At 33.1% G+C, this 115,343-nt stretch carries 87 protein-coding genes and 28 pseudogenes; 39 read left to right on the forward strand and 76 right to left on the reverse strand.

Features of this window, described 5'->3' with window-relative positions:
* Nucleotides 1-1,335 (forward strand): Cna B-type domain-containing protein (locus ACQKNI_RS18210; protein ID WP_427282581.1); only part of this gene is annotated, 1,335 nt, incomplete at its 5' end.
* 719 nt (nt 1,336-2,054) lie between these two features.
* On the opposite strand, the gene ACQKNI_RS18215 is transcribed toward ACQKNI_RS18210, so the two are convergent.
* Entirely contained in the window at nt 2,055-4,517 is a 2,463-nt protein-coding gene (locus tag ACQKNI_RS18215) for a PAS domain S-box protein (protein ID WP_098252150.1), read from the reverse strand.
* Nucleotides 4,518-5,045: 528 nt separating this feature from the next.
* Here ACQKNI_RS18215 and ACQKNI_RS18220 point away from each other — a divergent pair.
* Nucleotides 5,046-5,252: a hypothetical protein gene (locus ACQKNI_RS18220; protein ID WP_098252151.1), complete on the forward strand. Its 207-nt coding sequence runs from the start codon at nt 5,046-5,048 to the stop codon at nt 5,250-5,252.
* Nucleotides 5,253-5,525: 273 nt separating this feature from the next.
* A complete protein-coding gene (locus ACQKNI_RS18225) occupies nt 5,526-5,837 on the forward strand; it encodes a heavy metal-binding domain-containing protein (protein ID WP_000637500.1) in 312 nt (103 codons plus the stop codon).
* Nucleotides 5,838-5,980: 143 nt separating this feature from the next.
* Here the strand turns inward: ACQKNI_RS18225 and ACQKNI_RS18230 are convergent, their stop codons facing one another.
* On the reverse strand, nt 5,981-7,705 hold the full coding sequence (locus tag ACQKNI_RS18230) for a PAS domain-containing sensor histidine kinase (protein ID WP_098252152.1): 1,725 nt from the start codon (nt 7,703-7,705) through the stop codon (nt 5,981-5,983).
* A gap of 1,121 nt (nt 7,706-8,826) precedes the next feature.
* On the opposite strand from ACQKNI_RS18230, the gene ACQKNI_RS18235 reads away from it, so the two are divergent.
* Nucleotides 8,827-10,023 carry a DUF4046 domain-containing protein gene (locus ACQKNI_RS18235; RefSeq protein ID WP_098252153.1) on the forward strand — a complete coding sequence of 399 codons (1,197 nt, stop codon included), beginning with the start codon at nt 8,827-8,829 and terminating at the stop codon, nt 10,021-10,023.
* Between the two features lie 546 nt (nt 10,024-10,569).
* On the opposite strand, the gene ACQKNI_RS18240 is transcribed toward ACQKNI_RS18235, so the two are convergent.
* The 4 genes and pseudogenes from ACQKNI_RS18240 to ACQKNI_RS18255 form a co-directional block, all read right to left on the reverse strand.
* A complete protein-coding gene (locus ACQKNI_RS18240) occupies nt 10,570-10,893 on the reverse strand; it encodes a hypothetical protein (RefSeq protein WP_098252154.1) in 324 nt (107 codons plus the stop codon).
* A gap of 136 nt (nt 10,894-11,029) precedes the next feature.
* The gene (locus ACQKNI_RS18245; protein WP_427282654.1) at nt 11,030-11,248 is read right to left on the reverse strand and encodes a YjcZ family sporulation protein; all 219 of its coding nucleotides are present in this window, start codon (nt 11,246-11,248) and stop codon (nt 11,030-11,032) included.
* Entirely contained in the window at nt 11,181-11,678 is a 498-nt protein-coding gene (locus ACQKNI_RS18250; RefSeq protein ID WP_098252156.1) for a DM13 domain-containing protein, read from the reverse strand. Before ACQKNI_RS18250 ends, ACQKNI_RS18245 begins: the two co-directional genes overlap by 68 nt.
* Before the next feature lie 76 nt (nt 11,679-11,754).
* A pseudogene (locus ACQKNI_RS18255) lies at nt 11,755-12,170 on the reverse strand (sensor histidine kinase); the annotation flags it as partial.
* Here ACQKNI_RS18255 and ACQKNI_RS18260 point away from each other — a divergent pair.
* A pseudogene (locus ACQKNI_RS18260) lies at nt 12,171-12,639 on the forward strand (transposase); the annotation flags it as partial.
* A 67-nt stretch (nt 12,640-12,706) separates the two neighbouring features.
* Here ACQKNI_RS18260 and ACQKNI_RS18265 read toward each other — a convergent pair.
* From ACQKNI_RS18265 to ACQKNI_RS18310, 10 genes and pseudogenes are all read right to left on the reverse strand, one after another.
* Nucleotides 12,707-12,907, reverse strand: coding sequence for a hypothetical protein (locus ACQKNI_RS18265; protein ID WP_098252157.1), 201 nt, complete (start codon nt 12,905-12,907; stop codon nt 12,707-12,709).
* Between the two features lie 764 nt (nt 12,908-13,671).
* Nucleotides 13,672-13,764, reverse strand: a pseudogene (locus ACQKNI_RS18270) (Tn3 family transposase); the annotation flags it as partial.
* Nucleotides 13,765-13,786: 22 nt separating this feature from the next.
* The gene (locus ACQKNI_RS18275) at nt 13,787-14,080 is read right to left on the reverse strand and encodes an ArsR/SmtB family transcription factor (protein ID WP_098252158.1); all 294 of its coding nucleotides are present in this window, start codon (nt 14,078-14,080) and stop codon (nt 13,787-13,789) included.
* Between the two features lie 302 nt (nt 14,081-14,382).
* A complete protein-coding gene (locus tag ACQKNI_RS18280) occupies nt 14,383-15,090 on the reverse strand; it encodes a response regulator (protein ID WP_098252159.1) in 708 nt (235 codons plus the stop codon).
* 1 nt (nt 15,091) lies between these two features.
* Nucleotides 15,092-16,690: a sensor histidine kinase gene (locus ACQKNI_RS18285; protein ID WP_098252160.1), complete on the reverse strand. Its 1,599-nt coding sequence runs from the start codon at nt 16,688-16,690 to the stop codon at nt 15,092-15,094.
* Between the two features lie 510 nt (nt 16,691-17,200).
* Nucleotides 17,201-17,755, reverse strand: a complete 555-nt coding sequence (locus ACQKNI_RS18290) for a DUF4352 domain-containing protein (protein ID WP_098252161.1) — start codon at nt 17,753-17,755, stop codon at nt 17,201-17,203.
* A 978-nt stretch (nt 17,756-18,733) separates the two neighbouring features.
* On the reverse strand, nt 18,734-19,006 hold the full coding sequence (locus tag ACQKNI_RS18295) for a hypothetical protein (protein ID WP_098252162.1): 273 nt from the start codon (nt 19,004-19,006) through the stop codon (nt 18,734-18,736).
* 20 nt (nt 19,007-19,026) lie between these two features.
* A complete protein-coding gene (locus ACQKNI_RS18300) occupies nt 19,027-19,707 on the reverse strand; it encodes an autotransporter (protein ID WP_098252163.1) in 681 nt (226 codons plus the stop codon).
* Nucleotides 19,708-19,748: 41 nt separating this feature from the next.
* Nucleotides 19,749-21,062, reverse strand: coding sequence for an HlyD family secretion protein (locus ACQKNI_RS18305; RefSeq protein ID WP_098252164.1), 1,314 nt, complete (start codon nt 21,060-21,062; stop codon nt 19,749-19,751).
* The gene (locus ACQKNI_RS18310; protein WP_098252165.1) at nt 21,055-23,274 is read right to left on the reverse strand and encodes a peptidase domain-containing ABC transporter; all 2,220 of its coding nucleotides are present in this window, start codon (nt 23,272-23,274) and stop codon (nt 21,055-21,057) included. The genes ACQKNI_RS18305 and ACQKNI_RS18310 overlap by 8 nt, the downstream gene beginning before the upstream one ends.
* 212 nt (nt 23,275-23,486) lie before the next feature.
* Here ACQKNI_RS18310 and ACQKNI_RS18315 point away from each other — a divergent pair, with 212 nt between their 5' ends.
* The 7 genes and pseudogenes from ACQKNI_RS18315 (at nt 23,487) to ACQKNI_RS18345 (ending at nt 28,253) form a co-directional block, all read left to right on the forward strand.
* Nucleotides 23,487-23,711, forward strand: coding sequence for a hypothetical protein (locus ACQKNI_RS18315; protein WP_002204986.1), 225 nt, complete (start codon nt 23,487-23,489; stop codon nt 23,709-23,711).
* 21 nt (nt 23,712-23,732) lie between these two features.
* Nucleotides 23,733-23,924 (forward strand): Blp family class II bacteriocin, encoded by a 192-nt coding sequence (locus ACQKNI_RS18320; RefSeq protein WP_070147273.1) that lies wholly within the window; start codon nt 23,733-23,735, stop codon nt 23,922-23,924.
* Nucleotides 23,925-24,126: 202 nt separating this feature from the next.
* The gene (locus tag ACQKNI_RS18325) at nt 24,127-24,315 is read left to right on the forward strand and encodes a helix-turn-helix transcriptional regulator (RefSeq protein WP_205752884.1); all 189 of its coding nucleotides are present in this window, start codon (nt 24,127-24,129) and stop codon (nt 24,313-24,315) included.
* Nucleotides 24,312-24,791, forward strand: coding sequence for a hypothetical protein (locus tag ACQKNI_RS18330; RefSeq protein ID WP_098252167.1), 480 nt, complete (start codon nt 24,312-24,314; stop codon nt 24,789-24,791). The genes ACQKNI_RS18325 and ACQKNI_RS18330 overlap by 4 nt, the downstream gene beginning before the upstream one ends.
* A gap of 491 nt (nt 24,792-25,282) precedes the next feature.
* A pseudogene (locus ACQKNI_RS18335) lies at nt 25,283-25,989 on the forward strand (IS6 family transposase).
* Nucleotides 25,990-26,216: 227 nt separating this feature from the next.
* Entirely contained in the window at nt 26,217-27,404 is a 1,188-nt protein-coding gene (locus ACQKNI_RS18340) for a GTP-binding protein (protein ID WP_098252168.1), read from the forward strand.
* Between the two features lie 161 nt (nt 27,405-27,565).
* Nucleotides 27,566-28,253: pseudogene (locus ACQKNI_RS18345) on the forward strand (IS6 family transposase).
* Between the two features lie 220 nt (nt 28,254-28,473).
* On the opposite strand, the gene ACQKNI_RS18350 reads toward ACQKNI_RS18345, so the two are convergent.
* Nucleotides 28,474-29,457: a DNA-binding protein gene (locus tag ACQKNI_RS18350; RefSeq protein WP_098252169.1), complete on the reverse strand. Its 984-nt coding sequence runs from the start codon at nt 29,455-29,457 to the stop codon at nt 28,474-28,476.
* Nucleotides 29,458-29,816: 359 nt separating this feature from the next.
* On the opposite strand from ACQKNI_RS18350, the gene ACQKNI_RS18355 reads away from it, so the two are divergent.
* Together ACQKNI_RS18355 and ACQKNI_RS18360 are read left to right on the forward strand one after the other, a co-directional pair.
* On the forward strand, nt 29,817-30,977 hold the full coding sequence (locus tag ACQKNI_RS18355) for a tyrosine-type recombinase/integrase (protein WP_427282583.1): 1,161 nt from the start codon (nt 29,817-29,819) through the stop codon (nt 30,975-30,977).
* A 205-nt stretch (nt 30,978-31,182) separates the two neighbouring features.
* A pseudogene (locus ACQKNI_RS18360) lies at nt 31,183-31,260 on the forward strand (helix-turn-helix domain-containing protein); the annotation flags it as partial.
* A 111-nt stretch (nt 31,261-31,371) separates the two neighbouring features.
* Here ACQKNI_RS18360 and ACQKNI_RS18365 read toward each other — a convergent pair.
* The 10 genes and pseudogenes from ACQKNI_RS18365 to ACQKNI_RS18410 form a co-directional block, all read right to left on the reverse strand.
* The gene (locus ACQKNI_RS18365) at nt 31,372-31,638 is read right to left on the reverse strand and encodes an ArsR/SmtB family transcription factor (protein WP_098252172.1); all 267 of its coding nucleotides are present in this window, start codon (nt 31,636-31,638) and stop codon (nt 31,372-31,374) included.
* 803 nt (nt 31,639-32,441) lie between these two features.
* Nucleotides 32,442-32,753 carry a heavy metal-binding domain-containing protein gene (locus ACQKNI_RS18370; protein ID WP_088232714.1) on the reverse strand — a complete coding sequence of 104 codons (312 nt, stop codon included), beginning with the start codon at nt 32,751-32,753 and terminating at the stop codon, nt 32,442-32,444.
* Between the two features lie 575 nt (nt 32,754-33,328).
* Nucleotides 33,329-33,475 (reverse strand): annotated as a pseudogene (locus ACQKNI_RS18375) (malate permease); the annotation flags it as partial.
* Nucleotides 33,476-33,673: 198 nt separating this feature from the next.
* A pseudogene (locus ACQKNI_RS18380) lies at nt 33,674-33,766 on the reverse strand (RNA-guided endonuclease InsQ/TnpB family protein); the annotation flags it as partial.
* A gap of 312 nt (nt 33,767-34,078) precedes the next feature.
* Nucleotides 34,079-36,262 carry a catalase/peroxidase HPI gene (gene katG / locus ACQKNI_RS18385; RefSeq protein WP_088232715.1) on the reverse strand — a complete coding sequence of 728 codons (2,184 nt, stop codon included), beginning with the start codon at nt 36,260-36,262 and terminating at the stop codon, nt 34,079-34,081.
* A gap of 750 nt (nt 36,263-37,012) precedes the next feature.
* Nucleotides 37,013-39,226, reverse strand: a complete 2,214-nt coding sequence (locus ACQKNI_RS18390) for a M60 family metallopeptidase (protein ID WP_427282584.1) — start codon at nt 39,224-39,226, stop codon at nt 37,013-37,015.
* A 929-nt stretch (nt 39,227-40,155) separates the two neighbouring features.
* Nucleotides 40,156-40,845: a response regulator transcription factor gene (locus ACQKNI_RS18395; RefSeq protein WP_098882640.1), complete on the reverse strand. Its 690-nt coding sequence runs from the start codon at nt 40,843-40,845 to the stop codon at nt 40,156-40,158.
* Nucleotides 40,846-41,010: 165 nt separating this feature from the next.
* Complete coding sequence (locus tag ACQKNI_RS18400; RefSeq protein WP_098356999.1) at nt 41,011-41,292, reverse strand: hypothetical protein; 282 nt, start codon at nt 41,290-41,292, stop codon at nt 41,011-41,013.
* Nucleotides 41,293-41,296: 4 nt separating this feature from the next.
* A complete protein-coding gene (locus ACQKNI_RS18405; protein ID WP_098882567.1) occupies nt 41,297-41,665 on the reverse strand; it encodes a hypothetical protein in 369 nt (122 codons plus the stop codon).
* Nucleotides 41,666-41,695: 30 nt separating this feature from the next.
* Entirely contained in the window at nt 41,696-41,851 is a 156-nt protein-coding gene (locus ACQKNI_RS18410; protein WP_176549292.1) for a hypothetical protein, read from the reverse strand.
* Nucleotides 41,852-43,004: 1,153 nt separating this feature from the next.
* Here ACQKNI_RS18410 and ACQKNI_RS18415 point away from each other — a divergent pair.
* The 7 genes from ACQKNI_RS18415 (at nt 43,005) to ACQKNI_RS18445 (ending at nt 47,145) form a co-directional block, all read left to right on the forward strand.
* Nucleotides 43,005-43,904: an ABC transporter ATP-binding protein gene (locus tag ACQKNI_RS18415; protein WP_098882568.1), complete on the forward strand. Its 900-nt coding sequence runs from the start codon at nt 43,005-43,007 to the stop codon at nt 43,902-43,904.
* Nucleotides 43,901-44,677, forward strand: a complete 777-nt coding sequence (locus ACQKNI_RS18420; protein WP_098882569.1) for an ABC transporter permease — start codon at nt 43,901-43,903, stop codon at nt 44,675-44,677. Before ACQKNI_RS18415 ends, ACQKNI_RS18420 begins: the two co-directional genes overlap by 4 nt.
* A 14-nt stretch (nt 44,678-44,691) precedes the next feature.
* Nucleotides 44,692-45,135: a DUF2975 domain-containing protein gene (locus ACQKNI_RS18425; protein ID WP_427282585.1), complete on the forward strand. Its 444-nt coding sequence runs from the start codon at nt 44,692-44,694 to the stop codon at nt 45,133-45,135.
* Nucleotides 45,136-45,145: 10 nt separating this feature from the next.
* Nucleotides 45,146-45,358 carry a helix-turn-helix domain-containing protein gene (locus tag ACQKNI_RS18430; RefSeq protein ID WP_098882641.1) on the forward strand — a complete coding sequence of 71 codons (213 nt, stop codon included), beginning with the start codon at nt 45,146-45,148 and terminating at the stop codon, nt 45,356-45,358.
* Between the two features lie 6 nt (nt 45,359-45,364).
* Entirely contained in the window at nt 45,365-45,577 is a 213-nt protein-coding gene (locus tag ACQKNI_RS18435) for a DUF3955 domain-containing protein (protein WP_427282586.1), read from the forward strand.
* Between the two features lie 23 nt (nt 45,578-45,600).
* Nucleotides 45,601-45,816 carry a DUF3955 domain-containing protein gene (locus ACQKNI_RS18440; RefSeq protein ID WP_176549293.1) on the forward strand — a complete coding sequence of 72 codons (216 nt, stop codon included), beginning with the start codon at nt 45,601-45,603 and terminating at the stop codon, nt 45,814-45,816.
* Between the two features lie 534 nt (nt 45,817-46,350).
* A complete protein-coding gene (locus ACQKNI_RS18445) occupies nt 46,351-47,145 on the forward strand; it encodes a DUF817 domain-containing protein (protein ID WP_098882574.1) in 795 nt (264 codons plus the stop codon).
* A gap of 1,077 nt (nt 47,146-48,222) precedes the next feature.
* On the opposite strand, the pseudogene ACQKNI_RS18450 reads toward ACQKNI_RS18445, so the two are convergent.
* Nucleotides 48,223-48,507 (reverse strand): annotated as a pseudogene (locus ACQKNI_RS18450) (monooxygenase family protein); the annotation flags it as partial.
* A gap of 17 nt (nt 48,508-48,524) precedes the next feature.
* On the opposite strand from ACQKNI_RS18450, the pseudogene ACQKNI_RS18455 reads away from it, so the two are divergent.
* Nucleotides 48,525-48,684: pseudogene (locus ACQKNI_RS18455) on the forward strand (DUF3954 domain-containing protein).
* A gap of 73 nt (nt 48,685-48,757) precedes the next feature.
* Here the strand turns inward: ACQKNI_RS18455 and ACQKNI_RS18460 are convergent.
* Nucleotides 48,758-48,859, reverse strand: a pseudogene (locus tag ACQKNI_RS18460) (DDE-type integrase/transposase/recombinase); the annotation flags it as partial.
* 158 nt (nt 48,860-49,017) lie between these two features.
* Here ACQKNI_RS18460 and ACQKNI_RS18465 point away from each other — a divergent pair.
* Nucleotides 49,018-49,862 (forward strand): annotated as a pseudogene (locus ACQKNI_RS18465) (SDR family oxidoreductase).
* A gap of 284 nt (nt 49,863-50,146) precedes the next feature.
* Here the strand turns inward: ACQKNI_RS18465 and ACQKNI_RS18470 are convergent.
* The 3 genes and pseudogenes from ACQKNI_RS18470 to ACQKNI_RS18480 form a co-directional block, all read right to left on the reverse strand.
* Complete coding sequence (locus ACQKNI_RS18470; RefSeq protein WP_098882576.1) at nt 50,147-50,365, reverse strand: alpha/beta-type small acid-soluble spore protein; 219 nt, start codon at nt 50,363-50,365, stop codon at nt 50,147-50,149.
* An 83-nt stretch (nt 50,366-50,448) separates the two neighbouring features.
* Nucleotides 50,449-50,838 (reverse strand): annotated as a pseudogene (locus ACQKNI_RS18475) (tyrosine-type recombinase/integrase); the annotation flags it as partial.
* A gap of 297 nt (nt 50,839-51,135) precedes the next feature.
* Complete coding sequence (locus ACQKNI_RS18480; RefSeq protein WP_427282587.1) at nt 51,136-52,668, reverse strand: serine aminopeptidase domain-containing protein; 1,533 nt, start codon at nt 52,666-52,668, stop codon at nt 51,136-51,138.
* 311 nt (nt 52,669-52,979) lie between these two features.
* Between ACQKNI_RS18480 and ACQKNI_RS18485 the strand changes: the two are divergent.
* Nucleotides 52,980-53,156, forward strand: a pseudogene (locus ACQKNI_RS18485) (helix-turn-helix domain-containing protein); the annotation flags it as partial.
* 271 nt (nt 53,157-53,427) lie between these two features.
* Here the strand turns inward: ACQKNI_RS18485 and ACQKNI_RS18490 are convergent.
* Nucleotides 53,428-54,132, reverse strand: a complete 705-nt coding sequence (locus ACQKNI_RS18490; RefSeq protein WP_427282588.1) for an alpha/beta hydrolase — start codon at nt 54,130-54,132, stop codon at nt 53,428-53,430.
* Between the two features lie 308 nt (nt 54,133-54,440).
* Here ACQKNI_RS18490 and ACQKNI_RS18495 point away from each other — a divergent pair.
* The 3 genes and pseudogenes from ACQKNI_RS18495 to ACQKNI_RS18505 all read left to right on the forward strand — a co-directional run.
* Nucleotides 54,441-54,590, forward strand: a pseudogene (locus tag ACQKNI_RS18495) (IS200/IS605 family element RNA-guided endonuclease TnpB); the annotation flags it as partial.
* Nucleotides 54,591-54,607: 17 nt separating this feature from the next.
* A complete protein-coding gene (locus ACQKNI_RS18500) occupies nt 54,608-54,784 on the forward strand; it encodes a hypothetical protein (protein WP_395941434.1) in 177 nt (58 codons plus the stop codon).
* Nucleotides 54,732-55,040, forward strand: a pseudogene (locus ACQKNI_RS18505) (helix-turn-helix domain-containing protein); the annotation flags it as partial. The gene ACQKNI_RS18500 and the pseudogene ACQKNI_RS18505, both read left to right, overlap by 53 nt.
* Before the next feature lie 395 nt (nt 55,041-55,435).
* Here ACQKNI_RS18505 and ACQKNI_RS18510 read toward each other — a convergent pair.
* Nucleotides 55,436-56,239 carry an SDR family NAD(P)-dependent oxidoreductase gene (locus ACQKNI_RS18510; protein ID WP_098882642.1) on the reverse strand — a complete coding sequence of 268 codons (804 nt, stop codon included), beginning with the start codon at nt 56,237-56,239 and terminating at the stop codon, nt 55,436-55,438.
* A 365-nt stretch (nt 56,240-56,604) separates the two neighbouring features.
* Here ACQKNI_RS18510 and tnpA point away from each other — a divergent pair, with 365 nt between their 5' ends.
* From tnpA to tnpC, 3 genes are read left to right on the forward strand one after another with little or no spacing between them, the layout of a single operon-like run.
* Nucleotides 56,605-56,925 carry an IS66 family insertion sequence element accessory protein TnpA gene (tnpA, locus tag ACQKNI_RS18515; protein WP_098882580.1) on the forward strand — a complete coding sequence of 107 codons (321 nt, stop codon included), beginning with the start codon at nt 56,605-56,607 and terminating at the stop codon, nt 56,923-56,925.
* Nucleotides 56,922-57,278 carry an IS66 family insertion sequence element accessory protein TnpB gene (tnpB, locus tag ACQKNI_RS18520; protein ID WP_098882581.1) on the forward strand — a complete coding sequence of 119 codons (357 nt, stop codon included), beginning with the start codon at nt 56,922-56,924 and terminating at the stop codon, nt 57,276-57,278. Before tnpA ends, tnpB begins: the two co-directional genes overlap by 4 nt.
* A 39-nt stretch (nt 57,279-57,317) precedes the next feature.
* Nucleotides 57,318-58,907 carry an IS66 family transposase gene (tnpC, locus tag ACQKNI_RS18525; RefSeq protein WP_427282589.1) on the forward strand — a complete coding sequence of 530 codons (1,590 nt, stop codon included), beginning with the start codon at nt 57,318-57,320 and terminating at the stop codon, nt 58,905-58,907.
* Nucleotides 58,908-59,026: 119 nt separating this feature from the next.
* Here tnpC and ACQKNI_RS18530 read toward each other — a convergent pair whose 3' ends face one another.
* From ACQKNI_RS18530 to ACQKNI_RS18540, 3 genes are read right to left on the reverse strand one after another with little or no spacing between them, the layout of a single operon-like run.
* Nucleotides 59,027-60,232 carry a Ger(x)C family spore germination protein gene (locus ACQKNI_RS18530; RefSeq protein WP_098882583.1) on the reverse strand — a complete coding sequence of 402 codons (1,206 nt, stop codon included), beginning with the start codon at nt 60,230-60,232 and terminating at the stop codon, nt 59,027-59,029.
* Nucleotides 60,216-61,319, reverse strand: coding sequence for a spore germination protein (locus tag ACQKNI_RS18535; protein WP_098882584.1), 1,104 nt, complete (start codon nt 61,317-61,319; stop codon nt 60,216-60,218). Before ACQKNI_RS18535 ends, ACQKNI_RS18530 begins: the two co-directional genes overlap by 17 nt.
* A complete protein-coding gene (locus ACQKNI_RS18540; RefSeq protein ID WP_098882585.1) occupies nt 61,316-62,896 on the reverse strand; it encodes a spore germination protein in 1,581 nt (526 codons plus the stop codon). Before ACQKNI_RS18540 ends, ACQKNI_RS18535 begins: the two co-directional genes overlap by 4 nt.
* Nucleotides 62,897-63,579: 683 nt before the next feature.
* On the opposite strand from ACQKNI_RS18540, the pseudogene ACQKNI_RS18545 reads away from it, so the two are divergent.
* A pseudogene (locus tag ACQKNI_RS18545) lies at nt 63,580-63,810 on the forward strand (LysR substrate-binding domain-containing protein); the annotation flags it as partial.
* A gap of 51 nt (nt 63,811-63,861) precedes the next feature.
* On the opposite strand, the gene ACQKNI_RS18550 reads toward ACQKNI_RS18545, so the two are convergent.
* From ACQKNI_RS18550 to ACQKNI_RS18570, 5 genes and pseudogenes are all read right to left on the reverse strand, one after another.
* The gene (locus tag ACQKNI_RS18550; RefSeq protein ID WP_098882587.1) at nt 63,862-64,089 is read right to left on the reverse strand and encodes a DNA recombinase; all 228 of its coding nucleotides are present in this window, start codon (nt 64,087-64,089) and stop codon (nt 63,862-63,864) included.
* A gap of 96 nt (nt 64,090-64,185) precedes the next feature.
* Entirely contained in the window at nt 64,186-64,842 is a 657-nt protein-coding gene (locus tag ACQKNI_RS18555; protein ID WP_098882588.1) for an HD-GYP domain-containing protein, read from the reverse strand.
* Between the two features lie 127 nt (nt 64,843-64,969).
* Nucleotides 64,970-65,298 (reverse strand): annotated as a pseudogene (locus ACQKNI_RS18560) (DDE-type integrase/transposase/recombinase); the annotation flags it as partial.
* A gap of 68 nt (nt 65,299-65,366) precedes the next feature.
* Complete coding sequence (locus ACQKNI_RS18565) at nt 65,367-65,594, reverse strand: hypothetical protein (RefSeq protein WP_427282591.1); 228 nt, start codon at nt 65,592-65,594, stop codon at nt 65,367-65,369.
* A gap of 146 nt (nt 65,595-65,740) precedes the next feature.
* Nucleotides 65,741-65,887, reverse strand: a pseudogene (locus ACQKNI_RS18570) (MFS transporter); the annotation flags it as partial.
* Between the two features lie 150 nt (nt 65,888-66,037).
* Between ACQKNI_RS18570 and ACQKNI_RS18575 the strand changes: the two are divergent.
* A complete protein-coding gene (locus ACQKNI_RS18575) occupies nt 66,038-66,634 on the forward strand; it encodes a TetR/AcrR family transcriptional regulator (protein ID WP_088232732.1) in 597 nt (198 codons plus the stop codon).
* 164 nt (nt 66,635-66,798) lie between these two features.
* Here the strand turns inward: ACQKNI_RS18575 and ACQKNI_RS18580 are convergent.
* The 7 genes and pseudogenes from ACQKNI_RS18580 to ACQKNI_RS18610 form a co-directional block, all read right to left on the reverse strand.
* Nucleotides 66,799-68,230, reverse strand: a pseudogene (locus tag ACQKNI_RS18580) (IS4 family transposase).
* A 97-nt stretch (nt 68,231-68,327) separates the two neighbouring features.
* The gene (locus ACQKNI_RS18585) at nt 68,328-69,716 is read right to left on the reverse strand and encodes a homocitrate synthase/isopropylmalate synthase family protein (protein ID WP_427282592.1); all 1,389 of its coding nucleotides are present in this window, start codon (nt 69,714-69,716) and stop codon (nt 68,328-68,330) included.
* Nucleotides 69,713-70,777, reverse strand: a complete 1,065-nt coding sequence (locus ACQKNI_RS18590; protein ID WP_098252191.1) for an alpha/beta hydrolase — start codon at nt 70,775-70,777, stop codon at nt 69,713-69,715. The genes ACQKNI_RS18585 and ACQKNI_RS18590 overlap by 4 nt, the downstream gene beginning before the upstream one ends.
* Before the next feature lie 14 nt (nt 70,778-70,791).
* Nucleotides 70,792-71,229, reverse strand: coding sequence for a DUF441 family protein (locus tag ACQKNI_RS18595; protein WP_098882594.1), 438 nt, complete (start codon nt 71,227-71,229; stop codon nt 70,792-70,794).
* Nucleotides 71,230-71,243: 14 nt separating this feature from the next.
* Nucleotides 71,244-72,110, reverse strand: coding sequence for a HesA/MoeB/ThiF family protein (locus ACQKNI_RS18600; protein WP_427282593.1), 867 nt, complete (start codon nt 72,108-72,110; stop codon nt 71,244-71,246).
* 13 nt (nt 72,111-72,123) lie between these two features.
* Nucleotides 72,124-72,972 (reverse strand): HesA/MoeB/ThiF family protein, encoded by an 849-nt coding sequence (locus tag ACQKNI_RS18605; RefSeq protein ID WP_098252194.1) that lies wholly within the window; start codon nt 72,970-72,972, stop codon nt 72,124-72,126.
* A gap of 624 nt (nt 72,973-73,596) precedes the next feature.
* Nucleotides 73,597-73,734 (reverse strand): annotated as a pseudogene (locus ACQKNI_RS18610) (IS6 family transposase); the annotation flags it as partial.
* A 730-nt stretch (nt 73,735-74,464) separates the two neighbouring features.
* Here ACQKNI_RS18610 and ACQKNI_RS18615 point away from each other — a divergent pair.
* Nucleotides 74,465-75,799: an alpha/beta fold hydrolase gene (locus ACQKNI_RS18615; protein ID WP_427282594.1), complete on the forward strand. Its 1,335-nt coding sequence runs from the start codon at nt 74,465-74,467 to the stop codon at nt 75,797-75,799.
* Between the two features lie 77 nt (nt 75,800-75,876).
* Here the strand turns inward: ACQKNI_RS18615 and ACQKNI_RS18620 are convergent, their stop codons facing one another.
* The 3 genes and pseudogenes from ACQKNI_RS18620 to ACQKNI_RS18630 all read right to left on the reverse strand — a co-directional run bounded on the left by ACQKNI_RS18620 (nt 75,877) and on the right by ACQKNI_RS18630 (nt 78,817).
* Nucleotides 75,877-77,208, reverse strand: coding sequence for an ATP-binding protein (locus tag ACQKNI_RS18620; RefSeq protein WP_427282595.1), 1,332 nt, complete (start codon nt 77,206-77,208; stop codon nt 75,877-75,879).
* On the reverse strand, nt 77,205-77,900 hold the full coding sequence (locus ACQKNI_RS18625; RefSeq protein ID WP_427282596.1) for a response regulator transcription factor: 696 nt from the start codon (nt 77,898-77,900) through the stop codon (nt 77,205-77,207). Before ACQKNI_RS18625 ends, ACQKNI_RS18620 begins: the two co-directional genes overlap by 4 nt.
* Nucleotides 77,901-78,656: 756 nt before the next feature.
* Nucleotides 78,657-78,817: pseudogene (locus tag ACQKNI_RS18630) on the reverse strand (DUF3963 domain-containing protein).
* 132 nt (nt 78,818-78,949) lie between these two features.
* On the opposite strand from ACQKNI_RS18630, the gene ACQKNI_RS18635 reads away from it, so the two are divergent.
* Nucleotides 78,950-79,465, forward strand: coding sequence for a hypothetical protein (locus ACQKNI_RS18635; protein ID WP_427282597.1), 516 nt, complete (start codon nt 78,950-78,952; stop codon nt 79,463-79,465).
* A 242-nt stretch (nt 79,466-79,707) separates the two neighbouring features.
* On the opposite strand, the gene ACQKNI_RS18640 is transcribed toward ACQKNI_RS18635, so the two are convergent.
* Nucleotides 79,708-81,045 carry an amino acid permease gene (locus tag ACQKNI_RS18640; RefSeq protein ID WP_098882605.1) on the reverse strand — a complete coding sequence of 446 codons (1,338 nt, stop codon included), beginning with the start codon at nt 81,043-81,045 and terminating at the stop codon, nt 79,708-79,710.
* Nucleotides 81,046-81,279: 234 nt separating this feature from the next.
* The gene (locus tag ACQKNI_RS18645) at nt 81,280-81,450 is read right to left on the reverse strand and encodes a hypothetical protein (RefSeq protein ID WP_176549296.1); all 171 of its coding nucleotides are present in this window, start codon (nt 81,448-81,450) and stop codon (nt 81,280-81,282) included.
* Nucleotides 81,451-81,653: 203 nt separating this feature from the next.
* Here ACQKNI_RS18645 and ACQKNI_RS18650 point away from each other — a divergent pair.
* Nucleotides 81,654-82,315 (forward strand): annotated as a pseudogene (locus tag ACQKNI_RS18650) (IS6 family transposase).
* Nucleotides 82,316-82,467: 152 nt separating this feature from the next.
* Here ACQKNI_RS18650 and ACQKNI_RS18655 read toward each other — a convergent pair.
* The 10 genes and pseudogenes from ACQKNI_RS18655 to ACQKNI_RS18700 form a co-directional block, all read right to left on the reverse strand.
* Entirely contained in the window at nt 82,468-83,868 is a 1,401-nt protein-coding gene (locus tag ACQKNI_RS18655) for an HBL/NHE enterotoxin family protein (protein ID WP_427282598.1), read from the reverse strand.
* Between the two features lie 403 nt (nt 83,869-84,271).
* Nucleotides 84,272-85,399 carry a hemolytic enterotoxin HBL binding subunit HblB gene (gene hblB, locus ACQKNI_RS18660; protein ID WP_098882607.1) on the reverse strand — a complete coding sequence of 376 codons (1,128 nt, stop codon included), beginning with the start codon at nt 85,397-85,399 and terminating at the stop codon, nt 84,272-84,274.
* Nucleotides 85,400-85,435: 36 nt separating this feature from the next.
* Nucleotides 85,436-86,656: an HBL/NHE enterotoxin family protein gene (locus tag ACQKNI_RS18665; protein WP_427282599.1), complete on the reverse strand. Its 1,221-nt coding sequence runs from the start codon at nt 86,654-86,656 to the stop codon at nt 85,436-85,438.
* Between the two features lie 68 nt (nt 86,657-86,724).
* Nucleotides 86,725-88,044 (reverse strand): HBL/NHE enterotoxin family protein, encoded by a 1,320-nt coding sequence (locus ACQKNI_RS18670; protein ID WP_427282600.1) that lies wholly within the window; start codon nt 88,042-88,044, stop codon nt 86,725-86,727.
* A 670-nt stretch (nt 88,045-88,714) separates the two neighbouring features.
* On the reverse strand, nt 88,715-91,246 hold the full coding sequence (locus tag ACQKNI_RS18675; RefSeq protein WP_427282601.1) for a ThiF family adenylyltransferase: 2,532 nt from the start codon (nt 91,244-91,246) through the stop codon (nt 88,715-88,717).
* Nucleotides 91,247-91,776: 530 nt separating this feature from the next.
* Nucleotides 91,777-92,022 (reverse strand): annotated as a pseudogene (locus ACQKNI_RS18680) (hemolysin); the annotation flags it as partial.
* 787 nt (nt 92,023-92,809) lie between these two features.
* Complete coding sequence (locus tag ACQKNI_RS18685; protein ID WP_000738191.1) at nt 92,810-92,938, reverse strand: hypothetical protein; 129 nt, start codon at nt 92,936-92,938, stop codon at nt 92,810-92,812.
* A 14-nt stretch (nt 92,939-92,952) separates the two neighbouring features.
* Nucleotides 92,953-94,782 (reverse strand): LTA synthase family protein, encoded by a 1,830-nt coding sequence (locus ACQKNI_RS18690; RefSeq protein ID WP_098252207.1) that lies wholly within the window; start codon nt 94,780-94,782, stop codon nt 92,953-92,955.
* A gap of 38 nt (nt 94,783-94,820) precedes the next feature.
* A complete protein-coding gene (locus tag ACQKNI_RS18695) occupies nt 94,821-96,029 on the reverse strand; it encodes a glycosyltransferase family 2 protein (protein ID WP_427282603.1) in 1,209 nt (402 codons plus the stop codon).
* 362 nt (nt 96,030-96,391) lie between these two features.
* Nucleotides 96,392-96,877 (reverse strand): hypothetical protein, encoded by a 486-nt coding sequence (locus ACQKNI_RS18700; protein WP_088232751.1) that lies wholly within the window; start codon nt 96,875-96,877, stop codon nt 96,392-96,394.
* Between the two features lie 620 nt (nt 96,878-97,497).
* Here ACQKNI_RS18700 and ACQKNI_RS18705 point away from each other — a divergent pair.
* The gene (locus tag ACQKNI_RS18705) at nt 97,498-99,729 is read left to right on the forward strand and encodes a toxin Cry1Ac domain D-VI-related protein (RefSeq protein ID WP_427282604.1); all 2,232 of its coding nucleotides are present in this window, start codon (nt 97,498-97,500) and stop codon (nt 99,727-99,729) included.
* A 334-nt stretch (nt 99,730-100,063) separates the two neighbouring features.
* Here ACQKNI_RS18705 and ACQKNI_RS18710 read toward each other — a convergent pair whose 3' ends face one another.
* The 5 genes and pseudogenes from ACQKNI_RS18710 to ACQKNI_RS18730 form a co-directional block, all read right to left on the reverse strand.
* Nucleotides 100,064-100,474, reverse strand: a complete 411-nt coding sequence (locus ACQKNI_RS18710) for a hypothetical protein (RefSeq protein WP_098252209.1) — start codon at nt 100,472-100,474, stop codon at nt 100,064-100,066.
* A 790-nt stretch (nt 100,475-101,264) separates the two neighbouring features.
* Nucleotides 101,265-103,532: an N-acetylmuramoyl-L-alanine amidase family protein gene (locus tag ACQKNI_RS18715; protein WP_427282605.1), complete on the reverse strand. Its 2,268-nt coding sequence runs from the start codon at nt 103,530-103,532 to the stop codon at nt 101,265-101,267.
* A gap of 350 nt (nt 103,533-103,882) precedes the next feature.
* A pseudogene (locus ACQKNI_RS18720) lies at nt 103,883-104,242 on the reverse strand (DM13 domain-containing protein); the annotation flags it as partial.
* A gap of 81 nt (nt 104,243-104,323) precedes the next feature.
* A complete protein-coding gene (locus ACQKNI_RS18725) occupies nt 104,324-105,382 on the reverse strand; it encodes a sensor histidine kinase (RefSeq protein ID WP_098882616.1) in 1,059 nt (352 codons plus the stop codon).
* Nucleotides 105,379-106,092 (reverse strand): response regulator transcription factor, encoded by a 714-nt coding sequence (locus ACQKNI_RS18730; RefSeq protein ID WP_000745801.1) that lies wholly within the window; start codon nt 106,090-106,092, stop codon nt 105,379-105,381. The genes ACQKNI_RS18725 and ACQKNI_RS18730 overlap by 4 nt, the downstream gene beginning before the upstream one ends.
* 398 nt (nt 106,093-106,490) lie before the next feature.
* Here ACQKNI_RS18730 and ACQKNI_RS18735 point away from each other — a divergent pair, with 398 nt between their 5' ends.
* Nucleotides 106,491-107,345, forward strand: a complete 855-nt coding sequence (locus tag ACQKNI_RS18735; protein ID WP_088232757.1) for a phospholipase C — start codon at nt 106,491-106,493, stop codon at nt 107,343-107,345.
* A 51-nt stretch (nt 107,346-107,396) separates the two neighbouring features.
* On the opposite strand, the gene ACQKNI_RS18740 is transcribed toward ACQKNI_RS18735, so the two are convergent.
* The 3 genes from ACQKNI_RS18740 to ACQKNI_RS18750 form a co-directional block, all read right to left on the reverse strand.
* Nucleotides 107,397-107,525, reverse strand: a complete 129-nt coding sequence (locus tag ACQKNI_RS18740; RefSeq protein WP_255287979.1) for a hypothetical protein — start codon at nt 107,523-107,525, stop codon at nt 107,397-107,399.
* Between the two features lie 5 nt (nt 107,526-107,530).
* Nucleotides 107,531-108,601 carry a tetratricopeptide repeat protein gene (locus tag ACQKNI_RS18745; RefSeq protein ID WP_098252213.1) on the reverse strand — a complete coding sequence of 357 codons (1,071 nt, stop codon included), beginning with the start codon at nt 108,599-108,601 and terminating at the stop codon, nt 107,531-107,533.
* A gap of 203 nt (nt 108,602-108,804) precedes the next feature.
* Nucleotides 108,805-110,508, reverse strand: a complete 1,704-nt coding sequence (locus tag ACQKNI_RS18750) for a M4 family metallopeptidase (protein ID WP_098882618.1) — start codon at nt 110,506-110,508, stop codon at nt 108,805-108,807.
* A 121-nt stretch (nt 110,509-110,629) separates the two neighbouring features.
* Here ACQKNI_RS18750 and ACQKNI_RS18755 point away from each other — a divergent pair.
* Nucleotides 110,630-110,707 (forward strand): annotated as a pseudogene (locus ACQKNI_RS18755) (IS6 family transposase); the annotation flags it as partial.
* Between the two features lie 73 nt (nt 110,708-110,780).
* On the opposite strand, the pseudogene ACQKNI_RS18760 reads toward ACQKNI_RS18755, so the two are convergent.
* The 4 genes and pseudogenes from ACQKNI_RS18760 to ACQKNI_RS18775 form a co-directional block, all read right to left on the reverse strand.
* Nucleotides 110,781-110,939, reverse strand: a pseudogene (locus ACQKNI_RS18760) (IS6 family transposase); the annotation flags it as partial.
* Between the two features lie 227 nt (nt 110,940-111,166).
* On the reverse strand, nt 111,167-111,991 hold the full coding sequence (locus tag ACQKNI_RS18765; protein WP_098882619.1) for a VanW family protein: 825 nt from the start codon (nt 111,989-111,991) through the stop codon (nt 111,167-111,169).
* 316 nt (nt 111,992-112,307) lie between these two features.
* Nucleotides 112,308-112,920 (reverse strand): annotated as a pseudogene (locus ACQKNI_RS18770) (IS6 family transposase).
* A 267-nt stretch (nt 112,921-113,187) separates the two neighbouring features.
* On the reverse strand, nt 113,188-114,414 hold the full coding sequence (locus ACQKNI_RS18775) for a phospholipase D-like domain-containing protein (RefSeq protein WP_098882620.1): 1,227 nt from the start codon (nt 114,412-114,414) through the stop codon (nt 113,188-113,190).
* A 331-nt stretch (nt 114,415-114,745) separates the two neighbouring features.
* Between ACQKNI_RS18775 and ACQKNI_RS18780 the strand changes: the two genes are divergently transcribed.
* Nucleotides 114,746-114,946, forward strand: coding sequence for a DUF1657 domain-containing protein (locus ACQKNI_RS18780; RefSeq protein WP_000218936.1), 201 nt, complete (start codon nt 114,746-114,748; stop codon nt 114,944-114,946).
* Nucleotides 114,947-115,343 lie beyond the last annotated feature (397 nt).

The raw sequence follows: 115,343 nt of genomic DNA on the forward strand, positions 1-115,343 counted from the left end.
AAGTATGAAGTAAAAGAACAACCAGTGGATGGATATAAATCTGAAGTAAAAGGTTATGACATTACAAATACAAAGGTTGGTAAAACAACAGTAGAGGGAACGAAGACATGGAAGGACGACAATGCGAAAGATCGTCCGGAAATGATCAAGGTCGAGCTACTACAAAATGGCCAAATAGTTGCGACGCAAGAAGTAAGTGAAGCAACAGGTTGGAAATATGGATTCAAAGACTTAGCGGCATATGATGCCGAAGGTAAGGTATATAAGTATGAAGTAAAAGAACAACCAGTGGATGGATATAAATCTGAAGTAAAAGGTTATGACATTACAAATACAAAGGTTGGTAAAACAACAGTAGAAGGAACGAAGACATGGAAGGACGACAATGCGAAAGATCGTCCGGAAATGATCAAGGTCGAGCTACTACAAAATGGCCAAGTAGTTGCGACGCAAGAAGTAAGTGAAGCAACAGGTTGGAAATATGGATTCAAAGACTTAGCGGCATATGATGCCGAAGGTAAGGTATATAAGTATGAAGTAAAAGAACAACCAGTGGATGGATATAAATCCGAAGTAAAAGGTTATGACATTACAAATACAAAGGTAGGTCAAACAACAGTAGAAGGAACGAAGACATGGAAGGACGGAAATGCGAAAGATCGTCCGAAAATGATCAAGGTCGAGCTACTACAAAATGGCCAAGTAGTTGCGACGCAAGAAGTAAGTGAAGCAACAGGTTGGAAATATGGATTCAAAGACTTAGCGGCGTATGATGCCGAAGGTAAAGTATATAAGTATGAAGTAAAAGAACAACCAGTGGATGGATATAAATCCGAAGTAAAAGGTTATGACATTACAAATACAAAGGTCGGTAAAACAACAGTAGAAGGAACGAAGACATGGAAGGACGACAATGCGAAAGATCGTCCGGAAATGATCAAGGTCGATCTACTACAAAATGGCCAAGTAATTGCAACGCAAGAAGTAAGTGAAGCAACAGGTTGGAAATATGCGTTTACAGATTTAGCGGCAAATGATGCCGAAGGTAAGGTATATGAGTATGAAGTAAAAGAACAACCGGTGGATGGATATAAATCGGAAGTTCACGGCTATGACATTACGAATACAAAAATCAAAGAAGATCCAAAAAATCCGAGCGTAGATCCAAAAGATCCGAGCACAGATTCAAAAGTTCCATCAACTAAAGAAAATACTAAGACATCAGTATGGCTTCCTAATACAGGTGGAACATCAATGGAGATGATTTCATATATTGTAGGAATGTTGTTGGTGGCTTTAGGTGGATTCGTATTTGTTCGTCAACGAATGAGATAAAAAGACTGGTTATGTTGGTTTGAATTATAGCTTGATCAAAGTATTGCTACAAATATTGATTTATAAATAGAGGAAACCCACACATTTTGAAAAAAGTTTGATCAAAATGTGTGGGTTTTAATTTTGGATTCTTTAAGTTTCTATAAAAAAGAGTAATTATCTTATTAAGGTGATTACTCTTCGGTTTATTTCAAAATCAATTGTTTTTTTTTGTTTACTTTCATTTAATACACCATCAGCTAGAAATTTAATACTCGCTCATATAATTAAAGCAAATATTACTCCACCTATTTTAGTCTGATAGAAACTAAATATAAATAATACAACAGAAAGTACAATACTTAAGATAGCACTCATATAATATTTATTCACAGACTAGCTCCTTTTATTGTAATTTTGATAGAGTTGTATTATTGCATTGTTGGTTTTTAAATTTGTTTTACTCCTGCGGATTCACTTGTTTTTGCTGACTATTAGTTGCAGAAACAGGAATATCTTTGCTGTTTTTGATAACAAAAGTAGGGATATATAGAAATATCCACTTGTGGAAATAGGGAAATTTCTATATATCCCTACTTCAAACAGTTCGTAAAGCTGTTAAATGGCGAGATTACAATATGAGATTTTCTTAACATAAACAGATAACCCTTTAGATAATTAAATCTAAAGGGGAAAATTTAATAAATTGTATAACTGTACTTAATGGTTCTAGGATGTACCTAAAAAGATGAATAAGCGTTTTCTTTTTCGAGAGTAGATATAGGAAGATTTATATTAACTGTTGTTCCTTTTCCTACTTCACTTTCAATAAGTATCTTTCCTTGGTGCTTCTCAATAATTTTATAACAAATCATTAATCCTAAACCGATACCATTTTCTTTGAGACTATAAAATGGTTCTCCTAGGTAAGGTATACGTTCCTGTTCAATTCCACACCCATAATCGGTAAATCGAATGTTTACCTGGTTTTGATCAGGCACACATTCGATTTGAATCAAGATTTCCCCTCCCATTGGTGTTGCTTCAATCGCATTTTTTAAGATATTTATAAAAGCTTGCTTCAATTGACTCTCTTCACAAAGTATGAATGAAGTATCAGATGTAAACTCAGTTTTAATTTGTATGCAATTCATTATTGCTTGAGGCTCAAGTAACATTACAATTTGCTTCATTAATACATTCAGGTCATTAGTTTTAATTTCTAATGCCTCAGGTTTTGCTAATGTCATAAATTCATTAGTAATACTATCTATACGTTCAACCTCTGCTAACACGATATCTATATAATGCTCAGTGTTCTTATTTTCCATTGATTTTAATAACTGCATGAATCCTTTCATTGCTGTTAAAGGATTTTTAATTTCATGAGCAATTGCAGTGGATAATTGGCCTACTACAGCAAGTTTCTCTGATTTTCGTAATAATTCCTCTGTTTTTAGCCGTTCGGTGATATCTCGAGAGATACTCAAGAAAACTTTTTTGCCATTCAAGTTAAACACACGAACAGAAAATTCAATTGTCATGGTCTTTCCTTTAGGAAAAATAAATTCATCTTGTGATGTGAAAGCAGTTTGTCCTTCTCTAATTTTTTCTATGATTCCTTGGACCATTGGAGAATCTGGTGGAACGTCACTAGGAAATGGCATCGAAAGAAGCTCTTCTCTACTATATCCAAACCTTTTACACGCAACAGGATTTACTTCGATAAAGCGAGTTGGAAGTTGATCCTCATTCAGCTCCACTACATATACTGCATCAGTTGCTTGTTCGATGAGTGCACGGTATTTCATTTCACTGTCACTTAATTGCTGGTGTAATTGATGCAGTTCTCTTTCTGCTTGTTTCCTTTCAGAAATGTCTCTACAAATTCCTGATAAAGCAATTACATTACCCCTAAAATCTAGAATAGGTGAAACCGTCACGTTTACATCAATTAGAGTTTTATCTTTTCGTTGTCTAACTGTTTCTAACCTAGTAATAACAGGATCTTGTATATTGGTATTACTAATATTTTTGATTAACTCTAAAGTTTCATTCATTAAAAAATCAGGTACGCAAGGTAATTTTTTTCCTACTGATTCTTTTTCTGACCAACCAAATATCTTCTCATAAGCTTTATTCGCTTGCAACATATGTCCATCTAAATCAAATATAGTGATAGCATCTACGTTATGATTAATAAACGATTCCAGTCGTTCTTTCGTTACCTTTAGTTCATTTTCCGCATTTATTCTTTTCGTTATATCAACAGTAGAACCAACCACCTCAACCACTGTTCCCTCTCTTTTAACTGGCCTAAGAGAGAAAAGTATCATAGTCTCATCATTTGGCCATGGTAGTTCAAAAGTTACTTCTTCACCATCCCATGCCTGTTGATAATACTTTAGTACCCGAGGAACTAAATGGGATGGAATAATGGAAGAATCTATAGTAGGTAAAAGCTTCCCTACAACTTGTTCAGAGTGAAATCCTTGTTGATAAAATAATTGTCCATCACACAGAGTATGAATAAAATTCCCATTTACCTTTTTAAATTTAACAATACCTCCTTGTAGTTCATGTACGGTATCCCTTAATTCCCGCTTTGATTCTAGTAAAGTTTCATTCGCTTTAGCTAGGTCTTGTGTTAAGTAATATAAATTTTGATAGGATTCCATAAGAAAAACACCAATTAAGAGTCCGCAAGATATAAATAATGTACCTTGAATGTCAAGAAGTATAAGTGAGATAGAAGGAAAAAAGAATCCAAATACCCAATGAATTATGGCTAGATAAACAGCTAGATAAAGAAAAACGCTTTTAAAGGGATGGATATTTTTGAGATATGTTCTGAATATAGTATATATAGTAGCAATTCCTAAAGCAGCTATCAAAGCTGGTCCCCAATCACCACCAAGGTAGAAAATACGCATAAATAAAATAAACATTAACGTAATCCAACCAGCTGTACGACCAAAATAAATAAACGAAATAATAAGAGGAACGGCTCGCAAGTCATAAAACAATCCCATGTGTTTAAAATTAAAAATCATCAAAATAGCAGCTATGATACCTGCATATGTCCCCAAAAATAAATGGATAAATTTGTTATCCATTTTCCTTATAAATACTTGAATAAAAATAGCTGAACTAGCTAGGAAAGAAAAAATAGATAGATTAATGAAAAATCCTGTGAACAGCATGCCATATTCCCTCCTTTTTACATGTATTCGACAAAAAGTATAAAAATCCTACAAAATGCATCATAATTAGTTTCATTATTCTAAATCATAAGGCTATTTCCGGAGGAGAGATATGAGTAGTGATAAAAATTTAGCCCCTATTTACTAGGGTATCAATTGGGTGTGTTGGATAACAATATTTATATAGTTTTCAGCACAAAAAATTTCCATTTCAGAGAAAATCACATTCCAGATTTATTTGTAATCGATTTTTAATGAACTGTTAATATATTCGGTATCGAATGAGATTATGTTTGTTATTCGGGATTTTAAGTAGCTTAAATGAAATTTCGAAAAAAAAAGGGTTTGAGCATGATTTTTTTTAAGGTTGTTGCATATATTTTATTAAGTATTGGAATTTTTAAAGGTTATTTTGGCAGGGTTAGCGAGGATTGTAAAGAAACATAGTGTAATTGTAAAAATATACGAAAACAAAAAGCATGTAAGGATGAATTGTAAGCGTACTATTGGAAAGGAAGTGGGGAAATCATGATACATCGATATGAAATTGATTTTTCTGTGATGTATGATGGCAAGGTAACAGACTTACAATCAGCAATTATTCCAGCACATTCTTTAGAGGAAGCAAACAAGAAATTACAATCGGAAGTAAAGCGGAGGTTAGGGAAATGTGTTGTCAAAATTGATCATACAAGTTTACTTGTTTCAGAGGATAGTCGATACGTAATTGGATGAAATGAGGAGATTAGCCTTGCGATCAGCAAGGCTTTTCTATTGCTAGAGCTTGATGCAAAGCGAATAATTACAGAATTAGTATATCTATCCCGATAAGATTGATCAGAAAAAGGTCATGTTTTATAGAAATCCGGATAGAAAATGAGTAAATCTTCCTTACAAAAATGTCACATTCCTGTAAGGTTATTAGATAGTTTAGCTACTTTTTCCATGTCATAATCAAGATATAAGAAACGCCAATTAAAAATGATAAGTTATAGGAGAGTGTCAATCATGATTGTAACAACGACGCAGGGAATTCAAGGGAAAGAAATTAGTGAATATATTGATATTGTAAATGGTGAAGCTATTATGGGTGCAAATATTGTTCGCGATTTATTCGCTTCAGTTCGTGATGTTGTCGGTGGTCGTGCTGGTGCTTATGAAAGTAAATTAAAAGAAGCACGTGATATTGCAATGGATGAAATGAAAGAACTTGCAAGACAAAAAGGTGCTAATGCCATCGTTGGTGTTGACGTAGACTACGAAGTTGTTCGTGATGGTATGTTAATGGTTGCTGTAAGTGGTACGGCTGTACGTATATAATAAGATAGAAAACAGGCTCTCCCCGTAAAGTGTATATGCCTTACGGGGAGAGCCTGTTGGGAAAATTTTGGGGTATACCCACGAGGCCGCTTGTACACATGTAATCCCAAAATAATATGCCATAATTTCATTTAAGTCAGTATTTAAACATTTTGCAAAAGCGGTAAATAAATGTACACCGAGGTTCCTACTCCAACTTTACTTGTTATACAAATTCTTCCCTGATGACTTTCAATAATTTTGTAACTAATCATTAAACCGAGACCTGTTCCTTTTTCTTTCGTACTATAAAAAGGTTCAGCAAGTTTTGCAATTCTTTCTTCTGGAATACCAATCCCCTCATCTGAAATACAAATTTCCACCTCATTGTTACTTACTTTCTTAGTGGTAATGATTATGTCTCCCCCATGTGGCATTGCTTCAATCGAATTTTGTAAAACATTGATAAACACTTGTTTTAATTGTTTTTTACAACAATCAATATATACAACGTCAGGATCCGTTTGGAATGTGACATGAATATTTGTCATAATTGCCTTTGTGTTAATTAATGATACAACTTTTTTTAAAATTAAATCGATGCTCTCTTGTTCAAAAGAACATACCTCAGGCTTAGCAATCGATAAAAATTCATGAATAATAGATTCAATGTGCTCAATTTCAGAAAGTATGAGTTGAAAATATTTTGATTCATGTTTTATTTGTATCTCTAATAATTGTATAAATCCTTTAATAACAGTGAGTGGGTTTCGCACTTCATGTGCAACCCCTGCAGCGAGTTGACCGACAGTAGCTAATTTATCTGATTTATTTAATAGTTCCTCTGTCTTTTTACGCTCTGTAATATCGCGAACCATAACCATTACTTTATCTGTTAATAGTGGTAAACATCGTGCTTCAAAAAAGTAAATACTATTATGCATGAGCAAGGAGTATTCTACAATTTCTATGGAATTATTCTGCTGTACCCTTGCAATTGCTTCTTGTAGCTGCAGGGCAACATCTAAAGGTAACACATCCTGAAATTTTTTATACATAAATTGTTCGACAGGTACATAAAATCTTGATGGACAGCCGGCTTTATAATCAACGATTACTCCGTCAAGTCTTGTTAAAAAACATAAGTCTGGGAGTGCTTTAAAAATTAATTCTAACTCTGAAGATTTTTCTATAAGTTTTTCTTCTACCTGTTTCCGATGCGTAATATCAATACCAACTGCCCAGTGACTGTACCCAGGAACAGGGAATTCATCTGAAAGGTTTGACCACAGGATTGTTTTTTCATCACCGTTTTTACAAGTGAGTGTCATTTCCCAATCACGAAAGTTTTTACCAAGTTCAGAAAATCCTTGAAGTAACTTGTTCCGATACGTTTCATCTGGATAAAGTAGCTCTAACGCGCAAGGATTGTTAATAATCTCAGCGGCACTATAACCTGTTACAAGTTCACACTCTCGGTTCCATATGACAATATTCCCTTCTTCATCACAAGCATCAACCATAACGGGCATGTTGTGTAAAATCGTATATAATTTTTCAGCAGGGATAGATTGATCTTTCTGCACTTGCTGTAATGTATTCATTCCTTTATTCGTTATAATCATTGCAAGGGATTTAAAGTATATAGTGCAAGATTCAATACTATCTTTAGGCGACAAAATCACAAAATCACCAATCGTATTTTCATTGAATATAATAGGGACATGAATTTTTGTATGTAAATGTATATCAGAGGATGGTGTGCCATAATGAAATATGATTCCTCCGTTGCAATCAAGCAGTTGATGTGAAATCTGTGTTAAAAGATAAAAGTGTTCTGCCATAGTTTGTATTTCTTTTACGTCAATAATCTCGGTCAGTTTGTACATATTCTCTCACCCCTATTAATGTAAACATGCATATGTATTTATTTTTCAAATTTTCTTAGTTTTTATATTATACAAATTAAATGTGTCGAGGTACACAGAAAAGAGGGGGCATTTTAATTTTTAAATGATTCCTGCCAATTTTTCATAAAAATGCTTTCTAAAAACTCGCCTTAAAAGCTATGTCCCTGATAGGTACTTTTTTGAATTACTACCTAAACAATCATAAACAATAAATGCAATCTTTACAGAAAAAAAACAACTTGGACGAAGACAAGTTGTTTTTTTCTAAAGGGCACAGCAAAGAAAGAGTGGAGGAAAAAATGCATACACACATGTCAATGATGTAAAGCAAACTGACAAATAAAACTAAAAATTCAGATAATTATATCACTAAGGGTTTTTGTATACTCTTTCTTTGTAATTATAAGTCTAGCATGAAAGCAAAAATAAAACAACAAAAATATACAATTTTCTATTAAATTCGACATTTCTTTCGCGAGTTACCATTTCCACATCAAGCATCAGTTACTAGAATATTTATTTTTTAAAGGTATTTAGATATTAATAAAATTTACATAATACCTATTATCAATAACTATGTAAAACTAATAATATTCTTAAAGACTGCTTTTTTTCTGTCCCATCTTGAAAAGATTCTGGATTTACACGTATCTGGGCTGACCTCCATATCTATCGACTTAAGAGTTTTTAATAGACCATAAACCCAGATCCTCCTTTTTTTACAACTAGTTATTTATAAGGGCGCATCTTATATTTTAATGCAATTTTTCATATCTAAATAAAAGAAAACTGTATACAGAGTACAATTAAATTATATTAATAGTTTATTAAATTGTATTTAATCATTCTAATGAATCGAAATTATTATCTTTTTATTGGATATATCAAGTTGTAACTATTATTATTACTAAAATGAAATTAAATAGTAATTTTATTAGTATAATATTTAGAGTTGCATTAATTGGTTTATCGAAATTATTAAATTTAATTGGCGAAATTCTACTATTTACGCGTCGAAAACTTCGTGTTTCAATAAAACCACAAATGGTATTACTTCTGGTAAGAATAAGGAGAAGTTTTAGAAAGAGAGTGAACTATTCTTGACAATAAAAATAGAGGAAATATATCGAGAAATATTAGATGGAAAAAGAAAAAGTTTTCCTCCTGGTACGTGGAGCGAAGATGTGAACGGGGAATTAAAAAGAAGGGTAACGCGATATCTAATTGAGGATGTTTTAAAATGGAGCAATGATGATATTAAAGAAGAATGGAATCAGAGTCTCATTAAAAAATTCAAATTAACTAGTGTGATGCAGGTTTATCGAAGTAGTCCGTATGAGATGTTAAACGCAGCATATCCCAATCGATTTGAACCATGGGAGTTAAAGCATACTCCTAAGTGTTTTTGGACATACGAAAAAGGATTGGAAATATTAAGGGGAATAATTGAAGAAAAAGAAAGATTAACAGAGTATCAATTACTAAATAAGTATGATTTGAAGTGGTTAATAGAAAATAAACTAGGCGAGGTATGTTCGAGCTATTTTAATGGTAGCCCCTATCAAATGTTGAATGCAGCATATCCCGATCGATTTAAAGAGTGGGAATTGAAATGTGTTCCTAAGAATTTTTGGACTAAGGAAAAAGGGCTGCTGGCCTTGCGTTGGTGGATTGAGAAAAAAGAAAAATTAACAAAAGAAGACGTACTTGATTTATATAGTGGGGAGTGGTTAAGAGAAAGAAATTTAGGTACACCACTGTTGAAGCATTGGAATAGAAACGCTTATCAGATGTTAAATGCAGCATATCCGAATCAATATAGAGAATGGGAATTAAAAAAAGTTTCTAATAAATTTTGGAACGATAAAGAAAAGAGTTTAAAGATTTTTAAGCAGATTATCAAAGAAAAGGGCATGTCTCAGGAAGATATAAAGAAACATTACAGTTTGAAGTGGATTGTAAATAATGGATTGAGGACACCGCTCATGAGATTTTGGTCGGATAGCCCCTATAAGATGTTAAATGAGGCGTATCCAAATCAATTTAAAGAATGGGAATTAAAATCAGTACCTAATAGGTTTTGGGAAAAAGAGAAAGCGAAAAAAATAATTAAGGATGAGATAGATAAAGCAGGGATATCTGTTTCACAGTTATTAAAATTAGGAGGAAGAAAATGGATGGTGAAAAACAAATTAAGTACACCTTTTAATAAATATTGGGGGGGGAGTACCTCTACGATGTTAAAAGAAATATATCCGAAAGAATTTGAAGTGGAAAATAGTAAGAAAGTGAACTGATTGTATGAAAAGATTGTTATTCAGTGCCATATTATTTATTAAGAAAGAGATAAACGGTTCTTTTAAACGGATAGGGAAGGAATATATGTCATGGTGACATTTCAATTTCATTTTTCGTCTCAAAAACTAAGATTACTTTTTCTTTTGAGATGGAAGGTTTTTTCTGTATATCCATTTATTTTATTCATATCATAATATAAACCTTGTAATTTCCAAAAAATAGGACAGCTGAATAAATAAAAATCACAATGTAATGCAGATAAAAACTATCTTAGAAATTTTTAATCATATCTCAATAAGATAAGAATACTTTTGATTTTGAGACAGAATATTTTATGTTTTTACAACTACCGATAAGATTAATTATGTAAACTAGATGATTACGAGCTTTCTCGTTTTCTGGCAGTAGGCGTAAGCCTACGTTTTTTGTATACTATGCCGTATTCCATAATAGGGTACGGAAACGATTCTGGGTATGAAGGGCTACCCTGGAAAAATATTCAATAATGAAAATCGTAGGAATTGATAATTCCTACGATTTTTTGATTAGAATTCTCTAATATTAATTGCAAAATGTGGTTTGAACCTCACTTCAATTGCTTTTTTCTCTTCAGAGCACTGAATATGGAGTGTTTCATTGCGAGTATAGACTCGTTCTACAAATTCCATATTGACGTCAAATACACATCCTTCATTATAAGAAAGGCTTAATTTAATTGTATTCTCATAAACTGACATAATCATTATTACTTTAAATCCTAAGTGATCCATTTTACGATACAGATACACACCTGCACCCTCAATCAAAAAGTCTTCTGGTTCGCTTTCGAATAGCTCTAATAGTTCGTATCTATCATATTTAATATCCAATGTTTATAACCAACCTTATGCACCGTAAAATAATTTTTATTATTTTTTCTTTGCGGGAATAGTGGTAATAACATCCCCGTTATCATTAAGTATAACATAACCATCTGCTCTACTATATTTCCATGTACCAGGTTTATCAGCTGGAGATAGTTCCAACTATGATTAATAAGATAAAGAGCACAAACAGTAAGGAGAATCCGTCATCAAATCCACAATCTCCATAGCAACTATTACCATATCCCATATAAATTTTTCCTTTGAGTAAGAGGAAAAATTTATATTCATATTTAATCATTAAAATAAACCGCACCAAAGTTTTCATTAAATCTTTTACACCAAACAGAAACCGAACCATATACACTTACGTCTATCCCCTCAGGAATTTCGTAGTTTTGGTCTCCTTTATTTCCCTTTAATTTTCCTAATTCAATATACTGATAATTTTTCACATCTTCATTATTTTTTAAACGATTTGTAGGAACTAATACAACTCGTACATCTGGCCCATTAGATGTTTCAAAATCGGAAAGTCGTAAAACACGTTTTCCATCCGCTAATTGATGAATTTTTGCAGTTCCAGTTGTTTCATGGATACCATTTTGAAACTGACCTTCACTTATTACTCGATCACTTAGTTGCCTTGCTTCAGTTGATTGTACCTCTGTTTGTGGCAATGCTTCATTCACGTGCTTATCAATAAATATTTTCTCTGGTCGGAACAATGACCATAAAATCCCCAATACAATTATCAAACCACCTATAAACCATACATATTTTCTTTTCATAAAGTAAAAAACCTCCTGTAACATACTATGTAGTAGTATGTTAACAAGAAGGTCTTTCATTTTTCTTTCGTAAATGTTACAAAAGTCTTTCAGCCGTCTTATTTTCTTCTGATGTGATGGGAAGAGTAAACCAAAATTCACATCCCTGCTTACCATCTGCGCGATTCCTCACACCAATTTCCCTTTTGTGCATTTCAATCAATGATTTTGCAATAGCTAATCCAAGTCCGGATCCTCCAGATTGTGTACTTCTTACTCGATCTGTTTTAAAAAACGTTCAAATACGCGTAATTGATTATTTGGAGAAATTATCATCCCCTCATCCCGCAAAGTGAATTGGACCCGTTGAGTTTGTTTATTTTCCTCTACAGTCAATTCAACTGTCCCAGAGATAGGAGAATATCGAATTGCATTATGTAATAAATTACCTATGACCCTTTCTATTTTACAATGCATAATCAAAAGTCGAGGTAATGTATCAGGAACTTTCAATTAACAGAAATCAACGTTTATATTACCAACATACCATGGAACAGGTTCATGATCTCTATTCACTACGTTGGCAAATAGAGATTGTATTTAAAACATGGAAATCTCTTTTGGGTATCAGTCATTGTCACAATATTAAGCGAGAGCGTCTAGAATGTCATCTTTATGGACAGTTAATCGCTATTTTTCTTTGTTCTTCCACTATGTTCAAAATGCGACAGCTGTTACTACAGAAAAACAAAAAGAATTAAGTGAATATAAAGCAATTTATATGATTCAAGATCATCTGTACTTAGTATATGCAGCTATACAAAAAGACACCCAAGAAGTATCAAAAATTCTCCTTCGTCTGTTTGACTTCTTACAGAAAAACAGTCGAAAATCCCATCGATATGAGAAAAAAACAGTCTTTGATATTTTAGGTGTCGTTTATCAGTTTACTATATCCAATCTAAAGCAAAAAACTGCATAATCTTTAAAAATACACTGTATCAATGTTTATTTGGTATGCGTATTTTTAAAAACAAATAAACAAATTATCAGGTATGTAGGCAACAAGAAAGGAGGTTCATAAAAGATCCAACCTTAGCTTGATGGGCATGTGACGGTACCTCAATATTGAAATTTTCTTTGGCTATCTTGTTTTCTTTAATTGGCATCGCCCAGTGAACTACACCAGTATCTCTAGTTAACTGCTGCGCTTCTCCACAAGCTTCAAAATAATTATTATGCTCTGCCATTAACTCCCTTGCTAAAAAAGTCCGTATTTCATATCCCTCAGTCACCTTTTCTACTCAAATAATGTTTTCATTCAATTACCGTTTTCGCTTTTTCTCGTTCTACAATTCGATATGTAATATTGCATATTTTATTATTTCAATATCCTTTTATTAACTATAAATTTATATAAATGAGTTTCTATAACGCGCTAAATCAACATTTGTAATTAAATTCCTTATTAAAAATATCTAGAATATATTTTTAAACACTATATTCGGATAGTTATATTGGAATTTCCTGTTCTACACATCCATATAAGTTTTGTGTATTATGTAGTAGAAGGGTAATTAAAAGACTTACTCTTTGCTATTGAGGGAAGAGCCTGAGAGCCATATCAGGCTCTTCTTTGTTTATATACCATGTATTAAAATAAGGATTTCATTTAATTTCCATTAATCTTTCTATCCCCTTCGAATATAGTAATATCACCCAAGTAAATACCCAGGTCGCTCTAGACCAGCTTCCTGGTGCTTCTGTTACGAAGAATTCGCTTATAACCAGAGGGTTCTTTTATTTTTTCTACATATAATAACGATTTTGTTCAAAATGATGCCCTATCTATCCATTTGGACACATTTACCAGTATTTTTACCAAAAAATTCATGATATCGTTAATTAGTCGAGTACGTCATTACTTGACGATTACCCTTAGGAGCCCCGCAGACAATCGGGGTTTCTTTTATTTAAATAAGGATTTTGTTCAAATCGTTTGATAAAGGTGAAGCAACCACTCTAATGTATATAAAGTTCTTTTAATCCTTCCTATCTCACATAAAGTTGCAGATAAGCTATTCTGCCTTGGATAGGTCCCAATCTTTGCACCAGAATCAGAAAGATTACTAATTTTTATTTACAATTAATAGTTTCAAATCCAATAACATTTCGACAATGGAATTAATAGTTTTGTTTTGAGCACTATAGTAAATCTGTAATCCTTTTCTATCACTCATAATTAATTTTTGAGATTTCATCTTCGATAAATGCTGCGAAACAGTAGATTGTGGGATACCAAGAATATCTACAATTTGGGTTACATTACATGCCCCTCTTGTAATTAACTCTTTCAAAATTTTAATTCGTATTGGATGAGCTAATGCTTTTAAAACTTCTGCGTTTTTTTCATAATTCAACAAATTAAACATCTCCTTGTGAACCGATATATTTTTATTATATTAATAACTTGATAATAAAATTTTAATATTCTAGTTTTGCAGAATTTATGCTGCAGCATCTTTTCGATTTAGTTTGTGTTTTATTCCGTCAAGATGATTCGGTATGCTCCAGACCCCTTTATTCTCTTTTTTACTTGCATTTCTACTTCCTTTATTTCATCTGAACAATAATATTAAAATGCTTTCAATAGTAAAAATAGTTTTTGTAAGTTTTATAATTACTTTTGTAATTAAAAAAATATAAGCGACTTATAATAAGTCGCTTATACGTAAAAATCTATTTTACTTTGGTCAATACATCTCAATTTACTCACTGGTCTTCCCACATTTTGATACACTATTTCATTCTCTAATACTCCGATTTCAGTCAAAAACATTACATACTTTCGAATAGAAACTCTTGAAACTCCTACTAATTGTGCCATTTCATCTGTTGTAAACGCTCGTCCATTCAGCGACTCGATCTTCTGCCAAATTAATTGCAACGTTTGCTTCGTTAATCCTTTTGGAAGCTCTTTATCGTCAAAGGGCACTCTTTTTTCTTTTTGTAAAATTAGCGAATCTAATTCCGATTGACTAATTTCTGGTTGTTCTTTCATAAAAGTAAATTTTTCTCGATATACGGTTAATGCCTCTTTAAATCGTTCAAATGTAAATGGTTTAATTAAATAATCTACTACGCCATATTGTAATGCTTTTTTGATACTCCCCATATCATGTACAGCTGAAATCATCATAATATCGATTTCTTTCTCTTGATTGCGAATATGCATTAAAAGCTCAAACCCGGTCTCTTCAGGCATAAAAATATCAAGTAATACTAAATCTACTCGTGATTTCTCTAATACTTCTATCGCTTCTTTAACTGATTTAACTGCATGGACAAGTTCAAACCCTCCCACTTGCTCTAAATAATGCGTATTTAACATTGCGACCATCGGGTCATCTTCTAAAATCAAAACTTTGATCATCTTATCTCTCATCCCTACTTTTAGGTATTTCAATCGTTATTGTCGTTCCCGTTCCTAACAATGAATGAACATGAATGTCCCCATTTATTCGCTGTATGCTTTCCTTTACAAGATGCAAACCATACCCCCGATTATCACCCTTTGTGGAATAACCTTTTATAAATAACGTATCAATTTCATTTTCTTGTATGCCTTTGCCTGTATCTTGCACTGTAATGTTTAATGTATCCCCATATTGTATTCCAATTTCAACCTTCTTCTTCTCACAATCCACCACTGCGTCTAATGCATTATTAATTAAATTTCCGACAATGGTGATCAGTTCATGGATGATACGTTCATCATATATATCTGGTAAGTAAGAATCTTCTTTTATAATTAACTTTATATTTTTCTCTCTAGCATAACTAAGTTTACCTAGTAAAAATCCAGCAAATACTGGGCTTTGAATTTTTTTCATAATCCCCCCAATTTCATATTGATGCTCTGACACCATAATACTTACATATTTTTGAAGTTCTTCATACTGTTTCATATGTGTAAGTCCTAACACGACATGCATCTTATTCATAAATTCATGAGATTGTGCCCGTAATGCTTCCGCATATAGCCTGATACCGGTTAGTTCCTCTGCCAATTTTCTAATCTCTGTTTTATCACGAAATGTTGCAATCACACCAACTATTTCTCCTTTTACATATAAAGGAACCCGATTCGTAACAATCGTAACCCCATAAAAATTTAGTTCTTCGTTTAATTGTACCTCTCCTGTTTGCAACACTTCTTTCATACGTGAATTCTGCGTATACAATTCAATATCTTTACCGATAAAATCTTCTGTAATTCCATCTTTCTTTAATATTCGTTTTGCTTCATTATTAATTAACGTTACTTTTGCCTCTTTATCTACAGCAATAATACCTTCTTTTACAGATTGTAGCATCGTATTTCTTTCTTCAAGAATTTTCGCTATCCTATGCGGCTCAAGACCAAATAAACTTTTCTTTATATGTCTAGCTAGCAATATCGCTCCTATAATTCCAACTAATATTCCAACACCAACACCGATATAAATAATATGTCTACTTTCTTTCACCCTCTCTTTTATATTATCAGCTGAAATGCCAACAGCGACCGCACCAAGTTGCTCACCTGTGTCAGCAAAAATAGGTACGAATACTCGCATAGAAATCCCTAAAGTTCCTTTTGCTAACGAGACGTGTTCCTTTCCCTTCAATACAGGTCCTTCATCGCCTCCAAGAAAATGATGCCCTATTTTTTGAGGGTCTGGATGAGATTTTCGTATTCCATTCATATCCATAACTACAATAAATTGTACATCTGTATTCTTTAATAGCTTATTTGTATACACCTGAATCAAGGAGGGATCTACCTTCCCCGTCAACCCATCAATTACAATAGAATCATTCGCCACAATACGTGCAATCGTTTTTGCCTTCTCTGTTTGGTTATCTTCTGTCGCCTGTTCAACATTATGGCTAATTAAAACGTCTGTTACGAGTAAAGAAACAATTACAACGGTACAAACTAACAGTGTAATGGTTTTCCATAAATTCCATAGTTTATTTCTTTTTCTCATTCCTTCAATAGCTCCCCTAGTTATTAAGTAGAAAAATAAGTAAGGTGATATCATTTTCACCTTACTTATTTGATGTTATTATACTTTAAATTTACTCGTCATTTCTTGTAGTTTTTCTAGTGTCTCTTCTCTGCTAAGTTTTAATTAGCTAAACGAAATTATTCCATTATAAAAAATAAAATAAGAGGAATTCAATATAACAAGTATACTAAATTTCTCTTATTTTCATTTCGAAAATCTAATATTGTCATTACTTTTGTGACAAGAAGCATAAGATGGCCGTTTTGGTCAACTTATGCTTCTTTTAGTTTGCGGCCAACTTATGCTTCTAATATGTATACAACAAAAATAACAACTAGCCCCTCGTAAGAGGTACTAGTTGACGTAAAATCCGAAAGCGGAAGTAAATTATTTGTCCAAAAGGTTAACCACTCGCTTGGAATTAGCATTGTTTACTTTTCGAATATATAATTCATATTAAAGAACACTTCCACCAAATTATATTTAGACTTAGTTTTTTGGTGATTGCAGCTTATCAATTTTCCAGTGTGTTGTTCCTAGAGAGTCTAAAGAGCTTTCAATATAAAACATATATTCATCTGCGGTACCTGGTACTTCAAAAGCTATTTTCAATTCTACCGTTTCATTTGGTTTAACTTGTATATCAGAAGGGTTTTGGTCAAGCACCTTTCCTTCATACGTCTTACCATTTTTTTCATCTTTTAAGGTATATTTTAATTCTGATAGTCCAATCATTTGACCTCGTACATTTTTTACAGAGACATTAACAACGATAGAATCGTTGTTATCATTTAAATATGCACTTTGAACGGTGGTCAAGTAATAGCCTCCCTTAGCACTCTCACCAACTAATAAAATACCTTGTTCCAAGCGGCTTATATTTTCTTTTTCTTCAAAATTTATTAATTCTTCATTTTCATTTTTTGCGGTGGGTTCTTCTATTGAATCATTTTCAACTGCATTATCTTTTTTATCTTGTGTGCAAGCAGCCATAACACTGACAAATACTAGACTTAAAGTAAGTAATATGGATAATTTTCTCATAAATTTTATCAGTCTCCTTAAATTTCTCAATTTTGTGCAACTGTGAATAGATTTACCCCTAAACTGATCATTACGAATGATAGATTTTTATTCCTGTTTTTTGGTAATGCAACCATAATAAATAAAAATAATGCAGTACCAATTATAAGAAACGGTAATCCAAAATAAAATACAAAATATAAAATAAATTCCATAATATCCCTCCGCGATTTAAATTATATCATCAATAAGGGCAATTTTGGATGAATAGAATATAAATGCTGAGTTAACATAACGTAACATTATCAGAAGTTCTCCTTATCAATAATCCCCGACTTAACAACATTCTGTCAAACATCCTCTTTCCCTACGTATGCAGTTTCTTATTCATCCCATTATATCAGTGGTTAAAAGCAATCATTATCTTTATTTCCTTTATTCCATATGTATAAAATTCCGCATGAACTAACGGCCAGCTTATGGGTTAATAATTAACACACGGCCAACTTATGCTTCCGACTCCGTTGAATAATTAGATAATCATCTACAAAAAGAAGTGTTTTTTGGCCAATTTATGCTTTCAACTGTGGCCAACTTATGGATAAAGTGACAATGGCCTTTTTAGTGTTGTCTATGAGTATAGTTAATTTTCAAAACGAAAGAAAGCTGCATAATTTTTAAAAATAATACCTAACTAGGTGTATTTAGCGTGCTCACTTTTAAGGATAAGTAGTATTTTAAAAATTTTTTAGTTTATTTGAACAAAGGTTTATTTTGTTCCCATTCTTAAATTGATGGGCATGGGTCACACCATATCAAAAAAGAAAATTGTACGTTTAGACACAATTCTGACATGTTTTGAGGTGGATGCTGTACGTTAAGATCATCTTTCTTATTAGATTTATTTTTCTTAATAAAAAAGGCACCCTTTCGAGTGCCTGCCACTATAAGTCATGTTATTTTAAATAATATAGACTCAAGTTTATTGGATTAATAATTTTATAAATTTTGATAGTAGTTACAATAAAATGTATTAAGTTTTAAAACAGCTTGTAATACTTTTTTTGGATCATCTTTTTCAAGCATTTGTGTGATTGATAAATAATATAACTTGTCATTTAATTGGTTTAATTTTATGGTCATTCTTAATCCTTTAAGTTCGTTTAACATTAAATGATATCTTTTAGCATCGTCAGGATTACTAGGAATATTTTGTTTTATAATACGCTCACAATCTAGAGCTAAATTTATAAATTCATGATGATTTGTCATGTCATCCTCCTAATAATTTTTTATTGTAACCAGCTGTTATCTATCTTATTAATCCAGTATTGCATAGCTCCACCTTCTCTATATTCTTGAACTATACTTGTACCTTTAAGATATTGAGTTTGAGAAGCTGTAAATCCTTTAAGCATTCTCGTCCCTTTAGGTACCGTGATTTTATATTGTATATTGAGCGGATTCCCCCAAGCTTCTAATACGGCTAATTCATTTCTAGTTTCTTCAATATTTCTTTCTTTATCTCCCCACCAATAACCAAGACCATATTTAGATTCTGGTTCACCAGCCTTACTTCTCCTATATAATGTAAGTAGCGTATCAGTCTCTATAATTTTTATTTTTAATTCCTTAAATGCTAATACATCTGATTTTGTATCTTTAAAATCAAAATTAGAAAATCCTGAAGAACGTATTACCTCTCTTTTTAAACTTGCTCGTTCCATTATACTCAGATTTAAACTATCTATTTTATCTAGGGCCTGATTCATTTCTTTAACTGGCCAATTATTCAAATCACTATTTCTAATATAGCTGATTTTTTCTCCTAGATTAGTATTATCATTAAAAACACTAGTCATTTGCTCAATATTGCTTAAGTTGATGTTATTTTCCAGTGCATATGTAACGGATAAAGGAAAATAAACCATTAATAAAATCAACATGATTATACTAGAAAAATACTTTCTCATACTTAATTCTGTCCCCTTATATGAATCTATTTTTAACTATTTCAATTGGAAATAAAATCTAATTTTCTTAAAATAAATTTCCATACCGGTTCTTCTCCTGTAATAACAGAAGCTCTACCAACCATCCCTGTATGTAGTTCTTGTAATTCTTTTGTATCAATTGTGGCTTCTAGTTCATACATATACCCTTTCGTATTTTTATCAAAAGTAGGATATGCTGATACATATGTTATTTGTCCCATTTGTTTATCCGTTTTCTGTAACTTAAACGAATATTGTACTTTATCTCCTTTTTTTATTCCTTTTATCTCTTGAGCTGGTAATAAGATTCTTACTTTTTTTTGTTCTTCTTTTGGGATAATTGAAACAATCTCTTGGCCAAGATTAATTAAATCCCCTTGTTGTAAGAGGGAAGGAAATTGTACAATCCCGTCTTTTTGTGCTTTTATGATTGTCGTTTCATTTTGATGACGCAGTCCATCTAACTCTTGCTTTTTAATAAATAGTTCTTGTTCTAGGGATTGAATACGTTGATTCACTGAAATCATAGACTCTTCTTTATATTGATTTAAAGCATCTTTCTTTTGTTCTTGCTTTCCTTCTTTAGTAACATCAACTTTTGTTCTTTCATGCTCTAAAGTTTCTTTTCGTTGCTGGATACGCTTTTCTACACTGTTTTGTTGAGATTCTAAATTCCCTATTTTATCATTCATTACTTGTTTTTGATCTTCTAATATATTTTCTTTTGTTTTTTGTTTTTCAATTGTGTCTATTTCTCTTTGGATATTTTCCTTTTCTGCAATTAGCCCTTGTAAAACTTCATCTTGTTCGTTTGAAAATTTGCTATGCTCTATTTTTTTTATTTCATTGTCATTTTCATTTTGTATAGATTGATATCTTTGATCATAAGCCTGATATTCTTCTCTTATTTTTTTATCCACATCATCAGGAAAAGAGGATTTATGAGACCGGATACTCTCTTTCAACTGCTCTAGCATCCCTTTTTGTTTTTCTAAATGTTCTACAATTTGATTCACCTGATTTTGTTTAGCTGTTAATTCTTGATTTTTTAATTGAATTAAAATATCTCCTTTTTTTACTTCATCACCAGACTTAACAGCAACCATATCAACCACACCTACAATTTGAGTACGAGACACACTTGCATCTGATTTTCCTTGTATCATTGCCATTCCCTTACTTACAATATCTATCTTGCTGACATAAGCCCAAATTAAAAAAGTAAATAAACTCATCAAAAGAAAAACGAGTAATCCAGCAATAAAACGAGGAGGCTTTCTTTCCAATAATTCCACACTATCCGTTAATTGATCAAAAGAATAGATTTTACTCATATTGGTTATCTCCCATTACATATGATTGCGATTCTATATGTTCGACATGGACCGTTTGATTCTTCCAAAGACGATAATACTCACCCTTATAGAATAATAATTCCTCATGAGAGCCACGCTCTATAATATTTCCTTTTTCCATTACAAAAATTTGGCTTGCATGTTGAATTGTACTCAATCTATGAGCAATCATAATCACGGTTACTCCTTGTGAACCTAATTCTTTTAACATATCTGTAATATGTTTTTCAGTTGTAGAATCTAAATTACTTGTAGCTTCATCTAATATTAAAATGTCTGGTTTTTTTAATAACGCTCTTGCAATTGCTAAACGTTGTCTTTGGCCACCAGATAAATTTGATGCATTTTCTTCTAAAAAAGTTTCATAACGTAATGGCAACTCACTAATAAACTCATGTACACAAGCTTGCTTACATACTTGTATAACTTCTTCCAAAGTAACTTTTTGTTCTAAGCCAAAACATAAATTTTCATAAATAGAAGCACTAAAGAAAAATGATTCTTGAGAAACATATGCAATTCGATCTCGTAGTGCAGTACGATTTATCTCTTTAATATGGTAATCATCATAATATATATCCCCTTGTTGCGATTCATAATAATGCATTAATAATTTTGAAATTGTTGTTTTTCCAGAACCACTTTCCCCCACAAAAGCTGCTTGACTACCTGGTTCAATGGAAAAACTTATATTATTTAAAACACTCTTGCGTGTTCCATAACGAAATGTAACATTTGAGCATTCAATCTTACCTGATAATTGTTTAGGAGATACCTTATTATCCTCTTTTTCACTTTTTTCTTGATCTAAATCAAAAATTTCATTTAATCTTTCTCCAGCAACTAATGCAGATTGCATAGTAGGTTGAATTCCAATTAAATTTTCAATTGGATTTAAAAAATAAGCTAAGAGTGCATTATATGTAATTAATTCACCTATTGTCATATTTCCTTTTAATACTTGCATAGCACCAATCCAAAGAATAACCGTCCCTCCAATTAACTCAAGTCCAATCTTAATAGAAACTTGCAAATTAGATAGCATTCCTCTTTTAAATACATGCTTTAATAAATTAACAAAACGACTTTCAGTTTGAAAAAACACTTCTTTTTCAGCGTTATAAGACTTTATAGTTGCAATCCCATTTAAAGATTCTACTAAATAAGAATTCAACTTTGCATTACTCTCCATTTCTTCTCTATTAATAGATTGATATGGTTTATGAAAGGCAAAAATAATACCTATATAAAAAGGTATTAATAATAAAGTAAAACCAAATAAAACTGGACTATGTATATATAATAAAATAGCGCCTAATGTCACCATTACTGTATCAATCATTAATGTCACTGTTATTGTTGATAAAGCATCTCTTATTTTACTTGCATCCATAAATCGAGAAATAATTTCTCCTATTTTTCTTGTTTCAAAAAAATTTATCGGTAATCCCACAACATGGCGATAATACCCTAGCATTAATTGAATATCTATTCGTCTGCTTAAATATAAGATCAAATGCGTACGAAAATAAGAAAGAAGTACCTTAAAGATATACAATATAATAATTCCAATTGATACAATATGAAGCGTCTGTAACAACTGATTCGTAACAATATCATCAATTAAAAATTTAAAATAAAAAGCTCCCAATAATCCAAATAAATTAAAGAAAATAGAAGCAAAAAATAAAGGTACTAATAAATTAGTTTGTTGTTTCAGTAAAAATAAAAAACGAGAAAGTGTACTTTGTAATGCCTTACCTTTTTGGAAATTCTCAGTAGGTGTCATAAGAACTAGAATGCCAGTCCATATTTGGCCGAACTCTTCTAATAAATATGTGACAAATCCTTTCTCAGGATCTGCAATATAAATTTTATTATTTTTAACTTTATAAATTACTACATAATGAAGTAACCCTCCTCCCATCACTACATGTGCAATAGCAGGTAAGGTGATTTTTTCTAATGCTTCAAAATTTGTAGCTTTTACCCCTTTTACTCCAAAACCTAATTTCTCTCCAGCTTCTATTAAGCCTTTTATATTAGTTCCTTCTAAATCTGTACCTGCTATTTCTCTAATTTTTGATATAGACATAGTAAAACCATAATAACGAGAAATCATTGCAAGGCATGCTGGCCCACAATCTTTTAAATCCTGTTGTTTAATACAAGTGAACTTTTTTTTAAACACAATCACAGCCTCTTCTCTTTACATTCGTATATATAATTTAATTATATATAAAAATATAAAAAAAGGATGAAATATGCAATTTTACATATTAAACCCTTTTTTAGGGGATTTATGATATTTTAGATATAACGATTGTTATATTTTGATTCATATATAAAACGATTGAATCATATAAAACAATCTAAAATTATATATTAAAGGGGAATAACATTATGAAAATCAATGAAATGACAGAACAACTTACAGAAAAAGAGCTTCTAGAAATCTCAGCAGGTGGAAGCTGCCTTAATAAAATTGGAGCAGGCGTTGTTAAAGGTATCTTCGCAGGTGGTGCTGCTGGTGCTGCTGCAACAATGGGATTAGGTACAGCAGGTGGCGCATTTGTTGGAGCTCATATTGGAGCTGCTGCTGGAGCAATTACTTGTCTTGGAGAATAAAAAATAAAAGGACTGATATAAATGAAAGAAATTAATAACACACTTACAAAATTATCAGAAGAAGAATTAGAAAACATCAATGGTGGAGGCTGCACTTGGAAAAAAGCTGCTGCTGAAGCTGCTGGTGGAATTATCATCGGTTCTATGGGAGGTCCATGGGGCGCTCTAGGTGGCGGAGTAACAGGCGTTGCATTATGCTATTTAAATGATTAAGTAATATAAGTAAATCCCCCTAATTATTTTTAATTAGGGGGATTTACTTATATTACAGAAAATAAAATTTAATATGATTCAGCTAATAAAAATAAAATTCAATAACAATCATTTGACATTTATACAGGTAACAATGTAATATATAAATTACATTAAGACATATTTATATTCCATTAGGGGGAATCTTATATTGAATATAAAAATGAAATTAACACGTATTGAAAAAGGTTTAACACAAAAACAACTTGCTGACTTAGTTAATGTAAGTAGACAAACCATTGGATTAATTGAAAAAGAAGAATATAATCCATCATTAAAACTCTGTTTGTCTATTTGTGTAGCCTTAGACAAAACATTAAACGATTTATTTTGGGAAGGAGAAATAAAATGAAAACAATTATAGAAAAAATACTCTTAGGTCAAAAATCAAATGATGAGTATCAAGAAAAAGCATATACAAAATATATAGCAGAAGCAGGTATTTTAGTTATGTTAGTAAATTTTTTATACTTGACTACAAAGACTATATATCTGAAAGAAATTTCTACAGATATTATTGTTTGCTTAACATTATTTTTAATTTTTTGTGGATATATAACTATTAGAATTTTTAAAAGTAACATTGATTTCATTAATATTACTTCAGAGACAGACTTAGAAAAAAACAAAAAGAAGCTTTTAAAAAATACAATTTTACAAAGTATAATCTTTTTTATTGTTTTTAGTGGATCAGGTTATGTCATAGATAGTCCTTCTTCATGGACTTTAAATATAATTACTAGTATATTTTTCGGTATAGCAATCTACTTAATAAATAAGACAAATGCTAAAAAATCTTTAAAAATGAATAATGAATTAAATGATTAATCTATTTATCTAGCTATATAATTGAAAAAAAGGAGGGGTATTTATCATTAATAGTAAATCACCATTAAGAAAAAAATTCCTGTTCCTCTTTATATTTATCTTCCCAGCAGTTTTATTTAAATTCTTTGAGGATAGAGATTTAGTCACAGCTGTAAAAAATTTAATTTTACTATCATTAATAAGTTTTGTTATAATCTTTATTGTTGATACAATATCAAATTTAGTAAACAAGTATGATAAACACAAAAAGTGATTGAATCAGAGGTATTGTTTACACATTAGTGAAAATATAGGTGAATTAAAATTCGACATAAAAAGAGCTAGATTTCCTACTTTAAGGAATATTCGGCTCTTTTGTTGTATTTAGGTTATAATGTGTTTTTTTATTCTTTAATTATTCTATAAAAGGTTTTGGTGCAAAAACTTCAGGACAATTGCAATAAATCTTGGACATACTGATATTACTAATCTAAAGAAGGTGCGTGATTGGTATGGAAAAGGAAAATGTATTTAAATGGAAACATTATCAGCCTGATATTATTTTGTTAACGGTAAGATGGTACCTACGGTACAACCTCAGTTTTCGTGATTTAGTGGAAATGATGGCGGAACGGTTTTTATCCATTTCTCATACAACGATTATGCGTTGGGTTCATCAGTACGGTCCTGAATTGGACAAACGAATCCGACGTCACCTTAAACAAACAAATGACTCATGGAGAGTCGATGAAACATATATCAAAGTAAAAGGTCAATGGATGTACCTGTATCGTGCTGTTGATTCAAAAGGAAATACAATCGATTTTTACCTAAGCAAAACAAGAGACCAGAAGGCTGCAAAGCGCTTTTTCAAGAAGGCCTTGCAGTCTTTTCATGTTTCAAAACCTCGTGTTATAACAGTCGATAAAAATCCAGCTTATCCTATAGCAATTGAACAGTTAAAAAAGAAAAAAGCATACCTGGTGGTATGCGACTTAGACAACAAAAGTACTTGAATAACATAGTAGAACAAGATCATCGTTTTATAAAGAAGCGAATTCGCTCTATGCTAGGGTTCAAATGTTTTGACACAAATACATCCATTCTTTCTGGAGTAGAAGTCATGCATATGATTAAAAAAGAACAGGTTGATTTATGGGACCAGTCTGTCCAAAATCAGAAAGAATTCATCCATCAATTGTTTGGGCTTGCGGCATAAGATACGATTCCGTTAGGAGTCTATGCGCTTTATTATCTTTTATTCTATTTTTGCACCAGAACCGTTAAAAATATGCTTGTCCTCTTTATCTAGGACACTTTCCGAATATTTTTCTATACGGTATTTCTATTCGTAAATCGAAATGATTATGATTTACTATTGCTTTTCTTTTCTTCATCACTTAATATAAAACGTAATGATTACGATTTATACAGGAGGAATACACAATGAAGAAAGTCCCTATTACAGTTTTAAGTGGTTTTTTAGGTTCCGGAAAGACAACATTATTAAATCATATTTTGGAAAATAGAGACGGATTGAAAGTAGCCGTCATCGTAAATGATATGAGCGAAGTAAACATTGATGCTGCTCTTGTCAAGCAAGGAGGTTTTTCACGTACAGAAGAAAAATTGATAGAAATTCAAAACGGCTGCATTTGCTGCACGCTTCGAGAAGATTTAATTATTGAAGTAGACCGTCTTGTAGATGCTGGAGATATTGATTATATTGTCATTGAATCTTCAGGTATTAGCGAACCGATTCCCGTTGCCCAAACATTTACGTATATGGATGAGGAGCTAAAAATTGATTTAACTAGTAAGTGTCGACTTGATACGATGGTTACTGTTGTCGACGCCAACCGTTTCTGGGATGATTTTGCGGCAGGTGAAAGCTTACTAGATCGTCAGCAAGCGCTGGATGAAACGGATACACGTGAAGTCATCGATTTACTGATTGATCAAATTGAATTTGCAAATGTCATTCTGCTCAATAAAATTGATTTACTAGAAAAGGAAGAGATTCAGGAACTTCATGATTTATTAAAAACATTGAATCCTGAAGCAAAAATTATCGAAACTTCTTATGGAGCCATTCCACTGCAGCATGTTTTAAATACAAATTTATTTAACTACGATGCAGCAAGTCAAGCTGCGGGCTGGATTCAAGAACTAAATAGTGAGCATCATGCACCTGAAACAGAAGAATATGGCATTGGCTCATTCGTGTATCGCCGCAAACATCCGTTTCATCCAGTTCGTCTCATGAATTGGTTAAAAAAATGGCCACAGGATGTTGTAAGATCGAAAGGATTTTTCTGGCTCGCATCACGTAACAATATAATGGGTCTTCTCTCTCAAGCGGGCTCTTCTATCACAATTCAAGGAGCAGGAGAATGGATTGCCGCTTTACCCTTAGCAGAGCAAAAACACCTAATTGCTGAAGAACCTGAAATATTAAAAAATTGGGATGAACAATATGGTGACCGAATCACTGAACTTGTCTTTATCGGGATTGAAATGAATCAACGAGAAATTGAAAGTTCTTTAGATACATGTTTATTAACAGATGAAGAAATGAAACAAGATTGGAATAATTTTGTTGATCCCATTCCACCTTTTACTGTTGCACCATAATAACGAGTTTTAGAGTTTAATAATAATTCCTAAAAAAATCTGTTGTACTTTCCCAAAATACGATGATGTCCTTTTCTATGACATCATCGTATTTTAGGTTCTGTTGCAAAGTTTTTAAAACTAAGCTAAACTTTTGCAAAACAGAGTGAGGAGAATCATAAGTGGGATATTTTAAAGGAAAGCAATTTAAACAAGATATTATTTTGGTAGCCGTTGGCTACTATTGTCGTTTTTCTTTAAGCTATCGTGATGTCTCTGAAATTTTGAAAGAACGTGGTGTTTCAGTTCATCAAACAACTATTATGCGCTGGGTTCATGAATATGGCCACCTGATTTATCAAATTTGGAAGAAGAAAAATAAAAGAGTACAACTATCTTGGAAATTGGATGAGACCTATATAAAAGTCAAAGGGAAATGGCGTTACCTGTATCGTGCAATTGATAAAGAAGGGTACACATTGGATATTCAACTTCGTAAAAAACAGAATCATCAGGCTGCATATGCCTTTATGAAAAGGTTAGTGAAAAAGTTTGGAGAACCAACGGTTCTAACAACAGACAAAGCGCCGGCATTACTTTGTGCATTCAAAAAATTAAAGGAACAAGGCTTTTATAAACATACAACTCATTGTACAATCAAGCATTTGAATAATCTCATAGAACAGGACCATAGACATGTAAAACGCCGCTTTACCAAATCTGCAGGATTTCAAAGTCTTCGCTACGCTTCGCGCACCTTGAAAGGAATCGAAACGATTTATGCTATATATAAACGAAAACGAAGTTTGCAGCCAAACTTCGTTTTTTCAACGTACAATGAATCTTATGCAATTACTCGCAATTGCATAAGATTCAGCTGTACTCACACTAACTTTCTATCTATTAAAAAACTTTGCAAAAGAACCGAGATCGAAACGCAGCGCTCAATCTTAAAAACGAAGCAATTCGTCTCTTAACCGTAGGAACTACGGGGATAGCCTAATAAAATAGAAACCGTTAGGTGTCTGTACTTAGGAATCTCCCACTTCAAACAGTCCACGAGGATGTTAAGTGGTGAGTAGTTCAAAATTTAGTTGTCTGACGTTTGATAATCATAAATCTTTTCACGAATAGCGGATGCAATAAATTCTTCAATAGAACTGTTCGTTTCTTTTACAATATTTGTGATTGCATGGTATTCACTGCTTGTTATCGTTACTGCCTTAGTGACACTACTGCTATCTAAATATACGCTATTATTAACCCGTCTTGTTAATTTTCCTTCTATTATATATGGGGCTAAACATTCAATCCATTCTACCTGCATTTGCATTGGTAATTGAATAATGGATTGGCGAACATCAAAGTACCAAAAACCATCTTCCTCAGAAACCTTAATATTTCTTGGTGATACATACTGTAGTACTAAGTCAATTAAGTGAAAAATGTTACTTCGTAATTGATTTGATTTAGGAAAACGAAATTTTACAAACTTTTGATGATGACTTCTTGGTTTATTGGATAAAATATATGCAGGCTTATACCCCATTTTAATTGCATCTTCTAGTGTCATATTGTTTCCAAACTCATCCATAAGCACAATATCCCCACGCTTCGGAATGGATATAATGCGTGCTAATTTATTACCTTCCATAAATTTTTGGAACAATACTACATTATATTTTTGTGAGAATGTATACAGCGTATTAGCCTGATCCAATTGCTGTACCAATCCGTGTATTTCTTCCTCATTTACAAATTTAGTCTCACGATTACGATGTTTCTGTATAGTACAAGCCAAATCTCCTTCTGCTATCCACTTTTCAAGTTGATACATGCTCACATTATAATCTTTTGCTGCCTGATATAAGGTAATTCCTTCTGTTTCACGATCTGCTTTCAACTTTTCTATGTCTTCTCGCTTAAATAAAAAGCTACCATCTAAACGCCAGGTCTCTCGATTAATTGGATTTAATTGTCCTTGTTTCATAAGAGTACTAAAAATGAAGCTACTAATTCCTAAATAAGCTTTTACTTCATTCGTATTCATATTTATATCCTGTCTTTCAAACATATCTTTTCCTCCTATGTGTAAACTTCTGTTATGTGAAATCAATAATTTTATTATGTAAAGTTAAACTGATAAAAATATATAATTTAAATTAATTATAACACAATTATAACTTAATTTATTTTTAAAAATAAATGAAATGTAAATTCACTTTCTAATTAAATTATCTTTTGTGTAATTATAAATTATATAAAAGATAATTTATAAAAAGAATTTGATAATAACCATAGAAAATAGAACATTTTCTATACTTATTCATTAGTTTCATTTTTATAAAATTTAATCTTACTATGTAAGTAACTTTTAATGTAATTCAGTTATAATATTAGATATAAAGGGAATTAATATGGAGTTGATTAACAATGGAATTTAAATTAAATACAATTCATAGTGAAACTTATTTAGAAAATATAGAGAAACAGAAACAAAATTTCTCAAACATAATTGCGATATGGAATCAAGATTATATAAATGAAGCTGAATTTAAAAAGGAAAATAACGAAAGAGAAGATTCATATACATATGAGGGATTTTCAGATGAAGAAATATTGTATTACTATTTAAATCGGCAAACACATTTTGATCAAGAAAAACGTATAAAGGATGCATCCAGGACTCTATATGCACGTGACTTAAGCCAGTTCTATTTTTTCATCAAACAAAGTACAGAATTTCTGCAGCAAGATGTTAAAGATTATGTAGTCGGCCAAGTTTGGAGGAACTTAAGAAAGCGACATATACGTAACTATCAAAAATGGTTATCCCAAGAGGCAATATCCTATCAATCAAAAGAAAAATACAAAGCATCTACAATTAGTCGAAAACTTGGTGTAATCCGTTCGTATTTGAAATGGCTATATGAAATTCTATATATCCAGGAACCTCTTCATGTGGAAATTCTAAGCACAACCGTTAATAAACACCATAAACCAAAGCGCGAATTATCATATGAGGAAGTGAAGCAATTGCTTCATTACTATAAGGATAATGAAATCAATTATGCTTTATTATCGGTCCTAGCTACTACGGGATTACGTGTTGCAGAAGTTTCGCATGCAAAGTGGGAAGATCTTGAGTATGATTCAATGCGTGACCGTTATTACTTAACGGTGGCTACAAAAGGTGATGATGAGAGGATTGTTTCTATTAATAAAGAAATCTTTAATCGTATAGTCGCGTTTCGTATACGTAGGCGATTGCCTATTGATATTGGAAATAAAAAAGGTGGGACTATATTCCAAACAAAGAATCATACTTCCTACAGAGAGAATTATCTATCTCAGTATATTTCTAAGATCATCAAAGAGACTAAACTACAATTTACAGAGGATATACGCATCACACCTCATTTCTTTAGACACTTTTATGTACAGTATTTATATGATTATAAAAAACTACCACCACATCTTATCGCAGCTGCAGTTGGCCATAAAAATGATAGAACTACAAAAGAAAATTATTTGAAGCAAAGACTTACTAAAGATAATGATGCAGGAAATTTAATTGGAGATGATGAGTTTTAATATGTAATTAATACACAATAAATTGAAAGTAGGACAATAAGAAAACGATGTTTGGTTTCTTATTGTCCATTCGAATTATTTTAACGAATCTACCGAAAGAATTCTCCTTCCTCAAGCGTGTATAGATGCTAGACCAACGGTAGGTCGCAGATGAATGTCAAGCCTACGTTTTTTTGTATACCTATAACAAAGTAAGGTGCAACCTGTGTTAGTAAATACAACATATAAATTTCGTATCTACCCAAATAAGAAACAGGAAATAGTAATTGCTAAAATGATCGGTACTACCGCTTTGTATGTAACCATTTAAAAAATCAGTAATAGCTAAATTCAATACATCCGATTTATGTTTCTAGTGCAAAGATTTTTAGTTTTCACTTACAATTAATAGTTTCTAATCTAATAATATTTCGACAATGGAATTAATAGTTTTGTTTGGAGCACTATAGTAAATCTCTAATCCTTTTCTATCACTCATAATTAATTTCTGAGATTTCATCTTCGATAAATGCTGCGAAACAGTAGATTGTGGGATACCAAGAATATCTACAATTTGAGTTACATTACATGTCCCTCTTGTAATTAATTCTTTCAAAATATTAATCCGTACTGGATGAGCTAATGCTTTTAAAACTTCTGCGTTTTTTTCATAATTCAACAACCTAAACATCTCCTTGTGAACCGATATATTTTTATTATATTAATAACTTGATGAATAAAATTTTAATATTTTAGTTTTGCAGAATTTATGCTCCAGGCACTTTTATTCTTTTTTTTGCTTGCATTTTTACTTCCTTTAATTCATCTGAAAATGTTGTATTTGGCTTTTTTACAGAATTTACGATACGGGAAAGCTCACGCATGACTTTAGTCCGTCTTTAGACGTGGGATGAAAGCATCGTTTTTGTATAGCAAAACATGGCATACTTTATTTATAGTCATGCAAAAGACTCTAAAACGAATGTTCTTTGAAAACAGAATATATATGAGGTTGGAGTAGCAAATTCTTCTACTCTTTAAAATGTATTAAGTCGTCATGCAAAAGACGTAAAAACATTTGAGAACTAACAATCTGTACGGTATGGTCACAGTACCGTAGCCTACGAACCTATATGGTCTGTTGTGGGAGTGGTGATGGCGCACCGCAATCTTGCACGTCAGCGATACCAGAAATGGACTTCGCCTTTGGTAGCAAGAATCCCACTGACGTTAGTCAGCTGGCCCCTTTAGAGGTGGGAGTGTCAACATATGCTACTGGATAGCTTTGCTTAAACGAATCAGTGGTGTCTAGTATGAGAGCTCTGACATTTATTTGATACTTTTTTAAACTTTACACTAGAAACTCTATGCAACTAATTTCGTTTTCAAAGAATATTTTTCTATAAAAAACTGCAACTCTAATTGTTAGTTATGTCTAACAATTGGAATTGCAGTTCACCAATTAGGTTCTATTTTTCTATCTATTTATACACGTACAGCTGTACCGCTTATCGCAACCATTAACATTCCATCGCGAATCACTTCGTAGTCTACATCGATACCAACAATTGCATTTGCTCCTTTTTGCGTTGCAAGTTGTTTCATTTCTTCCATCGCAATGTCACGAGCTTCTTTTAATTTACTTTCATAAGCACCAGAACGGCCACCTACAACGTCACGAACAGAAGCGAAGATGTCTCGTACAATATTTGCACCCATAATTGCTTCACCGTTTACGATGTCTATATACTCAATAATTTCTTTATCCTGAATAGTATTAGTTGTTGTTACGATCATATTAATACACTCCTATAATCTTTAAAAATTCATTGTTGTTTCTTATAATCTTATTATTATTTTTAACAAATTCACCGAAAGGATTCTCCTTCCTCAAGTGTGTGAAGAGCGATAGCCCAGCGGTAGGTGGGAGATAAATTTCGGTTTAGTATAGCCAAAAATTTTTGATAAACTAGCTATATGAAGTTCTTTGATAACTTGATATATAAGGTGGCAGGAAGAAAATAGAGTGCGAAAACCAAGCCATTCGGTGCTGCGTAAAATATCAACCGTACCAAGAGAGCATCCAAGCGTTGGACATCTAGGAGTGGAACACCCCGAAGTAACGCTCAGGGAGACGAAAGGTTACTTTCGTCGTGGAACTGAGAAGCTTCCACTTCAAGCTTTGCTAAGTGGCGAGTAGTTCACAAGCTAAATAAACTATCTAATAACCTTACTTACATAAAGATGAAAGTTCTGTAAGGAGGAAAGAAATCAAGCTATCTACAAAAACCTTTGTATCTTGTTAGATTTATTTACCTAATAACTGTAAATCCACTAATCATATTTGCTGGTAATTTATTGTATACAGATTATCCATAATTAATAGCAGCCAATACTACATATAGCGGTAAAGGCATAACATCGATTTTAACATTCATAATTTCAGTAGCGAAATATTCAATTTTCAATTCATTCCCATCAGAAAATGATACTGCTTCCACATTCTTTTGAATTCCCATATGATCCACCCTTGTTTTCTTAATTACAATATTAAAATGTTTTCAATAATAAAGATAGTTTTTGTAAGTTTTGGAACTACTTTTGTAATTAAAAAAAGTATAAGCGACTTATAGTTAGTTTTTACTTTTGATAGCTAACGAATTAGTCCTAAGACAGCCGAACTAATTCCCGTGTTCTAAAGGTTATTTTATTGCTATTTATGCCAATGCTAATAGGCGGTGTATTGCTTCATTTTTGATATTGATAGCTGCATTATAATCTCTATCGAGATTTACACCGCATATAGGGTTCAGTCGCCCGTCAACTGAAGAATTTTTACTATCCCTAAGTACAAAAAAACGTTACTCTTTCATAATATTTAACCTCCTTACTTGGAGATAAAAAATAGGTATTCGTCACAGAACAACGAATACCCAACATGAATAATGGTTGAGAATAGATATGAGAATAGTTTTATAAAAATATCTTTATCTATTCGTTAATTAGTTTATTGCTTTTTTAGTAATCGTTATAATCATAGGCAATACTTTCAGCTAAAATGCACACCTGAGAAGATTGCTTGCTTATCTCAGGTGACTCTTTCTTATCAATCGTAATAACAGTTAATTAAGGTCAAAACGATCTGCATTCATTACTTTAACCCAAGCAGCTACAAAGTCACGTACAAACTTTTCTTTGTTATCATCTTGTGCATAAACTTCTGCAATCGCACGTAGAACGGAGTTTGACCCGAACACTAGGTCAACTCTAGTTGCTGTTCTTACTACTTCACCTGTGTTGCGGTCACGTCCTTCGTATACGCCTCCGTCTACAGGCTTCCATTCTACACCAATGTCAAGTAGGTTCACAAAGAAGTCGTTAGTAAGTGTGCCTACACAATCAGTGAATACACCGTGTTTTGTGCCGCCATGGTTTGTACCTAAAGCACGCATACCACCAATAAGGACAGTCATTTCTGGTGCAGTAAGGCCTAGTAGTTGTGCTTTGTCTACAAGAAGCTCTTCTGTACTAATACTGTACTCTTTCTTTTGATAGTTACGGAAACCATCAGCAACAGGCTCTAGCACGTCAAAGCTTTCTGCATCAGTTTGCTCTTCAGTTGCATCACCACGTCCTGGGGCGAAAGGAACAGTCACATCAAAACCTGCTTCTTTAGCCGCTTTTTCTACCGCAGCAGTTCCGCCTAGTACAATTAAGTCAGCAAGACTTACATTTTTCTCAAGATGACTTTGAATGTCTTCTAGTACTGAAAGGACTTTTGAAAGCTGTTCCGGTTGGTTCACTTCCCAATCTTTTTGTGGAGCAAGACGAATACGTGCACCATTTGCGCCACCACGATTATCTGAACCACGGAATGTGCTTGCTGAAGCCCAAGCAGTTGTAACTAGTTCGCTGATTGTAAGTTCTGAGTCAAGAATTAGTACTTTAATTTTTTCTACTTCTTCTTCTGTTAACTCATAATCAACAGTTGGAACAGGATCTTGCCATATAAGATCTTCTTGTGGAACCTCTGGACCGAGATATCTTGCTTTAGGACCCATATCACGGTGTAAAAGTTTAAACCATGCGCGAACAAATGCATCAGCAAACTCATCTGGATTTGCATGGAAACGACGTGAAATCTTCTCATAGATTGGGTCATGACGGAGTGCTAAATCAGATGTAAACATAACTGTCGGAACTTTCTTGGATGAATCTGCTGCATCTGGTGCAAGGTCTTTTTCATCAGGGTCTACAGCCATCCACTGATATGCTCCTGCAGGACTCTTAGTCAACCACCATTCATATCCGAATAATAAATCAAAGTATCCGTTATCCCATTGCGTTGGGTTAGCAGTCCAAGCACCTTCAAGACCACTAGTGATGGTGTCGCCACCTTTCCCACTTCCATATGAACTTAACCAACCTAATCCTTGTGCTTCAATTGGAGCTGCCTCTGGCTCTGGACCAATTTGTGCAGCATCTCCTGCACCATGTGCTTTACCAAAAGTATGTCCGCCTGCAATTAATGCAACTGTGTCTTCATCATTCATACCCATACGTCCAAAAGTTTCGCGAATGTCGTGAGCACTTGCAATTGGATCTGGCTTACCGTCTGGACCTTCTGGGTTAACGTAAATTAGACCCATCTGAACGGCAGCAAGTGGATTTTCAAGCTCTCTGTCACCAGAGTAACGGTTAGTCCCTAGCATTTCTGTTTCAGTACCCCAGTAGATGTCTTCTTCCGGATGCCAAATATCTGCACGTCCACCTCCGAAACCAAAAGGCTTAATGCCCATTGATTCAAGAGCAACGTTACCTGTTAGAAGCAATAAGTCAGCCCAAGAGATCTTGTTACCGTATTTTTGCTTGATTGGCCATAGTAATCTACGTGCTTTATCAACGTTCGCGTTATCGGCCCAGCTGTTTAGTGGAGCAAAACGTTGGTTACCAGTTCCGCCGCCTCCACGTCCATCGCCAGTACGGTATGTTCCAGCAGCATGCCAAGACATACGGATAAACATTGGACCATAGTGTCCATAGTCAGCAGGCCACCAATCTTGGCTGTCTGTCATTAGATCGTGAAGATCTTTTTTAAGAGCTTCATAATCTAGCTTTTTAAATTCATCAGCATAATTAAATTCTTTTCCCATAGGATTAGATTTTTGGTCATGCTGGTGAAGAATGTTCAAGTTCAACTGGTTTGGCCACCAGTCTCTATTAGTCGTAGCACTAAATTTGTTACTAGTAACACCACCTTGACTAAATGGGCATCCTCCAGTATTAGCATTGCTATTAGTGTCCATATTTGTTTCCCCTCTCCATTTTTAATTAAGCAGCAAATAATTTGATTAACTTATTGAAACAAATTAACATATTTGATTTTTGCTTTCTTCTCATCACCTTATAGGAGTGAAAGTTAAGCACAACTAAATGATAACACCTTTCATTTGGAAGTCAATATTAATTTGTAATTATTATTAATAAGTAAACTATATCAATAAATTCACTTGTAAGTACTTTGAAAATAAAGAGAAAAAAATAAAATCCCTTACAAACTCGATAAAAGTGGTAATGTGAAAATCATGGAAAAAGATACAAACAGAGTAACTCTTCGTTGTACCTAACCCATGATAATATCCACATAAAAAAAGTAATACTCATTTAAAATATTTCATGTCTGGTTCTCCTAGATCCTGTTTTCTAGAGTATAGATTCATGTAGAAAACTTTACAATAGAACCAAAAAATTATATATACTCCCCCTTAAATCAAAGTGGAAAACACAAGATTTCTTCAGATTACGCAATATACTCTTTTAAATCTTCTTTGTTAACTTTTTGTTACCTTCAGATAAGCTATCTATATGTTAAAATTAATCCGTATCCCACTAACTAATTTAGTTAGTTAGGAAGTTCTCTCTCAACCAGCCCCTAGGGAATAGGGGCACTTTTCATTTTATAAACCTATTATTCTACTCCAGTCCTTTTATCGTTTTGGGGCAACCCGTTCTGGTAAGTTGATAGGCATGTATAGTGACCCCATATAGGGTGACTCCTAATAACCCCAAATATCTACTTCAGCCGCAGAAGCAAATCCATTTTTCCCATCCGTCACTTCTATTTTTACATATTTCGCAGTAACAGGATTAAATGTTGCCGTTTTCTTATCTTTATTATTTTCCCATGTTCCAGAAGATACTTTGTCATACCTAACGCCATCTACACTCGTATAAATATTGTAGGTTAAAATACGACCATTTTCCGACCAATCTTGTCTTGGCAGATAGTCTACTTTTGAAATCGTTTGATTTTTATCAAGCTCCAATGTTAGATTGTATGAATATTGATTTGCCGTCCAACTGCTATGCCAAAATGTATCTGTTTTTCCATCAATCGCCTTGCTAGCTGAACCAGTTGATTCCTCACTATTTGCACTTGCTTTCATCGTATTTTTAGGTAATACGTATGGTTTAACAGATGTAGAATCAGTTAGAACATCTACTTCGGCCGCAGAAGCAAATCCATTCTTTCCATCTGTTACTTCCATTTTTACATATTTCGTAGTGATAGGATTAAATGTTGCCGTTTTCTTATCTTTATTATTTTCCCATGTTCCAGAAGATACTTTGTCATACTTAACGCCATCTACACTCGTATAAATATTGTAGGATAAAATACGGCCATTTTCCGACCAATCTTGCCTTGGTAGATATGTTATTTGCGAAATGGTTTGCGTTTCACCAAGCTCTAGCGTCAAATTGTATGGATATTGATTTTGTGTATCCCATTTACTATGCCACATTGTATCTGTTTTTCCATCAATCGCTTTACTAGCTGAACCTGGTGATTCTTCACTATTTGCACTTGCTTTCATTATTTTTTTCGACAATGCAGCTAGTGGTTTTACAGGTTTAGAGTCAGTTGCTTCCCAGATAGGAGCAACTAATGTCGGATTATTCAAAGCTTCTACTTTTTGTCTTGTTTCTGGCGTTGCCTTCAGTCCCCATTGATCAAAGAACGGAAGTAAATTTTGTTTCGCTACTTTTGATGTATTGTATATAAACGCTTGGATTTTCTCTTCGTCTGTTTGAGGAAGTTGTTCATTTGGTAATTCTCTATATAGTTTGTGAAGATTTGGATAAAAATCTTCCCCATACGCTAAATGAAGCTGCCAAATCATAACAAGTTTAACAAATAAGTCGTCAATATTTTTGTAATCTTTATCAGTTTGTTTTAAATACGCAAAGGCTCTATCATAATCTCCCTCTTTTTCTAAACGTGTTTGTTGATCAGGGAATAATTGCTTTTGTGCAGCCAAAGAATATAGATTAACAGTTACTTCAGTCATTCCTCTCAAATCATGATTCCACGTCCATGGGTATTGTTGTCTTGCGTGTCCCGCTTCGTGCATTTGTCCCCATCCAAATTTATTTACATTTAAAGCACTTTCGCTTGCATTACCAGCAGTGGTAAATGTAGCTCCATCCAAACTTGCATACATACCCCAGTCTGGTTTGTTAGGATTTTCTACAAAAGCCCAAATGCGATGAGTCGAACGATGTAAAGGATTAGGGTCTTTTTCAGATAACCCTGATATCTTATCTTGTGCTCGAATCATTTCATCATATTTTTTTAATAGAGGAATAGGATCTTGATCCACAATATATTTATTGGCACTATCCTGCGTAACAGTAAGTACTGCTTTTTCTGATTTCAATTGTACCGCATGTGCATCTGGATACTTGTTCATCATCGCAATCCAGTCTTCTTTCGTATGCTTCCCTAGTTCAAAGAATGGCACAGGGCTTCCGCCTTGTGTTACTTTCACCTTAACTGTTCCTGTATCTTGAGGATTATCAAATCCTATTAAACCACCGTTTGGAGAGGAGATGGTATTAGAACCCGGAGAAAGGTCAACTTCTTTTCCCCATTCTTTATCATATTGATGCGTCCCAATAATTGCTCGAATTTTTTTCGTGCCTGATACTTCAACTGTAACTTCTTCATTTGGTTTTACATAGATTCCTGTTGGCATATAGGTTTTTTGATTACTTCTTCTTTCTCTTTTTGCTTCATCTCCATAACTCCCTGTAGCTGGAAGATCAAACTCCCTCTGTACATACTGATTTACAGTTTGTGAGGCACCTGTTTCAGCATGTACATTTAAACTATTCGTCATAATAGGTGTGAATAATGTAGTTGCCAAAATAGCGGATGTTGCAAGCATCTCTATTGGTTTTTGTAATCTACGATTCTTTCTTTTGTTCATATCGACCATCCTTTCTTCTTAAATTTTTTAAATAAAACGCTTTCGATAAATTGATGAAATCGCATATGACTTCTGATATATTCCCAGTATTTTTTAGTCGGCAGTTCCATGTACACAATACAAAATCTGTCCCAGCCTGTATAAAAAGCATATCAGTCATCTTCTGTTTTTCTGAAGAAGTCATACCTATTGTTGGTTACTAAAATAAGTAAATTAATACTGTGTGAAAATGTAATAATTTGCTGATTCTAGATTTCTTTTAAGAATATACTGATTATTCAGATAATTAATTCGGTATAATGTTACTTGCAACTTTACTCTACTTTTATTAGTACTTTTCTCACTCCTTAGTGGATAATCAATTACACCTTTATTAAAACATTAGATTATCAATGCGTAAATAGTAGAATTTTGTCGATTTATATTCAATAATCCACTAGTGCATATTGGTATGAGAGGAAATATTATACTTATAAAATTGTTATTCAATTTCACTTAAGTAATCATGATAGTTATAACTTGATATGTATATTTTTTTTGAAAAAACTATTTAAATTCATTCGAGATTTAATAAGTCCTGAATATTATCAATATAATTTATTCATACTCTGCATATTGATATTCTTTATTTAGATATGCAAAATTGCATAGGTCTCCCTTATGAATATCTAGCTGACGAGAAAGAAATTTGTAAAGGGGGTCTATGAAATCATTAACTTGATGGTGATGGGATATACTCCTGAAAAGATAAAATAGTTATAATTAAATGAGTTATACTTGAAAAAAAAGCGTGTACTTGTTTCCGCATGTAATTCTATATCGCGAACTATTACATTGTAATAATAACGATAAATGGAAATCAAAAAACTACTACCAATAGAATAAAGTATTAAAACTATGATATTCATAAAGTACAAACTAATTTTGCCTCATCGTTTACTTCCTTGCCATTGATATCCTTTTCCCCATACCGTAAGGAGAAACTGAGGATCAGAAGGACTAGGTTCGATCTTCTGACGAAGACGATTTATATTCACATCTATTACTTTTGTGTTACCTACACAACTTATACCCCATATTTTATTTAAGAGTTCATCACGTGAAATTGGTTTTATGGAATTTTTCATTAAATATTGTAAAATAATATGCTCTGTTGGAGTTAAATCAATTACTTTCTCATCCCTATATAATTTTTCTTGCAAAAGATCTAACTGAAATGGTCCCGAATGAATCAATTCCATTTCCCTTTTATTTTCTTTTACCCTTCTTAGCAATGCTTGAACACGTGCTACTAATTCAATTATACTAAATGGTTTTTTAATATAATCATCTGCTCCAATTGTCAAACCATGTACCTGATCTTTCTCTTGAACACGTGCCGTTAATATAATAATACCAATCTCTTCATTGTTTTTTCGTATTCTTTTGCATACTTGAAAACCATCTATTCCTGGTAACATAACATCAAGTATTACAATATCAACATTATGATTTTCTAAAAGCTCAAGAGCTTTTTCACCTGTATCGGTTTCTAAAACATTGAAACCAGCACGCTTCATATTTAATGTAATAAAACTACGAGTTGTAATCTCATTTTCTAATACTAAAATTGTTGTCATACTCACCACTCCTTCCCCCTTGTCGATAATCGGCTATGTGTTTGATATAAGATTTAAGCTTCTGGTAGTTTAATTTTTTTGAAATTGCATATACATGAGCTCTTGTTTTCCATATGTATTAACTCCTAGGAGGCACCATATATGTTGTTCTAGCTTTGCATACATTTAAGAAATAAATTCTTGTGTTGCCATTTCTACAAACTGAATATCAGACTCTACAAGATAACGAATATATGCAGTTTTCGCTTTCATATATTCATCTTCATTTTTCCATCTATGATGGCTGCTATCACAAAGTACAACAAAGGAAACGTTTCTCAACTGACTTACCAATGTATTTGTTTGACCCTTCGGATTAAATATTTCTTTCGCTTTTTTATGTGCCTGTAACACTTTGTCTTTCGAACATCCGCCTACAAGTAAATAATGTGGAATGATTAAACTCATTCTGTTATCTCACCTCTCTATTGCTCTCATACACAATCCCAAAAGGATAAGAACAAAGAGCACGCGTCGATTCTTTACACACTAACATTATTTGAAAAGCATGATAAGAAGGATGATCCTTTTCCATATTGCTAGTAATATATTCTAAAAAGCCGTCCTTCTTCTCACCTTGTACAACAAACGCCTTCAAATCGGATAAATGAGCCTGTTCCTTATCCTTAATATAAAGGATTACTCCACTTAAAAATGAATGTGTAGTTCTCACCCACGTTAATCCAGCGCCTTCATGAAGCATTTGTTTTGTCATTTCCATTGCGAGTTCCTGTGCTTGCTTTTTCGCTTGAATATTAGCAATTCCATTCGAAACAATCATCTCTTTCACCCTTTCGTAGTTATATAGTTTTCATATAGCTAAATACAATACAACTAACCAAAATGGCATTACCATTAGAAATCCATTTCTAATTCCTTTTGCAATAGCCAATGGATCATCATTACAGTATGGCATTTCCTTCTCTTCAACCCGCTGCAATATCTTTTTTTGGAGTGAAAGGCTCATATTGAATCTCCTTTCCTTTCAATCTGTTTTTATTTTCCATAACAAACTACCACCAAAACAGCCTATACAATAAATCATAATAAATTTTATGCAAATTTCTATAATTGCTTCCATCATTTCCTAGTATCCTCTCCCAAAGCCTGTAATACACAAGCTATGATTAGCATAAACTCCCTATATCTCGGCATTTCCCAAACGCCGACATTCTCTCCTCGCAATTAACATTTATTTCAGAAAAACCCCACGGTAAGAAAAGAGCCAGATTTTAGCCCGTTAAGACTAAATCGGCTCTCTAATATTCAAAGTGTATTTAAAAGTATATTTTAATAAATATCTTCTTTTTTACATCCTTCATTAGTTTGTGAATAGTACATACTATCCTCGAAAGATATTAATATAATCTCAATCCAATATCAATTCTTTTTTTGTAATTTTTACAAAAAAAGAATTGATATTATGTTTTTAATGACATTTTTCGACAAAATATTTACTTTTAGCAATTATCAGTTTACAATGAATATAACTTAATAGACATACTACATAATGTGTAATAATTACTTAGTTGAACATATAGTTATCAAAAGAGGGATTTTTAAAATTACTGCAGTAGAAGCAATGCAAAGAGCAGGAATGAAGAGTAATATATTTTATAAAAGAGTCAAAGAATACGAATATAACTTAAAAAAAGCAAGCTTTCTTAAAAGAGAAGCTTGCTTTTTTATTCTCCCTTTTCGAGGGAGCAAAAACACCCATATTACAATATTAAAAAGCCTAATTTCTCAGTAAACTCAATCGTTTCTTACACAAAATGACGAACAAATTAATTATCCATCCACGATGCCCTTTTACCAAAACTCCTTCCCCATACGTTTAATAAGTTTTGCGACAATAATCGCTGTGAAAGTACGTCGCAATTTTGTAGGTCTTGCAAATTGTACAGCAGTACTGCCGAGATTTTGCTTGAGGCAACTTATAACTTAACTTCACGTGCCTGCAGTAACACCTCTTTGATACCATCAAACAAAATAATGATAATTTAAAGTCTTCTTTTTTTGTTGCAATGGAATATAAATTTATTGTTTTTCGATATATTTTTGTTGCGATATAATTTATTTTGTATTAAGATAAAAACGTCAAAAGGAGTGAGTGACAGATGGGAAAAACCGTATTGAAATTAACCGACGTGCAAAAAAGCATCGGTGATAAAAAAATTGTACATGGCTTAACTTTCGAGGTAAAAGAGGGCGAAATTTATGGCTTCTTAGGACCGAATGGTAGCGGTAAAACAACAACAATCCGAATGATTACAGGGTTGATTAGTATGACGCAGGGAGATATTCAAATTTGCGGGCATAGCATTGCTATAGAGCGAGAAAAAGCGCTCATGAATATTGGTGCAATTGTAGAGAACCCTGAATTATATGAATATATGACAGGCAGACAAAACCTAGTGCACTTTGCCAATATGGCGAATCACAAAGTTTCAAAGACGCGCATTGATGAAATAGTTCAGCTCGTCGATTTAGCAGAATCTATTCATGCGCCTGTGAAAACCTACTCGCTTGGGATGAAGCAACGCTTAGGGATTGCACAAGCCTTATTACATCAACCGAAAGTATTAATTTTAGATGAGCCAACGAATGGCTTAGATCCCGCTGGTATTCGCAAAATTCGGGAGTATTTACGCGAACTTGCACAAAAGGAAAAAATTGCGGTCATTGTATCAAGCCACCTATTAAGTGAGATTGAGCTAATGTGTGACCGTGTGCTCATTATTAATAAGGGCACCTTTATTAAAGAGCACAACCTACACGAAAAGCAGGCGGGTGAGCATCGTGTGCAAATTAAAACGAAGCAAACGGAGGGCGTTGACGAGCTAATAGACTGCCGCATTATAAATGATACTTTATTTGAGGTGACGGCAGATGAGGTGAAAATTGCCGCCATTATTGCGAAACTCGTAGTGCATAATATTGCGATTTATGAGGTTATTCCCAAGCGGAAAACGCTAGAAGATGAATTTTTAGCAATTACGAAGGGGGCAACTTCATGATAAATTTACTCAAAAATGAGTTAATGAAAATTTTCGTAAAAAAGAATGTGTATGTTTTTTTAACGGTACTACTTACGCTGCAGGTGGCGACCGCCTTTATTATTAAGTCTTGGCTACCAGCAGTGGAGAGGTTTTCAAGCTATGTGACTTTTACACAGTTCAACTTTACGATTATAGCGATGCTTGTCACGATATTTAGCATTTCACTCATGGTAAAGTCGATTGCTGATGAGTTTCAGCAAGGTACGATAAAGCAGTTATTAATTCGTCCCAAGACGCGTGTAGCTATTTTGCTATCCAAGTATTTTGCAATGCTGATTACCGCTGTACTGTTTATTGTTGCGGCACTACTTGTTTCGATGCTTGCCGGGGGCATTCGCTTCGGTTGGACGGCAGATGATTTTACACTCGCCATTTTACTCAAAATTGTCATGTACGAGTTTGTGCCCATCGTCTTTTATATTACTTTAGCGCTTATGCTTGCGAGTATAATTACAACAACGATATTACCTGTCACGATTACATTGTTCATATTTTTATTACAGAACAATATAGTTAACATTGCGACAAGTATGTTGAAGAAATATTCGGATGTTGTTGTGTTTAAGCATTTAAGTTTAAGAAATTTAGATGCAAATCCGCTAATTGGAGACGGTATGAATCTGCTGTCGGAACACTTTACGTTAACTATGTCATTTCTTTATGTAGTTGTACATCTGCTTGTAATGTTAGTCATAGCGAGTGGGGTGTTTAAGAAGCGCGACATACTGTAAAAGGAGTTGGCAATATGGCGAGGTTAGCAATGTGGTTAAAGTTTCTGATTATAATGGTTGCACTTTCGGGTATATTATTTTGTTTCTTAGTTGTACCTCAAATGGCAGCTACAATTGAAGGCATGCCGATTACCCTATTTATGTGGGTTACTGCCCTCCCGTTTTATGTAGCATTATTGTTTGCTTGGAAAATTTGCACAGGCATTACCGAACAGCTCTTTAGCGAACAGCATATTAAACATCTTAAAAACATGAGTTACTTAGCAACGAGTGAGGTTGTGCTGTATGCGATTGGCATTGTTTACATCATCATTAGTGAGCAAGCGACGATGATTTTCTGCGCATTTTGTTTATTATTTTTCGGCATGGCAGTAACATTAACCTTATTTTTACGTGTATTAGCCAATGTATTTCAAGAGGCTATACGGCTAGAGGAAGAAGCAAAATTAACGATTTGAGGTGGGGGTTATAGCAATCATCGTCAATCTCGATGTGATGTTGGCCAAACGAAAAATGTCGGTGACAGCATTATCGGAATCACTTGGCATTACGATGGCTAATGTGTCGATTTTAAAAACTAGAAAAGCAAAAGCAGTAAAATTTTCAACGTTAAATAAAGTTTGTGAAGTGTTGAACTGTCAGCCTGGTGATATTTTAGCTTATGAAAAAGAGGAGGAATGATGTTATATGAAAAAAATAATAGTCGCATCTGTTCCGCTAATACTAGGCGTTATATTAATGATTGCGTCAGCGTTCGCCCCTTCCACTGTACAGGAGGATGGCATGCTGTATGATCCGTACTTCTTTCTAGTGCCGGTAAGTGTGCTATTCATCTTTATCGGTGTCATTGCATTGATGATTACCGCTATTACAATGATTAAAAAAATAACAAAAAAATGACAATAGTCGAGGAGAGATTATTTATGAAAAAAATGTTTTTTGCTGCCGTACCACTCGTATTAGGGATTATTTTATTAATCGCATCAAAGTTTGCACCTGTCACTGTACAGGAAAATGGTGTAGTAGACGAGCCGTACTTCTTCTTAACGCCAGTAGGTGGGCTACTTATTTTCGTCAGTGTCGTGGCATTAATTATCACGGTTGTTTCAAACGCAAAACAAAGTATCACAAAAAAATAAACGCTAATAGACAGGCTGGTTTTTCATCGCGCTTGTCTATTTTTCATTCGTACAAGTGCTAAATTTATGTAGATTTGTAAAAAAATATCTTCTGATGAAGCATTTAAACTATATTCTGATTATCATTGAAGTGTTATTAAAGTTAGATGGTTACTTTTTGATATGGGAAACCCTTTATTTTTTAATTGAACTGAGTGGTATTGCTGATACCACTGTTGCTTATAAAACCCTACCAATGATATTTTATACAACGTTTGCGTTTTTCTTAGCAAATTTTTTTAGAAAATCAGTATTACCATTAATTATTACGCTAGTTATCTTCCTCACACAAGGATTAATAAATAATCTATTATTTAAGATGTTTAAAGAAGTAGCACATTTTTCCGTATTCTCTCATTCAATTTTACAACATCATTAATTTTTGTAATTATACACTTGGTAGTATTACTCATTGTATCAAGTGCGATATTCCAAAAAAGTGATGTACTTTAAGTCAACATAGAACAGGACGTTTCTTAATGGGAAGGTGAAAACATGAAATATATACTAGATCTTTTATATTTTGGTTATTATCAAGCCTTATCTTGCATTTTTCCAGTGGTTATTTTTGTAACACTTGCTGTTTCAAAGATAATTACCATTCCTGGATTGCATCGATACGATTTTATTCTACTTATTTGTTTGATTACGCAACATCTCATGTTCAAATATAATTTAGAAACAAAAGACGAATTAAAAGTAATCAGTGCGTTCCATGTTATCGGACTTCTATTAGAAGTATTTAAGGTTCATGTAGGTTCATGGTCATATCCAGAAGAAGCGTGGACAAAATTTTTTGGAGTACCACTATATAGTGGTTTTATGTATGCAAGTGTTGCGAGTTATATTTGCCAAGCGTGGCATCGATTTCATTTAAGGATGAATAACTGGCCAAAGTATATATGGACAATACCACTTGGAGTGATGATCTACTTAAACTTTTTCACACATCATTTTATTTTAGATTTCCGTTGGATTTTGACAATCCTTTTATTTATTGTCTTTGTTAAAACTTATGTGCAATTTACTGTGCAAAACAACTCATATAAAATGCCACTTCCTTTTTCATTTTTCCTAATTGGCTTCTTTATATGGATTGCAGAAAATATTGCCACTTTTTTTGGAGCATGGCAATATCCGAATCAGCAAGACTCTTGGAGTCTTGTGCATATTGGTAAAATTAGTTCTTGGTTCTTACTTGTTGTTATCAGCATAATGATTGTCGCTCAAATTAAAGAAATTTGTTACAAAGATTCCACAATATCTAAAGAAGTAGGAGTACTAAAATAAAGACTTTTTTAATGAATTTAAAATATCTAATGAGACCATTTTATTTGAATATAAAATGGTCTTTTTTCAGTACAATTGACTCTATCCAAAATGTTAGTCGTCTCCCTCTTAACGTAGAAAAATAAGAGATTCATTTCCTAAAAAATTCCTTAAAGTAGGTTTTATGTCATTTAGTGGTTGGATCTCGATATTGCTGTCTATAGCAAAAATGTTTATTTTGACTACAACCTAAATAGCTATATTACTATGACCTATTTTTACACATATCTCGGCTGAACCTCAAATGAATTCCAGGATATGTCCCATTTTTAGTTTTAAATGACTCTAAAAAGAAGGAATGGTTGCCGGACCCCTACTTGGCTAGAGGATAAGAGGATGGATTGTTAGAATATGTCTTGTTTCTTAATAGTGTTATTGGGTGAACTACTCGCCACTTAGCTAAGCTTGAAGTAACGCTTGGATGCTCTTTTGGTACGGTTGATATTTTACGCAGGAACCGAATGGCTTGGTTTTCGCACTCTATTTTCTTCCTGCAACCTCATATATCAAGTTATCAAAGAACTTCATATAGCTAGTTTATCAAAAGTTTTTGGCCATGCCAAACCGAAATTCATCTCCCACCTACCGTTGGGCTATTGTCCTTCACACGCTTGAGGAAGGAGAATTCTTTCGGTAAATTCGTTAAAATGTAGAACAAAAAGAACGATATATTTCTATTATGCTGTTGTTCTTGTTGTTAGTGTACTTTTTTTTATATTTGTTTTATGTGCTTCTTTTTAATATGTTACTGGTTATTGGACATACGATGGGATTTATGTAGAAGGACCTATGCGTAGTAATCCAGATGGAATTAAGTCAAACAATTTAAATTCATATTCTCCTATTTTAGGGGGTTTTTATTTTGGTGGGGGATGGTTAGAATAGGTCTTATTGTGGAATTTGTTTTTATATATTAGACTCAGTACGTGAAATTTTCAATAATAAAAAGGTATTCAACTCTGAATACCTTTTTAAATCATACGTAAATAGGTGGGGTTTTTAATGTATAAAGAAAAGACACTTTAAGGTGCCTTCCTCCTACTTCATTCTTTTTTGAGCAGTATTAGTATCTTTTGATACTGGTATGTGTTCAGTAGCTCTAGATAAACCTGTTTTTGGCATATTAACATAGATTGCTTCAGAAGCACCTTTTTCTATTTGATAGGTTTCGTGAAAAACATCGACACTCCCATTATCTTTAATCTTATTATTGTACGATTTCCAAGCATTTGAATGGTTTTTTCCATGAGCATAGTTTACTAATTCGTCGAATCCCTTCCAGTATTGAATTAAGATTACTTTTCTCCAACTAAATAAGAATTCTGGAAAGTGTTGCAGGAATGAAGGCTGAAATTTCTTTAGTAGAAAATATGATTTACGTTGTGAAAGATGGAAAAATTTACGCGATTGAACCACCAACAACTGGACATGGTGAACAGTCGTTTATATATAGCTGGTAAAGTAGCACGCATGGAAGAACGAAAAACGTTGTTAATTTAATTCAATTTGAACCAATATATAAGAATTAAAAAAGGAGGCCCCTATGTGTGATGAAACATAATACTACAACTTATGATTCACTTAGATAAAAATCAATGGTATTCCCTTCTAAATCAACGGTACGATACAGATACAGCCATTGACCTTTGACTTTCACATAGGTTTCATCGACTCTCTTACAAATAACAGGAAATGACATTACACCTTGATGGAGTAGATCCTCCTTCACTTCCTTTATTTAATTCTTTGGGAAGGATATATTTTCCTGATGATAATCATAACCTATATCAGAATTTTATTTATTATAGGAAAATTCCAAAAGGAGTGAATGTGATGGGTTTCCCACCTCTGCAACAAAGTAAACCCGGCATTGAATCATTAATGATACCTAGACCTATATTTGATAACCCCAACTACAAGCCAGCCGGTAAACTTATAAATAAGGTAGCGCTTATAACTGGTGGGGATAGTGGAATTGGAAGGGCTGTCGCTGTAGCCTTCGCGAAAGAGGGTGCAGACATAGCAATCTCATACCTAAATGAGCAGAGTGATGCAAAAGAAACAGAGTTCTATGTTAAAAGGTATGGCCGTAGTTGCATTACCATTCCAGGTGATATTGGGCATGAGCAGCATTGCCAACAAGCAGTAATGCAGACAATTCACCAATTTGGTCGTATTGACATTTTGGTGAATAATGCCGGTGTACTATACATAAGGAACAGTCTACTTGATGTAGATTCTAACCAACGAACAAGTACCTTTCACACAAATGTTTTTTCTCAGTTTATTTTGACGAAAGCTGCTCTTCCATACATGAATTCAGGGAGCTCCATAATAAATACAACATCCCTTAGTGCCTATCATGGAGATCAAGATGCAATTGACTACGCGGCATCCAAAGGAGCCATTGTTTCCTTTACACGTTCGCTGTCATCGTCACTGGCACCCCAAGGGATTCGAGTTAATGCCCTGTGGCCCCAGGACCAATTTGGACCCCATTAATTCCATCTTCCTTGCCTCCAGAATGGCTTGCCACATTTGGAGACCATGTTCCTATGAAGCGAGCCGGTCAACCGTTTGAAGTGGCACCTACTTATGTATTCTTGGCATCCGAAGATGCATCTTACATATCAGGACAAATTCTGCACGTGAATGGTGGGGAAATTATAAATGGTTAACTATTTAACAAAAAATTACTTATAAATGAATTTGTATTGTATTGGTTTAAGTATTATGGAATTAAAATTACAAAAAATAAAATACCGTTTAACCACCCTGTAACCACTCATATAAGATTTAATTCACATCGATACCTTATGGCGTTGATGTGAATTTTCAAAGTGCTTACAAAGAAATCTAAGAGGTCATTTTTTATATTCACAATCATTATTTTGAAATTTATAAAAAAAAAAGAAAAAGAATCCATTTTTTTTAATGGATTCTTTTTTATTACTTCTTTAACTTAGTGTAATCTATATTCTCCTGTTAATTGTTCCTCGGCCATTCGAACTAAGCGTTTTGTAATTTCTCCACCGACAGAACCATTTGCACGCGATGATGTATCAGGTCCAAGTGTGACTCCTAATTCGCGAGCAATTTCATACTTCAGTTGCTCAATAGCATTTGCAGCAACTGAAATATGAACTTCATTTGCATTATTTTCGTGTCTTTGAATATTCATTGTTGCACCTCCATTATATTTGTATATAACATATGCTTAATTATGATATTTATACATGAGTTAACTATTTTCTTCTACTTTATTCATTGCAACATATCCGCAAAGGAAGTACCCACATTATTCTTCCTTTTCATATGCTTCTCTAAATAGATTTTTGTTGTTTGGATATTTTCATGCCCCAGCGTTTGCATTAAATGATATAGATCCGCATTTCCTTGTTGAACAGCCATGATTGCAAAAGCATGACGGAATGTATGCGCCGTTACTGGTTTCTCACGATACTGCAGAAACTCTAAATTTGTCTTTTTTATCATATCTGTTATCTGATTTGATAACGTTTTTGAATTATAAAAGTCACCCCTTTGATTTACAAATAAAGGACTTTCATCTCCTTGCTCCAATATAGTTTGGAAACCTCTTCTTCGTCTCGTTTCACAAATACTTTGTTATAAATATTCCGAAATGAAAAGTTCACACTATTGCTCACAAACTTCCCCTATAGTCTTGATTACTGTTTGTTCTTTCTACTGTCATATAATGACTTCCCTACCAGTATAAGAAAAATAATAAATATAGTTATATAAGGGTTATCGAAAATTAAGAAATATAATCCAACTGCAAACAAAAATATTAGAATTAAATACGCCAATTCCTACCAACCTCCCTAGTCTGGAACCCCTACATAAGCTAAAAACGACATCATAAGTATAAGCCCCAATACCATTAACGAAATACCCTCAGTAGTCCATTAAAAAATATGGCTGCTAATTTTATTCCGATCTTCTTTGCACCCAATCAGCAATATCATTTATAACATACTCAGGGATATTAGCAGGACTATAATATTCATCCGGTTTACTTAACTCCCCATCTCCTTCTGTAAAGAAGTGATTTAACTTTGGATATAGTCGATAATCAACGTTATCTCGCTCTTTTAATTGTTCTTTCCAAAGAGGAATTTCAATTTTTGATTGAACTTGATAGTCTCTTTCTCCTTGAATAATAAGAAGCGGTGTCTCTTGTTCTTTTGACATTTCTGCTGCTTTAATTTTACGGATAGAATCCCAAAATAATGGTGATCCTAAATAAAAATCTTTTGGAGGATTCTGACTAGAGAAATTGGGATCATTTAATAATTCAAATTGCGATTTGTAAAATTTATATTCTTCAGGTTTCATTGCTCCAATAGAAAAAAGATACTCAAATTGATCTAAAACAACATCTTGAATCGTACGGGCCGGACCCCCCATCACAATTGCCCCTGCAATATTTTGATTTTGGTCTTTTTCAATCATTTTCGGAAGCATCAGTCCGCCTTGACTATGACCAAGAATAAATATTTGATTTTTATCTATCATAGGTTCATTTTGAAGAAAATGAGTCACAAGAAGAGCATCATCTGTTGTCTCTTTATCAACTGTATAAAAAGGGCTCAATTGTGTTTTCAATCCATGTTCATAGGTTCGTTTATTATAGCGAAGGACAGCAATTCCTTTAGAGGCAAGACCTTCAGCTAAATCGCGAAATGGTTTTAAAGCAAACGCTGTTTCATCCTGATCTGTTGCTCCAGATCCTTGAACAAGAATAACCGCTGGGAAAGGACCCTTTCCCTTCGGAACAGACAATGTTCCTGGTAATGGAAACGCACCACTTCCAACTACTACTTCTTTATCAACAAATGATTCAGGCTTACTATATGATGGACGCTCTGCAACAGGACTAAACGACATACTGAGTTGAAAATCATCTATTTTTCCAGATGGATCTAGTTTTATTAGTAAAGGTACAGTAAATTGTTCAAAAACTAATTTAATCTCTACATTTGTATGAACGGAATTTATCTCTTTTTGTGTAACCTCTCCAATTCCTATAAAAGAACCTGCTTGTAATTGCGTAGGGAGTCCCTCCCAATAGCTCTTCAGCCATTTTTCTGATATTATTTTCTGTAGTGATCGAGAAGTTAAATTAAATGCAGATTTATAATCTTCAGTATGCATATAACGGATAAATGAAAGGGTAGTAGATATAACAGGATTTTCATTGTCAATATTGTCTATTTTTTGTATATTTGTGTTTGTTTCCTTTAATGTCGATTTAAATTGGTGGTTGAACGGATTATTATATGTATCGGGATATAAATTTGTTTTCAATACATCCTTACTCCGTCCCTCAAATAGGCTTGAAGAACTCTCGAAATTTTTAGGTGAAATTACTTCCTCCGCATAGGAAACCGAAGGAAAAGTTAGCGCACAAATTGCACTGACAAGTAATAACTTATTTCCTATTCTTTTTTTTGTGCTCATATTTATTGATTCTCCTTTCAAAATTAAAATTTTTTAATACAGCATTTCAAGTACTATAAGGAAAATAAGAATTTTCAAAGAGGTTAATAATCTACTTTACGATCCCCCCTAACAGGTTAAAAAGCTATTATTAACAAACTTCAATACAAAATGCCTTCTCCCTCTTTTTTATCGTTTTCTGATAGAAGACTCCTTCCTCAAAAATGTGAAGGTATGAAACACCAATTTTAGGTGGGAGATGAATGTCAGTAGGCGTAAGCCTATGTTTTTTGTATACTGTAGATATACTATAAAAAAGTGAGGTGCAACCTATGTTAGTAAATAAAGCATATAAATTTCGTATCTATCCAAATAAGAAACAAGAAATATTAATTGCTAAAACAATTGGTTGCAGTCGCTTTGTATTTAACCATTTTCTTGCTCTTTGGAATAATACGTATAAAGAAGTGGGAAAAGGATTAACCTATCCTTCTTGCTCTGCCGAGCTTATGTAAATCGATAATATAGTTGTTTAATTTTATTATGAAAATATAAGAGCCTTGCTACAATCTAGTGAGTGGTAAGGCTCTTTAAAGTTGTTTAATTTCAATACATTTAAAGGTATTGGTACTCAAAAATCATTAATAAAGTTGTTTAATCCTTATTGTACTAAAGCACCTGTTTGTTTAAGTGAATCACATTTATAATGTCTCTCAAATATAATATCAGTTTATATATTCGCCATTCTTCTCTAACAGGTTCAAGATAAATTGTAATTTGTTAATCGATATGTTTGTGTAACCACTGTTCAAATATCTTTAACTGTTCTTTAGTATGAAAGTAATGTTCACCTGTTTCTATAACTTCTAATTCACAACGATGTTTTTTTGTAAAATAGTTAATAGTTTCAAATTCGCACAGTTCATCCTTGGCTCCATACATAATATATGTATCTGTATTCCATGTATTAATAGGATGTTCTTTTACATAGCATAAATAATCCCAATATAACTTTTGACCAATAGGTGTCTCTATAGTCATTTCTTTTTGCAAAAGCTCTGGTGTTACATTAAACCATTTCATCATATTTTCGATAATCCGTTCCATGTTAACTACTGGTGATAAAAATAATGCCTTTTCTAACACATCATTTTGATAGGCTAACAGGCTAAAATAAGCTCCCATACTACATGCAAACACGCTTACTTCTTTCCAATGTTCTTTTGCGTAATTCATAATTATAGATAATTCACTAACACAAAACTGTACTTTGCAAGGAGTATTATCATTTTTTCTTTCTCCATGCTCAGGTAAATCAAAACTTAATACTTGATAACCTTTTTGATTGGCTTCTTCAGCTAATATTTGAATAACTGCATCTTCCTTATTTGACATATTTCCATGTACTGCAATAAAAATTTTTTCACTCTTACCTCCCCATAAAACCGCGGGAATATTACTAATTTTAAAATTATCTTTAAGCATATTTCCTCCGTATAATAAGACATATAGGACTTGGTAAAAAAACGCACACGCTTTATAATCCTCTGCTCAGTTTTAAACAATTCAAACTATTCCTAATTTATCACAAATGAATTATAATATCTTTCTGCCTCTGTATAACAGAGTCAACTTTGTATTTAAAATCTTTCTTTTTTCCATTTCTTCAGAAGCTACAAGTTCTTATTTTGATTCCTTATTGAGCTATTCTACTCCGTTAGTGGAAGAACGATTTTCAAACAATTATATTATTTTTTAAATGACTTTATTGTAAATTAAACAACTTTATTATCTCCGCACAGCTTACGCAATTAAAAAAACGACAAGATACGCTTTGGTTAAAAGAAGTAGATAGTACCGCTCTTCAATCATCATTGAAAAACCTCGCAGATGCTTTTTCACGTTTTTTCAAGAAACAAAATGATATGCCACAATTCAAGTTTTAAAAAAATAAAGTACAATCCTATACAACAAAATATGCGAATACAAAGAGTTCCCTGATAGAATTAGCGGTCGTTGCGATAATTGCGGCAATAGCTTATTCAAAAGTTCCGTAAAAGATTTCGTCTTCTTAAGAAAATGTAGTCAAAAATATGCGATTGAATATTTCATCAGATACTATCCGATTAGAAATTAAACCTTTCGTATTACAAGTAGAGCCATTGCAATTTCAAGAAGAGATTAAATACTTACATTCTCATATGAAATCCAGCACGATACTTCCACATGTAGAAGGTATTTACTTTAAAAGTAATGTAGATTCATTAACTTTTCATGTAGAACATGAATTTAAGCAAAAAATAGTGCAAATGGCAGTAAATGCAGGTATGGGACAGGAAGAATTCTTATTGCAAGCTGTAAAATCTTATATAAGAGATTTAGAACAACGATAAATATTTATTAAGAAGAAAAAATATGATTAAATCCTTTTAAATTTGGTGTCAAAATTTGATAGGTGGAACACCGGAGAATAAATCTGATGGAAGCTGTATATCTCGTACAATTCGGAGCTTTTCTATTTCTTGTAACAAACTATCTAATCCAATTCTTCCAGGATCAGATACAAGTTCGCGAAAACTAAGGATAGTTTGATCCTCTTCAAGTTGTTTTATCTGGGACCAAGATGGAAGATTATAAATATGATCGTTATCAATGGACACTCAAAAAGATGGCTCCGGTACATTACTCGGAACCATCTTTTAAGTGTCTAATTTTTAAAGGTCTTTTTATTAAACTGTCCCTTTTATAGGGTACATTTTCACTTTAACATCTTGTTTTTTGTTTTACCTTATTTTTTATCGATTTCATGTTTTAAAATCCCTGTTGCAGCTGATGTAATTAACGCACCACCATCTACAGGGATTTGTTGTCCAGTAATAAAGCGTGCCCGATCAGAAGCTAAGAAAGTAACCATATTGGCAATATCATCTGGTTCACCAACAAATGGTGTAAGATGACCTTCTTCAAGTAAGCCTAACATTTCTGGCGTAAATGCACCCTTTGAAGCCGGGGTTAACACTAACCCCGGAAGAATAGCATTACAACGGATTCCCTGTTTACCGTATTGCGTTGCAACAGAACGCGTTAAAGCTAATATACCAGCTTTTGATGCTGCATAAGCCGTTCTTCCGTATTCACCTGACAAAGCGGAACCAGAAGAAGTATTGATAATTGCCCCGTCACCGGCTTTAATCATTTCCGGGATAGCATATTTGCAACCGAGCATAACGCCACGCAAATTCACTGCCATGATGTAGTCCCAATTTTTTGTTTTTACATGCACAACATCACCATCAATATCATTATTTCCAGTTGCAGCTGCATTATTGTGAAGAATGTTTAGTTTACCAAATTCATTAATAGCACGTTCAACCATTGCTTTTATTTCTACTTCGTTGGAAACATCAACTTTTTGGGCAACTGCTTTCCCACCTTCAGCACGAATTTCTTCTGCTACTTTTTCACCAGCTTCAGCATTGTAATCTGCAACAACAACTGCTGCTCCTTCTTTTGCTAGTCTTTTTGCAGTAGCTTTACCAATACCAGAAGCTGCACCAGTTACAATTGCTACTTTTCCATCTAAATTTATCAAAATAATCATTCCTTTTATTAAATTATTTTCACTCATCATTTATTTTATATATGTAATTTCCAATAGAATAAAGATTCAATTTCTATTTGTTGTATATTTAAACTACAATAAATAGAAATTGTATATGGGATACTGACGCATCGCCATCAAGTTGAACAATTAATTATTCCCAAAAACAAATAATGAACTTAATTCTTATAAATAAATACAGAGAGAAAAATTTTCATCTTGGGGATACCTCAAAATCTTAGGTTTATGGACATGCGCCAGTCCCCCATAAAGGTAAGCGTCAAATACTCCCCACCTACTATTTGTAAATAACCCATGAGATAATCTCCTTACATACTATATGTGGAGTTTTTTTTATGGAAAGAAACCGATTAAAGAAAGAATGGGAAACTTATATTCAAGACTATAAAAACAGTGGATTATCAAAAGTTGCCTGGTGTCAAAAACAGAACCTACCGGTTCATCGCCTATATTACTGGCTGCAAAAATTATCGCCTGAAACGGAAGAGCAAAATGTAAATGGGCGTGTGAATTGGCTTTCTATGAATGTCCCTAGCGTAGAAGAAAACATACATGCTACGATTCGAATTCACATGCAAGAAGCAACCATTGAATTAGATGTGCCTTTTACTCCGCAAGTGCTCTTACAAGTGATGCAGGCGGTGAAACAACAATGATGTCAGAAATCGCAATTGAAAAAGTATATCTTGCACAAGGGGCAACAGATTTACGTAAATCAATTGATGGACTAGCGGCTATTATAAACGAAGAATTTGAGTTAGATCTCTTTTCTTCCTGTTTATTTGTTTTTTGCAATCGCTCACGCGATAAGCTAAAAATTCTGGTTTGGGAACATAATGGTTTCTGGTTGCACTATCGCAGATTGGAAAAGGGAACGTTTTACTGGCCAACTGAGCATAGGGCTGTGCCACTTACTATATCAAGACGACAATTGAGATGGCTTCTTGATGGATTTTCTTTTCAACAAAAACAAGGGCATCAAGCCGTACATGCGAGATCCATTCTATAAAAATCATATATGTAAAAGGAATTTGGATAATTTTGTCGAATGGATTTATCTATGAAAACAACACTCTCACATTCAAACCAACCCACAATTGAATCACTTCAAGCTCAAGTAGAGGAACTCACGGCAAAAGTGAGATGGTATGAAGAACAATTTCGTCTGAGTCAACAAAAACAGTTTGGTACGTCTAGCGAAAAAACACCTAATAATCAAATCGCTTTAGAACTGTTTAATGAGGCTGAGAAAGAAAGTGATTCTGAAACCCCTGAACCAGCTGTTGAAACGATTACATATCGTCGCAAAAAGAAACGCGGTCATAGGGCTGAGTCTGTCCAAAACCTTCCGATTGAAACGGTTGAATATCGTTTACTTGATGAGAAACAGGTTTGTTCGTGTTGTGGTGGTACTTTGCATGAGATGAGTGTAGAAGTCCGAAAGGAACTGACGATTGTTCCTGCGGAAGTAAAAGTAACAGAACATAAGAGATATGTATACGCTTGTCGTAAGTGTGAATTAGACGAGGTATCCACACCAATTGTAACGGCCAAGATGCCAGCTCCCGCCTTTCCTAAAAATATCGCTTCTCCATCGATTATCGCCTACATTATGACACAAAAATATGTAGAGGGATTACCTCTTTATCGTCAGGAAAAACATTTTGAACGAATGGGGATCTTCTTATCACGACAAACGATGGGAAATTGGTTATTATATGGGGCTGATCGATGGTTAATGACTTTGTATGAAAGGATGCATGAACACCTACTTACTCGAACCATTCTTCATGCGGACGAAACAACCTTCCAAGTTTTACGCGAACCTGGGCGGGCCGCAACAACGAAGTCCTATCTGTGGCTATATCGTACAGGACGAGAGGATATCCCTATTGTTCTCTATGACTATCAACCTACAAGAGCAGGCGAACATTCGAAACGTTTTTTAACTGGTTTTGAAGGATATTTACAGGTAGATGGATATAGTGGGTATCATCAAGTACCGGATGTCACCCTTGTCGGATGTTGGGCGCATGCGAGACGAAAGTTTGATGAAGCCTTAAAAGCTTTACCTGAATCACAGAAGGGGAAAAAAGTGAAGGCGAGCGAAGGCTTACACTTCTGTAATCAACTCTATTCGATTGAAAGAAAGCTCAAACACGTCAATCCTACCGAGCGATATAGGCAGAGACTTGAAAAAAGCAGGCCCATTCTGGACCTTTTTTCTGCATGGCTTCATGAACAGAAAGATCGTGTTTTACCAAAAAGTGCGCTAGGAAAAGCCATCACTTATTGTTTGAATCAATGGAAGCATCTTAAAGCCTTTTTATTAGACGGTCATTTAGAAATTGATAACAATAGAAGTGAACGTTCTATTAAACCGTTTGTAATCGGGAGAAAAAATTGGATGTTCTCAAATACACCGCGAGGTGCTAGAGGAAGTGCGATCATGTATAGTGTGGTGGAAACCGCAAAAGAGAACAATCTAAGTCCCTATCATTATCTTCGTTATTTGTTTGAAACACTTCCCAACATCAATTTAAACAATAAAGAAGAAATTGATAAAGTCTTGCCGTGGTCAAAGGATTTACCATCTAGCTGTAGAGTGCCGAAAAAAAGTGAAGCAAACAAAAAATAACTCCAAAATCAACTTTTATTGTATATTTTGGAGTTACTTGACGTTTACTATTTAAACAACTTTAATTGGACACTTTCATTTAATTATGTTTGGGGAAGTTCCGGATAACTTTTTTTTCATTAAGCGCCTTCCGTACCATACTCTTCAATGGTTAGTTTTACATTGTATTCGATTGGAAGCTTACTAAATACTTTATCCCAATCCTTTTCAACTTTCTTCCATACTTCTGGATATTCGATTTTCAAACTAGTGCTGAAGCCAGCAACGTCAGTTTTATATTCCTTTTGAATTTTGTGTAATGTATGCTTCACTAACTGCCTAACTTCTTGCTGGGCAGATTGCTCCGCTCTTTTGAGAAATGTATTTTTAAATGCTTCCTCTGACTCAGACCAGTTTTCGGATAACCGTCCTACAGACTGTACATTGACATCGAAAGAGATTTTACCCCTTTTAACATGGGGCGTGATTTTACTTTTCATAGTTTTTACTTCATACATAACTAATTTTCCCGTCTTTTTATTATAGCTTTTCACCAAGCCACTTTTCCCTTTTCCAGTTATCCACATTAACCCTTCCAATTCATTCTCATTTAAAAAGCCACGAAGTTTTTTTGTACTCCCTTTAATGACAGCAGCACCTACATATTTCACTTCTCCATTTATAGAAATCACGTTCGGTAAAAGAAAACTCGCCCCAGATTTCACTTTTCCTGGTAGTTTAGCAAGTGGCATTGGTGGTAATATTCGTGAAGATCTATATTGATTATCTTCAATTTCAATTAAGCGAAATGCCGGAATTTCCCCTGATTCTTTTGATTTTAACGTATCGCTAGCCAGTCCTCTACTAACCATTACAAAGCAACTAGGTCTCATCTCATTATCACGAACGTAGATGTCCAATAACTGCGTTAAATTATATGTTCGGGCGATACTTTCACTAACAACTATTACTTTCGTATGATGAAAAATGATAGGCCTTTGCCTTCTTAATGCAACTTCACGTATTGATTGATGAAGAGAATCTCCTGTTTCTGCAACATTCATATAAGCTTTTTGTTGTGATACTCCACCTTTGCCTCCGTCTGATGATGATTGTGCTTTAACAAATTGATAGGTGGTTGTTATCAAATTTTTCTTCTTATACCCTCCGCCCTTTTCTTCGATTTCTTTCTCAATCTTTGTTTCTTTTTCTTTATCTATTGCTAAACCTACGGCGAAACCTAGTTCCTCGATTTCATGACTACTCCAGCATCCTGTAAGTATTAGGAGAAAAACAATTGACGTTAATCTTATGAAATTTTTCCTATTTTTAATACTTTGGCTCATTCCTATTTTTCCTCCCCTTCGAAATCATAAGGAGAAGAAACGGAAATATACCAAATAAAATTATTGCTGAGTTACTAATCATATTTCCAAATTCAAATAACTCGTTGATATTTTTCGGAATTTCAGCAACGATATATATTACCGGAAGTAATCCATACAAAAAGGAATGAATATTTTTATTAAAGAGCTGCGCTAACCCTAAAGCAGCTGCATAATAGCATATTGTATATGTTGCAAAGATTTGCATAATCCATATCACTAGTAACAAAGATTCAAACCGTTCAAAAATTAAGCCTTGAATTTCAAAACTTCTCATAAGGTCAATTGTCGGCCATGTTCTCATCAATACACCATCGATAGAAAACGCTCCTATAACCATTACAACTGTAATGACATAAAAAAGTAAAGGAATCGTAGTGCCAATTATAACAACTTTTACAGCTTGAGACGGTTTCTTCATAAATGCTAAAAGTAACAACATAATTTCCGCTCCTGAATATGCCATAGTTGTTGTTTTTAGACCTTTTAGTACAGGAGCAATCCCTAATCCTAATACAGGACGAAGATTATCGAGTTCAAATATTCCAATGCTCATAAAAGATGTCACTAAAAATATAAAAACTGTAATCGGAAAAATAATTTCAAATAAACGTGCTATCGCATTTATTCCGCCTAGATTTAAATAAAGACTTATCCACATGAATGGCATAAGAATAGCCCAGTCAGGCGTACCTTCTAGTAGAAAAAAACTTGTTATACCTTCCAACGTTCTAAGTTCAAATGAAGAAAGTGTAAAAAAGTAACTGATAATCAATAAACTAAGTAACACCCCAAACCATTTTCCTACAATTTCTTGACTATACTGATAAAATGTTTTTTCAGGAAATTGTTGACTTAACTTTACGATAATTACACCCGCAACCATCGCAATTAATCCACCTAAAATAACAGTTATCCAAATATCAGGTGTTTGCACTTTCTCAGCCGCGGTTCTAGGCAGGGTGAGAATTCCGATAGCAAGTATATAATTGATAAGAATAACAGCTGCTTGGGAAGTGGGAATTTTGTCCTTTGAGTTCGTAATCATTCCTCTTCACTTCCTTTCCGTACATAGTCTTTTAAATTCAACATTTTCGGACGTCGCTTCATCATCTGAATTGGCATACGAACCATAAAATCCTTCCAATCAGTAAATTGATATAAGACAACCGGGCTAGCATAAGGTACACCAAAACTTTTAAGCCTTGCAATATGACTGCATATAAATAGGAAAAATAGAATTACTCCATATAATCCGAATATGGCAGCGAAAAACATAGCTACAAAGCGAAGAATGCGTAAAGGGATTGCTGTACTATAATGAGAAAGTGCAAAAGAAGAAATAGCTGTGGCTGCCACAACGATTACCATGATTGGACTCACTATTCCTGCTGACACAGCTGCTTGCCCAATAATTAACCCTCCTACAATTCCCATCGCTGAACCAATTGGCTTAGGTAGTCGTAATCCTGCTTCTCGTAAAATTTCAATCGCAATTTCCATAAATAACCCTTCTATAATCGCAGGGAACGGAACACCTTCCCGCCCTCCAATAATTGAAATGGCTAACTTTGTCGGAATCAACCCAGGATGAAATGATATAAATGAAATATATAGCGCGGGAGCAAAAAGAGAAATAAAAGCTGTTCCAAAGCGCAATAAACGAATCAGTGTACCTGGTATCCAACGCTCATAATAATCTTCAGGCGATTGCATCATCATGCTAAATGTAACTGGAACAATTAATGCAAAAGGTGTTCCATCTAATAAAATTGCAACCCTTCCTTCCATTAATGCAGCGATAACTTTATCAGGACGTTCCGTACTCTGTACTTGCGGGAAAGGACTAAGATAATTATCTTCAATAAGTTGTTCTATATAACCTGACTCTGGCACATTATCAATATTAATTTTCTGAATTCTCTTCTTAACTTCTTCTACTAATTCTGGATCAGCAATTTCTTTCATAAAAGCCACAACTAATTCTTTCTTGGCCCGTTCTCCTACATGAAATTTTATTAAAGATAATCCTTCATTTTCACCATGTAACCGTAATAAAGCAGTATTGTCCGACAAAACTTCTGTAAAACCTACCCTTGGTCCTCTGACTGATCCCTCTGATATAGGCTCTTCAACATTACGTGTTTTCCCTTTTTTTGTATTAAGAATAAATACATCCAATAAACCATCAATTAATAATGCTGTGGAACCAATTAAAACTTTTGACATCATCTTTTGGACAGTTTGCACCTCGTCAACTCCACTAATCGGAAGAACTTGGTTTTTAATAAAATCTTTGGAAACTCTCTCGTCTTTATAAGATGATTCATCTTTATACTCACTAAAAAAATTACCCATTAATGCTTTCATAATGTGCGTATCAATAAGATCTTTATCTGACAGCCCTTCTACAAAAACTAGCACTGCCCGGATGCTAGTCCCGCCAATGTTAAACTCTCGGCAATAAACGTCCGAGTTATCAAGAGCTTCTTTTTTTATGACCTCTAAATCTAAGTTGAAATCACCAGTAAAATAGTCTTCAGGAACTTTTGTCGCGTTATTCCCGTATGTATTTCCTTGTTCTTGGTTTTGATTAACTATTGAATCCTGTGCTTTCACTTTCATCACTCTTTCTCTAAAAAGCTTCTCGTACATTAAATTAAACTAAATTACCATACTTTTCCTAACGTCACTCCTCTTTGCTTATGTATGTTTTTCTGATTAAATCTCACACTCTCCCTCATATAGTTCGTTGTATTATTCTTTTTCTAAGTTGCGAATCCAACTAAAAAATCTTGAAATCATATATGGTATAACAAGTAAGATAAAAGCTTGTATAAAAACTTTCCACGTTGGAAAATAAAAAGCTATCATTTCCCACATTTTAATCATCCTTTAACAACGCATAATATAGAAATTTTCCTATTAAATGGAATTTCTTGTGAGTTATTATGTCTAATAAGAAGAATTTCAATTCACTTGAAGGTCTGTCATACATACCTTTCGTGTATTTTAGTAAATATTCAGACGAAACAAATCGAACTTCCTGCACCCTTAACCTACTCAATAGATAGTTAAAAGAATTGCCACAAAATCAGTTTCACTGAATTTATTGGCAACCTTCTTTTATACAGTATCTTTTTTGAAATACAAATAAGGTCAGTTCCATTGTCATAATGATATTATCCCCTTAAGGTAGACAGTGTAAAAAGACCATGGATAGACATGGATGCTACACTTTTACTTGGAGGGGATTTTATCATGGTCAAAAAAGGGGATACATTTCAAACGTATTCAAATGAATTAAAGTTGCAAAAAAGTTAATGCCATCTATATTAAACTATTTAGACAATGAGAAACCATATATACATTGTGATTTTGTTGTAGGGAACACAGCACTTTTATCACAACTATTAGAACAAAATAAAATTGATTTTGCTGTTTGCGGAAACAACAAAAATAGTTCCAATATGAACTTCACCCCACTTTACAATGAACAAATTGAATTTATTGTCAATAACCCTCATCATCCAATATTGGGTGTTTTTGCCCATCCCCCCGAAAAGGGGGAATAAGAAAAGTACCCATTTTCAAGAATGGGTACTTTTTTGTAAGGTATATTCATATTCCTTAACTCGTCTATAAAACGTATTACTGTTCATTCCTACTTTTTCCATCGCTTCTACAGCTGTAATTTTATTGTTTTTCCATTCTTGGTAAGTCACTATAAAATTATCATCAATCTCAATTTTTCTACGACCAAATTTAATCCCTTTTTGAAAAGCAATTGTAATTCCTTCTTTTTGACGTTCACCCATAAAGAAAAGACACCCTAAGGTGCCTTCTTCCGACTTGATTTACAAAATAAGAAAAAACAATCAAAGTGAATATATGTAAATATCCCCTTAATAATCTCAATCGCTACTATCTTCTAGAATTTCAACCCATGATGAATACACTATTTTAAAATCTTCTACTAATTCAGGATCAAATTGATTACCGGCTCCTTCAATAATTTGCTTATAAGCCTCTTCTGGAGATAATGTAACTCGATAAGGTCTTGTGGATGTCATAGCATCAAAAGCATCTGCAATGGAAATAATTCTAGCACATAAAGGAATATCATTATTTTTTAATCCATCGGGGTAACCACTCCCATCCCATTTCTCATGATGAGAACGAATTACAGCCTCATATCCTTCAATTAAAGAATAGTTTTCAATTAAATTTATACCTACTGTTGGATGAGTTTTCATAACTTTATATTCATCATTTGTCAGGCAAGAGGTTTTATTTAAGATTTCGTTCGATATTCCTATCTTACCGATGTCGTGTAATAAACATGAAAAATAAAATTTAATCAGGTCCTCTTCACTATATTTATTAATTTTTTTAGCAAGGATCAGTGTATACTTAGCTACTCTTTCACTGTGTCCTTTTGTATAAGAATCTTTTAGCTCTAAAATATTCATTATTGATTGCATGGTTCCTTCAGGCGTTCTCTTAGATTTTCCTAATAGCCTGGTAAGTGATGCGAGGAAATCTTTTGTAGTTAGTTTAGTCGATTTCATAAAATTGATATTTCTCTCCTATTTTTTAGTTTATACATTCAAAAAAATATTTTTATTAATATTCGGTTCTGGTGCAAAGATAAAATAAAAGAGAATATAGCGCATATATTTCTAGCGGAATTGTATTTTATGCTGTTAGACCAAACAAGTAATGGATGAAGCCTTTCTAATTTTTGACAGACTGATACCGTAAATCAAGCTGTTCTTTTTAGGACGCACACGTTTCTTAATAAAGCGCTGATCTTGTTCCACTATATTATTAAGATATCTAACTTACCTTAGTTATATGCCTTCTCTCTTCGCTCAACTCTTGCTTCACTACAGGGTAGGCAGGATTCTTATCTGCTGTTATCACACCAGGTTTAGAAATATACGAAAAGGCCAAGGATTTCTTGATTTACTTAGATAAAAATCAATAGTATTCTCTTCGGAATCTAAAGCACGATATAAATATATACCATAAAAACTATTCATTTTTAGAAAAGGAATAATTACATAAATTAGAATTATCAAAAGTTATTCTGTTATATAAAATAGTTGATGAATCCCCCCTGCTCAACTAAGTGTGGAGCATTTTTTTCTGCAACAGCAAATGCCTCACTAGGGTAAGTGCGTATAATAGAAAGCATATCGATTTTATCGCCAGCGTCTTCATATAAACGAAATAATATCGCTTTTGTGTGTCTTGTTTCCCTCAATACTTTATATTCTATCCGTGCCTTTTCTATTGAAGATTGAGTTACTTTTATCATTGGAAAACCTCTCTTTAACATAAAATACGCTTTCAAGCCAATTATGAATTACTTATAATGAGTCATCATGGTCCTTATAATTCACAAATCTTCTATTCTATTTTCAAATTATTTTTGGCAAGCATGCATAGAACGAAATGTATCATCATTAATACAGTTAAAGCATTACCAAGTAAAGTTTCGTTTAAAAATGCGAATATTACGCTTAAAGTTAATGCAATTAAACTTGGTGTATGTCTAATATTAGACATATCGATTTTGCTATTTGTAGTATTCGTGGGCATAATATTCATTTATTGATTTTCCATCTACTTTTGTCTCTCCACTTGATACTTTTGTATACAAAAGTATCATACGTAATATAATATACATGTGTAGATAAAAAAAGGGAGAATCATTTTAGAGTAGTTGTATACTTAATCTACAGAAAAGGAGAAGTGTAGATGAAAAGTACTGAGGGGCAGCTGGATTTACGTATTAGACGTACACATAAATTATTGTGGGAGTCTTTATTTGAATTAATGACGCAATCAAAACAGAGATATAGTTCCATTACTATCAACCAAATCTGTGATCTTGCGATGGTGCATCGAACAACATTTTATAAACATTTTGAAGATAAAGATGCGTTATTGGCATTTGGGCTTAAAAAATATCAAGAGGAAGCTTTTAAAATACCACTTTTAGAACGATTAACTAAGCCATTTCAAGTGATAGAACAATTCTTACATCACAAAGAAATCGGTAAAATAGTAGAGTCGCAAATGAATGATAAACAATTTTTAAATTTAATACATTATCAAACTTTTGAAATAAAGAAACAGGAAAATCAAGAATTTCATCGAATTTGTAAAAATCATACGATACCAATTGAGTTAATTATCGAATTCCATTCGGGTATAATTACAACGTTAAGTACATGGTGGTTACAAAATAGAAACAATGTTTCAGCAAAAGAAATGGATAGATACTTCCGTCAAATGATTAATCAAGATATTTTTCAATTTGAAAGGGAATGTATGGAGACGTTTTTGGTGTAACCTGTTCCGTTAGCTTGATAGCGATGTGATGCTACCCCACATCCATCAACTTAAGGTATATTTTTATACAAAATACGGTCCTTCCATATAGTTTTTTATTATCTTTTATAGATTTTATAAAAGTGGGCATATCAAATAAACCCTGACGGGTTTCAATTTTTTTACTATGCTACCTGATGAGTAGAAGTGGTATACTCATAAACAACACCCAAAATATCAAAGACTGTCTTTTTCTCATATCGATGAGATTTTCGTCCGTTGTGCTGTAGGAGGTTAAACAGACGAAGGAGAACCTTTGATAATTCTTGGGTGTTTTTGTGTAATGCTTGATGAAAAAGTAAGAAATAATCTTTAATCATGTACATCGCTTTATATTCATTTAGTTCCTTCTGTTTCTTACGTAACAGAAGTTCCCTCATTTTAAACATAGTAGAAGAACATAATAGAATACTAATGAGTTGACCATAAAGATGACATTCTAACCGCTCTTGTTTAATAGATTTACAACGATGAATTTGAAACCAAGATTTCCATACTTTAAATAACAGCTCAATTTTCCAGCGTAGTGAATATAAATCATAGATTTTCTCTTTTGGTACCCATTCCGTAGGAATATTTGTCATATATACCGTAATTCCTTGTAAAAGTTTCGTACGCTCTGTATATTTAATCCCTTTTTTCTTTTCGCGAATCGCTCGATCGCGTAGGCGTTTCTGTTTTTGTTCCTCGGTACATCTATAAACCACAATGCGAGTAGGCAGTTTGTCTTTACTCCCTACATATACATCATGTAATTCATATACTTGGCCAGGTTGTAATTGTTTCATGATGTCTTCCAAATGAATTTGTATATATACCGGTTTCAATTGAGCGGGTTTTGTTTTAAATACCACTGTTTCAAATTCTTTTTTATATATTTTAGTTGGTAACTTAAGACGTGATAAATAATATCCCTGCTTATCTTGAATAGACTTAAAGTCTTGGAAACGAAAATATCCTAAGTCACGAATATATAGTTCATTCTTTTGTGCCATGCCCGTTCGAGTTGCACTATATGCCTGATCACTTCGTTTTCCTGGTTCAATTTCCACATCAGAAAATTTTCCACTCAACAAGTCATACTCTAATTGAATTTTCACACCAGCTGTATGACTACATCCTCCGGCACCAGGATAAGTAGTTGCGGAATCGATCTGGAATTTGGAAGGTTGTAGAATCAAGGACGAGAATCCGCTCAAAATAAGAAGAAAGAGAATGAGAAATTTTAGATGCTCCTCCAATTTTAGCTTGTAGAAGTGTAGTAAATACAGTTCGAAAAAAGGCTACAGAAGACGAGTTAAATCGTCGATCGAGTCCCTATGGACTTAATAAAATTCCTGTTGAAGTTTCTAATTGACTACAAAGTTGAGTAAGAGAGGTAGTAGCGATTTGTTGATTTAACCATACACACAAAGATAAGAGGTGGTACCCGTGGCACTTACGTTTTCGTTTCATTCCACCTGCTTCTATAGCTAATTGATTAAGTGTGGTGGGAGACATATATCGATATAACTCTTCGGCAAATAAAGACAACTCTTGTTTTTGATGCATATTCATAAAAAACACGTCACCCTTTCTCATTAATATAAGAAAATAGTAACGCGCTTTTAATTTCAAGAATAGTCAAAATTTTTAAGTTGATGGATGTGTGGTGCTATCCCAACAAGCTTGAATTGTAATTAGGGGCTAGTACAATGTTTGTGTATGTACCTACACCTGAAAGGTACTTGTATTTATGTTTGAAACCTGATGGAATAAAAACAGATGCAGGGCTCTCAATGGTTTGCACGTCTCCCTCGATTTCCACTTTACATATAAGCCCTGTACCATCTATGTTATTACCCCAAAATATAAAAGCACTATCACAATGATGTGCATGATAATCCACATGACCTTCCAAGTTTTCGTCCATATGCTGATTACAGAATATACGTTGTATTACATAGAATGAAGCACGCTCATCTATTCTATAATCCATCTGCACCCATCGTTCTCCTGGCCCATCCCTATGATACAAAAGTTCAGATGCCCCTTTTACAAATGGTTTACTGACGCGTAAATTCTTTGAAAGACGAGGGCCTTTTCGTTCTACCCGTTTTTGTTGTATCTTCCTCACTCTTCCTATCATTTCAGGTTGAACTCCTTCATATGCTAAAACATTATGATTCACAGCTTTTACGTGATAAGGTGCTGTATGTGTAAAAATATTTTTTCCAATAATAGGTCTCCAATGATCGACTTTACAACCTGTAGCCAATTGAAGAGATTGTGTTAATTCTGGAATCATTTTTAATTGAAAGTGTTGATTATATTTTTGTGATAACAGAACAGATAAATTTAGTAAATCAACAATCCCAGCCCGTTCACCAATCCCGCATAAAGTTGCATCAATGACAGAAGCCCCAGCATTAATAGCTGCAAGAGCATTCGCTAGTGCTAGTCCTAAATCATTATGTAGGTGTACTTCAATTTCACAAGGGAATGTTTCAACCGCTTTCTTGACTATGGTTGCACACTCATTAGGTTCCCAAATTCCCACCGTATCAGCTAAACTAATTCGATCTGCTCCCGCTTGATATGCAATTTTTCCAAGGTAAGAAATATCTTCCCAAGTAGTTCTGGAAGCATCTTCAATTGTGAATCGGATTTTCATGCCTAAGTAACGAGCTTCTTCAATCGCTTGTTTCACTTGATTCATCACATAATCTTTTGATCGATTTGTATACTTGGTTTGTAAAGAAATCGGATTAATAGATGCCCAAATCCCTACCCAATCAGCTCCTGCTCGATATGCAGCATGAACTTCTTCTTTTCTCGCTCGAGCGTGCATTAAAATATCAGCTTGTTCTGCAGCAGCCGCAACTTCTCGGCAAACCGCTTCTTCTTCACGAGAAATTCCAGGATGTCCAACTTCAATTAACCGGATTCCAAAATCCTCAAGCATATGAACCAGCGTAATTTTATCTTTCTTTGAAAAACGAACACCACATTGTTGTTCCCCTTCTCGTAAAGTAGCATCTAAGATTGTTATATCTCTGTTCATCCCTTTTTTCCTTCTTTCATTTCTATAAAATTCAATACTTCTTTAAATAGAACATCATGATTTTTTTCATATACTGCCCAGTGTGTTGCATTAGGAATCACAACTTCCTTTTTTTGCTTAGTCCCAGTTAATTTCGATAGCATATCTCTATCGGCAAATAAATCATCTTCTCCATAAATAACCAGCACAGGAGAAGTAATCTGAGATGCATCATATAAAGGACGGTTATTCCAAATAGAATATAAATCTTCTAGAGGCCCCATCGGTCGACGAATGATGCCATTATTTTTCTCGCTAATTGGATCTGAGTGAAGAAATACATCTTTTACAGAATCCATAGCTTCATTTGTGACAATTTTTTTCTCGCCCATCATCATATGCCAGTGATGCATTCCTTTATCAAAGTCTACAGTTTGATAAGAGGGTGCATGAGGATTGAATTCCCCCTGCTGTAACGGATTGTCAAAGGGCTCTGTCATCATTGGAAGCGTAAACCCATGCATGTACCCATATAAAACAAGTGTATTAACATCATCAAAATGTGATATTGCATAATTTCCAGCTACCACTCCCCCGTATGACCAGCCAACAAGATGAATTTTTTTTACATTCCTTTTATTTTTAATCCAATTCACAACCGTTTCTAAATCTTTTGTTGCATCATCTAAATGAACGACTGGTTTATTTAAGTTAGGCGCTTCTGACATTTCTTTTGGCCTTGAAGATTGCCCAAACCCTCTAAAATCCATTGCCCACGTATCATATCCTTTTTTTGCATACTCATCCATCCATGAATATTTTGATACATCAAAAGCTGCTGCAGTAGGAACACTGAATGGTTCTAAAAACAAAATGATTTCGTCTGATGTATATTGTTTTTTTGTATTTACACTTTTATGAAGTAAAAATAATGTTTCGTCTTCTAGTGGAATTTTATATTCTTCTTTTATTATTTTAGAAGTTTTTGTCCCCTTTGAAACTTCTTGATGATTTGAACAGCTAGACAGTAAAAGAACGAAAAAAATACCCATTAAACTTATAGATTTCCAATTCTTTTTCATTTTTAAAATCCCTTTCATTTCATAGAAATGATGGCTATTATTCCAGCTGCAATAATTAACCCCGCTGGTAATCCCTTTGTAAACAATACAGCCATCAAAGTACCTATTAAAACACCCAATAATATAGTTGGATTCATCGGTAGTACCCCTACTCCTTTTCCTCCTATAAACGACACTATAAACCCCGCTAAAATCGATCCCCACCCAATTGGAGAAGTAATTAACTTCATTATGTTATCACTCGAAATCTTCCCTGATGTAATGGGAACTAAAAGAAATAACATGAGAAAGAAAATGCCAATTGGAAAAGCATATTGCTGAATAGCATGCAAGATAGCTTTTTGTCCCATAGCAAATAACACACCTAATAAGCTTGCTGCAATAGCCAGTGCATAATCTTTAACAATCAAAGCAAGTATAAAAATAATTCCTAACAATAGAAAAGAAACCATATATTTTACCTCTTCTATAAAGTTGTATAATCCCAACTGCCGTTTTCAGGTTCACATACCTGTACCATATTTGGATGTGAGAGGTTAATCTGTATAAGGTTTGGACTAATAATAGGTTGTAAATCTTCTCGATTTACAATGAACTTAAATGCTTCAAAGCTTGCTAGAATCCCTATAATGTTTGCAACAGGAGATAGTACAGCCCATGGTCGCTCTTTATTTATATAGCTATTCGCCCACTGTTCATCTGCACCATGTTTAATAGAATTCAGAGCACGTCCATCTTTTAAACCATGAATTTTGTTTTGCATCTCAAGCGTTAGTTCTTGCTGATAAGATGGATATCCTAACGCAATTTCATAAGGTACAGATTCAGGGGTTAATGACATGACTCCACCTCTAAAGGGTGGTGTAACAGCAATCCAAATAGAAGGAATCTCTAAAGTTTGAGCCATACGGTGAATAATAACCCTTGCTACCAAATTATCAGTTGCATCTATAATAAGATCTGTATTTGCTAACAGATCTTTTGCGTTATCTTCTGTAACAAACTCTTGTGTTATTTTCACCTGTAGTAGGGGATTAATGTCTTTTAAGGTTTCTAGAGCCACAAGTGCCTTTGGCTTTCCTAACTTACTTATAGAACTAAGCATTTGTCGATTAATATTACTCGCTTCAAAAACATCTTGATCAATCACATGAAGATTCCCTATCCCCATTCGTGCCAACTGGATAAGCGTAATCCCCCCTACTCCCCCAGCACCAACTACAGTAACACGAGCATTCTTTAATTTTTTCTGTTCTTCTATTGAAATTACACCAATATTTCGTGTAAAGCTTTCTTCATATATATTTTGTGTATTTAAATTTTCAGTTAACAATTTTGCTTCCCCCTTATAATGTTGCATAATCCCAACCGTTTTCTGGTGCGTCTTTTATCTGGACAGGTGTGAGACTATCTACATCTATAACAATGCCCTTTGGTGCTCTAGCCAAAGGTTCACGACCAGTTAAAACTTGTATCGCTTCATGAAAGCTAAATAACGATAAAAGATGTGCTCGCATAGGAGTAATAATCCAGCCTACTTTTCCCTCACAAAAATCTTTCGCCCACTCTTCAGGCGCTCCTTTATCAACCGAATACCATGCTCTTTTTTTCTTAATATCAGCAATTTGCTGCCTTAACTTTGAATCTGTTAATATGGATCCTACAACAGAAACATTCAACGCCTCTTCATATGGAATCCCAGTTGGAAAGAATGTAGAAACAAATCCTCTTGTAGGAGGACTCCCTGACATACCTACACTTGGTATCCCTAATTCTCTAGCTGTTCTATGTATAATGACTCTAGAAGGCATATCATCCACTGCTTCTACCACAATATCATGACCCTTCATTAATTCCACCACGTTGTCTTCATCTACTTTTGTTTGTATAAAGTTTGTTGAGATATAAGGATAAATATCTTTTACAACTTGTTCAGCAACTTTTGCTTTTGGTTTTCCTACCACACTAGAAAGCGCTAACATTTGTCTGTTTATATTAGATATTTCAAATTCATCTGGATCGATTCCTGTAATATGTCCAACCCCCATTCTAGAAAAAAGGATGGCTTCATAACCTCCTACTCCCCCTAATCCAAAGATAATTACTCTTTTATCCCTAAGACATTCTTGTTCTGCTTTTGAATAGACACCAATGTTCTTTTTTACCATTTCCCAATAGTAAGTATCCATATCCATTTAAAAACCTCCTGTCATGTAATAATTATAAAAAAACTATCCATATAAAATAATCAACATATATAACAATAAATCTAAAATATGTTAATTTTGTGAGTTATTTGTAAAAAGAATTAAAATTTTCAAGTTATTTATCTTTTGTTAACAGAAGATATCTTCTATTAATAAAAAACAGATCCAATTCAAAATGATATTTGATCTGTTTTTTGTGAGTGGTGTAGATTGACAGAATTATACCCACTTAATACTCAGGTTTTTATTTATTTAAAAGTAGATTTTCATACGGTTAACAAAGTAAAATCTAATTTTTTATATGTGTAGCTAACTAATTTACCATTAGAAATTATACATGCATACTCATATTTATTTTGATTGTTTAGCAAGATTGGTAAGTATGCTAGTATCATCTCGCCAACTCATAACTTCTTATTATCTATAGTCGGGTTAGAACCACATCACAATCAAGCTAAGACAAACAAATACCCCAAAACGAGAAAATTGACATCTTCAGGCGAAAATGGGCAATTTTTTTATTTTGGGGGCATTATAAAATTCTTAAGTTGATGGGCATGGGGTATCTCCAGCATTTTGGAACCCCCCCCACGCTAAGCAAAAAATACAGTTTGTTGTTGGATGAACGGAAACTTCACATTCTTTCAGTATTTCAGGTACATTACGATAACTTAAAGAAAAACGGCAATAATAGCCGATGACTACCCAAATAACATCTTTCTTGAACTGTATTCCTTTAAAATATCTCATGCAACATGCTACAAAAATCATTTTTCTTACATTTTAATTTCGCATAGAAAACTTTGCAACAGAACCAGTAAGTTATAACATGACCATCTTAAGGTTAATTTAAGGTTTTCTTTATTTTAATGAAAGATTGCAGAGTTACTATGTACATGTACAAAACAACGTTTATTGAGAGTCTATTTAAAAATGAAAAGAGGGGATTAAATATATCATTATTTAATATAGTTTAAAGTTTTCGAATTGAAACTAATAATATAGAGAAAATCAGAGGGATTTTATCAGGGCTTATTTGGCTGTAGTTTTAAACAGCTTGGTGATCAAGAATATGCGATTCTCGAATGTGACCAAACAGTTCTGATGATATATGAATGTTCAACTTGTAAAACTAGATTATCTATTCTGGTAACTAGGATGGAAGAAAAAAATTAAACAAGTAAACTGGGGGCTACGATGATAAAGCAAGTTACTATTGATCTATCTACAGATGTGAGTCACGCTCATTTACTTGAACCACAAGAAAATATGATTGAGCTTGTTAGTAAAGAAGTTAAAGAATAGGAAAAAGAGGGCCTTAATGATAATGAATGGATATACTCATCCATCTGGTTTGAACTAGGAGAAAAAGATGGTGATGTTTAAAATTTGAAATAGACCGCTTCTGTATGCAACAGCATCCCTTTCCTCACCATCATTTGAGGCCATACTATGTGAAAGTTATTTTGGAGGTAGTATAGTGAAACTATTAAAAGAGCTTTTGAATTTCGTTGTTGGATTTTTCTTTACAACTATAATCGTACTGTTGGCAATAGTTAGTTTTGGTTTACTCGTTTATCCATTGGAAGTTTATTCGAGTGTGTTGATTACCGTTACACTAACATTTGTATCATCCTACTATTCTAACGTTTTAAGAAGAAAAATATTTAGACTTGGTCGTGGACGGAAACCAGTTTATGCAATCGTATTAACTTCATTAATTGCTATAGCCATGGTATCCGTTTTTTGGATCCCATCAAATACGTTCGAGAGTACACATTCTTCTGTAAAGCCGTACGGAATAAAGCCTGAATATATCAAGAATCATGATGGTGATAAAATTGCAGTTTATATTCACAGGCCAGATAAGCCAAACAATTTAGCACCTATATTATTTATAAATGGTGGTCCAGGTGGTAGTCCAAGCAATAAGGTGAAAAATTACTTGGATGGTTATATGAAGCTAGGATATGTCGTATATACTTTTGATCCAATTGGAACTGGCTCTTCTCCAATGCCAAAGAGTAACAGTAGTTTTACAATTGCTGATGAAGTAGAGAATGTGAATGCTATTTTAAAACACTACAACATATCACAAGTAAATTTGATTGCCCATTCATATGGTGGAAACGTAGCAACAAGGTTTATTGAGAAATATACAGAGAAAGTACATGCTTATTTGGCTGTTGATACTGCCCCAATTTATTCAATGCAAGTAAATTATCCAAATGAAGATCAGGATAGTAAGTTTGCAAAGACTGTTGAACCTACTCGTAAGGATAAGAAAGATGTAAAAGTAGACCCATTCCAATTGCTTACAGACTATTCCTCCCTTCGAGAAATGGCACGTATGTTTTATGGTGTGGGGCTGATGCAAAAATTAGAGAAAAATGACATTCCTTATGGGGATAACAGTGAATATGATTACTTCGTCTCACTGCTTATTTCCTTAGGTTCTGGTTATAAACCGACAGATGGAAAACTTGAGAACCGTCTTTATTCCACTTCGAACCTATTAATCACAAAGTCTTTATCGGAATCCCCTGATTTCACGAAGGAACTAAGAAGCAAGAATACACCACCAGTATTAGTTATTCATCCGGAATTTGGAGTTGTCCCATGGCAAATACATTACAAATATAAAGAGTTTTTCAATAATACAAAGTTTGTAACTGTATCCGGAGCGGATCATGGTGTTTGGAATAGTAAACTAGGTAGTAAAATTCTGGTTGAAGATGGTAATCTATTTTTTAAAGGTGAACCGTTGTCCGATGAATATACTTCAAAAGAGAACCCCTTTCCGCCTATTAAATAAAGTAGATCCTTCTTAGATTTGGGACAAAAAAGGTATTTGTTTACTTAAACAAATACCTTTTTATTCTTTAATTGTAGTTATCTGTGATTTGAATAATCGTATGGGATAGGTAATAAAATGGTGAATGTTGTACCTTCATTCAATTTACTTTTTACAGTAATATGTCCATTGTGTAATTCAATAATACGTTTAGAAATCGCCAATCCTAATCCGCTACCTCCGTCATTACTACGAGCTGCATCACCTCGAACAAACTCATGAAAGATTCCGTTTGTTACATCTTCATTCATCCCTACTCCATTATCAGTAATTTGAATAATAATCATTTCGTTTTCTTTTCTTAAAATGATCGAGAGAATTGTTTGAACAGGATTATATTTTAAAGCGTTAGCAATAATGTTTCCAATAGCTCGTTGCATCTGTCTTGCATCTATATTCAAGTAAATCGGTTCATCTGGTATAAGTAAATCTAACTCAAAATCTTTTTCTTCTATTTCCCCGTAGTATATTACAATAGTTTCTTTCATGAGTTCGGTAAAATTTTCTTTTTTTAGTTGTAGTTCATATGATGTATCTAGTTTTGTTAAATAAAATAAATTTTCAATAAGTTTGTTTAGTTGTGATGATTTATGATAGATGTAGTTTAAATAAAGTTTTTGTTTCTCTTGCTCTATGGTTTGCTCTACTAATGTTTTAGAGTAACCCATAATAGAGGTCATCGGTGTTTTTATATCATGTGAAATGTCTCGCAACATCTTCTTTTTGCTCTCTTCACTTTTTCGTTTTTCCTCATTGGCTTGTCCTAATTCAATGACCATATAATTAAATGCATCCTTTATTTCCTCAATTTCTCGATAGGTACGAAAATCAAGTTGAACGGTTTTATTTTCTTCAGTCATTCCTTTTATACCCTGCTTAATTTCTTTTAGTGGCTTGGAAAGCTTACGAATAGAAAGGAAGATAACTATACCATTTGCAATAAGGAAGAAAGTTATAGCAAGTAGTAAAGCTGGCCAGATGCGAGTAATTAGTCCCCACTCCCCATGTTTCTCTGGAAATTTTACAATACATTGATATGAATGACCATCTTCACCTATAAAAGGGCCGATAGCGAACTTTAAACCAGTAAAATCATTTGAATATTGCGGTAAATCACCAGAATCCTCCTTTTTCCCAACTGTATATATCATGTGCCCATCTCTAATAATTTCGATCCAACCATCTCTTTCTACAATATTTTTTGTGAAAAGAGGTGATTTAGGGGATTCAGCAGGAAGTTCTGATAACAAGCCTGTAAACATATAACTAAGAAAAATAAAGATAGAAATGAATGTAATAATTATAGTAGCAATATAATTCAGTATAAAAATAGAGAGAAGGCTTCTTCTTTTTTTCTTTTTCCTTTTCATACTTGTACCTTAAAAATATATCCTAAACCACGAATTGTTTGTAAATACTTTGGGTTTTTATTATTATCTTCAATTTTGTCTCTTAATTTGCTTATATGAACCATAATTGTATTATCATCTCCAAAATAAGCATCTTCCCAAATTTTTTCGAATAATTGTCGCTTCGTAAATACTCGATTTGGATTGGTCATAAATAGTTCCAATAGTTTATACTCTGTTGAAGTCAAAGAGATGTCTTGGCCATTTTTTTTGAGAAGGCAACTTTCTATGTTTAAAAGCAAGTCTCCTTGTTGAATCGCTGTTTGTTGTTTGCTTGGAACGTTGAAATGATGCTGTCTTCGCAATTGTGCTTGAACTCTCGCCACAAGTTCAAGTGGATCGAAAGGCTTTATAATATAGTCATCTGCTCCTAGATCAAGACCGAGTATTTTATCATAGCCTTCATTTTTGGCAGAAATCATAATAATTGGAAGGGTTTTTTCTTTTCGAATTTCCTTTACTAAATTGTAACCATTTATCTTTGGCATCATAATATCAACAATTAGTAAATCAACGTTGTCATTTTGAAGAATTTGTAATGCTTGTTCACCATCATATGCTTTTAGTATGTGGAATTTTCTTTGTGATAAGTAGAGTTCAATCAACTCTACAATTTCTTTTTCATCATCCACTATTAAAATTTTTTTTGACATATATATTAATTCTCCTAACTTCTACGTGGGGTAGCACCAGGATTTTGCGGATCAGCAACGTTAAGGTAGAAAGTCTTGCATCAATAATATTACAGAATTTACGATACGGGAAAGCCCGCGCAGGACTTTAGTCCGTCTTTAGACATGGGATGCAAGTATCGTTTTTGCGTAGCAAAACATGGTATTCTTTATTCATAGTCATGCAAAAGACGTAAAAACATTTGGGAACCAACAATCTGTACGGTATGGTCACAGTACCGTAGCCCACGAACCTATATGATCTGTTGTGGGAGTGTCAATCTCTACTGTTATTTAACTAATTTTGTATCAAATAGGGCTTGTGATTTTCTTATAATCCTTACCGTTGTTGATTTCTCCATTTTTAACGCTATAAACAGCTTAATGTTGTAAATCTACATTTTCAAAGCGTTCCCCCTGCTTGTAATATCTTCTATAGTTTATCACATTGGCTTCTGGCTAAATACTCAAGAACATGTAGATATTAGCAAGGCTTTTCTTTCATCATGTCTAAGTCTTATAGATTTTTTGCACTGGAACTGAAAATAATGTTCAGTCTTTAAAACAAAAGAGCTTAATTAAACATAGAAATTTCGTTTTTGGGGCAATTTGTTTTGTTAGGTTGATGGGCATGGGGTATCGCTAGCATTTTGGAACCCCCCCACGCTAAGCAAAAATACAATAGGCTGCCTATTTGGACAGCTCATTTACATAATTATCGTTCTCGGAAGTAAGGTTTTAAAAGTAACCTATCCAAAGTGATACTAAAATTACTACTGACAGGGCAAGAAAAAATGTGATATCTCGAATCCATTTTTGTTGTTCAATTTTTCATTGGTAAATGTGCCTACATGAAGGAATAGTAAAGCAAACGTTAAGAGATTATAAAGTTGTTTAATTTACAATAAAGTCCTTTGAAAAATAATAGAGTTGGTTAATTCTTATTGAACTAACAGTGCAGGATAGTTTAATAAAGATGATGATATAATTATGGGGGAGTTTACTTTATTTTATAATTTATGAGGTGGGAAATGGAATCTTTAGAATTAAACAAATCTAAATATATTGTCTCTAATATCAAAGAAATTTTGCATAAAAAGCTTATTCTTGATAAACCGTTAACTAAAGATGAGGTGAAAAAATTAAACCTAGTTAATCCCCCTGTATACGAAAATGAGAAGTATCTCATTCAAGAACGGTGGTTTTATAGTATTAATATCGGAGAATGGGAAGATGTGGGTATTATTATTCAAGGGAATAATGAAAATCCAGATGTGGAGATTATCGAAATGGCAGAAAAAATATTCGATGAACTCCATCTACATATAAGTTGTGCATTAAAATATTTACAGAAATTCTTCCCTAATCAAGAAATGAAGACCTACTATCTATCCACAATATGTTTTGGAAAGATGGTTAATTTTGACGATTATATATTTTCAGGGTTTAGTTTAGCTTTTATTTATGATGGGCACTTTGAGTTTCAGTATAAAGTAAAATTTAAAGACAATGGATGGCCTATTGGTTTTGAAGGTGGGCCACTTTAATAATCATAGATAATGTTTTCTTATTGAACTAACGGGTGTTTTAGTTGAACAAGATTTAAACAACTTTATTATGGGGTACTGCCACATGCCCATCAACTTAAGAAAAATAAAGGCCCCCAAAAAGAAAAAATGAGCCGAACTCTTATGAATAACTGTGAAAAGGTAAAATTTCTGTTATGGGAGGTTTCTGAAAATCTTAGCTTGATGGGCATGCGGCAGCACCCCTTTTTAGGTGAAGATTTTTATTTTGATTCCTTTCTACCAAACAAAATGGATAGGACGGATAAAAGGATAAGAATACTTGCGCATACAATAGAGTTAATTATATTGCCTGCATTGAACAAGAAGAAAATAAAAATAATTGCCAAGGCAGCTGCAGCAAACAAGGTACTGTAAGGAAATAACCACACGCGAAAATACGGCATTTTAGAATACTGTTTACGCAACTTAAATTGTGCCAGGCAAATGCTAGTCCAAATGAGCAAAACAGTAAAGCCCGGGATAGACATCAAATAGCCAAAGACATGCTCTGGTGTAAGGAACGCGAGAAAAGATCCAATTAATAAACCAGTGCAACTGACAAGAACTCCCCAGACAGGAACACCGCGCTTAGTAAGACGCGAGAATAAAGCCGGAGCCTCGTTATTTTGTGCCAGAGAGTACAAAATGCGAGAAGTAGCATACATTCCTGAATTAGCAGCCGACAGCACAGCGGTCAATAAGATGAAGTTCATAATATGTGCTACACCTTGTAATCCGGTTGCAGAGAAAACCTGTACGAAAGGACTGCCTTGCTTTCCTACTTCGTCCCAAGGGATAAGTCCAGTGATGATGAGAATAGGTAATGTGTAAAATAAAACTACTCGGAACATGACCCCTTTTACTACTTTAGGAAGCGTCTGTTCCACGTTTTTCGTTTCTGTTACAGTTAATCCGATTAATTCTGAGCCTCCAAAAGAAAAGACAACTATTAAGAGTGCTGTGAAAATACTTCCCCATCCTTTTGGAAAGAATCCGCCGTGGCTTGTATAGTTTGTGAAATATGCTGCTTCATGATTTGGAATGAAGCCAAATAATAAAGCAAAACCCAGCAAAATAAATAAAACCAGAGTAATAATTTTGACACTTGCAAGCCAAAACTCTATTTCACCGTAAAGTTTGACGCTAATCAAGTTGATAAATAGAAGAAGCACCGTACATGCTAAACTAAGCAGCCATAAGGGAGCGGATGGAATCCAGTATTGTAAAAAGCTACCCCCTGCCAAAACTTCAACAATAATAACTAAAATCCAATCAATCCAGTAGAGCCAACCAACAACAAAGGCGAAACGAGAACCGAAAGCTTTTTGAATCATCCCTTGAATATTTAAACCAGGATAAGCAATAGCCATTTCCGCTATTGCGCTCATAACAATGAGAAGGAGAAACCCTGCAAATAAATAAGAAAAAACGATACCAGGTCCTGCAGCTGAAATCGTATCTGCACTTCCTTTGAAAATTCCTGTCCCAATCATCCCGCCTATCGCCATAAGTCTAATGTGGCGTGGTTGCAGCTCACGCTTCAGGCTTTGTTGTGCCATGTCTAATCCCCCCTTATAATAAGTAATGAAACAAATTTAATATCTTTTTCTCGAAAGTGATTGAGGAACATCACTAACTGCTGCATAGTTCTTCTTAGGCGAACTAATATTTAAACTATACAATAATCTTTTTGATTTGGGCATATAATTTTGAAACGTATTTTCGAGAGAATATGGTGTACAAAGAAAAAAATGATGGCGATTTTTTCATCGCCACCGCTGCATCAGTTTTTTCTATTTAGAACTATTTTTGAGTATTTGAATGTTTTTATCTCTTTCTCCACCATCGGAAAGTTCCTCTGAAAATTCATGGTCTGCTTTCTTTCCTAACAGGCGTTCAGATGACCGAATTGTGCTGGATGGCAAATTATTATTCGGTGCTGCCTGTTCATTCCATTTTCTCATCAAAATCACCTCTTTTTTATTATCGGATTTTTGTCATGATTTTATCCCGCTATTCGTGGGTGGTAAGACCCCTACCTCAAGATTTGGGGTTCTGGTGCAAAAAATCTATAAAACTTGGACATACTGATACTATTACTCTAAAAAGATGTGTGATTGGTATGGAAAAGAATAATTTGTTCAAATAGAAACACTATCAGCCTGATATTATCTTATTAACGGTAAGATGGTACCTACGATACAATCTTAGTTTTCGTGATTTAGTGGAAATGATGGAGGAACGGAGTTTATCTATTTCTCATACAACGATTATGCGTTGGCTCATCAGTATGGTCCTGAATTGGATAAACGGATCCGACTTTATCTCAAACAAACAAATGACACTTGGAGAGTCGATGAAACATATATCAAAGTAAAAAATCAATGGATGTACTTGTATCGTGCTGTTGTTTCGAAATGACGCACAATCGATTTTTTCCTAAGCAAAACAAGAGATCAGAAGGCTGCAAAGCGCTTTTTCAAGAAAGCTTTGCAGTCTTCTCATGTTTCAAAGCCTTGTGTTATAACGGTCGACAAGAATCCAGCTTATCCTATAGCAATTGAACAGTTGAAAAAAGAAAAAAACATACCTAACGGTATGCGACTTAGACAACAAAAGTACTTGAATAACATAGTAGAACAAGATTATCGCTTTATAAAGAAACGAATCCGTTCTATGCTAGGGTTCAAATGCTTTGACACAGCTACATCCATTCTTTCTGGAGTAGAAGCCATGCATATGATGAAAAAAGAACAGATTGATTTACGAGATCAGTCTGTTCAGAATCAGAAAGAATTCATCCATCAGTTGTTTGAGCTAACAGCATAAAATACAATTCGGCTCGAAATATATGCGCTATATTCTCTTTTATTTTACCTTTGCACCAGAATTCTCTGAATCAGCTTTTCCACTTAACTTAGTACCTAGTTTAGTGTATCATCTCCAATTGCTGCATAATTTTTCTGTCTAACTTTTCGGGTTTAGTTCATTATATTTTCTATTTTGTCTTTATATACAACATATTCTTTCCCATCTACAGCTGCTACCACAGCAAATTCATCTTTTGGATTGAATGAAAGCCAGTCAGCCCACATATTTGTATTTGGTCCTCCACTCCACATATCATGAACAGTGTTTTTAGTTAAATTCATAACTTTATAAGACGCATTCGGTGCATTTATTCCAGTCTTTATTTCAAATGTATATGCGTTATGAATTTTTTTATAAAAGTAGAAAACGTTTGATGGACGAAGCTGATTTATAAAATCCTGTTCTTTTTTCTCTGCAATTTTTATCCCTTCTTGTAATGTGACAACATCTGTTCTTAATGTTTTCCAACTGTCTTTCGCTGCATTCAAGTTAGGGATTAAGAATTTATATCTATTTTGATCAGCTTTTTGATCAGCTTTATCAATATGTCCCAGTACGCCCGTATATTGAGAGTCTAAATCATCCCATTGCGTGGACATATAAGTAAGAGCAGTAATAGCATTATCAATCGCACTATGCATATCACTAATATTATGAAACGCAACTCCAACCACACGATTTAATGTTATTTTGTAATCTACATTCTGACGTAATTTTGCTAATTCCGGCTCTAGCCAGCCTAATTTACCTCTTGCATCACCTATCATTATACCACCAGCAATCAATGTAGGAAGAAAGGGGATTTTCACCATGTCCAATCCCTTAGATTCTATATCTTTTTGATAGTTTACTTCCCCTAAAAGATCCTCTAGTCGCTTTTGATCATCCTCCACCGCAGCTCCTTGGCTTTTTAAAATAGACTGCAAGAGATCTTTATTACTTCCAAATGCTCTAACATCTTGTCCAATATTTCCATTTAAATTAGTTAATTCTTCTATTAATGCTTTTGCAGACTTTTGATTTTGTTGAATTTCCCCCCGCAAATCTGTAATCCCTTTTTTTAAAGTATCTCCATTCCCAGTATTGATCGCCTCTACTAATGTTTCATAATGATTTTCAAATTTTTTATCATATTCAATAATGCCTGTCAATGTATCTAAAAGCTGTTTTTTTACTTGCGTATTCCATGTAACTGCATGTGCTCTTGCATTCTTTTGATCTTGTACAATTTTACTAGGTAAATCTTCATAGCCATTAATAGTAATTCCTTCAAAACTCACATCAGGATTATTGATTAACAAATAAGAATATTCATTCATAGATTTCAAAAATAAAGCAGCATCTTGCAAAGATCTTTTCATCTGTTCTTCATTTGCTGAAAGAGACATATCTCCATTGTTAGTTTGTTCTATTTCACTTGCAAAAGCTGTTACTGGTGTGCCTGCATAAGTAGTTGTCATAGTTAAAAACGTTGATACAGCGAGTATTTTGTAAGGAATTTTTTTCATCATTTCATATTCCTCCGATATAGGTTTTGATTTTAAGTTCTATCCTTCTTTAAAAACGATGTCTTTCGAAATGAGTTCTACATCTTTAATGAGTATCATTCTAACTTTCTTTAACAGCCTTTAAATCATCAAGTATTAAAGAGGATTTATGTTGTTACATAGAATCGATATTATCAAGCAAATCTTTATAATCTGCCCCAATTAATCGGTTCTATTGCAAAGTTAAAAAAAACAAGTAAAACGGCACGGCTATTTGGATGAAACTTATGTATGTGAAAGGCGAAGTCTTTAATAAGACTCCGCCTTTCTGGTATATAAGGATTTATTAATTGTTGGATTACTGTTTAACAGTGTAATCATAGACTCTCTATGCTTTGGGTCACTTTACAATAGTATTAATATTCCCCTATTTTTGCAGGGTAACAGGTTCCACTTTTAATTCTTTTATCCCTTCTTTTAATGTGACAGCATCTGTTCGTAATGTTTTCCAACTGTCTTTAGCTGCATTCAAGTTAGGTTTTAAGAATTTAAATTTATTTTGATCCGCTTTTTGAGCTGCATTTTCAATATGCCCCAGTACTCCCGAATATTGAGAATCTAAATCATGCCATTGCGTGGACATATAAGTAAGTTCATTTATAGCATCGTCAAGCGCCGAATGCATCTCACTAATATTCTTATACGCAACTTTAACAACACGATTTAATGTTACTTTATAATCTACTGTCTGACGTAATTCTGCTAATAAAGGCTCTAACTGACCTAAATTATCTCTTGCTACACCTACTATGATACCGCCGATTATCGGTAGGCCCAAAATGGCACCCTTCATTACATTAAACCCATCAGATTCTAATTGTTTATAATAGTTTACTGATCCTAAAACTTCATCTAGACGCTTTTGATCGGCCTCAATATCTGCACCTTGGTTTCTTAAAATCGAATCCAAGAGATCTTTATTACTTCCAAATGCTCTAACATCTTGTCCAATAGAGTCTCTTAATTTAGTTAATTCTACTATTAATTGTTGTGCATACTTTTGGTTTTGTTGAATTTCACTTCGTAAATCTGTAATCCCTTCTTTTAAAGTATCTCCATCCCCTGTATCAATCGCCTCTACTATTGTTTCATAATAGTTATCAAATTTTGTATCGTATTCGACAATGCCAGTCAACGTATCTAAAAGCTGTCTTTTCACTTGCGTATCCCATGTAACAGCATGTGCTCTTGCATTCTTTTGATCTTGTACAATTCTACCAGGTAAATCCACATATCCATTAATAGTAATTCCTTCAAAGTTAACATCTGGATTTTTAATTAACATATAAGAATAGGCATTCATAGATTTTGCAAATAACCCAGCCTTTTTCAAGGTTTCTTTCATCTTTACTTCATTTGCTGAAAGAGACATATCTCCATTGTTGGTTTGTTCAATTCCACTTGCAAAAGCTGCTACTGGTGAGACTACAGAAGTTGTTGTCAAAGTTAAAAACGTCGATACCGCGAGTAGTTTGTAAGGGATTTTTTTGATCATTTCATATTCCTCCTATATAGACTTTGGTTTTTAGTTCTATTCTTGTTTAAAAGCGATGTCTTTCGAAATGAACTCTGCATCTTTATGAATATCATTCCAACTTTGTTTAGCAGCCTTTAAATCATCAGGTATTAAAGAAAGTTTATGTTCTTGCATTTGGTCGATATTATCATATAAATCTTTATAATTGGCTCCCATTGTATTCCATTGTTTTTGAATATTTGTTAGAGACATTATCGCTTGATCCACTGTCTGATATAGATATGTCAAAGTATCTTTTGTGCTAGTAAGCGAAATAACTGCTTGGTTAGCAAGATCGGCTTTCATACTTAATTGTCCGATTTTGTTAGAAATTTCGTTATAAGAGTTCATATGATTAGACGCTGTGACACCAGCTGCTGTTCCTAAACCGATACCAGCTGCACCGAGAGCCGTAAGGCCACCGACAACAACCGGTGTTGCTGTACCGCCAGTCACAACAATTACTACCGCTCCTCCAATAGCTGCAATAACTAAAATTGCTGCTCCCAATCCACCACCAATTGACCATGCTAATACATTGTCAAAATGTTCTTTCTGAGTAGCACTTAGTTTCTCAATTTCAGCCTGAAGTTGTGGAATCAGTGCTTGTTTTCCCGCTAATATTGCGGTTAAGCCACCTTTCCCATCTGGACCACCAACATTATTTTTAAAATCTGTAGTATTTGTGTACAGTTTTGTTTTGAAGGCTTCTAGCATCTTAATTACTTCTGTAACTTCTTTTGAATTTGTATCAATTGTAGTAATTAAATCATTTATGCCCTCTTTTAGACCTGCCTTATCTTTCTTTTGTACAGTATCTACTAATGTATCGTAATAATTTTTAAATTGTTCATCATAATTTACAATATTACGTGCTGTTTTTTGAATCTTCGGCTTTGCTGTATCTAACCAATAATTCGCATTGATTCGAGACAGTTCCTGATTAAGGTGAATATTTTTAATTAATTCTCCACCTTCTGGACCTAAATCAATATTGGATAAATTTACATTCGGTTGTTTAATCATCGTTTTTGCGTATAAATCCATTACAAGAATATGAGATCCTGTTTCAGCCAATGCTTTCTTCAGCCCTTCAGGCCCTAACTCATAATTCCCTACTTTTTGCTCTTGAGCGGTTTGTTCCTGTGCAAGTACATGAATAGTGTTACCGTTAGTGGCAGTAATAACTGTTGCTAGAGTGGCTACAGTCAACACTTTTAATGGAAGTTTTTTCATAAACCTTCTCCTTCTCAGTTTTTGATAGATTCTTATACTCTTTATATTGTTTTTAAAAATTCGTAATTTTAAAACTTATTAACTTGTTCTTCAAGGTAACTTGTTGCATTTTTTAATTGTCTTAATGTATCTTTTTGAGATTGCTGATCACTTGTATCAACATTAGTAGACAATTTTGTAATATTATTTTTAATTAGATTCATATCTTCTTTATAGCGATTTAATAGGTCAAGTTCTACATCTACTTGATTTGCAAATGTATGTAAATCATTTTGCATAATAAGAAGCATAGACTTTTGTAAATCTGCTACTGTTAGGCTCTTTGTTAAATCATAAAATTTTTGGTTTTGTTTCTCTAAATCATCTAAATGTGCTCGTTGCTCTGTTGTTAGTTTATTTACTTCAGCGAAGGCACTATAAGTTTTTTTAATTTTTTCAGAGTCAATAACCTTCGTAAGGTCATACTCTTTTGTCTTTGTAATTGCAGCTGCAGCTATTTCAGCTTGTTTGCTTTTCTCAATTGCTTCACGGGCTTCTTTTTTCGCAGCTTCAATCTCTAGAGCAGATTTTCCTTTTTCTTTCGCTTCTTTCTCTGCTTTTTTCTCTGCTTCTAAAATAGAGCTGTTAATTTCTTTTCCTTTGTTATACGCTGCCACCGCTGTTTGAGCAGCCGGTTCAATGATATCTTTTGAAAGACTATAAATTTCTTGGAATATCTTAAATCCTTGTTCATTTAAAGCTCCTGGTAACAGTGCTATTTGTTGTAAATCACTTTGAATTGATTTTTGAGTATTTAGCAATTCATTTTTTAGCTGGTCTATTTTCCCCGTTCCCTCTGAACTTAGTACACCCTGTGCTTTTGTCACGTCTGTATCGAGATATTTAAGCTTTTTATCAATCTGTAATTTAAGATCTGTTAATTCATTAATCTGACGTTGTAAACTTTCTTGGTTTATCGTAGCTTTATCTTGAAGAACTTCAAGTCTATCCAAGAACCCTTCTTTATCTTCTTTATTGTCTACAAACTGTTTTAATGTTGGATAATAGCTATTGAATTGGGTTACAAATCCTTTACTTTTTGAATTTAATAGAATTAATTTGGGATAAAGTTCTGATGACCATTCGTTCATATCTTGTTTGATCAGGGATTGGTTCGTATTTAAAGATGGAACTTCCTCTAGCTGTACATTAGGACTCATTAAAGCTTTATCTATATATGTTTGGATTAATTTAGATTGTGCACCTAATTTTCGTAAGGATGAGGAAATATCCATATTTTCCTGTTGTGTTTCTGCCTGGACGATTGGCGTTGCGAGAGTATTTATAGGAATATTCGCCCCACTAACAATGGATGTTATTAAAAAACCTGTAAGTATTTTATTTTTCATTCAGTACACCTCTTCACTATTGTCTTTTTACAATTTTATTCATACAACTTGAACGACCTAGCGCTAGGATCACTCCTTGCACACAAGTGAGTCAGGAGAATTTTTTCGGATAGAGTGATAAATTCTATTTATTATTTACTTCTTATAGAATGTAAGGACCTTACTTCCCCCTCATTTAAACACTCTGTTTTTCATAAGTAAACAGTAAAATTCCGTCATAAAGATTCGAAAATTCAGATATTTTTTTGTTTACATAAAAAAATATTATATTTAAAAAAATTAAATACTATTAATTATTTCATTAAGTGAAGTAATTATATCAGTGTAATTAAACCTAAAATATAGTGATTCCCATTTATTTATATTAATTTTTTGTTATTAAATGTTTTTAATATAATTTAAAAGCACTTCAGCTATACATTCCCTTTATTTGTAAAATGTAAAATTACATATTTCTTCACATCAAAAAACCAACACATAACAACAAAAAGCCAACACATAACAACATTTCTAAAAACATTTTGTTATGTGTTGGTTTTTATTATAAGTTATATAACGTAATATAAACATTTAATAAAATATGGTTTAATATCATTCTAAAAAACATTAAAATTGATACAAATTTGAATACATTAATGATTACAGCGAGTATCGCATGTACTCTCTATTTTTAGTCTGAACACACTCCCTCTTCTAACATAACAGACTGAAGTCTATATAATTGTTGTAATAATTCATCCATAGCTTGCTCCATAAATTCCCCGTATGATAGCTCTTTTGACATATAATTCAAAAAATCTTCTGTACGATATATCCCATTAAATAACGCTTCTTGTATTTGAATATCTTTTGGGATAGTTGAGTTTTCTTCACGACATAATCTAACTGAAAGTAAGTATGCAATTGGTGGTAAAACGTGATCACCAAATTCAAAGATAAAGGAAGCCTTCAAAAGAGGATTGAAATAGGAGTATGTTTCATTTTGAAATCTTATACCTTCAAAAAAAGGATGCTTATTATACTCTTCTCGTATTTTCAAAAACTCTTTTATTGAGATTTCTCCATACTCCTGTACATGTTTTATTAAACTTTTTTCAAATAAATGGACGCTATATGTAGATAATACAACTTGATGAATTCTTTTCACATACTGTCTTGCGATTTCTTTCCTTATATCTCCTCCTACATCATCATTCCGTAAAATCGCTTGGACACATGTAATCTCAAAATAATATGCCATCACCTCATTTAATAACTGTGTGCTATCGTCAAAAAATGATTCATCATAACTTTTATTAAAATATGCATGCCCTAATTCATGACACAATATAAATAAACTATCTACATCGTCATGATAATTACATAAAATTCTACTTTCTTTTATACTTGGAAAATAATAAGTTTTATTTACTTCCACCTCATTATATATTTGTATGAGATTGTCTTGAAACATCCGTTCAATATAGTTTGTCCATCGATCTTGTCCATGTTTCTTCAAACTTGTTACTATTATTTCTTTCGCCTCATGAATTGGTACTGTTGTTCTTTGTTCTTCATTATATGTTAAGAAATTTGCTTGAACTTCCCCGGATGAATTTGAAAATATAAGTGATAAACTTTTCATTATAAGATCATGAAATTTCTGCTGTAATTTCTCTTCCAACGTAAATAACGTTTCCTCCTTCACGCCAAATACTTCCATATAATAATTTGAACTTTCCATAGCTAAGTATCTTTTCTTACTCTTTATGAAAAACTGAAGAATTTTATTTCCTTTGTTTTTCAAAATATCGTAAATATCTTTTTGAAGCTCTTCCTTCTGGCCAGAATTTTTCAAACTACGCATTATTTCAAAGACTTCAAATATAGAATATATCTCACCATCATAAGGAATTCGAATGCTGCGAATCATCTGTAAGTACCGCTCGTATTCTTCTTCATCCCCATCTAATTCCTCTATATCGTTTATGAATGTAAGAAATTCATTATACGCCTCTTCCAGTTGTAAATGAGACAGTTGATCCATATGAATTAAAATATCAAAAGCTTGGTGCATAGATAGTATTTCAAGTTCCATTACCTTTGGTAGGTTTCGTCCTGCTGCATAATAAACATTAGAAATTTCTTTTATCTGCCTTCTTAATTTATCTGGTTCGAGTGGGATTATTGATTGTAGTGATTGTATAAATGTTTCATATTGAGGCTTAAATGTGTTATTGGTTGTAGTTTGGAAATTTATAAAATCAAAACTATATCCATCTTTTAAATGATGTTTTTCATTTGTTATATCTTCAAATAAGATACGGGTAATAATAAGTGAAACAGCCAAACTTTGAATGATTGTCCCCCTATTTTCGCAAATTACGTTATCTGTATGATAATTGTTAAAGCTATTTTCAAGTATTACATTACCATCATTGTAATTACTTACATTCAGTACTTTTACAAAATCATTATGATATCCCATTAAAAAATACTTCATGTTTTCTTTATCACAGTAATCCATTATATCTTTATGCAGCTGTAATGAGGCTTCATCAAAACTTCCAAAAATATAATTTACCCCGCTCAAGTCTACTTGTAGTAAATCATGAATTGTTTCTATTTTCATATCAAATCCTTGCGTCTTTACATAAGGATCCATTCTATTCAGTTTTTCCTGAATTACATCTATTTTTTTCTTATGAATATCCTCTGTTTGAAATACTGTTTGTGCTCTAATATTTTTACTCTCCACTGTATCAAAATCGATAATAATAATTTCACCAACACCAATTTTAGATAGTGTCATACATAACGTAGCACCAATCGTGCCAGCTCCAATAACAACTACTTTTAGACTTTTCATCTTCTGAACAATTGTATCCGCATATACAGTACGATCATGCACACTAAAATAGTTCGAATTTCTAAAGTTAAATAACTGTTCTTCCGTCTCCTCTTCATATCGTTGCTTATATACAAGATGGTTCTCATTTATAAATTCAATAATATTTTGTAATTCTTGATCTTCCATTCTATTCTTAATCTTCCAAGCATATATGTTTTCTAGGATATTACCTTTAGGGTTTTCTAAAATTTTTAATAACGACCACAATTTCTCAAACTCATCTACTTCGATAACTCGCTCTTCCCCATCATAATAAACAACTTCATTTTTATCAGGATACCCTCTAAAGTTCAGGCTCGTTTTTAATTTCATATTCTTTCTCTCCATTCCATTGAAAAAGAAGGTGTTTACACACCTTCTTCAATTCAAAACTAGCATAATAATAAACAAACACATTGATTATCTCGTTGCGTAGCCTTTTTAATTTTCATTTTCAATTTCATGTAAAGTCCTCCTTTTTCAATATATTGGTAATACAAGGAATATATTAACAATTAACTTTCATAACTTCAATCTCTTTTGTTGTATTCGGAATTTTCAGATGTTGAGAAAACGTTTTCAAATTTCTTAATTATCGTCTGTTTTCATTTTATTTCCTAACTTTATATTACTGGCACAATAGTATTTTATATTTTATCAAGTCAAATATTTCGATTTAAAAAACATCTATTTCCCTCTCAAATAATACTTAAATATGATTCTGGTGCAAAAACCCCAGAACTCTTGTAAGACGCATTGAAGACATAAAAATAGCCAACCTTTCATGGATACTCCATAAAAAGGTGGCTATTTTTGTTGAAAATTCTACATAATTTCAATTTAATGGCTATGCCGATATTCTCCTATTTTTGTGGAGAAACAGTTTCCACTTTTAATTTTTTTATCCCTTCATTTAATGTGAAAGCATCTGTTCTTAATATTTTCTAACTGTCTTTAGCTGCATTCAAGTTAGGTTCTAAGAACTTAAATTTATTTAAATCGGCTTTTTGTGATGCTTTTTTAATATGTTCAAGTACTGTCGAATATTGAAAAACTAAATCATGCCCTTTAGTGGACATATAAGTAAGGGCATTAATAGACGCATCAATTAACGTCAAAAAGGAAGCCATACGCTTATTATTATAGGTATACATAGCAACACTTTTGGAACAAGGAAGTTAGTTCAGCTGTCTTAGGACAAATTCGTTAGCCATCAAAAGCAACGACTAACCGAAAAACCACATTCAAGTAAGATCGTAAAATCCGTTAAGTAATGGATGATTTATTGTATAATATTTATATATTAAATGATGAAATATGGATTAAAAATTTTGTTCATTGGGGCTGTTACTTCTAATTTCTTTTTTATCTTGTCAATGGAATAGTTTTGAGACATGGTATATACCTTGGCTACTTTTTTATGATTTCATTTGATGTTCTTTTCATTGTAATCTTTAAAATATCATGGGGAAGAAAATTAAAGTCAATATTTTAGAGGAGTTATTGTTAATTAAAATATACTTAAATTTAGAAAGAACAGATTGATTTATAAAATCAATCTGTTCAGATGTAAAAAAATGTTCTGGGGCAGAACTTTTTTTACTTAGCCAATAAGAGTACCTAATAAGCCTGATACTAAGTTTAATAGATTTGTAAGCATACTTTTCATCTCCTTTCCTTGAAATCTAATATAATTATATATAATTTCCCGGATTTACTCTATACTATATGCATTATTGCATATAATGTAAAATCTTAAAAAAATTAGGGTGTGTTTTGTTCTAGACAAAATATTTCTTTTAATATACAGGAGATTATTGATTCTGGCTGAAAACGATAAAATGAAAAAAGATGCCCGCAGGCATCTGAAATTTCCCAATGTGAAATTTTTAACATTTATGCTTCTTTAATTTCCTCCTCATATCCAGGAAATAAGAAATTTAATATGTGGGGTGTATCTATAATGCGATAAAATGTAAAGAGAAAAAAACTACTACATAAAATAATAAATATCATTTTCTTCATGACTAATCCTCCATTTAATCTCTTCTTACAGGAAGATTTTTAAGATATTGATCGGACAAATTCAATAATTTTCTTGCTCTCATAAAATCTTCTTTTATTTCGGATTCTAATGGAACCCTCATTCCATTTAAATTTACAGCTTGTCCATCTTCAAATCTTTCACCCGGGATATAACAATACTTCTCATGTATGAAAGTGCCATCTGGGAAAAAGTATCTTTGCGGAATAATGTTGTCCTTAGTATTTAATAAATCTTGTCCAAACATAACTTGTTCCTTCGGCTGAATTCCTAATAAGTTAATAATCGTTGGGAAAATATCAATCTCACTACCTATTTCTTTTATTTCTTTCCCTTCTTTTAATTCTGGATAATGAATAATAAACGGGATACGATACGGGTCAAACTGTCCATTTTTCACATGTGATTCAGGTAAATATTTTTTTGAATTATTGGGTAAAGAATTTGTATCAATAATATGATGATCTCCGTATACGACAAATAACGATTTCTCCCATAATCCCTCACGCTTTAGTTCGTCTATAAAATACCCTAATTCTTTATCCACATAATTAACCGCTTGAATATAATCCCCAAATTCCGTTCCCTCTAACTCTTTTGGTAACGGTAAAGGTTGTTTTTCGCTTGGTATTTTAAAAGGGTGATGGCTGCTTAATGCAATAATATGAGCATAAAATTTCTTACCTTTTTCATCTATTTTCTTTAAAATTGGGAGTGTTTTTTCATATAGCACATGATCACTAGAAGCTAAATCTATCACATCTTTATTCCCAAAATACTTTTGATCATAGAACTTATCAAACCCTAGTGCTCGATATAATTGCTTTCGGTTGTAAAATTCCGAATCATTTGTATGGAATGTATTTGTTACGTAATCATATTGTTTTAATAATCTCGGTAAACTTGGGACTTCACGATTTGCAAAACGATTTGCATTTAATTCATGTTTACCCGGATAGGTTGATGTATTTACACTCCATTCTGCATCAACTGTATTTCCTTTACCTGTTTGTTGAAAAAATGTAGAAAACGATAACGACTGTTCACGTAAGTTATCTAAATTGGGAGTAATTGATTTCCCATTAATTTTTAAGCCCATTACATTTTCTTGTAATGATTCAAGCTGAAGAATAATTAAATTTTTATCTTTTGCAACGCCTTCATATTCAGGGTTCTTCGCTAATTTTTCTTTTTTTATTTCCCTAATCATTTCATTCGTTATTTGTTTATTCTCCATAGAGTAAGCTTTATTCACAGGGAATATACTATTAAAAGGGAATGATAAATTATATGAAAAAATACCCATTTTTTCAGCTTTCTTCTTATCATTTAATATATCTTTTTTATTTAATGTGTATTCAAATGTAGAAATTATAAATATAAAGCAAAGAGAAGCAATTCCTATTGTTTTCTTTGAAAAGCGTATATCTCTATGTTCTTTATTATGTTGAAATGCCATATATATGATAAAAGGTAAAAGGATTATATCTCCAACATAATACAGATCTTTCCAACTTAAGAGAGAGGATATACTATCTGCTAATTTAGTAGTTTGATTTACTAACAATAAAGTGTGATAGGTCGGCATTACACCATAAAATCTATTATATACCACACAAGTAAGCAAAATAATTCCTACTAATATGCTTATCCCAGCGTATAAAATTATTCGTATTTTTTTCGATGCAAAACTTCTGATTAAAAAAAACAAAAATATAATATATAAAGAATCCATTAAAAAACTATTAATATTAAATTGTTCGTATAAGTCTGTATATCCAACAAACAGCTTACATAATATTATTAATAAAAGTAATAAACTCACCTTTTACTCCCCCGGTTACCAATTTTTTATGTTAGTTTTTATGTTAATTCCTCCATCTTTAACATTTTTTCCTTATCCATTACTCGATTATGAGGAGTATGAACCCATACCTTTTGCTTTCTTTTTATAAACCCTAATAATATAATTGGAACCCAAGAAAAGCCAAAAATATAAACAATAGGTGTCCATATTACATTCTTAATCTGTTTTTCTTGTATTAGCGCAATAATTGGTAATAAATAAAAAGATAGCGCTATCATCAACCAAATCCATGGACTTAATACATATGGCATTATATAAGATGGAAGTAATTCATAATATGTTAAACAAAATAATATAATGGAGTTTACTGATAACATTGTTCTCGTTGGCTGAATAAGATAAATACACATATCTAGTGCATTTATATTAAATGTTTGTAGGAAATTTTTAAGAAGTGGTACGGAGTAGCGAACCATACAGTCCATATGTCCTTGCATCCAGCGAACACGTTGTCGAAAAGATACTTTAAAATCTGTCGGTTTTTCATCAAATATTTTTGCTTCATGTGCCCACCCAACAGATTTTCCTTTTGTGAATATGTATTTAGCTGTAAACTCTAAATCTTCCGTTAAACTTTGTGTTCCCCATCCTATTTCCTTTAAGACCTGCATAGAAAAGCACATACCAGTTCCACCAAGTTGAGCTGATAATCCTAACTTTCCTCTACTAAATTGATACAATCGGTTTGTTGACCAATAAGCAATTGCATATGACTTTGAGATCCAATTATCTGTTGGATTCTTTGAATCTAAATACGCTTGAATCACTTCATATTTTTCTGCTACTAACTTATAATTTAATACTTGTAAGAAATTCCGTGACACAATGTTATCTGCATCCAGTATGACAACGGCATCATAGACTTTCTTGTTTTCTTTCTCTAAACAAAATAAATTTTGAAACATCCACTCTAGTCCATAACCCTTTCCTCGTTTTTGAGGATCCTGTCTTTCCCAAGCATTCACTCCAGCTTTCCGAACAATTTGAGCTGTTCCATCCGTGCAATTATCACAAATAACATGAATATCATATTTTTCTTTTGGATAATCCATCTTTTTTAAGCTTTGAATAATTTGTCCAATAACACTCTCTTCATTATGAGCACACACTAATACTGCAAAATGAGTAGATTCTAACTCATTTTCCACTCGGTACATCTTTTTATTTTTAAAAAGGCCTAACAAACTAATCATTACCTGATACAACGAAAGAACCCCTTGGAATTGCGTGAAAAATATTAAAAGCGCCACTACAATAGACAAAACTACCTTCCCACAATATATTAGATAGTCCATATTGGTGAAATGAATTATCGTAAAACCTAAGAATAATACGGATAAACCAATCCATACTCTTTTTTTATTCATGTATATATTCAAACCTTTCCCCCTATAGAGATATCTGTATAAAATTTATCCAAAACACTCTTTCATTATGAATGTAGAGAGTTAAATTTTGATATCTATGTAGGCATTTTTAGTAGTTAATGATACGTTTCAATTTATTAAACCGTTGTTCACCAAAATATTCTGACATATTTACTTTTTATAAGCATGCACTACTTCCATTAATCAATTTTGAACTTTGCTTCTTTGTAGTTTTTTAATTCTTTTTTCGGACTCTTATCTTTATACTGGGCGATTGAAATTGTGTGTTCCCCTTTTTTCAATAGATCACCTTCTAAATTTATAAAAGTTGAAAATATTTTTGTTACTTCTTCTTTTGTAACAAATTTCTGATCGACATATATATAAACCTCTTCCTTCGCTGTTAGACCTTCTAACTCTATTTGAATTTGTGCCAATTCTAATTTAGGATCCACCTTTAAAACTGGAATCCCTCCTTCTTCCTGCTGGTCATTATTTGTAATTAGTTTCATATTAACTTTTCCTGTTTCTTTAGCCTCTTTAGGAAAAGCTACTCTTGGTTCCTCTTTATTTTCTTCTTGTTGTTTTACCTCTTGTTTTGTTTGCTCTTCTTGCTTATTGGAACAACCTGCCCCCATACCTATCAATAAACAACTTATCCCGATTCTAACTACATACTTATTCATAACATTACCTCTTTTCTGTCATTTGAATCTAAATAAACAAATGCTATAATGTATACGTTATCATTAACCTGAAAAACAACGAGCGAAAAAATATACTGTTAAAGCACCTCCTATACATCCTTTTTTTATATTTAATACTATCTTGATAGTGTTAAATATAAAAAATAGTCCTCACAGAGCAATCCTGTAAGGTTTTCATGATATATTTTTCCAAATAACTAAATGCACAATCATTAGGTTATCTCGTTTCCCTCTAAACTTCAACCTTGATTTTTACAAAAATAGAAATTTAAGGTTTATAAAGTGTTCTATTTTAAGAAATCTATATACATGGAAACCTTCATTGTTATAGCCCTTACTGCCTATAAATGTTGTATTATTCCTCTATATTTTTCTCAAAGTTAAATAAATTTATTTCATTCGAATTCCTTCACATACATTTTTTAATTTTTTATAAATTTACCCCTTCATAATTTGCAATTTATTGTTTTTATGAAAAAAAATAGACTTTCATAAGTCTATTTTTTAAAAAATTCAAGTTTGATTTTTTTTTCAAAATGTTATAAAGTTGTTTCCGAATAAAATTTTGACAAAAATATCATTTCAAGGAGGATTATTCCATGCAAGAATCACACAAGAAAAATACTAAGAGAAAGGTAGTCGCATCACTAATATGTTTATCTGTATTAGCAGCCCCGGTTGTATCCGAAGCCTCTGCAGCACAAAACACAGTTTCTAAGATTAGTAGTGAGGAACAAGTTGGTCATATGATTTTACAGGTCACTCCAAGTAACCCGACTCCTATGCCAGGCGAAACAATAACATATCAATACAAACTTACAAATGCAACGAATAAAGTAATTAAAGATGTGTGGGTTGTAGACTGGCATGTTAACATGCTGCAAGAATATTTTGACTTAGGTAATGATAACGCTTTCGGACCTGGAGAAACAATTACACTCTCCAAAAAATATACTGTTCCAAAGGATGTAGAAGAGGGGAAAACTTTTCGAAGCCTAGCTACTGTATACGGTATTGCTGATGGAAAACAAATAAAAATAGCGGGGAAATCATCTATTACCGTAGATGTAGTGAAGCCAGAGATTTCATTAAGAATTTCAACGAATAAAGAAGTTGTAACACCTGGGGAAAAAATAACTTATACTTATAAAATTAAAAATACGGGTAATCGAAACTTAACGAATGTTTGGGGCGCGGATTGGCACCTTGGTATGCATCAGGAATATGCTGATATTGGTGCTGACAATATTTTATCACCTGGAGAAGAAGCAACTGTTCAGAAGGAATTCATTGTCCCAGAAGATGCTGAAGATGAGAAACTTATTTACAGTGTAGCATCTTACTACGGTTATTATGGCGATACAAAAGTCCAACAAGATTCGCGAGTTGGTATTACAGTAAGTCACAATCTTATTACAAAAGCTCAAAAAGCAGTGAATAGCCTATTTGCTGATGAAAGTTACTCCACATTACATGCTCATATTTCTCAAAATGAAATTGATGAAGCTAAAAAAGCAGTAATGCTACTTCCTGATGCAAAACATAAACATCAATTAGATAAAGAAATGGAACAGGCTCAAATTTTACTTAACTTACTAAATGATGCACGTAGCACTGTGCATGGACTCTTTGCAGATGATGCTCACTCCAAACTAGCTGCAGAAACAACTCAACAAGATATTAATACTGCAAAAGAAAATGTTAGCAAACTTCCTAACAACCAAAATAAAATAGATTTATTAAATGAAATTCAAAATGCTCAGCGCCTTCTTAAAGAACAAGAAGTAACAAAATTAAGCAATGCTCAAAAGACTGTGAATGATCTTTTCTTAGACGAAAATCACATCGCATTAAATAATGGACTTAGCGAAAAGGACATCGAGAAAGCACTAGAGAAAGTACAACTTGTATCAAATCAAAAAGACAAAAATACTCTAATGATAGAAATTGAAAAAGCTCAAAATCTATTAAATTCACTAAACGAAACTCGGAAAATTTTGAATAATCTATTTACGGATGATTATCATACAGCACTAAAAGAAACTACTACACAAGCAAATGTTGATACTGCAAAAGAAAATGTTGACCAACTTCCTAGCAACAATGACAAAAAATCTTTACTAAAAGAGATTGAAAAAGCTCAAAATCTACTAAATTCTGCCCAGGCTTTCAAATTGCAAGATGCTCAAAAAGCGATTAACGATTTATTCACGGCCAATGATCATAAAACGTTAAAAGCTGCTATTAAACAGGATGACATTGATGCTGCCAAAGCGAAAGTTGATCAACTAAATAATACTGAAAACAAAACAAATCTATTAAAAGAAATTGAAAAAGCTCAAAACCTTTTCTCTGAACTACAAACTGGTCAAAAGCTCTTAGAATCATTATTTACAGATGGAATTGGATCTCCTGTTAAGGTTGGTATCACGCAATCTGATATTAAAAAAGTACAAGAAGAACTCAAAAAATTACCTGATAGCCCTGGTCGCACAAAATTATTAAGTAGGGTTCCAGTTAACTTCTCTAATATTAGTTGGTATACAAAACAATTCGGAAATAAAAATGTAACTGATACAGCAGAAATCAAAGTTTCAAAAGTTTATAAAAATACAAACCGTGAGCCATTTATTGATTTTAACTTTGCCTATACTTTACAAGGTTCCCAAATTACAGTTTCAAATCGTGATGTTCTTGAGGCATCTATCGCCCCAGAATATGCAGACGCAGGTAATTTAAACATGAAAATTCTAAATAGAGGTACTACAAAAGTAACAATTAGTTCTGCTGATGGCTTATACTTTAAAGAGATTACAATAAAAGTTTTATAAAATTCAAGGGATAGTTAGTAAATCTGACTATCCTTTTCTTTTACTTATTCTGTATCTACCATTAGGTTACTTATTGCTTTAAACTATACAGTTAGATTAATCGAAAGTGATGATGAAAAGCAATACATATTTTTAAAAAATAATACAAATTTAGTCGCTTATACAAATAACCTCTAAAATTAGAAAATACAACACTATCAGTATCCTTTTTGTTCCAAATTATAAATGTATATCTAACAAAAATAAACCAGTTACTTTTCAGCAACTGGTTTATTTCTGCTAACTTAATAGTCATGTTCTTCTATAAGAGACTTTCTTACTACCCATATTCATCCTAATAAAACGCATAAAAATTTCCAGATACAGGTCCTTGAGAAAGATTTGTAACTTTCATTACATAGATACCACGTTGAATATTATTAAAATACAACTTTCCTTGCTCTTTTGCATACATGCCTGTCAGTGTTCTTGCAGAAGACTTTCCTAATGGACTAAGTGGAATTAATTCATACATAACTTTTACTTCACTTCCATCTCTTGTGTACTGCATTGCTCCAATTGTCACATCATTTACTGGATGATCAAATAAATATAAATCATTCATTCCAGGCATCCATTTAAATGATCCTCCCTGCTCAAGAGAAAAACTAAAGTTCTCTGATGTTTCTTTAGCAAACACATCATTTCCTCCTATAAGCATAAAAACAAATATAAAACTCATTGCAGCCCCTAAAATCTTTTTCATAGTTACTAATTTCCCCCTTTTAATATTTTGATTCACATAATGGATTCCCTTTCCCAATACGAAACGCCTGTATTCTTTTGGAATGTTAACATTTTATACAAATAATAACTTTTTCTACAATATAGTGAAAATTCTAATATCAACTCTTTCAACACATCTTTTTTCTATTAAAAAATTAGGCAGTGTTCATGATATACCAGAAGAAATTGTTAACAAATTAATTAGAACCTATTCTCCTATTACATCCACAGTTGAAAAAGAAGTGCTTCTTTTATAAGAAATTTTTTTCTAAACATACAATCTTCTTTTGATATAGAATTCTCCACTATACTTTTTGAGTGTTGTTCACATAAAAAAAAAGACATCCTGCCGGATGCCTCTCCAAAGTTTCTCAGTTTACACATTTTACGAATTTGATAGGACGTTAGGTTCGAATCTAACGATTAAGGAAAAAACAATGCGTTCTATTACATTATATACTAATCTTGACTAGCAACTCTATGCAATTTTACATATTGGACATAACCCATGCCTATCTACTTAAAATTTAAAGTTCTGGTGCAAAAACTTTAAGAAGGAGTCTTCTTGACTAAAATGATAAATTGGACCATATTATAGGGATAAAATCCAGTACATAATATGGCCCATTTTGTATATAAGCTAACTCTTCAAACGATTTTCTCACTCACTGAGTGGAACAGGCATTTTTATTTTTTAGGGTTGTATGCTTAAATCAGGTAAAGGCATCCCTTTTAACGAGTCATACTTATAAAAATAGACTTTTTTTGTATCACTTATAGCCTTTGTGCCCATGGCTGTCAAAATTATAGGTTTTCCCATTAATTTCAACCGTGGTATCTGTATAAATAGACCCATCCTCTTTAGCATAATAAGTAAAGTATCCGTAATCAGGGAAGTGGTATCCGCCACCAACTTGGAACCATCCTATTTTAGCTGCTCCAGACTCATCGAAGTAATACCACTTGCCATCGATTTCTTGCCATCCTGTTTGCATTTCGCTCTTATCGTTATAATAGTATATTTTATTGTTAACTTTATCAAACCCAGTTAGCTTAGCTTCCCCGTCCTGATTAAAATAATATCTTTTTCCTTCAATAGGTTCATGACCATCGAAAGTATAGTGTTTGCCACCCACGAAATGATATTTTTTACCATCAATTTCTTTCCAACCAGTATAGGCAGGCCCTTCTTCGAAACTGTAATAAACCAGTACGGGTTGATCCTTTTCATCAAATAATCCAGGTAAAAAGATTTTAGAGACACCATTTTTTCTAATAGAACCATCTTTTTCAAACACCAACTGTTTCTCATTAAGAGTAACGTAAGTTATTCTATTTAGTGCTTTTCCATTCAAATCAGTAGCTCTCTCAAGCACACCTTTGTCAGAAAAGTGAAGAATGACCCCTTGATCTTCTAGACGCAATTCATTTGTAGTAGCATAGGAACCTTTAAAATAATAAATTTTATTATCAATTTCTTTCAATCCGTCTTCATCAATAAACGCTCCTGAAGCATCTGAATATCCCAGTTCTTTCCATGCTGATTTCTGCAGAACACCGTCATCGTTGAAGTTATAGTACTTTCCATCAATTAATGTGTCAGTTCCACCTCCTGAGACTCTGTCATTAAGCCTTGGATTAAAATAATACGTATTCCCCTCGATTTCTTGCCAGCCCTTTAAAAGAATTCCTGAAGAATCCGCATAATAATGAGAGTCCTGTTTCTTTATCCAACTATTCGTTATCAATTTTCCAGAATTGTATGCAGTCCATATAGAGGGATCTTTTTCATCAGCTTTGAACTCCAATCCGCCATACGTCATTCCTTCGTGTTTCTTTGTCTCATTTACCTTACTAGGATGCCAATCAATTAACCAATTACGAATTTCATTGTTGGTTTTTCCTTGGAAACGAATGTCAGAACTCAACGCATTATTGGTAGTGAATCCTTTACGATCCTTAGTATCTGCCAAACGTGTTCCATTCTTGTTTACCAAATTGAATTTAAGTAGGTCGGCAGCAGAGTTTTCGATTTGAACAAGTTCTAATACTTCGTCATCACCAATCGAATCTGAATATTGAAGTCCATTTCCTTCTTTCCCCGAAAGATACTTCGAACCTTTTTTTAAAACTACTTTATTGCTTCCTTTTTGAATCGGGATAATTTGATAAGTTGTATCAGCACCCTCTAATGAAGTATGTCCTAATGAAATCTTTGTTTCTAGAATCAGATTCGTATCTGCAACTACATTTACTACGCGGTTATTAAAATCTGCAAGAGTTTCAGAGTCATTCGTAACATAATTAGAAAGAACTTCTTTTCCTACCGGCTCTGAAGTTATCGTTGCTAGCATTTGTTGTTCTTTTGGTAGTTCCTTAAAAAGTTCATCCTCATTAACACGAATATCAGGCAAACCGCTCTTCAGATAAGCATTTGGGAATGTTTCTCGTAAATATTTACCTGCTAAATTATTTTTACGACCGCTATTATCACTTTGTAGATAATAGGTTTTGAAAGTTGCAAGTGCAACACCCGTTTTTCCTTCATCTAATTGTTTTTGTGTAATATACAAAATATCATGTTTAGATGGTGATGGCTCATCAGGAGTTAAGTCTACTATTGTACCAGCTTGCTTAATACGAATTTGTTGCCCATGCTTGATTGTTTTATATTCAACATTCCCATCAGCATAAGCAATTTTAACCTTCTTGCTGAAATTTGTATCTTTATAATAATCAAATACACTAATACTAAACTCTCCCTTTTGGAATGTAGGAGCTTTGTAAGCAATGTTTTCATGCACAGCATAATAATAGCTTTTTACATCGATTTGCTCTAACCAATTCCCAAACGGCTCTTTAAGAAACGCATCATAGATACTTCCAAATGTTGTAATAATCGTCGCGGCCGTATCAACATCTGCTTTTACCTTATTTTCCGTTAATGGACCCGCTAATGGGGTAGCGCTGAATAAAATACCCATTGCAATTCCTACAGGTAGGATTTTTGGTACCTTTTTTTTGTATTTCTCATTCATAACGTCATTCCTCACTCTATGTTTATTTATTTATTTTTTTCCTACTTATTAAACTGAATTTAATGTTCGGAAGCTCATCATAATATAAATATCTTTCTAATTCCTTTCATAAATGTTACAAAAGTCTTTCGTAAAATTACAAATAAATCAGATTTATACGAATTTCGATCTATTTAATTCACTAACCAAGAGGGTGTTACCAAACGATTATTCTGCTTCTTTACAGTTATTTATAGAAATACAGCTCGTTCCTGCCTTCTCTAAATCTTCACGCAACTTCTCCTTCTTCCATACTTTCTACAAAAAAACAGGTGATAGATTTCAACTCTATCACCTGTTTTTATTATTTTTTATTTTGCAAAATAAGGTGCACCAACGTTTTCATTAAATCTCTTACATCTTACAGAAACTGCACCGTATGTACTTACATCTATCTCATTAGGAATTTCATAGTTTTGATCACCTTTGTTGCCTTTTAATTTTCCTAATTTAATATACTTATAATTTTTAACATCCTCATTATTTTTCAATTGCTTCGTAGGAACTAAAACAACTCGAACGTCCGGGCTATTAGAAGTTGAAAAATTAGTAAGGTGTAAAATATGTTTACCATCAGCTAATTGATAGATCGTTGCTACTCTAGCTGTTTCATGGACACCGTTCTGCAACTGTCCTTTGGTTATTATTTGTTCTTGTAGTTGAGATTCTTTTGATTTTATTTCTATTATGTATGTTAACAAGGAAGTCTATCATTTCGATAACATAACTATTACAAAAGTCTTGCAACGATCTTATTTCTTTTCTGGAGTAATGGGAAGAGTAAACCAAAATTCACATCCCTGTTTACCATCCGAACGATCTCGAACGCCAACTTCTCCTTTGTGCAGTTCAATTAATGATTTTACAATGGCTAATCCGATCCCTGAACCTCCAGATTGTGAACTTCTTGATGGGTCCGTTCTGAAAAAGCGTTCAAATATGCGCAATTTATCATTAGGGGAAATGCCTTCTCCTTCATCGCGCAATATAAATTTGACTTGCTGCCTCTGTTTATTATCTTCTACGATCAACTCGATTTTTCCAGATACAGGGGAATGTCTGATTGCATTGTGTAACAAATTACCGATAACTCGTGCTATTTTACATGGCATAATCCAAAGTCGAGGTAATGTGTCGGAAACATGTAATTGTAAATGGATATGTTTCTCCTCTAATAAGATAGAATGTGAATTTAGTACTTCTAGTAGAACACTGTCCACATGTGATAAACTTGGATAAAACTCTTCTTGTCCTAGTTCTAACTTTGAAAGATCAAATAAGTCATTGATTAATCCATTTAATCGTTGTATTTCTTTTAGGATTGTCGTTATGTACTGCATTTTCATGTCAGGATCTTCAATTAAATTATCTTGTAATGCTTCTATCATCAATTGTACGCTAGCCATAGGTGTTCGTAAGTCGTGCGAAATATTCGCTATCAGCTCTGTACGTGCTTTTTCTCCTTCCTCTAGCTTAGTAAACCCCTCTTCTAATTTTTTCGCCATCTGTTGAAAAGCTGTTGCTAATTCTTTAAACTCTTGTGGTTCTTTTCCAATTATATATATCGTTTCAAAATGTCTATCACTAAATTGTTTTGTTAATTCAATTAAATTTTGAATAGATCTCATAATAGGACGTGTAAGTAACCAGTAAAGGAAGGTTGAAAAAATCATTGCTATGATTGCAATTCCTGTTAATAATCGTGTTTGTTCCGGCTTAAGTAACATTTTCGTATCACTATACCATATAGCAACGACCATAACACTCATGCTTAATAGATTCATCAGTAACAATTGATAACGTAATTTCATGTTTCATTTCCTCCATTTGAATCAAAGCTATACCCTATTCCCCAAACCGTATGAATCCAACGGTTCTTTGTTGAATTCTTCTCTAATTTTTCACGTAAACGACTCATTAATACCGTTACTGTGTTCGTACATCCTTCATACTCAAACTCCCAAATTTGTTCAAGGAGTTGTGAACGAGAAAACACTTGTTTTGGATGGGTGGCCATTAAATAAAGTACCTCAAATTCTTTATTTGTTAACTCAACTTCACACCCACAAACAAGTACACATCTCTTCGTTGGATAAATCTCCAAATCTCGGAACTTTATTACTTCTGATACAGGTTCTCTCGTTTCTATAGTTGTCTGATTTCCTCTTCTTAATATAATTTGAACCCTTAGTACTAATTCGCGAGGTGAAAACGGCTTTGTTACATAATCATCTGCTCCCATTGTTAAGCCCAAAATTCGATTTCTTTCTTCTGACCTAGCGGTTAACATAATAATAGGAACATTAGATTGTTGACGAATTTCCTCGCATAGTTCCCAGCCATCTTTTTTCGGCATCATCAGATCTAAAATAATTAAATCTGGTTGATATTGCTGAAATATATACCAACCCTCTATTCCGTTTACAGCTGTATATACTTCATAGCCTTCCCTTTCTAAGTACCGTTTGCATATTTCTCGGATATTGTCTTCATCTTCTATGATTGCAATTCTTTTTTTCATTCGTAAAATCTCCTCGGTTCTTTTATTGATAGCGAAAAAATATTTCTCTTATTTACTCTTAAAGAATATATAAGTTATTCATATAAACGTAACAGAATATTATTGCCAATTGATAATAAAACACATTAAACGTACATTCAATAGAAATCATAATTATATACGTCAGATCGTCATTTTAACACAAGAATACTGTGTGCCTAATAGTTCTCAATCCAAGTAACCTCTGTGATTTTTGCCCATGTTTCATAATCTGCCATGGAACAGTCTAATTAGGTTTTTTAATGAATTTAAATATGCAATTTTACATATATTCAAAAAACAATCTACTTCCTTATTGGTCAATGCTAAGATTATACATGAGGGTGATGTTAGATTATATATCAAATGGAGGAATATTTATGAAAAGAAAAATTTTTGCTTTAGCTTCAGTAATTGCTTTATCAGCCCCTATTCAAAGTGTGGCGTTTGCACATGAAAATAACCATCAATATGGGACATCTTTTGGTCATAAGTGGTCCGCAGAAGCCATCCATGATGAAGGAGTAAGTACTCATTTATGGATTGTTAACAGAGGCATTGAAGTTATGGCCCAAAATAAGACCGTTGTGAAGCCAAATGAGATATCTCTATTAAATGAATGGCGTAATGAGTTAGAGAAGGGTGTCTACTCTGCCGATTATGAAAATCCGTACTTTGATAATGGCACATTCGCTTCACACTTCTATGATCCTGATACAGGAAGTACGTATCTTCCACTTGCCAAACACGCAAAAGAAACAGGAGCAAAATATTTCAAATTAGCTGGTGAATCCTATCAAAATAAAGATTTTGAAAATGCATTTTTCTACTTAGGATTATCACTTCATTATTTAGGGGATGTTAATCAGCCTATGCATGCAGCAAACTTTACCAACGTTTCGCTTCCTATGGCCTTACACTCAAAATATGAAAACTTCGTCGATACTGTGAAAGACAATTATAAAGTAAAAGATGGAAATGGCTATTGGAATTGGAAAAGTGTAAATCCAGAAGATTGGGTTCATGCTTCTGCAGTTGGTGCAAAAGCAGATTTCCCACTAATTGTTAATGATAAGACAAAAAAGTTATTCATAGATGCTGCTATATCACAAGACGCTGCTGATAAATGGCGTGCTGAAGTAACACCGGTAACTGGAAAACGTTTAATGGAAGCACAACGTATTACAGCTGGATATATCCACTTATGGTTTGATACATATGTGAATAATAAATAACAAAATAAGAAAAGAGAGTCCTTTTTTAAAGAAGGCACTCTCTTTTTTCAATTAGATAGTTTCTCCATGATCTAAACAAAGTAGATTAACTTTAACTGATTGCTTTTCAATAGATTGATTAGCAATACCAAAAGATAAAATCCCTGTAAAAATCATTACAGTTAAAAGTACTTTTTTCATTATTTTCAGGCTCCCTTCTCTAAATCCTTTTTGTCAGCATCTAGAGCCATGTGAAGGTATCTACTGGCTTGTTCATAATTGTTGAGGTCATAGAACTTATTTCCGAGAATTGAAGCATATGTTTTTACATGACCCCATAGATTTTCTTTCTTGAAGTAATGGATTCCCATCATAATAACTTTCTCTAACTCCTCAACCTTAGATTCCTTATTCAGTTCTCTTAAGATAGCAAAATGGTACTTATATTCTTTAAGTGTTGTAAGGTTATATCCCTGATCAATTAGATTTGCAGCAAGAAAATTATCTCCTAACTTATAGTATTCCCTTGCTAATAAAAACAGAGTTTTAGGGTTATTATTTAAAGAATCCTTTAAATATTTAATCGCTAACTCTGGAAGGTTTTGATCTGCATATAATAATCCTAAATTATGTTTTACTTTACCTATTAGTTTTTCTTCACTATATTTTTCAAATATTCTAAGAGCCGAAATGAAATTATCCTCCGCAATTTCATACAGTCTAAGTTTAGTACAAGAAAGTCCTATGGTATTTTTACAGGAAGCAACTTTTATTTCATACCCTGTATGTTTAGAAAATATCTCTTTTGCCTTATTTGCATATTTAGCAGCCAACAATGGGTTTAAGGATTGATAATGGAATACTGCAAACATGTAATCAAATTCAGCCTTTTCTAATTCATCTGGAATAGTTGCTAAAAGTTTTTCAGCCTTCTCATATTGTCCCTTAGCTTCATTATGATTTCCAATTGAAATTGCATAAATAGCTTTGAAGAAATGATAATAATATTTCAAATATGTTTCAGCTTGCTCTGGAAATGGCGTAATCTTTTCTAGACAGTCTTTAGAACCATCTATATCACAAACCAATAAATTATATCTAAAGTTAAGTAGTGAATAATAGATAGAGATATTACTATCTCCTTCAATACTATGAGTATTTCTATCTATTTCTTCTTTTAAGTGTTTAGCTTTTATTATATGTTGAGAAATAATTGCATTATACCAACTGCTTAATAATGTTATCATTTCTTCCTTTTCGATTATATGTGCATCCATAATATCCTTCACCCTAATATATTAATTATTATCATAAAAGAACAAATTTTCTGGTAATTCTTTGTAAAAAGTTAGATAATACTTAATGTACTATCTAACTTTCCATAATATAGTCGAAACACTGGCAGAACACGGCCTATCTCTTGCTTATACAATAATAATGCGATGAGTTCTTCAATGTCGATAAGAACTATATTTCTCGTTTACTTAATTTTTGCTGCATCAAAAGCCTTTTGAACCGCTTGAACTTCAGTTGAGTTTGCTCCATATTTATTCGTCGCAACTCGAATGCATGCTTGTCTCAATTCAGAGAAATCAGAAGTCATGTTTAATTCATCAGTATTTGCATAATGGAAAATATCAAACATTTTATCCTCGCCAATTCCTTTTACAGTTACACCGTTATGAGTTCCACCTGTTGCAATTAGATAAGCAACTTTATTAATAATACTTGAGTTAAAATGAACGCCTCCTTGATCCCATCCATTAAAATCGTTAAATTCACTATAATCATCTGGATAAGGTACCCCAGCTGAAGACGGAACTGAAGACGGATTTGCCATATCACGGAAAACTGATCCAGTTTGTTCTCCCATTGTCCAGTTAAAAGTCCCATTATTTATGTATTTCTCAATAGATGTTCCCATAATATCAGACAATGCCTCGTTAATCGCACCAGATTCTCCATAGTATTCAAGATTAGATTCACTAGATGTAACTGCATGTGTAAATTCATGTCCCGCTACGTCATATGCCTTTACAATAGGGTCTCCATATACAAGCATACTACCATTATCAGCACTTAACGCATTCTCCCAATTTTTCGGATCATTTGTATCCTCAGAGTCCCATGCGTGTACAACTGATACTACTTTTTGTCCTTTATTATCAAAACTATTACGCTTGTATTTATCTTTATAAAAATCATATACTTTTGTTGCTAAGTAATGAGCGCTTACCGCCTTTGGATCATTAAACGTTGTTGAAGTGCTAGTTGCTAATGTTCCAGGATAATATCTCTCTTCTTTAGTAATATCCCTGTAATTCACATCATATGTTTCAATTCCCTGCCCTCGTGTATAATCAGCAAGCGCATATTTCCCGTTACTTTGTTTAGAAATGCCGAATGTACGAGATACACCTAAATCATCTTTTCCTGTCCCGGTTAATGGTGCAAGGTTATTTTTTCTACTTTCTTTTAAGGCTCCAACAAGCTTTTCACTTGCTTTTAAGTCCGATTCTTTCAACATATTTTTCAACATTTCTCCATTATGTGCATTCACTAAATAAGTACCAGATACATAGTTTGGTGTTGCAGCTTCAAATGTAACTTGGTATGCATTGCTAGCTTGTCCATTATTTTCATCAACAAAAATAACTTCCTTTACTTCTGGCTCAGAAATAAACTTGATATCGTTCCCGTACTTTGTATAAATATATTGTTTTGCTTCTTCTTTTGATAGATTAATAGCCTTTTTCAAATCTTCTTGTTTTAAATTTTGCGCACTATCTCCTGAAACACTTTTAATAACACCCTTATTATCTACGTGTGCAGTTAATTGATGGCCATATACTTCTTTTCCTTCATATGTTTGTTGCAAACGCACTAGTGTAGTTCCATCATAAGAACCACGTTTTTGAAGGACTTTATAATCTACTCCTGTTTCTCCATTCACTTGTTTTTGAGACAAAGCTTGCTCTGTTTTCTCCTTAAGAGCATCTTTTACTACATTCTCTGGTGCCTTTTGTGATGGTTGCGTAAGTTCACCTGTACGGAATGAATCCTCCTGAATTTGAACTTGTAGTTGATCTGCTTCCTCTGCATGACCTACTCCGTATGATGTTACAGTTGTTAAAGCTAATCCTGTTGTTAATGCAACTGTAGCTAAAGTTTTTTTATTACTCATATTTTTCACCTCATATAATTTTCTAAAATATTAATCTCACGAAAATTATACTGTCTATCCATGTCGAAAAAAAGGAAAATACTGAATTTATGTAATTTTATGCAAAATTACATAATTTAAGATGGAAGAACGTGGACTATCTATTGCTCATACAACCATTATTCGCTGGATTCACCAGTATGGTCCTGAATTAGATGAGTGAGTACCGCATCATCGATTCTGGTGCAAAGTTTTTTTATAGATAGAAAGTTAGGATGGGGTATAGCTGAATTCTATACAATTGTGAGTAATTGCTGTAATTCATTGTACGTTGAAAAAAAGAAGTTTGACTGCAAACTTCTTTTTCGTTTATATATAGCATGAATCGTTGCGATTCCTTTCAAAGTGCACGAAGCATGGCGAAGACTTTGAAATCCTGCAGATTTGGCAAATATCCAAACCTACAGGGGGAATTCTTCTCCTTGCCCCCTCGCTGATTAGCTGGGGCAAAAGGTATCCTTTTGACAATCACAAGAGGTTTGCATACAACTCCTTATCCTCCTGTCCCCTTATGGGTCCGTTGACATATGCCATGCAACTTCCTTCACTTTTTTATTTGTTCTATTCATTAAGCAATGCCCTCAAGCTTTTTTTACATCTATTTTTTTTGATGATCCCCTTATAAAGAATCTACTATTTTTTCATCATCCACTTTATATTTTACTAGGCAATCATTTTCTATAATAAGTTCTTTATCAACTAAATTTCCTGTAACACGATCCACTATTTTTTTATAAACTTTATTTTGCCTGTATACTTGACCGTCTTCTTTTTTTACAAAACGATGATCCTCTTCAATAATAGAATACTTATATGGTGGATATTGGGATGCTCTAATTTCTCCGTATATGTATTCTTCGTCAATATGTAGATTAACTTGGTAAGGAATGTTTGAATTGTTTTTCAATTTCAAATCAATTATATTATTCATCAACGTGGCGCCAGTTCCAAATGGAATCACACGTCCATAATCAGGGAATGGATCGAAACTATGACGATACCTTTCTACTGTTTCCAATTCTGTATGAAGAAACATCCAGTAAAGAAGATTCCCTAACTGACAGAGACCACCACCTACTCCTTTTATCGCTTCACCATTCATTAAAATAATGCCTTCTTTATACCCTGCCTTTTTACTAGAATCACCTACAAGATACCAAAAAGAAAAAGTTTCTCCTGGTTTAATTACTACCTTATTTATTTTACTTATAGCTAATTTCAGATTAGTAATTTTATTGTATTGCAGCTGCATATCCGTATCGCCTAATTTTCTAATAAGTAAAGATTTATGTTTATAAATTCTATAAGATAATGGATTTTGTTCAAATGTTTTTGAGAATTTATGTCCTTCCAAACGGTCAAAGATTTTTTTAAACAACCTTCGTTGTCTAATCCTGAGAGGAATTAAAATAGGGAACTTTTGTGTTAATAGTTTTCTTGTCATTGAGTGTCGATCTCCTTAAAAACTACATTCCTGATCACTAAACAATTATAACAAGTGCAATCCAAAATATAGTTCGTAATATATAAACCATAATATCATTTCTCTTTTAAAATTAACCCTCGAAAAAAACCCCTAATGTTTACTAAAAAATAGCAGGAATTTTCTTGTTTTTGGGTGTGAGTGTTGGCTAGTCGTATGGGGGCTAAAGCCCACATAGCGTTAATCGGTTCTGTTGCAAAGTTTTTTTACAGATAGAAAGTTAGGATGGGGTATAACTCTATACAATTGTGAGTAATTGCTGTAATTCATTGTACGTTTAAAAAACGAAGTTTGGCTGCAAACTTCGTTTTCGTTTATATATGGCATGACTCGTTTCGATTCCTTTCAAAGTACACGAATCCTGCAGATTTGGCAAAGCGACGTTTTACATGTCTATGGTCCTGTTCTATGAGATTATTCAAATGCTTGATTGTACAATGAGTTGTTTATAAAATCCTTATTCCTTTAATTTTTTGAGTGCACAAAGTAATACCGGTGCTTTATCTGTTGTTAGAACCGTTGTGTTTTCACTAATCTTTTCATAAAGGCATACGCAGCCTGATAATCTCGTTTTTTACGAAGTTGAATATCCAATGTGTACCTTTCTTTATCAATTGTACGATATAGGTAACACCATTATCCTTTGACTTTTATATACGCCTCATCCAATTTCCAAAATAGTTGCACTCTTTTATTTTTCTTCTTCCAAATATGATAGATCAGATGCTCATATTCATGAATCCAGCACATAATATTTGTTGGATGAATTGAAACACCACGTTCTTTCAAAATTTCAGAGATATCACGATAACTTAAAGAAAAACGCCAATAGTAGCTAACGGCTACCAAAATAATATCTTTTTGAATTGTTTTCCTTTAAAATATCTCATTTATGATTCCCCTAACCCTGTTTTGCAAAAGTTTAGCTTAGTTTTAAAACACTTCGCAACAGAACCATGATAGGTTTAATGAAAAGAGCCCTAAGGAGATAGGGACTCTTTAGGGCTCACCTAATCGGATAAACTGATTAGGAGGAATATAAATATTTTAACATATAGATGACTCATCTGAAGGTAACAAAAAGATAACAAATGCCTAAAACTGAATCCACTTATAAAATGCAGTTTACTACTCCTTAAAATAAAAATCCTTTGTTTTTACAAATAATACTCAAACATTTTTGCAACTTTTTCTTTCATTTTTTCTTTTATAGATAATTGATTGACGTCAGAGGATATTACTCGCTTTGAATTTTGTAAGTCTGCATTAATCACTGGTTTTATTTTCGAAATATAGACAGGGTCATGAATATAACAGTTCATTTCTTCATTTAAATGAAACGAGAGCGAATCAAAATTCACGGTCCCAACCATCAATACTTTTTCATCAATCAAAAATACTTTACCGTGTAACACTCCATTTTTATAACCATATACTTCCATCCCTTGTTTTAATGCTTTTCGAATATATGGATATGCTGCTTCTTTAACTAGCAGTGCATCCGAATGAGGTGAGAACAGAATTTTGATACGGACTCCCCTCTTTCTTGCATCTACTAATGCGTTCCAAATAGTTCTGTCTTTTGGTATAAAATAAGGTGTTAATATAATGATGGATTCTTTTGCTTGTTGAAACAGCATTGCATAGTCTTGCCCAAGTTTTTCGCCACTATAATATGCAGTAAATCGATGCGAGGTTGCTCCCTTTTCCTTTATCGAACTGTGTATCGGAATCGGTTTCTCTGAGTTTTTCTTCCAGTCTAACACAAATTGGTGTTCTAGATCTTGAACGCCCTCTCCTCGTATTTGAAGGTGATAATCTCTCCAGTAACCAAGTTTTTCTTTTTCCCCCAAATACTTCTTGCCAATGTTAAATCCACCAATGTACCCAATTTCCCCATCAATAACTGAAATACGACGATGATTCCGATGATCCAAAGAAGAAAAAAGATAAGGAAAAGCTGGCTTATTATAATACGTAAAATGCACTCCTCTTTTAACTAATAATTCTCTTTCCTTCTTTTTTAGTAAAACTCCACCTAACCTGTCCACGGCGTAGTATACTTCTACACCTTCCTGACTTTTTTGCCTCAATAACTCTAGAAACTGGTGACTTACTTTATCATCAGCAATAGAGAAAAAGTTAATATGTACGTAATGTTTTGCTTTCTTTATATCTAAAAATAATTGCTTGTTTAACTGTTTCCCGTCTGTATACATAGTAATATCACTTTGACGAATAGGATATTGGCTAGGCTGCTGGTCAAATCTCCCACTTTTTTCAGCTATTGTTCTGTCGATTTTACCCCAAACAAGTAAAACAAAACATCCGCCAATAAATACAAAGAGGAGTGCTCGGAGAATTCCCCCTATCTTTTTCAGCATATTTAATCTCCTTTATATATTATCGTTCTTTTTCTGTTAGTTTTTGTTATCAGGACAAAACTATTCCATATCCATCCATGAAGCCAATCTTTTCCATAGAATATGTAAGTCAATTACGTTCTTACATGGTAGATTTTTCTTATGAATTTTCTATTCAAGTTAATATAACACCGCTTAACGGTATTCCATGTATCTATTGGCTAAAACATCCTCCTTCAAATAATTAACTGTAAAATTCCTTATTCGCATAACCCTAAAATTGGAAATCGTACTATGATAACAAAATAGGCATTCTATATTTTGAAATACATTTACAAGGAGGAAATATTACATGACAGTAAGCACTAAACTTAAACAAACTATCGCTGGATTAAAGAGTGCTCAAGCATGCCTAGAAGGATTTGTTCTTGATACTGATAACCAGCAAGCAAAACAATTATATAAAGGTGCAGCACAACAAACTCAAGAAATTATTGAATCTTTAAATCCTCGTCTTCAGCTAATTGAACAAGAAGAGCCTCAGTACAAGTAATAACATATTACCTTTCATATAGAATATCGGCACATCGAAGAGTGCTCAGCTTAGATAACGGTTATTAAAATGATGATTACAATTAAATGTGCTCACCACATCACTATCAAGATAAGAAAAACATGTATCCCAAAACGAAGAAAATGAGTTAAATTTTCATAAATAACTGTAAAATAATAAAATTTTCGTTTTGGGGATACTTTAAAATATTAGCTTGATAGGCATGGGGTACCACCAGCATTTTTGAAAAAACCACGCTATGAGCATGCAAGATTTTATACAGTTTTTCGGCTAATCCAGTAACAAACGAGAACCTTAAAAACCACGACAGGATAGGAATGTATAAAGAATTGCATAGAATCATAGAAATAGAAAAAGGTAGATCCCTACTCTTACA

This window comes from Bacillus sp. NPDC094064, from assembly GCF_050279585.1.
Classification (GTDB): Bacteria; Bacillota; Bacilli; order Bacillales; family Bacillaceae_G; genus Bacillus_A.

Bases quoted from the DNA above. Each gene is read 5' to 3' on its own strand.
- ACQKNI_RS18215 (WP_098252150.1), bottom strand. From the start codon at position 4,517: ATGCTGTTCACAGGATTTTTCATTAATCTATCTATTTTTTCTTTCCTA.
- ACQKNI_RS18220 (WP_098252151.1), top strand. From the start codon at position 5,046: ATGATACATCGATATGAAATTGATTTTTCTGTGATGTATGATGGCAAG.
- ACQKNI_RS18225 (WP_000637500.1), top strand. From the start codon at position 5,526: ATGATTGTAACAACGACGCAGGGAATTCAAGGGAAAGAAATTAGTGAA.
- ACQKNI_RS18230 (WP_098252152.1), bottom strand. From the start codon at position 7,705: ATGTACAAACTGACCGAGATTATTGACGTAAAAGAAATACAAACTATG.
- ACQKNI_RS18245 (WP_427282654.1), bottom strand. From the start codon at position 11,248: ATGGTTCGGTTTCTGTTTGGTGTAAAAGATTTAATGAAAACTTTGGTG.
- ACQKNI_RS18250 (WP_098252156.1), bottom strand. From the start codon at position 11,678: ATGAAAAGAAAATATGTATGGTTTATAGGTGGTTTGATAATTGTATTG.
- ACQKNI_RS18265 (WP_098252157.1), bottom strand. From the start codon at position 12,907: ATGGCAGAGCATAATAATTATTTTGAAGCTTGTGGAGAAGCGCAGCAG.
- ACQKNI_RS18280 (WP_098252159.1), bottom strand. From the start codon at position 15,090: ATGATCAAAGTTTTGATTTTAGAAGATGACCCGATGGTCGCAATGTTA.
- ACQKNI_RS18285 (WP_098252160.1), bottom strand. From the start codon at position 16,690: ATGAGAAAAAGAAATAAACTATGGAATTTATGGAAAACCATTACACTG.
- ACQKNI_RS18290 (WP_098252161.1), bottom strand. From the start codon at position 17,755: ATGAGAAAATTATCCATATTACTTACTTTAAGTCTAGTATTTGTCAGT.
- ACQKNI_RS18295 (WP_098252162.1), bottom strand. From the start codon at position 19,006: ATGACAAATCATCATGAATTTATAAATTTAGCTCTAGATTGTGAGCGT.
- ACQKNI_RS18300 (WP_098252163.1), bottom strand. From the start codon at position 19,707: ATGAGAAAGTATTTTTCTAGTATAATCATGTTGATTTTATTAATGGTT.
- ACQKNI_RS18305 (WP_098252164.1), bottom strand. From the start codon at position 21,062: ATGAGTAAAATCTATTCTTTTGATCAATTAACGGATAGTGTGGAATTA.
- ACQKNI_RS18315 (WP_002204986.1), top strand. From the start codon at position 23,487: ATGAAAATCAATGAAATGACAGAACAACTTACAGAAAAAGAGCTTCTA.
- ACQKNI_RS18320 (WP_070147273.1), top strand. From the start codon at position 23,733: ATGAAAGAAATTAATAACACACTTACAAAATTATCAGAAGAAGAATTA.
- ACQKNI_RS18325 (WP_205752884.1), top strand. From the start codon at position 24,127: ATGAAATTAACACGTATTGAAAAAGGTTTAACACAAAAACAACTTGCT.
- ACQKNI_RS18330 (WP_098252167.1), top strand. From the start codon at position 24,312: ATGAAAACAATTATAGAAAAAATACTCTTAGGTCAAAAATCAAATGAT.
- ACQKNI_RS18340 (WP_098252168.1), top strand. From the start codon at position 26,217: ATGAAGAAAGTCCCTATTACAGTTTTAAGTGGTTTTTTAGGTTCCGGA.
- ACQKNI_RS18350 (WP_098252169.1), bottom strand. From the start codon at position 29,457: ATGTTTGAAAGACAGGATATAAATATGAATACGAATGAAGTAAAAGCT.
- ACQKNI_RS18355 (WP_427282583.1), top strand. From the start codon at position 29,817: ATGGAATTTAAATTAAATACAATTCATAGTGAAACTTATTTAGAAAAT.
- ACQKNI_RS18370 (WP_088232714.1), bottom strand. From the start codon at position 32,753: ATGATCGTAACAACAACTAATACTATTCAGGATAAAGAAATTATTGAG.
- katG (WP_088232715.1), bottom strand. From the start codon at position 36,262: ATGGACACTAATAGCAATGCTAATACTGGAGGATGCCCATTTAGTCAA.
- ACQKNI_RS18390 (WP_427282584.1), bottom strand. From the start codon at position 39,226: ATGAACAAAAGAAAGAATCGTAGATTACAAAAACCAATAGAGATGCTT.
- ACQKNI_RS18395 (WP_098882640.1), bottom strand. From the start codon at position 40,845: ATGACAACAATTTTAGTATTAGAAAATGAGATTACAACTCGTAGTTTT.
- ACQKNI_RS18400 (WP_098356999.1), bottom strand. From the start codon at position 41,292: ATGAGTTTAATCATTCCACATTATTTACTTGTAGGCGGATGTTCGAAA.
- ACQKNI_RS18405 (WP_098882567.1), bottom strand. From the start codon at position 41,665: ATGATTGTTTCGAATGGAATTGCTAATATTCAAGCGAAAAAGCAAGCA.
- ACQKNI_RS18410 (WP_176549292.1), bottom strand. From the start codon at position 41,851: ATGAGCCTTTCACTCCAAAAAAAGATATTGCAGCGGGTTGAAGAGAAG.
- ACQKNI_RS18415 (WP_098882568.1), top strand. From the start codon at position 43,005: ATGGGAAAAACCGTATTGAAATTAACCGACGTGCAAAAAAGCATCGGT.
- ACQKNI_RS18420 (WP_098882569.1), top strand. From the start codon at position 43,901: ATGATAAATTTACTCAAAAATGAGTTAATGAAAATTTTCGTAAAAAAG.
- ACQKNI_RS18425 (WP_427282585.1), top strand. From the start codon at position 44,692: ATGGCGAGGTTAGCAATGTGGTTAAAGTTTCTGATTATAATGGTTGCA.
- ACQKNI_RS18435 (WP_427282586.1), top strand. From the start codon at position 45,365: ATGAAAAAAATAATAGTCGCATCTGTTCCGCTAATACTAGGCGTTATA.
- ACQKNI_RS18440 (WP_176549293.1), top strand. From the start codon at position 45,601: ATGAAAAAAATGTTTTTTGCTGCCGTACCACTCGTATTAGGGATTATT.
- ACQKNI_RS18445 (WP_098882574.1), top strand. From the start codon at position 46,351: ATGAAATATATACTAGATCTTTTATATTTTGGTTATTATCAAGCCTTA.
- ACQKNI_RS18470 (WP_098882576.1), bottom strand. From the start codon at position 50,365: ATGAATATTCAAAGACACGAAAATAATGCAAATGAAGTTCATATTTCA.
- ACQKNI_RS18480 (WP_427282587.1), bottom strand. From the start codon at position 52,668: ATGAGCACAAAAAAAAGAATAGGAAATAAGTTATTACTTGTCAGTGCA.
- ACQKNI_RS18490 (WP_427282588.1), bottom strand. From the start codon at position 54,132: ATGCTTAAAGATAATTTTAAAATTAGTAATATTCCCGCGGTTTTATGG.
- tnpA (WP_098882580.1), top strand. From the start codon at position 56,605: ATGGAAAGAAACCGATTAAAGAAAGAATGGGAAACTTATATTCAAGAC.
- tnpB (WP_098882581.1), top strand. From the start codon at position 56,922: ATGATGTCAGAAATCGCAATTGAAAAAGTATATCTTGCACAAGGGGCA.
- tnpC (WP_427282589.1), top strand. From the start codon at position 57,318: ATGGATTTATCTATGAAAACAACACTCTCACATTCAAACCAACCCACA.
- ACQKNI_RS18530 (WP_098882583.1), bottom strand. From the start codon at position 60,232: ATGAGCCAAAGTATTAAAAATAGGAAAAATTTCATAAGATTAACGTCA.
- ACQKNI_RS18535 (WP_098882584.1), bottom strand. From the start codon at position 61,319: ATGATTACGAACTCAAAGGACAAAATTCCCACTTCCCAAGCAGCTGTT.
- ACQKNI_RS18540 (WP_098882585.1), bottom strand. From the start codon at position 62,896: ATGAAAGTGAAAGCACAGGATTCAATAGTTAATCAAAACCAAGAACAA.
- ACQKNI_RS18550 (WP_098882587.1), bottom strand. From the start codon at position 64,089: ATGGGTGAACGTCAAAAAGAAGGAATTACAATTGCTTTTCAAAAAGGG.
- ACQKNI_RS18555 (WP_098882588.1), bottom strand. From the start codon at position 64,842: ATGAAATCGACTAAACTAACTACAAAAGATTTCCTCGCATCACTTACC.
- ACQKNI_RS18565 (WP_427282591.1), bottom strand. From the start codon at position 65,594: ATGATAAAAGTAACTCAATCTTCAATAGAAAAGGCACGGATAGAATAT.
- ACQKNI_RS18575 (WP_088232732.1), top strand. From the start codon at position 66,038: ATGAAAAGTACTGAGGGGCAGCTGGATTTACGTATTAGACGTACACAT.
- ACQKNI_RS18585 (WP_427282592.1), bottom strand. From the start codon at position 69,716: ATGAACAGAGATATAACAATCTTAGATGCTACTTTACGAGAAGGGGAA.
- ACQKNI_RS18590 (WP_098252191.1), bottom strand. From the start codon at position 70,777: ATGAAAAAGAATTGGAAATCTATAAGTTTAATGGGTATTTTTTTCGTT.
- ACQKNI_RS18595 (WP_098882594.1), bottom strand. From the start codon at position 71,229: ATGGTTTCTTTTCTATTGTTAGGAATTATTTTTATACTTGCTTTGATT.
- ACQKNI_RS18605 (WP_098252194.1), bottom strand. From the start codon at position 72,972: ATGGATATGGATACTTACTATTGGGAAATGGTAAAAAAGAACATTGGT.
- ACQKNI_RS18620 (WP_427282595.1), bottom strand. From the start codon at position 77,208: ATGAAAAGGAAAAAGAAAAAAAGAAGAAGCCTTCTCTCTATTTTTATA.
- ACQKNI_RS18625 (WP_427282596.1), bottom strand. From the start codon at position 77,900: ATGTCAAAAAAAATTTTAATAGTGGATGATGAAAAAGAAATTGTAGAG.
- ACQKNI_RS18635 (WP_427282597.1), top strand. From the start codon at position 78,950: ATGGAATCTTTAGAATTAAACAAATCTAAATATATTGTCTCTAATATC.
- ACQKNI_RS18640 (WP_098882605.1), bottom strand. From the start codon at position 81,045: ATGGCACAACAAAGCCTGAAGCGTGAGCTGCAACCACGCCACATTAGA.
- ACQKNI_RS18645 (WP_176549296.1), bottom strand. From the start codon at position 81,450: ATGAGAAAATGGAATGAACAGGCAGCACCGAATAATAATTTGCCATCC.
- ACQKNI_RS18655 (WP_427282598.1), bottom strand. From the start codon at position 83,868: ATGATGAAAAAAATTCCTTACAAAATACTCGCTGTATCAACGTTTTTA.
- hblB (WP_098882607.1), bottom strand. From the start codon at position 85,399: ATGATCAAAAAAATCCCTTACAAACTACTCGCGGTATCGACGTTTTTA.
- ACQKNI_RS18665 (WP_427282599.1), bottom strand. From the start codon at position 86,656: ATGAAAAAACTTCCATTAAAAGTGTTGACTGTAGCCACTCTAGCAACA.
- ACQKNI_RS18670 (WP_427282600.1), bottom strand. From the start codon at position 88,044: ATGAAAAATAAAATACTTACAGGTTTTTTAATAACATCCATTGTTAGT.
- ACQKNI_RS18675 (WP_427282601.1), bottom strand. From the start codon at position 91,246: ATGAAATTAAAAACGAGCCTGAACTTTAGAGGGTATCCTGATAAAAAT.
- ACQKNI_RS18685 (WP_000738191.1), bottom strand. From the start codon at position 92,938: ATGAAGAAAATGATATTTATTATTTTATGTAGTAGTTTTTTTCTCTTT.
- ACQKNI_RS18700 (WP_088232751.1), bottom strand. From the start codon at position 96,877: ATGAATAAGTATGTAGTTAGAATCGGGATAAGTTGTTTATTGATAGGT.
- ACQKNI_RS18705 (WP_427282604.1), top strand. From the start codon at position 97,498: ATGCAAGAATCACACAAGAAAAATACTAAGAGAAAGGTAGTCGCATCA.
- ACQKNI_RS18710 (WP_098252209.1), bottom strand. From the start codon at position 100,474: ATGAAAAAGATTTTAGGGGCTGCAATGAGTTTTATATTTGTTTTTATG.
- ACQKNI_RS18715 (WP_427282605.1), bottom strand. From the start codon at position 103,532: ATGAATGAGAAATACAAAAAAAAGGTACCAAAAATCCTACCTGTAGGA.
- ACQKNI_RS18725 (WP_098882616.1), bottom strand. From the start codon at position 105,382: ATGAAATTACGTTATCAATTGTTACTGATGAATCTATTAAGCATGAGT.
- ACQKNI_RS18730 (WP_000745801.1), bottom strand. From the start codon at position 106,092: ATGAAAAAAAGAATTGCAATCATAGAAGATGAAGACAATATCCGAGAA.
- ACQKNI_RS18735 (WP_088232757.1), top strand. From the start codon at position 106,491: ATGAAAAGAAAAATTTTTGCTTTAGCTTCAGTAATTGCTTTATCAGCC.
- ACQKNI_RS18740 (WP_255287979.1), bottom strand. From the start codon at position 107,525: ATGAAAAAAGTACTTTTAACTGTAATGATTTTTACAGGGATTTTATCT.
- ACQKNI_RS18745 (WP_098252213.1), bottom strand. From the start codon at position 108,601: ATGGATGCACATATAATCGAAAAGGAAGAAATGATAACATTATTAAGC.
- ACQKNI_RS18750 (WP_098882618.1), bottom strand. From the start codon at position 110,508: ATGAGTAATAAAAAAACTTTAGCTACAGTTGCATTAACAACAGGATTA.
- ACQKNI_RS18765 (WP_098882619.1), bottom strand. From the start codon at position 111,991: ATGACAAGAAAACTATTAACACAAAAGTTCCCTATTTTAATTCCTCTC.
- ACQKNI_RS18775 (WP_098882620.1), bottom strand. From the start codon at position 114,414: ATGCTGAAAAAGATAGGGGGAATTCTCCGAGCACTCCTCTTTGTATTT.
- ACQKNI_RS18780 (WP_000218936.1), top strand. From the start codon at position 114,746: ATGACAGTAAGCACTAAACTTAAACAAACTATCGCTGGATTAAAGAGT.